This is a genomic window from Afipia sp. DC4300-2b1, assembly GCF_049895725.1.
Lineage (GTDB): Bacteria > Pseudomonadota > Alphaproteobacteria > Rhizobiales > Xanthobacteraceae > Afipia > Afipia broomeae.
This window is the reverse complement of sequence record NZ_JAFCSX010000005.1, coordinates 227343-341978: the sequence shown is the minus strand read 5'-3', so window position 1 is coordinate 341978 and position 114636 is coordinate 227343. Positions and strand designations below refer to the sequence as shown.

Below are 114636 nucleotides of genomic sequence, written 5' to 3'. Positions count from 1 at the left end.
TCATGCTCAGGATCTTGATATTGGCCGGCATCCGAATCTCATGCTTTTTACCCATCCGATGCCACTAGCGATCAGGCGCAGGGACCCGTTAGCTCCATGACAGCAAGAATCTTCAAACCTGCTAAAAATGCGATGCAGTCCGGGTTCGCCAAGACCAAGGCATGGCAACTGGACTATGAGCCCGAGCAGCCGCGTGTGGTCGAGCCGCTGATGGGCTGGACCAGCTCCGGGGACATGAAGCAGCAGGTGACGCTGCATTTCCACACCAAGGAAGAGGCCGTCGCCTATTGCGAGCGGGAAGGCATCCCCTATCAGGTGCTGGAGCCGAAGGAATTGCAGCCGCGCGTGAAGGCCTACGCGGACAATTTCGCGTTCCGCCGCGTCGAGCCCTGGACACACTAAGCCTTCCTCCGATGTTGCGCTCAGCGGGCGTTCGCCCGCAGGCCTGGCTTTGATATTCAGCCGGTCCGGCCTCATGAAATTGCCCCGCCAAATGTCGGGGACATGACATTTCCTGATGCCGCTTTGCCCTATTGAGGGCCTCTGACCCACGGCAAGTCTCTTCAAACTCGTCGCGAAAGTTGTGGTTGCATTCAGCCGCCAAGCAGTGACACCTTGCGGGTCGAAGCCGTCCGGAAAGGACGGAAGCAAGCAAGATCAAAACGTTACGCGGCGGGAAACAATGGCACTTCGTTCCGGACTCGATCCCAAATCGGCCGATTTCACCCGCAATGCGGAAGTCATGCGGACCCTGGTTGCGGACCTCCGGGACAAGCTTTCGCAAGTTGCGGGCGGTGGCGGGGAGGCTTCGCGCGCCAAGCATACCGCGCGCGGCAAGATGCTGGCGCGTGACCGCGTCGACCTCCTGATCGATCCAGGCACGGCGTTCCTCGAATTCTCGCCGATGGCCGCCTACGGCCTCTACGGCGGCGGTGTGCATTCGGCCAGCATCGTGACGGGCATTGGCCGCGTCTCGGGCCGTGAATGCGTGATCGTCGCCAACGATGCGACCATCAGCGGCGGCACTTATTATCCGATGACCGTGAAGAAGCATCTGCGCGCGCAGGACATCGCGCGGCAGAACAATCTGCCTTGCATCTACATGGTCGATTCCGGCGGCGCGTTCCTGCCGCAGCAGGACGAGATTTTCCCGGACGAGAAGCACTTCGGCCGCATCTTCTACAATCAGGCCAACATGTCCGCGCAGGGCATCCCGCAGATCGCCATCGTGATGGGATCGTGCACCGCCGGCGGCGCATATGTGCCCGCGATGTCGGACGAGAGCATCATCGTGCGCAATCAGGGCACGATTTTCCTCGGCGGCCCGCCGCTGGTGAAAGCCGCGACCGGCGAGGTCGTCACCGCCGAAGAACTCGGCGGCGCTGACGTTCACAGCCGCCACTCCGGTGTGACCGACCACTACGCGCAGAACGACAGCCATGCCATCGGCATCGCACGCCGCATCGTCAGCAATCTCAATCCGGCGACATCGTCGGCGACAGGATTGCGCGCGCCGCGCGACCCGCTGTTCGACCGCGAGGATATTTACGGTGTCGTTCCCGCCGATGCCCGCAAGCCGTTCGACGTGCGCGAGATCATCGCGCGGATCGTCGACGGCTCGGAGTTCGAGGAATTCAAGAAGCTGTACGGCACCACGCTTGTCTGCGGCTTCGCCCATATCTGGGGCTATCCGGTCGGCATCATCGCCAACAACGGCATTCTGTTCAGCGAGAGTTCGCTGAAGGGTGCGCATTTCATCGAACTGTGCTGCCAGCGCGGCATCCCGCTGCTGTTCCTGCAGAACATCACCGGCTTCATGGTCGGCAAGAAATACGAGGCGGGCGGTATCGCCCGCGACGGCGCGAAGCTGGTAACGGCCGTTGCTACCGCCTCGGTGCCGAAGTTCACCGTGGTGATCGGTGGATCTTACGGCGCCGGCAACTACGGCATGTGCGGCCGCGCCTATAGCCCACGCTTCCTTTGGATGTGGCCGAACGCGCGCATCTCGGTGATGGGCGGCGAGCAGGCGTCGATGGTGCTGAGCCAGCTTCGCCGAGATAACATCGAGGCCAAGGGCGGCACCTGGTCGGCGAACGAAGAAGATGCCTTCCGCAGCCCGATCCGCGAACAATACGAAACGCAAGGCCATCCGTATTACGCAACCGCGCGGCTGTGGGACGACGGCGTGATCGATCCTGCGGATACGCGGCTTGTGCTTGGGCTCGGACTGTCCGCCGCCGCCAACGCTCCGATCGAGCCGCCGAAGTTCGGCGTGTTCAGAATGTGATGCGGGACACAGAAATGAGCGATCTTGTCCGCATCGAGCGCGATCAGGACGTGGCGCGCGTCACGCTGAACCGTCCTGAACTGAACAACGCCCTGAATCGCGCGCTGATCGAAGCGCTGCGCTCCGCCTTCGAGAGCATCGCTTCCGATCGCTCCATTGCCACGATGGTGCTTGCGGGTGAGGGCAAGAGTCTTTGCGCGGGGGCCGACATCAATGCCATGCGCGAGGCAGGCACCTATACCCGCGAGGAGAACATCGCGGACGCGATGCCGCTGGTGCGGATGTTGTCCGCGCTCGACCGGATGCCCCAGACCACCATCGGCCGGGTGCACGGTCCGATCTATGGCGGTGGTGTCGGTGTGGTCTCGGCCTGCGACATCGCCATCGGCTCTTCTGAGGCGACGTTCTGCCTGTCTGAAGTCCGCCTCGGCATCGTGCCGGGCATGATCAGCCCTTACGTGCTGCGCGCCATCGGCGAGCGGACGGCGCGGCGCTACTTCCAGACCGCAGAAGTGTTCGACGCGAACGAGGCGATGCGGATCGGCCTGCTGCACGAGGTTGTCGCGCCCGAAGCTCTGGACGAACGCATCGGCAAGTTGCTCAAGCAGTTGAAGTCGGCAGCGCCGGGTGCGCGGTCCATCGCCAAGAAGCTCGCTGGCGATATTGCCGGGCGGCGCATCGACGAAGCCCTCATGACCGAGACCGCGCAACTGATCGCCGATGTGCGCGCCAAACCTGAGGCCCGCGAAGGCCTTTCCGCATTTCTTGAAAAGCGCAAACCGTCGTGGACCTGATCCGATGAACGCAAAAGCTCCAGCCGCGCTTTACCGGCGGTTCAACACATTGCTGATCGCCAATCGTGGCGAGATCGCCTGCCGCGTCATCAGGACGGCGCGCGCCATGGGCCTGCGCACCGTCGCGGTCTATTCCGAAGCAGATGCTGACGCTGTGCATGTCGCGATGGCGGATGATGCCGTGCTGCTCGGGCCCGCACGCGCGCGCGATAGCTACCTCAATGTCGATCGCATCATCGAGGCAGCGAAGAAGACCGGCGCCGAAGCGGTCCATCCGGGTTACGGCTTCCTGTCGGAGAACGCCGACTTCGCGCGCCGCTGTGCGGCCGAGGGTATCGTGTTCGTCGGCCCGACTGCCGAGATGATGGAAGCGATGGGGTCGAAGTCAGGCTCCAAGGCGCTGATGGAAAAGGCGGGCGTGCCGCTGGTGCCCGGCTATCACGGCGAGGCCCAGGACGAGAAGACGCTGGCGGATGCGGCCAGCAAGATCGGCTATCCCGTGCTTGCCAAGGCGTCCGCCGGCGGCGGCGGGCGCGGCATGCGCATCGTCCGCAGCGCGGATGAACTGGCGGCGTCCATCGTCAGCGCCAAACGCGAAGCGCTGGCGGCCTTCGGTGACGACCGCATGCTGATCGAGAAGTTCGTCCAGAACCCGCGCCATATCGAAGTGCAGATCATCGGCGACAGCCATGGCAACCTGATCTCTCTGTTCGAGCGCGAATGCACCTTGCAGCGCCGCCACCAGAAGGTGATCGAGGAAGCCCCGTCGCCGACACTCAATGCTGCGCAGCGCGATGCTGTCTGCGCCGCCGCGCGCAAGGCTGCGGGCGCGGTGAACTATGTCGGCGCGGGCACCATTGAGTTCGTCTCCGATGGAAAGGAGACGTTCTTCATTGAAATGAATACGCGCCTTCAGGTCGAGCATCCGGTGACCGAACTGATCACCGGCGTCGATCTGGTCGAACTACAGTTGCGCGTGGCGTTTGGCGAGAAGCTGCCATTGGCGCAGGATCAGGTCACGCTCAACGGTCACGCCATCGAAGCGCGTGTCTACGCGGAGAATCCAAACAAGAACTTCATGCCGTCGGTGGGCCGCATCCGCACCTGGCACACGCCGGAAGAAGTGGATGGCCTGCGCATCGATGCGGGTTACGCCGAGGGCAAGACCGTGTCGCCGAACTACGACGCGATGCTGGCCAAGGTCATCGCCTGGGCGCCGACGCGCGATCTCGCAATCTCGCGGCTCAACCGCGGCCTGCAGGAAACCGACGTCCGCGGCATTATCACCAACATTCCATTCCTGTCGGCGCTGATCACGCATCCGGATGTCCGCGCCAACACCATCGACACCGGCTTCATCGAGCGCGAACTGGCGAAGCTGACGCCTGCTGAAGGGCAACTGACCGATCTCGAATTGGCCGCTGCTGTGGGGTCAATTCTGCAAAGCGAGCGTGCGGCTGCGGGCGCTGACGTGAACTCGCCATGGCGCGCGGGAGCAGGCTGGGCCGCTGTCGCTGCGCGGCGCCGCCGGTTTTTGTTCCGGCAAGCGGATGGCACCGAGCGCAAGGTGTCGATGCGTTATGGTCAGGGCCCTTCGACGCTGGCCATCGACGGACGGGTCCTCGCGTTCGCAAGTTCTGCATCGACGCGCGGCGGCATCGATATTGTGCTCGACGGCGTGAAGCATCATGTGACTGGCCTGCTCGACGGCCACGAGGTCTATGTCCGCACCCGTAATGGACGCTTTGAAGTTCACTGGGTCGATCCGTTCGGCACCGAGGATGAGGAGCAGGCAGGTGCCGACCGTGTGGTGGCGCCGCTGCCCGGTACGGTCGTGGCGTTGCTGGTCGAAGAAGGCGCCGAGGTCGAGAAGGGCGCCGCGATCCTGACGCTGGAAGTGATGAAGATGGAGCAGACCCTGCGCGCGCCGTTCGCGGGTACCGTCAAGGCGCTCAAGTGCAAGGTCGGTGACATCGTCGCCGAAGGCGTCGAACTCGCCGAGATCGAACCGAAGGCATAGACAGGTTTCATGAGCGATCAGGTCTGCATTGTCGAAGTCGGCCCGCGCGACGGGCTGCAAAACGAAAAGACGCCGGTCTCGGCCGAGGCGCGGATCGCATTCATTGAAAATCTCGTAAAGGCAGGGCTTCACACCATCGAGGTCGGCAGCTTCGTCTCGCCCAAGGCCATCCCGCAGATGGTCAATTCGGATCAGGTGCTGCGCGCCGTCGACCACCATCCCGGTTACGAATTCCATGTCCTCGTTCCCAATGAGAAGGGTTACGAGGCTGCGAAGGCCGCGGGTGCGAAAGTGATCGCGGTGTTCGCATCGGCCTCGGAAGGATTTTCAAAGGCCAATATCAACTGCACCGTTGCGGAATCGATCCAGCGCTTTGTCCCGGTGATCGAGCGCGCCAAGGCCGATGGCATCAAGGTGCGCGGCTATGTCTCCTGCGTGCTCGGCTGTCCCTATGACGGTGAGGTGAAGCCATCCGCAGTTGTCGACGTGACGAAGAAGCTGTGGGATCTCGGCTGCTACGAAGTCTCGCTTGGCGACACCATCGGCGTCGGCACACCGTCAAAGGCACGGCAGTTGCTGCGCGCGTTGGCGACAGAAGTGCCGATGAAGAATCTCGGCATGCATTTCCATGACACCTACGGGCAGGCACTCGCCAATCTCTACGCAGGTCTGGAGGAGGGTGCTCGTGTGATCGATTCCGCCGCCGGCGGTCTCGGCGGCTGTCCCTATGCGCCCGGAGCGACCGGCAATGTCGCCACCGAGGATGTCGTCTACATGCTGGAAGGCATGGGCGTTGCGACCGGCGTCGATATGAAGCAGCTCGTGGCCGCCACCAATGACATTGCCAAGGTCCTCGGCAAGTCGCCGGTCAGCCGCGTTGCATCCGCGCTCAACGCCAAGGCGCGCGGTTAGGAACCGAGGCGGCAAAGCCGCCCCGGCGTGATCGCCTTTATTGGTGAACGCTCAGGATCGGGTTCATCACCAGGCCGAAGCTGCGCAACTGGCCAAGCAGTTCGCGATGACCGAAGGCCTGGCAGCCCGAAGCAAATCCAACCCTCTTCGGCGGCACCTGCAGCAACGAGAACGCGGCATAGGCCTGCAACATGCCAGTTTGCTTGTAGTTGCAGTTTCCGTGGATCACGCAATGCGCGCGGCCTAGCGGGCCGGACGCATAAACGGAATCGATCGAGGTGTTGATGCGTGGATTTTCGCGCGGCGGCATGCTGGCTTGCAGGCTCCCTGCGATTTCGGCCAGCGCCTTCTCCTGCTCCGCGGGTGGCAAGGGCTTGATCTTTTCCTTCACCATTTGCGTGGTTTGCACCACGCCTTCCATCACCGGGCGGGCAAGAACGCCGCCGAGCACACGGCAGTTCGAAACGCGCGGATCGTTCTTGAACCAGACCGGATGCGCGGTGCCTCCCCAAGGAACTGCGATCGCCGTTTCGTGCTGGCCGGGCACCACCACGTCGGCGCGGGCAGTGACATCCCATTCGACATATTTGTTCTGCTCGAGGTAGTACCACTGCGCCTTGAGGATGGTGAAAATGGTCTGCGTCGAGGCGTAGGTTGGAAAACCCTTCCAGAACACCTGAATGTCGAGGGTGTCGAGACCGGGCGTTTCAAGACAGATGTTCGCCGCGATCTCGCCGGTCGTGTACATCTGCGCGATATTTGGCGCGAGCAGCAGGCCTTTCTCGGCGAACTTCGCGCCCCAGCGGTCCTGCGCCAGCATGACCCAGTCCTGTTCGCCTGTCGTATCGCTGTAATGGCAGCCGGCGGCCAGGCAGGCTTCGACGACTTCAGGGGCGTATTTGATAAAAGGCCCCACGATATTGCTGACGAATTTGGCGCCCTTAAAGAGGCTGGTCAGCGCTTCGACAGTGTGTGCGACCTCGACGACCTCATAATCCGCGGTCTCGATTCCCGGAATCTTCTCGACGACAGCCTGAACTCTCGCCTTGTCGCGCCCGGCGGCGATAAAGGGAATGTTGTATTCCCGCAAATACTCACACACCAGGCGCCCGGTGTAGCCGGAGACGCCATATACGACGACAGGTCTTTTCGTTGTCATGATGGATGTTTCCTCGATTTGCCCTTTGTGAAGTTCAACAGCGCGTGCCGTCACATGCCCATTCCGCCATCGACCGGCAGTCCCGCTCCGGTGATGAAGCGTGCGGCGTCGGAGCACAGGAAGACGGTTGCATCCGCCATGTCGGGAATTTCGCCGAGACGGCCGAGCGGCGTCTGACCGACGACGTCGCCGATGGCGGCTTCTCCGCTGGGGTAAAGTCCCGCCGCGACGACGTCGCCTGCGAGTTGCATGCCCATGTCGGTCGGCACGAGGCCGGGATAGATGCAATTCACGCGCACGCCGTAGCCGAGCTTGCCGGACTCCATCGCTCCGACGCGCGTCATGCGGTCGACCCCGGATTTGGTCGCGGAGTAACCTGCAATGCCGGGGAACGCGATGGTGGCGGCGACCGACGCGATGTTGACGATCGCGCCGCCTTTGCCTGCCGCGCCACCCGGGCGCATGGCGCGGAATGCATGCTTCATGCCCAGCGCGGTGCCGACGATGTTGACGCTGCACATGCGCTGCAAATCATCGGCCTTGGCATCCACCAGCAGAGAGGTGATTTCGATGCCTGCGTTGTTCACGAGGATGTCGAAGCCGCCGAGCCTGGAGATCGTTGCGGCCACGGCGGCGGCCCAGCTTGCATCGTCGGTGACATCGAGCGGGACGAAGTCAGCCTTGGCGCCGCCAGTGGCGAGTGCCTTTGCGGTTTGCTGGCCGAGGTCGGTCAGCACATCGCCGATCACGACCGAGGCTCCGGCCTTGGTCAGGGCTTCTGCCATGCCGGCGCCGAGACCGCGTGCGCCGCCGGTCACCAGCGCCTTGCGTCCGGTGAGATTGAATACGCTCATGTGGGTTCCTCCGGGTTGTTTGTTGAGCAGGCAAGCCGCCGCCATTCGTCAGCGGGGTCGCTGCCGTTCAGTCGTTCTGAAGTGAGAAAAACGCTGTCTTGACGGCAGCGGTTGCTGCCGTCGTGGTCAGGCGTTCCGCGTTGTCGCGGTGAGATCTGGCAATGTTTTCGGGAGCAGGAGGGCGCCCAAGGCCGGGCTGGCGACAGGACCGACGGACCGTTTGCAGATGCCTGCAAGCCGCATTTTATCCTCCCTGATGTTTCCTCGCGTCCCTCTTGGTGGGGAACAATGCGATCAGAGGCTCGTCTTTGACAGCTGTCAAGAAAATTTATACAGTCGTCAAGAAAAAACTGGTCAGGTGTCCAGTGCATCTTTCTTGTGCTGCGCTGTCCGCAGTTCCGGGCTCGCGAAGATGTTTGACGGATGAACAACAGACCTTGATCTCATGCGATCCGGTGTTATCCCTGAGGCGGGGATTTGAAAGGCTGAGAAACAATGGCTCCGGCCACGATCGAAAAAGCTGACCGCATCAACGGGCAGCGCGTCGACAAGTTTGCCGAACGACGCGCGGAACTGGCGCAGGCTGCACTGCAAACGCTGTCCGAACTCGGATATGCAAAGACCAGTTTGCGCGAGATCGCGCAAAACTCGATCTTCTCGCATGGCGTGCTGCACTATTACTTCAAGGACAAGGTCGACCTGATGATGTGCTGCGTCCGCCAATACAAGGCGGTATGCGTCACGCGTTATGACGAGGTTGTCGCGGGCGCGGCAACCTACGACGAGCTGCTTGAGGGATTTCTGGCCGCGCTGAGCGAGACTGTCCGCAATGACGCGCAGATGCACCGGCTCTGGTACGATCTGCGCTCGCAGTCGCTGTTCGAGGAAGAATTCCGGGCCGACGTTCTGGAAATCGACAAGAGCCTCGAGAACATGATCTGGCGGATCATGAGCCGGTTTTCAGAACTGACCGGTGAGCCGCAGCAGATGACGCCGGCGGTGCTTTACGCCGTTTTCGACGGACTGTTTCAGCAATGCCTGCTCAAGCATCTGGCTGGCGATGCAGATGCCATCGCGCAGATGCAGGCCGACGTCCGCGCGGTTCTGGCGCGGTTTGCGAAAAAGCCGGCCACTCCGGTCAAGGCCGTCAAAGCCAAGCCGGCCAAAGCCGGACCAGCCAAAGCCAAGTCTGCCCGAGCGACGGCGGGTGCCCTGAACCGGAAGATCTCCCAGCCTTCAAAGCGCGCGACAGCAAGCAGCCGCGCGCGCGCTTAGCGGACCGATTCCGGCCCCATCACCAGATCCGGCAGCCATGTCGAGATGCCGGGGAAGATGCACAGCAACAACACGGCGAAGAACATCAGCAGCACGAACGGCAGCGTGCCCCAGATCACTTCGCTCAGCGGAATGTCCGGCGCGACGTTGCGGATGACGAAGATGTTCAGCCCCACCGGGGGATGAATCAGCCCCATCTCCATAACGATGGTCATGACCACGCCGAACCAGATGATGTCGAATCCGGCGGCGCGCAGCGGCGGCAGAATGATCGGCGCGGTCATCAGGATGATCGACACCGGCGGCAGGAAGAAGCCGAGCACGATCACCATGCCGAGGATGGCTGCGAGCAGTTCCCACTTCGGCAGTTGCATCGCCACGATGGCGTTGGCCGCCGATTGCGAAATCGTCAGATAGCTCATGACATACGAGTAGAGCAGCGACATGCCGATGATCATCATCAGCATGGTGGACTCGCGGATGGTCGAGGTCAGGATCGGCGAGAGGTCCGCCGGTTTCCAGACGCCGTAGATCAGGGCGATCAACAGCAGCGCCAGCAGGCCGCCGAGACCTGCGGTTTCGGATGGGGTGGCGTAGCCGCCATAGAGCGCGATCATCACGCCAGTCAGCAGGATGATGAACGGCAGCACGCGCGGCAGCGCATTGAAGCGTTCCGCCATGGTGAAATCGTCATGGGCAAGAATCGGCGATGTCGCGCCGGTCGCTTCATACGCCACCTTGGCGGCGGCATATTCCTTGCGGAAGCGGTACACCGCGTAGAAGCCGAACAGCGAGACCAGCAGCAATCCCGGTCCGATGCCGGCGAGAAACAGGCGTCCGAGCGACTTTTCCGCAGCCACCGCAAACAGGATCATGGTGATCGATGGCGGCAGCAGAATGCCGAGCGTGCCGCCCGCCGCGATGATCCCGGCTGCGAAGCCGCCGGAATAGCCGCGCTTTCGCATCTCCGGAATGCCGGCCGAACCGATCGCCGAACAGGTTGCGGGTGACGATCCCGCCATCGCGGCGAACAGCGCGCATGCAAAGACATTGGCGACGCCGAGACCGCCGGGCACCTTGTGCAGCCACGCATGCAGCGCGGAGTAGAGGTCCTGTCCCGCGCGGGACTTGCCGATTGCAGCGCCCTTGAGGATGAACAGTGGAATCGAGAGCAGGGTGATCGACGCCATCTCCTCGTAGACGTTCTGCGTCACCGTATCGAGGGACGCGGACGGCATGTAGATCGCCATGAACACGACCGCCACGGCGCCGAGCGCGAATGCGATCGGCATGCCGGAGAACATCGCGGCGAGAGTAGCGATGCCGTAGCTGATGCCAATTCCAAGAACGGTCATGAACGCGGAGCCTTGCCGAGAGAGGTAATGATTTGGAGCAGGATCTGGACGCACAACAGCGTCATGCCTGCCGCCATCAGGACGTACGGGATAGCGAGCGGCGGGCTCCACATCGAGTTGGAGACCTGACCGTCCATCCACGCTTCATGAGCCAGCGTCCATGATTTCCACGAGAAGAAGGCGCAGAACGCGAGGCTGGCGACATCGACCAGGATGAGGCGTATCCGGTTCGCGGTCGGCGACAGGATGCCGACAAAGGCTTCGATGCCGATATGGCCACGCTGGCTTTGCACGAAAGCGGCGGTCATGAACGTCGCGCCGACCAGCAGAAAGACCGCGGCTTCATCCTGCCAGTAGGTCGCGCTGTGGAAGATGCTGCGCGTCAGGACGCTGTAGCTCAGGATGAGACACGCCAGAATGAGCGCAGCGGACGCCAGCACGACGATGACGCGATTGCAGACAGCAAGAGCGCGTTCGACCCCGGCAATGAGCGGATTGCTCGAAGCCGGGGCGACCAGCTCGCGCTGGTCCTCAACCGAACCGTGCATCATGCGTCGGCCGCGAGCTTCATCAGGCTGGCGGAGGTCGCGGTCTTGCCCGAATAGTCCTTCCACGCGGTATCGCGGGCGATGTCGCGCCATTTGCCGACGATCGCAGCGTCCATTGTGGCGACCTTGGCTCCGGCTTTCTCGTAGACCTTCGCCACTTCGACATCGTCGTCCTGCGCGCCCTTGCGGCCGAAGGCCTCCATTTCCGCGCCGACGGTCAGGATGATGTCCTGCTGGTTCTTCGGCAGCTTGTCGAAGATCGCCTTCGACATCATCAACGGTTCGAGCATGAACCAGTACGACTGGCCCGCGCCCGATGTCAGATGCTTGGCGACTTCCTCAAGCCGGAACGAGATCAGGCTGGTCGACGACGTGATGCCGGCGTCGCATGCACCGGTCTGCATCGCCGCATAGATTTCGTTCGACGGTACCGACAGCACAGCCGCGCCGGCGGTCTGAAGCACCATGTCCATCTCGCGCGATCCGCCGCGCACCTTCAGGCCCTTGGCATCTTCGGGTGCAACCAGCGGCCGCGTCCGGCTGGCGACGCCGCCGGCCTGCCACACCCAGGTGATGAGCATGATGCCCTTGTCGGCCAGAAAGTCGGTCAGCGCCTTGCCCACCGGTTTGTTTTTCCACCCGAGGCCCTGATCGTAACTCGACACCAGACCGGGCATCAGACCGATGTTGGTCTCAGGCAATTCGCCGCCGGCATAGGGCAGCGGGTAGAGGCTCATGTCGAGCGCGCCTTTGCGCATCGCCGAGAACTGGGCGTTGGTCTTGATGAGCGACGAGCCGGGATAGACCTCGGCGACGATTTCGCCGCCGCTGCGTTTGGATATCTCTGCGGCGAAGACACGGGTCAGCCGGTCTCGGAAGTCGCCCTTGTCGATAGTGCCGCCGGGAAACTGATGCGAGATCTTGAGGGTGGTTGCGGCCTGCGCGGGGCCGAAGCGGAGAATGGCGGGTGCGGCAAGCGTGGTCGCGAGAAGGTGGCGTCGCGTAAGCATAGAGTCTCTCCCTGGCGTCTTTTTGCTTTTCGGTCAGCGCTTTGCGCTGATTAGAGGTCGTGCGTCATTCTGACCCAGTCGTCCGCGCAATGCTACCGTTGCTGCACCGCACTACGTTGCGAAGGAGGCTATACTTTCGGCGCGTGCCGTCGTGACGGTCGGAAAGTTCCGGGAAAATCGCCGGTCTGAAAATTATCTTCCGCGCGGGGGGTAACGAAGCCGGCTTCTCACCGAAGACCCTGAAGCGACCTTTGTCGCACCAGAAACGGAATGAGAGGACGAACTTCAATGGCACGCACCACACGTTTCACCCTCGGCGCCACCGCTGCAATTCTTTCGCTCGGCCTGGCGTTCGCGCCCGCCGCCTTCGCTCAGGACAAGATGTCCAAGGATGGCATGAAGAAGGAAGATGCGATGTCGAAGGACGGCATGAAGAAAGATGACATGTCGAAGGATGGCATGAAGAAGGACGGCATGGCCAAGGACGGCATGAAAAAAGACGAGATGAAGAAGTAAATCTTCATCCCGTCTTTTTGCTTTTCGGCAGGCTCGCCATCCCCGGCGGGCCTGTCGTGTTCCAGCTTTCGTGCGTCTTACTTCTTTGCCTTGCGTGCGGCGTAGCGCGCATCGCGCGCGGCCTTTTGCTTCGCCTTGAGCTCTGCCTCGGCCGCTTCCTTTTCCGCCTGGAGGCGCAATGCCTCGGCAGCGGCTTGCGCGGCGAGTTCGGCGTCGCGGGCCAGCTTTTCAACGCGGGCAGCCTCGCGCAGCTTCTGCGCTTCCGTGCGCGCGGCAGCCTGTGCCTGCCGTTCGGCGGCCTTCTTCTGGACCTCAGGATCATTGGGCCCCGGCTTGGCCTTGAATTTCTCGAGGATGTTCTTTCTGGCGTTCTGCGCGGCCGCGGCCCGGTCCGCGAAGCTTGGTTCCTTGAAACCCATAGGGTCGATATCTTTCTGTTGGGATGTGACGCTGGGCGGCTTGTAGCAGATTTTACGAAGCTGTCAGGGGATAGCGCGGCGGACAGTCCAAGCTATGCACCTTCGGCTGTCTTGCAAAAGTCATAGGTGTGGCCTTCGGGTCACAGACTCCGGCAACCCGCTGTGATGGTATTGGGACACGGCGCGGCACGTATTGACAGCAAATCCACACCGTCAAACTTGGCGTCAACTATCGCTTTGGCTGGGCTGGACCTGTGGTGGCGAAGAACTGATTTCAACCAGGATTTCCCGGACGACGACGACACTTGATCTCTTACTTTATCTCTTACTTTCTCCAGTTTCCAAACTTAAGCCCGGCCCCGTGCCGGGCTTTTTTGCTCGTGTGGCGGGTTACGAACAGCGATGACCCTCCCGCCGGAGTGGTGACGACCGCCACTGGCGCTGGAATTGCGACGGTGCTCAGGGATTCAGGTCCTCGGTGGTGAGAACGAAGCCGTGGTCGGAATGCTCTTCGCGCTGCATCTTCGCGATAGCGAGATATTCGATCTCGGCCCGGTGCTTCACAAAAATTGCAATGAGTTGCCCGTGGTTGAGGTGCTCGTCGATCACACGCTCGCGGTCCAGGAGCGCAGCCTCAGTTATGCGGCACCTCTCGGTATTTCCCTCGTATCGCACAACGAAGTCGACATAGTCGCCGCTAACGACAGCCATGAGGGTGACCCTCCGCTACCTTCCAGTCTTAACCGACAGCCGGCTGTTACGTTCCGGTCGGGCAGAGAAACATGGCCGCTCTCCAGCTTCACTGCGATCCTTACAGATGGCGGCTGGCCGGCCCCGCACAAGCGCGTGCGGCATCATGGCTTACGTATTCCTCAACGCCGCCGACGCGGCAGGCTGCCGATCAGTCCTTCAAATCGAACTGCTTGCCGAGATGGTCGCCTATCTGGACGATGCGTGCGACGCACTCGCCGTAACCCACGGAGGACTGGGTGGCGTCGTCAGCGGTTGTCCGAAACTGCCAGGAAGCACCAGCCGGGATCACAGAGACGCTGATGCCCTCTGGACAATCGGCGTAGTGGTTCATTTCTTCGTTGAGGAGGGCAAGGAGATCTGCCGAGGTCTTTGCGGGTTTGCTCATGTCACGCACCTCCAGGTGGTGATGGAGCGAGACTAACACGAGATTTGAGACGACAGGAGACGCAGCTTGCGCCTGATTAGGCGCGGCTGAGAGATGCAATCGCATCAACCGGTCAATGCCGGATGTCCGAGGACATATCAGGCAATGCGAGCTGATTTAACGGAGGCGGGGAGCTGAACGACCTCACTTCGATGGCCGGCTTTCACACCGGCTGCATCGAGATAGTTTTGAACGGTGTCGTTGATGTCGTGCTTTCGATCGAGCCTGGGAAAATCCACAATACGCAGACGCCCAACCATGCGGTCCTTGCCTTTTGGTCCGAGCAATATCTTTTGCGCGAGTTCGATGTAATTGCCGATGTCGAAGTATTGAAACGTGTTCGGGAGATACTTTTCCATTTCTAGAAACTGCAGCGATCGCGTGAAATAACAGACCCTGCTCAACTCCACGGCCTGATTGGCCGGACCGGACGCGGACTGGCCCGTGTTCAGATAAGGCATGACGGCCGCGTCGCATATCTTCATGGCGAGGAGAAGATCGTCGTCGCTGACAGTGCCGATGAAATGGACCCGTTTCGTCAGCTTGTGCTTCTCGACCAGTCTGATCAGTTGGGCGAGATACGGCTGGACGCCGTCGCCGACCCGGAGAGTTGCCTCGTGAACGCCGGAAAACATCAAGAGATGGTAGTTTTCCGGCAGATGCTTCAGAGCAAGGATCGCGGTATCGAAACCTTTCTGCGGACCGATGAAGCCGAACACGCCGACGAAGCGGACGTTCGAGGGGAGATTTGGAAGGACGGACGGCAGGTTTGAGCTGTGAACCTTTTCATCCATGGCCTCGATGTAGCTCTCGGACATGTATGACAGCGGGTTATCCCGGACCTCGACGCCCGGGAGAATTCGCTTGAGAATTTGCGCGTCCGCCTTGCTGTGCGCGATTGCGCTCACCTTGTGTTTTCGGGTGTGCCCGGCGATATCGTCAAGCATGCCCCGCCACGTGAAGACGGAAAGCGCGTGACGGGCAAGCTTTACGAGCGCGCGCACCGAAAGATTTCGCGCCGTCTCCTTGAAAAGCCCCCGATACTCGTGTGGGGGGATCGAGTGAAACGTAACGATCAGCTCTTTTGAATTTTTCAGTACGGTTTGAAGCCGGCGCCGGATTTCAGCGGGCGTCAGGCCGAAAAGACTCGGTTCAAGCTGCACGCAGACGACGTCGAAATCGCGAAGGGCCGGCGCGATAGTGGCGATGTATTCGTCACCTTTCTTTCGATCCTTTTCATCCCGCAGCGTTTCACGCGGAAGAGGGACGACCGTGATGTCGAGATAGGGATCGAGAGCCAGCTTCAGGAAGCTGCTGTAGTGCGCTATCCCGCAGCGCTCGTTCCATGTGGATAGAAGAGCGACCTTTTTCGATGCCTTGTTTTTCACAACAAGCTCTCGCCTCGGCGCGACCGGCTGTTCCGCGCCGGTTCGCGATAAATACAGATGCGCGATGTTTTGATCCCTCTGCTTCGTATCATAAATTTCTCCATCCGGTTCATTCAGCCGGATTTCAAACCCCTGCCGCATGAAGTTTTCAAGACAGGCCCTCGGATCAATTCCGCGTTCACGAATGAAAGGTTCGTGAAGTTCAAGATAGATCGACCGTAAGGATTTGAATGGCTTGAAGTCAGTCAGCGAAACCTCGTGTTCGGCCCCTTCGATGTCAATCTTCATGAAGGACGGATTCAATCCAGAGAAAGAGGTTATCGGTCTTATGGGGACCTCGAACTTGTTTCCGCCGGCGCCATGAAGGATGCGAGCGTCGGTGGACGCGATCGATAGCGTGCTCTCCCGGTCGGCAATGCCAACCATATGAACCTGAATGTTTCCGAGGCCGTTCAACTCAGCGTTCGCGGCCGTCGCGGCGGTGTTCCACGGGAAGGGATCGAATGAGTGGATGCGTCCTTCCTGTCCGACTTCCTTTGCGTACCAGACCGAGTTGCATCCGATATTGCAGCCCAGATCAAAGACCGTATCGCCACGCCTGAGCCAGTTATGATCGCGAATTTGCTTGAACGACCATTCCGGCGTGCTGCTGTCGTACCGGGCCTTCGACTCACGATGGAATATGATCAACCGGAACCGATGGCCGAATTGATCGTGCTCGACGATGTAGGGATCCAGTCGCTCGAACGGACCTTCCATGACGACGTTTCGTTCGATGGTATCCAGCGCGCGCTGGAAGCGATCAAGAACCTGCTCGTCGTTCGAGCGTGAGAAGCTCAGCATTCGGCATTCCTGCGGCGGGTGAAACGGCGCCAATGGCACGCCAATCGTGATTGCATAATAGTCGAGCGTGGGAAGCAAATCCAGCCGCGAGATCGCAGCTCGGAGTTGCGTGTTTTACATCAGGGCGCGCTGAGATGCTGCGGTTGTTTGCCGCGTGGCTAGCCAGTCGCGAGATCGGCTCACAAGCCAGTTCAGAAAGGCGCGTGCCCCGTCTTTTTGTTTTTCCGTGATGAGCGAGAGCGCCATCGCGAGCACCAGAACAACAAGCGAGATTGCGAGTGGAAGACCGTGCCGGCCGGGCAGTTGATAGGCCCAGGCGGGCAACAGCGCCGAGACAAGCTTGGTCAGCGGCGCACTGAAGAGGTAGATGCTGAACGTTGCTCCGGCAAAAATTTTCGCGACGGATGTTCCTGGCAAATGCGAAGTCGCGCTTAACACTCCGATCATGCCCAGCATGTTCGCAGCGAAGAGTCCGGCTGTCATCCAATCAAGGGGAAAGGCGTTCGACGAATAGAATGGATAGCCGGTTGCGGTGCTTAATGGTCCAACGATCTGCAAGGCGGTGAATTCGTAGAGCGGAAAGATCTGCATCAGGAGGAAGATTGCCAGCGTCGTGCCGGCGAGCAGAAGACCGAAAGAGCGTGACGGCCGCCACGATCTTTGAATGTGGAAGGTCGCGACACCTGCCAGCCAGCATGGCAACAGCGCCGCGATTTTGGGGCCCATGAGCATGAGCGCGATGCCACCGGCCAGAAGTTTTGTCCTGCGGGATTTCGGATAGAAGACAACGCCAAACAGCGCGTAGTACCAGACCTCGTAGGTGAGCGACCAGTAAGGGGCATTTGAAAAGCACGGATAGCTGTTATCCCAGACGTAACTTGTCATCGTCACGCAGATAGCGATTGTCTTGGCCATCTGGTCGAGAGGCGCGAAGTCCGGCCAGCCGCGGGGCCAGAGCGGACGCACATAGATGTCCACGAGGATGCCGAGAATAATAGCCGGAACGGCGACTGTGGCTATTCGCGCAATTCTGTTGATCGCGTATTGGCTGCCGGTCAGGTCTCGCTCGGCGGCTGTGTATGAGATCAGATAGCCCGACAGCACGAAGAACAGGATCACCGCGTCATGGGGCAGGGTGCGCCAGCCAAGCGCGTGGCCGAATAGCACGGTGCCCGCAGCGATAACGCGCAGCGCATCCAGATATGTCGATATCGCCGGATTCATCGCATTCGCGCGAACTGTGCGGCCAGGATGGCCGCCGGTCCTTCTTCTTTATTGTTATGCGGTGGGAGAAATCGTGGTCGCCGCCGCCGAGCGAGGCGCCATTTAACCGACTGGAAAGTTGGCGGCAAGGCGCCGGTTCGGCGCTGATTTTCCGATCTGTGCATACGCTAAAGCCCTGAATCACAGCACCCGGAGCTGAAAAACTGGGGACTTCATGCGAATTAAGTGCACTTTTGGCTTGGTATCGCGCTAATTCCAGCTTTGCAGACCGCAAACGACGTAAAGTCTGCAGGCACGAATCACTGGGAGCCAACATGGCAACGCAACTGACGAAGTCGCAGCTGATCGAGAAGATCGCTACGGAGAACGAAATCGCAAAGAAGGACGTCAAGGGCGTCCTCGAGACCCTCGCCAGCATTGGCTACAAGGAACTGAAGAAGTCGGGCGTGTTCCTGCTGCCCGGTTTCGCGAAGTTCGTTGTTATCAAGAAGCCGGCCACCAAGGCGCGCAAGGGCACCAACCCCTTCACCGGCGAGCCGATGACCTTCAAGGCCAAGCCGGCACGCAAGATCGTCCGGGCCCGCCCGGTCAAGGCTGCAAAAGACGCGGTCTGAACGACGACTGCCTGAATGCATAAAGGCCCGCCGGTTCATCCCGGCGGGTTTTTAGCAATGAACGCTTCGCGGACTTTCCAGGCCATCCTCGCGCGAAGCGGGTGCGGGTTGTGGCCTTGGAGGCTGCGGCTTTGCACTCGGCGGGATTTTCGCGGCGTCCGTCATCGGGCAAATTCCTTATGATGCGTTGCAGCATTACATAGGGCGTTTCGCTCCGAATCCCCGTCATCCTTTAGTCTTGGATGCTTCCGATGCTTCCGGCAGACCACAACCGCTGGTTCAACAATCTCCGCCTGCACGGCACTTCCCGCGATCGCCGGGAACGGATTCCCCATTGATATCTTAAACAATGGCGCATCCAGGAGCCCGGCCATGACAGACCAAATTCCCCCGCAGCCATTCATCTACGAAGGGCTGGACCCCGTCGAAGACGAGGATCGCTTCGGCATCGGCAAGCTGTCGGCCGCAGTAAAATCTCTCAGTGATCTTGTGGAGAGCGCCAAGAAGCCCGGCATGCCACTCAGCATCCTGAGCAATATTGCGCGCGAAGCACCGCTCGGGTCGCTGCTCGCGGCCTTTGTGCTCGGCATTGCAATCGGGCGGCGGCGCTGAGCTGAGCTCGACATTCTCCGGATGGATCTGGCACGAGTTGGCGATCCCAGCAGGATTCGAACCTGCAACCCACGGAGTAGAAATCCGTTACTCTATCCAGTTGAGCTATGGGACCGTTGGGGCCTTCATACCACCGCGATCGTGAAAAAACCGCCACCCGGCCGTGAAATTTCTGAACCTGTCCGAGGGCTCAGCCGACAAACCGGTGGGGCATACCCGAGGGCCTGCATTGCCTTTGGGGTCTCCCGACCTACAGTCGTGTTTTAGCCGGGTCAATGGCTGGGAGCGCTGCCTTGTGCCGCACATGTGCGGCGGTCGCGCGGAATCTTTTGGCCCGATATCGGTAAGACCATGAGTCTGTCACGATTCGCGCATTGTCTATATTTCAAGCGTCCTCGCTCAGCGTCGCCCGCAAGGAGTTTTCATCATGATTGGTCTGGTTCGCGCCATCTCGGTTTGCGCAACGCTCGCGCTTGGTCTGGTTTCAGCCCATGCTGCCGACAAGGCGTTCAAGCGGGATGACCTGGCGGACTCGGCGATCCGGCTCGAGGCCCAGATCAAGACCGAGGCCGGGATCATCAACAAGACCGTCGCGACGCTAAAGTCGGATACCGATGCCGCCTTCAAGCGCAGTGATCTGCGCGGCGCGCTGGTTCTGCTGGGACAGACGGCCGCCGTGGCCCCGGAGGACAGCGGCAACTGGCTGAGGCTGGCAAAGACCGTGTTCCAGATCCGCCCGTCGGATAACCGTGAGCGGACCTTCTTCCATGAGCGTGCGTCAACGGCGGCCTACATCGCCTATCAGCGTGCCGCGAATGCAGCCGAGGAAGCCGATGCGCTGGCGGTGCTCGGCAGCGCGCTGGCGGAGCGCAAGCTCTGGCGTCCGGCGCTCGATGCGCTGCGCCTGTCGCTTGACCAGAAGGAGGTCGCCGAGGTTCGCGGCCAGTATGAAAAACTGCGCGATGAAAAGGGCTTCCGGCTGCTGGATTACAGCGTGGATTCGGACTCGGCCTCGCCGCGCGCCTGCTTCCAGTTCTCGGAAGACCTCGCCAAGCGGGCCGACTTCAATCCGTTCGTCGCGCTCGCGGGCTCCGACAGCCCGGCGCTGACCTCGGAAGAGAAGCAGCTCTGCGTCGAGGGACTCAAGCACGGCGAGCGCTACACCATCAACCTGCGTGCCGGCCTGCCGTCGACGGTGAAGGAGACCCTGCCGAAATCGGCGGAGTTCAACATCTATGTGCGCGACCGCAAGCCGTTCGTGCGCTTCACCGGTCGCGCCTATGTGCTGCCGCGTACCGGCCAGAAGGGCATTCCTCTGGTCAGTGTCAACACACCGTCGGTGTCGGTGAACATTTTCCGTATCGGCGACCGCAACCTGATCAACTCGGTGCTGGGCAGCGACTTCCAGCGCAGCCTGTCGAGCTATGAACTGTCCGACCTCGGCAACGAGAAGGGCGTTAAGGTCTGGACCGGAGAGGTCGCGACTGCCGCCACACTCAACGCCGACGTGGTCACCGCATTCCCGGTCGATCAGGCTGTCGGCGACATGCAGCCGGGCGTCTATGTGATGACGGCCGCCGCCAAGGGACCGGGCTCCGGCGGCGACGACGATTCAAGTTCGCTGGCGACGCAGTGGTTCATCGTCTCGGATCTGGGCCTGACCGCGTACTCGGGCAATGACGGCGTCCATGTGTTCGTCAACTCGCTCGCCTCGACCGAGCCGACGGCGAATGCCGAGGTTCGTTTGGTGTCGCGCAGCAACGAAGTGCTCGCGACACGCAAGACCGACAGCGCGGGTCACGTGCTGTTCGAAGCGGGGCTGGCGCGCGGCGAGGGCGGGCTTTCTCCGGCCTTGTTGTCGGTCTCCGGCGACAAGGGCGACTACGCCTTCCTCAGTCTGAAATCGAATGCGTTCGATCTGACCGATCGCGGTGTCTCGGGCCGCACGGTGCCGGCGGGGCCGGACGCATTCGTCTACACCGAACGCGGCGTCTATCGCTCCGGCGAGACGGTGTACGTCACTGCGCTGCTGCGCGACGGCAAGGGCAACGGCGTCACCGGCACGCCGATGACGCTGGTGGTCGAGCGGCCCGACGGCGTCGAATTCCGCCGCACGGTTGTGCCCGATCAGGGCGCGGGCGGGCGAAGCCTGACGCTGCCGCTGAATTCGGCGGTGCCGACCGGCACCTGGCGGGTCCGCGCCTTCACCGATCCGAAGGCGCCGTCGGTGGGCGAAACCACCTTCATGGTCGAGGACTATGTCGCTGACCGGATCGAATTCACCTTAACTTCCAAGGCGAAGCAGATCACGGCTCAACTTCCAGCAGAACTTGAGGTCGATGGCCGCTTCCTCTACGGCGCACCCGCCTCGGGTCTGGCGCTTGAGGGCGACATGCTGGTGACGACCGCGACGGACCGTCCGGGCTATGCCGGCTACAAGTTCGGCGTCGCTGACGAGGAAACGGCGAGCAACGAGCGAACGCCGCTGGAAAACCTGCCGGAGGCCGATGCCAACGGCAAGGCGACCTTCAAGGTCAGCCTGCCGAAACCGCCGTCCTCGACGCGTCCGCAGGAAGCGCAGATTTTCGTCCGCATGGTGGAGACTGGCGGCCGCGCCGTCGAGCGCAAGCTGACGATTCCGGTCGCCCCCAATGACGCCATGATCGGCGTGAAGCCGCTGTTCTCGGACAAGAATGTCGCGGAAGGCGATCCTGCCAACTTCGATGTTGTCTTCGCTGCGCCCGATGGCAAGGCGCTTGCGCGCAGCGACCTGCGCTATGAACTGCTCAAGCTTGAATCCCGTTATCAATGGTACCGGCAGGGCTCGTCCTGGGATTACGAGCCGGTGAAATCCACCAAGCGCGTGGCGGACGGCGCCATCGCCCTGACGGCGGACAAGCCGGCGCGTATCCAGGTCGCGCCGCAGCCCGGGCGTTATCGCCTCGACGTGAAGACCGGCGACAACGATGGCCCGATCACCTCGGTCCAGTTCGATGTCGGCTGGTATTCCGACGGCAGCGCCGATACGCCGGACTTGCTGGAAACGTCCATCGACAAGCCGGAATACAAGTCCGGCGACACAATGGTTGTCTCCGTGAATGCGCGCACGGCGGGCAAGCTCACCATCAACGTGCTCGGCGACCGCCTGCTGACCACCCAGTCCGCTGACATCAAGGAGGGCCAAAACAAGGTCAACATCGCAGTCGGCAAGGACTGGGGCACGGGTGCCTATGTGGTCGCCACGCTGCGCCGTCCGCTGGATGCCGCTGCCCAGCGCATGCCGGGCCGCGCCATCGGCCTGAAGTGGTTCGGCATCGACAAGGCCGAGCGCACGCTCAAGGTCTCGCTCACGCCGCCCGCACTGGTGCGTCCGGGCACGCCGCTCAAGCTGCCGGTGAAGATCGAAGGTCTGAGCCGTGGCGAGGACGCCAAGATCGTGGTCGCTGCCGTCGACGTCGGCATTCTGAATCTGACCAACTACAAGCCGCCCGCGCCGGACGACTACTATCTCGGCCAGCGCCGCATGACGTCCGAAATCCGCGACCTCTATGGGCAACTGATCGACGGCATGCAGGGCACCCGCGGGCAGATCCGCACCGGCGGTGACGGCGCTGCTGCCGAGTTGCAGGGCAGCCCTCCGACACAGAAGCCGCTCGCACTTTATTCCGGCATCGTCACAGTCGGCGCCGATGGTACGGCAAACATCTCCTTCGACATTCCGGAGTTCGCCGGAACCGCGCGCGTCATGGCCGTGGCCTGGACCGCGACCAAGGTGGGCCGCGCCAACACCGATGTTACGGTGCGCGATCCTGTGGTGCTGACGGCGACGTTGCCGCGCTTCCTGCTCAGTAGCGATCGCGGCACCATGAACCTCGATCTCGACAACGTGGAAGGCGCTGCGGGCGATTACATCATCACCGTCAAGCCGTCGGGTCCGGTGAAACTCACCGGCAACCCGGCGACCACTATGCGTCTCCCCGCGAAACAGCGCAGCACCGTTGCGCTCGCCATCGATGCGACGGGCGGAGCAGGGGCTGCCGCGCTCGATGTCGACATCAAGGGGCCGAACGGGCTGACGCTCGCGCGGCACTATGACCTCAACGTCAAACCGGCGACACAGATTCTTGCGCGCCGTTCGGTGCGGACATTAGCCAAGGGCGAGAGCCTGACGCTGACGTCGGACATGTTCTCCGATCTCGTGCAGGGCACCGGCGGTGTGCAACTGTCGGTCGGCCTGTCTACCGCGCTCGATGCCGCCACGATCCTGAAAGCGCTGGACCGTTATCCGTTCGGATGCTCCGAGCAGATCACCAGCCGCGCGATGCCGCTGCTCTATGTCAACGATCTGGCGGCGGAGAACCATCTTGCGCTGGATACCGGCGTCGATCAGCGCATCAAGGATGCGATCGATCGATTGCTCGCGCGGCAAGGCTCCAACGGCTCGTTCGGCCTCTGGTCGGCGGGCGGCGATGACGCCTGGCTCGACGCCTATGTCACCGACTTCCTGACGCGGGCACGCGAGAAGGGCTTTGCCGTACCGGACGTGCTGTTCAAGACGGCGCTGGACCGCATCCGCAACTCGGTGGTCAATGCCGAGGAGCCGGAGAAGGACGGCGGCCGCGATCTCGCCTATGGCCTCTACGTGCTGGCAAAGAACGGCACCGCGCCGATAGGCGACCTGCGCTATCTTGCCGACACCAAGCTGAACAACATCGCCACTCCCATCGCCAAGGCACAGCTGGCGGCGGCGCTGGCGCTGGTCGGTGATCGTGGCCGCGCTGAGCGCGTCTATGCGGCGGCGGTGAACAGCCTCGCGCCGAAGCCTACGCTTGAATTCGGCCGCATGGACTACGGCTCGTCGCTGCGCGATGCGGCGGCTCTGGTCTCGCTGTCCAGCGAAGGCAATGCGCCGAAGGCCACGATCAGTCTTGCGGTCGAGCGCGTCGAGGCCGCACGCGGTCTGACGCCCTACACCTCGACGCAGGAGAACGCGTGGCTGGTTCTCGCGTCGCGGGCGCTGGCGAAGGAGGCGAATGGTCTCGCGATCACCGTCAATGGAGAAGCGGCAAAGAACGCGGTTTACCGCAACTATCGCAGCGCGGACGTCGCGGCGAAGCCGATCACCATCACTAACACCGGCGACACGCCGGTGCAGGCGGTGGTCGCGGTCACCGGCGCGCCGATCACGCCGGAGCCTGCGGCGTCGAACGGCTTCAAGATCGAGCGCAACTTCTTCACGCTCGACGGCAAGCCCGCTGACGTGAGCAAGGCAAAGCAGAACGACCGCTTCGCCGTCGTGCTGAAGGTCACCGAAGCCAAGCCGGAGTTCGGCCGCATCATGGTGGTCGATTATCTCCCGGCGGGTCTGGAGATCGACAATCCGAAGCTGGTGTCGTCCGGCGACTCGGGAACGCTCGACTGGATCGAGGACGGCGAGGAGCCGGAGAACACCGAGTTCCGCGATGACCGCTTCAGCGCTGCCATCGAACGCGAAGCCAAGGACGAAGCCGTGTTCACCGTCGCCTACATCGTGCGCGCGGTCTCACCCGGAAAGTACGTGCTGCCGCAGGCCTATGTCGAGGACATGTACAATCCCTCGCGCTACGGCCGTACGGGTACGGGAACCGTCGAGGTGACGAAGGCAAAATGAGCGAGAAGGCCGACCATAATTCTCGGGTCACCGGCGAAACTTCTCCGGTCGTCCCGGCGCAGCGGATGCATGCTCTTGCTTCACCTCTCCCGTGGGGAGAGGTCGGATCGCGAAGCGATCCGGGTGAGGGCGTAGAATCTATCGATGGATCGAGAGCCCCTCACCCCAACCCTCTCCCCACCGGGGAGAGGGGGCCGATTTCGCTCGCTGCAAGGTCGGCACCGCGGAGAGACATACTTCGCAGCTTCGCACTATCGACCATGGCTGTGTTTGCTTTCCTGGTCACCGCCACCATCTGGATCGCCTCACTCCCGCCGCTGCCATTCACCGACGCAAGGAAGGTCTCCACCACCATCCTCGACCGCAACGGCAAGCTGTTGCGCGCCTTCGCCATGGCGGACGGCCGCTGGCGGCTGCCTGCTCACGCAAAGGACGTCGACCCCGGCTATCTCAATCTGCTGCTGAGCTACGAGGACAAGCGCTTCCGCTCGCACATCGGTGTCGATCCGCTGGCGATGGGACGCGCCGCGGTCCAGCTCGTTACGCGCGGACACATCGTGTCCGGCGGCTCGACCATCACCATGCAGGTGGCACGGCTGATGGAGCCGCGGCAGGAGCGTTCGGTCACAGCCAAGCTGCGCCAGATGGTGCGGGCCATCCAGCTCGAGCGCACACTGAGCAAGGACGAGATCCTCGATCTCTATCTGACGCTGGCGCCGTTCGGCGGAAACCTCGAGGGTGTCCGCGCGGCCTCGTTCGCTTACTTCGGCAAGGAGCCTAAGCGGCTCTCGCTTGCAGAGTCCGCGCTGCTGGTGGCGCTGCCGCAGTCGCCGGAAACGCGGCGGCTCGATCGTCATCCCGAGGTGGCGCAGGCCGCGCGGGATCGCGTGCTTGCGCGCATGGTGGAAGACGGCCGCGTCTCCGCCTACGATGCGGCGCACGCCAGACGCGAGATCGTGCCGCGACTGCGCAAACCGATGCCGCTGCTCGCGCCGCATGCGACCGATCAGTCGCTCGCGATCATGAAAGATACGCCGCTGATTCAGCTCACACTGGATTCAACGATCCAGAAAGCGCTGGAGTTGCTGGCACGGGATCGCGCGATTGCACTCGGGCCGGATGTATCGGTCGGCATTCTCGCGGTCGACAACGAGAGCGGTGATGTGCTGGCCCATGTCGGATCGTCCGATTACTTCGACACAAGGCGTGCAGGGCAAGTGGACATGACCCGCGCGGTGCGCTCGCCAGGCTCGACGCTGAAGCCGTTTATCTACGGTCTCGCGTTCGAGGATGGCTTCGTGCATCCCGAAAGCCTGATCGAGGACCGTCCGATCCGCTACGGCAGCTACGCCCCGGAAAACTTCGACATGACGTTTCAGGGCACCGTCACTGTGCGCAAGGCCTTGCAGATGTCGCTGAACGTGCCGGCCATTGCGCTGCTCGACCGTATCGGCTCCAACCGGCTCACCGCGCGGATCAAGCAGGCGGGCGCGAACCTGATTCTGCCCAAGGATGAAACGCCCGGTCTCGCCATGGGCCTCGGCGGCGTCGGCGTCACACTGAATGATCTCGTCCGGCTCTATTCGGGATTTCCACGGCTCGGCGAGACGACAGCGCTGCGGGAAATCGTGCGGCCGGACGACGCAGCCGAGCCCGAGACGCGGCGTCTGCTCGATCCATCGGCCGCATGGCTAGTCGGCAATGTGCTAATGGGCACGCCGCCGCCGGACAACGCGCCGCATAACCGGCTCGCGTTTAAAACGGGCACCAGCTACGGGTACCGCGACGCCTGGTCGGTCGGTTTTGACGGCCGGATGACCATCGGCGTCTGGGTCGGCCGTCCTGACGGTGCCCCGGTTCCGGGTCTCACCGGCCGGACGGCGGCGGCTCCGATCCTGTTCGATGCCTTTGCACGCACCGGCAAGCTGCCGATGGCGCTGCCGAAAGCCCCGAAAGGAACGCTGATGGCGAGCAATGCCAAGCTGCCGCTGCCGCTCCGGCGTTTCCGTCCGTCTGGCGACTTCGTCCGGATCGGCAGCGAACAGGCACTGCGCATTCAGTTCCCCCTGAACGGCTCGCGGATCGACGCCTATGGCGGCGGCGAGACGGGCCAGTCGGCCATGCCGGTCAAGGTCGCGGGCGGGGTGCTGCCCATGACCATGATGGTTAATGGCGTCGCGGTCGGAAACATCGACAGCCGGCGCCAGAAACTGGTCGATCCGCCGGGGCCGGGCTTCGTCCGGCTGACGGTGATGGATGCGACTGGCGCGGCGGACACAGTCGTCGTGAGAATTCAGTAGAACCGGCCCAAGCTGTTGTCGGGCGGGTGGTTTCCGCGTATGCGGAACCGATGGCTGAGAGCTACCCAAGACCCCGATTTGGCGCGCCGCGCGAGCCCGTGGAACAGAAAAACCCGGGCAGTGGACTCGCGCGCGTCGTTGACGTCGCGGTCGGGAGCCATGCCCGCGCCGTCACCCTTCTTGTGCTGGTCGGCCTGCTGTTTTTCCTGCCCGGCTTCTTCAACATTCCGCCGGTCGACCGTGACGAAGCCCGCTTCGCGCAGGCGACGAAGCAGATGGTCGAGAGCGGCGATTTCGTCGACATCCGTTTCCAGGACGAGGTGCGCTACAAGAAGCCCGTCGGCATCTACTGGCTGCAGGCAGCCGTCGTGGAGACCGCATCCAAGCTCGGCCTGCCGCGCGCGCAGGTTCGCATCTGGCTTTACCGCATTCCCTCCATGATCGGCGCGATCGGCGCCGTGCTGCTCACGTACTGGACGGCGCTGGCCTTCGTGACCCGGCGCGGCGCGCTGATCGCCGGCCTGATCATGTGCAGTTCGATTTTGCTGGGTGTCGAAGCGCGCCTCGCCAAGACCGATGCGATGCTGCTGCTGACCACCACGGCCGTGATGGGCGCGATGGCGCGAGCCTATCTGTCGTGGCAGCGCGGCGACGACAATCCACATCCGTCGTGGACACTTGCGTTTGTGTTCTGGACCGCCATTGCGGGCGGCATTCTGCTGAAGGGCCCGCTGATCCTGATGTTCGTCGCGACGACCGTCGTGACCCTCGCGGTTCTCGATCGTTCGTCGGCGTGGCTGTGGCGTCTGCGTCCGGTCTGGGGATTGATGTGGACGCTGGTGCTGGTGCTGCCGTGGTTCATCGCGATCTTCCTCAAGGCCGGCGATACCTTCTTCGCAAATTCGCTTGGCGCCGACATGCTGAGCAAGGTCGCCAGTCCGCAGGAGTCGCATGGCGCGCCGCCGGGACTCTATTTTGTTCTGTTCTGGGTGACGTTCTGGCCCGGCGCTGCGATGGCCGGCATGGCGACCCCGGCGATCTGGCGCGCGCGCCGGGAACCCGGTGCGCAGTTCCTGCTGGCGTGGCTGTTGCCGGCCTGGATCGTCTTCGAGCTCGTCATCACCAAGCTGCCGCACTATGTGCTGCCGCTTTATCCGGCCATCGCCATCCTGATCGTTGGCGCGCTGGAGCGCAAAGTGCTGTCGCGTTCCGCATGGATCGTGCGCGGGTCGGCATGGTGGTTCGTGTTGCCGCTGATCATCACCGTCGCATCCATCATCGGAGCGATCGCGCTGCTGCGGCAGCCGGAGTTTCTGGCCTGGCCGTTCGCGGCCGGTGCGTTGATCTTCGGACTCTTCGCCTGGTGGATGTATGACGACACTCACGCCGAGCGTTCTCTGCTGAATGCGATCGGCGCATCGTGGTTCATGGCGGCGTGCATTTACGGCGTCGTGGTGCCGTCGCTTGCGCCGTTGTTCCCGAGCGTCCAGATCGCGCGTGCGCTGCGCAGCGTCGAATGCGTCGGACCGGCAGCCGCGGCCGCAGGTTTCCAGGAGCCGAGCCTCGTCTTCATGGTGGGCACGTCGACCGTCCTGACCAACGGCTCGGGCGCGGCGGACTTCCTGTTGCAGGGAAGCTGCCGGTTTGCGCTGGTGGAATGGCGCGAGGAGCGCGCGTTCGCGCAGCGCGCCGAGGCAATCGGGCTGCGTTACAACGCCGGCACGCGCATCGACGGTTATAACTTCTCGCAAGGCCGCGCGATTTCGGTCGCCATCTTCCGCTCCGAAGGTACGGAGTAAATGGCGACTGGACCCGGCGCGCGACCGGCAAATTATTTGACGCTGGTCGGGCAGGTTGCGTGGCAGTCGGTGGCGCGGCTGGTGCGTGCGCCGTCGCACTCGCGGCGTGCCGAGGCGCGCCGCGCTCTGGCGCGGAGATGGATCGGGGTGGCCGCACTGACGGCGATCGCCATCGGCATTCTGATGTTCGCAGTCGATGTCGCGGCCATCAAGCAGATGCCCGCGCGCGGCACTGCCAGCCTGTGGTGGCTGCGGATATTCACCGATTTCGGCAAGTCGACTTATGTGCTGTGGACGCTGGCGGGACTGCTCTTCGTCATTCTGCTGGTCCAGCCGTTGCTCAGCGACGTCTTGCGATCAATGCTGATCGCGTTTGGCGTGCGCATTCAGTATCTGTTCTTCGCGGTGCTGTTCGCGGTTCTGTGCGGCGAACTTCTGAAATACATCATCGGCCGGAGCCGGCCGTTTGTCGGCGGCGATGCCAACGCGTTTTTCTACCAGCATTTTGCGGGCAATCCGGCCTTCGAGAGCCTGCCGTCCGGTCACGCGACCACGGCGTTTGCGCTCGCCTTCGCCGTCTCCGCCGTGTGGCGGCGGATGACTCTTTTCATGTTCGTCTATGCGGTGCTGATCTGCGTCAGCCGGGTGGTTCTGCTGGCCCATCACCCGAGCGACGTGGTCGCGGGGGCGCTGACCGGCATCATCGGCGCGATGATCGTCCAGTACTGGTTCGCGGCCCGCCGCCTCGGGTTCAAAATCGTGAGCGGCGGGGCCATTGAAACCCTCGCAGGACCGTCCTGGTCCGCCCTGAAAAGGGTTGCCCGCGGGGCGTTCGCACCATAAGAAGCGGTCGCCCGGTACGGTTTTGACCGCGTTTTCGGGTTTTCGGACCCATCGAGATATGAACGATCAATCCAGCATCCCCGGCCTGCCGGCCCCCGACGTATCGATTGTGGTTCCCGTCCGCAACGAACAGGACAACGTCGCGCCGCTGATCGCCGAGATCGCGGCGGCGCTCGATGGCCGCTGGGCCTATGAGATCATCTACGTCAACGACGGATCGACGGATGCAACCGGCGAGCGGCTCGCCGCCGAGATGAAGGCGCGCGGTAATGTGCGCCAGATCCGGCACGCCGCCTCAAGCGGCCAGTCGGCCGCGGTGCGGACCGGCGTTCGCGCGGCGCGGGGAAAGATCGTCGCGACGCTCGATGGCGACGGGCAGAACAATCCGGCGTTTCTTCCGGCCCTGATCGAGGCGATCGAGAAGGGCGGCGACAAGGTCGGCCTCGCGGCGGGACAGCGCGTCGGCCGCAAGGACACCGGCTTCAAGCGGTTTCAGTCGCGCGCGGCCAACGGCGTGCGCAACGCGATCCTGCATGACGGCACCCGCGACACCGGCTGCGGATTGAAGGCGCTGCGCCGCGACGTGTTCCTTGCTTTGCCATATTTCGATGGTCTGCATCGCTTTCTTCCGGCGCTGGTGCGGCGGGAGGGTTACGACATCGTCTATGTCGATGTGATCGACCGTCCTCGGCATTCCGGCGTGTCGAACTACGGGTTCTTCGACCGGCTCTGGATCGGGATCATGGATCTTGCGGGCGTGTGGTGGCTGATCCGCCGCAAGAAATCCACGCCGGTCGCAACGGAGGTGACCTGATGCTGATTCAGTTCGGTCAGGATCTTGGCAATTATCTCTACGATGTGTTCGTCGCGAAGTTCGATTTCTGGCTCGCGTTCGGCCTGATCGCGCAGTTGCTGTTCACGGCGCGGTTTCTCGTGCAGTGGATTTCGAGCGAGCGCGCCGGCCAGAGCGTCGTGCCGATGGCATTCTGGTTCTTTTCGATGGGCGGCGGGTTCATGACCCTGATCTACGGCATCGCCAAGCGCGAGCCGGTGATTATTCTGGGGCAGGGTCTGGCGACGATCATCTATATCCGCAACATCATGCTGATCCTGAAGAACCGCGGGTCGGGATCGAAGGTCGAGAAGAGCTGAAAAGCCAGCACCCCGTCATTGCGAGGAGCGCAAGCGACGAAGCAATCCATTCTTGCACGTCGCTATGGATTGCTTCGCTTCGCTCGCAATGACGAAAAGTGAGATTACGCCGCCGCCTTCAACGCCGCGAAACCTCGCTCAAGATCGGCCTTCAGGTCGTCAAGATTTTCCAGACCGATGTGGAAACGCAGCGTCGGCCCGCCCGGATTCCATGTTGTAGCCGTGCGATAGGACGCGCAGTCGAACGGAATGACGAGGCTCTCGAAGCCGCCCCACGAATAGCCCATGCCGAACAGTGTGACCGTGTCGAGGAACGCATCGACCGCCTGCTTCGACGCCGGCTTCAGCACGATGCTGAACAGGCCCGTGGCGCCGGTGAAGTCGCGCTTCCAGATCGCGTGTCCCGGATCGGTCTCCAGCGCCGGATGAATGACCCGCAAAACTTCCGGACGCGATGCGAACCAGCGCGCCATCTCAAGACCCGCCTGCTGGTGATGGGCGAGGCGCACGGACAGCGTCCGGAGTCCGCGCAGCGCGAGAAAGACATCGTCGGGTCCAGCGCAGACGCCGAGCAGCCGAATCGCTTCGGTGATCAAAGGCCACGTCTTTGCGTTGGCCGAGATCGTCCCGAACATGATGTCCGAGTGGCCGCCGATATATTTTGTTCCGGCCTGAATGCTGATGTCGACGCCCTGATCGAGCGAGCGATGAAACAGCGGCGTCGCCCAGGTGTTGTCGTCCACAACCAGCGCGCCCCTGGCATGCGCGACGGCCGCGATGGCCGGAATATCCGGCATCTCGAATGACTGCGATCCCGGCGCTTCGACGAGGACGGCCCTGGTGTTCGGCTTGAACAGCTTCTCGACGCCTGCTCCGATCAGCGGATCGAAATAGGTGGTCTCGACGCCATACCGCTTGAGCACGCTGTCGCAAAAGTTTCGTGTCGGGCGATACACACTGTCGATGACGAGTAAGTGATCGCCGGCCTTGAGAATCGCCAGCAGCGCTGTGGAAATCGCAGCCACGCCGGACGGCGCCAGTCCCACGCCGGCACAGTTCGGTCCTTCCAGCGCCATCAGCGCCTGCTGGAGCGCCTTGGTGGTCGGCGTGCCGTGCCGCCCGTACTGAAACTCGCCGCGGTGGGCATGGAGGTCTTCGGCGGTCGGATAAAGCACTGTCGAACCGCGCACGATCGGCGGGTTGATGAAGCCCTTTTGCGCAACGGTGTCGCGTCCGGACGTGACCAGTTCGGTCTGCGGATCAAGCGGTTTCGAGGAATGGCTGTCTTTTGGGGAAGTCATGTGACGATCACTTGTGCAAGACATCTTGCCGCAGCCGCGGAGCGGACTGCTCGACAAAAGGCAATGTGCTGCCTTATGGGTCAGTAAGCTGACCGCAATGGCGGACGTCAACCCCTTGACCCGTCGCGTTCGGCGTTCTGTTATGCAGACCAGATATTTAGCTGGGATTTGTGTTGCTTCAGCAGGATCATTTCGCTCCGTGCGACGTTGTTCGTCGCCGACGCGGAATTGCCGGGAAAGGTCGTTCTATGAAACGGGTATCGCTCGCTCTTATTCTCGCAGCATTCGCCATTCAGGCAGCCCACGCACAGTCGCAGGACAAACCGAAGGACCGGGGCACGCTTCAGAGCATCAAGGATCGCGGAAGCCTGTCCTGTGGCGTCAGCCAGGGTCTGCCCGGATTCTCGGCCCCCGACGACAAGGGCAACTGGGCCGGTCTCGACGTCGACGTCTGCCGCGCCCTTGCAGCGGCGATCTTCAACGATCCGACCAAGGTGAAGTTCGTGCCGCTGTCGGCGAAGGACCGCTTCACAGCCTTGCAGTCCGGCGAGATCGACGTGCTGTCGCGCAACTCGACCTGGACGCTGTCGCGCGATACCTCGCTCGGCCTGAACTACACCGGCATTTCCTACTACGACGGCCAGGGCTTCATGATCCGCAAGTCGCTCAAGGTCAATTCGGCGCTGGAGCTGAACAGCGCGTCGATCTGCGTGCAGACCGGCACCACCAACGAGCAGAACGTCTCGGACTACTTCAAGGGTAACAACATGAAGTATGAGCTGATCGCGTTCGGCACCGCGGATGAGACGGTTAAGGCCTACGAGTCGGGTCGCTGCGACGTGTTCACCTCGGACGTTTCGCAGCTTTACGCCGAGCGCCTCAAGCTCGCCGCGCCGAACGATCATGCGGTTCTGCCGGAAGTGATCTCGAAGGAGCCGCTCGGCCCAGTGGTCCGTCACGGCGACGACCAGTGGTTCGACATCGTGCGCTGGACTTTGTTCGCGATGATCAATGCCGAGGAATATGCGATCACCCAGAAGAACGTCGACGAGATGGCGAAGTCCAGCAAGCCCGAACTCAAGCGGATTTTCGGCACCGACGGCAATCTCGGTGAACAGCTCGGTCTCACCAAGGACTGGGTCACGCGCATCATCAAGGCGACCGGCAACTACGGCGAATCGTTCGATCGCAACGTCGGCGCGGGCTCCAAACTCAACATCGCTCGTGGACTGAACAAGCTCTGGAATCAGGGTGGTCTTCAATACGCGCCGCCAATCCGTTGACGGCATTGCCGGATACGGCAATGGCAACCGAGCCACGCAAGCCTCCGCTGCAACTGGTTGCACGGCTTCGCCGCGCACTTGGCGGGCAGGCGGGATGGGGCGGTGTGATCGTTCAGATCCTGTTCGTCGCGGCCGTTGTCTGGATTGGATATGAGATTGTCGAGAACGCGCGGGCCAACCTTCAGGCGCAGCGGATCGCGTCCGGCTTCGGCTTCCTGTCGAACACTGCGGGCTTCGCTGTCAGCCAGGCGCTGATTCCATATTCGGAGACCGACACCTATGCGCGGGTGTTTTTCGTCGGCCTGCTGAATACCTTGTTGGTTTCTATCGTCGGTATCATCATCGCGACCATCATCGGCGTGCTCGTGGCGCTGGGGCGGCTGTCGCCGAACTGGCTGCTGGCGCGGATTTCCGGCGGCTATGTCGAGCTGATCCGCAACCTGCCGCTGCTGTTCCAGATCCTGTTCTGGTATCTCGCCGTGCTGGCGACACTGCCAAGCCCGCGCCAGAGCATCTCGCTGCTCGGGACCGTCTTCCTGAGCAACCGCGGATTGATCGTTCCCGATCCGGTACCGCAGCAGGGATTCGGCGTGTTCGTGGCGGCTATCGTGATCGCTATCGCGGCGTCGCTGCTGATGCGCTTCCATGCCCGCAGGCAATTGTTTGCCGCCGGTGTGAAGGTGACGATCTGGCCGTTCGTGCTGGCGATGTTGGTCGGTCTTCCCGCGCTGGCCATCCTGATTTTCGGCGCGCCGTTCGCATTCGACATGCCGCAGTTGAAAGGTTTCAATTTCGCCGGCGGCGCCAAGGTGCTGCCGGAGTTTGCCGCGCTCACCATCGCGCTCTCGACCTACACCGCAGCGTTCATCGCCGAGATCGTGCGTGCCGGCATCCAGTCCGTGCCGAAGGGCCAGATGGAAGCGGGCGCATCCCTGGGGTTGTCGCGCGGCGAGACGCTGCGGCTGGTGGTGATTCCGCAGGCCATGCGGGTGATCCTGCCGCCGCTGACCAATCAGTATCTCAACCTCACCAAGAACTCGTCGCTCGCGGTCGCCATCGGCTATCCCGATCTGTTCTCGGTGTTCGCCGGAACGACGCTGAGCCAGACCGGACAGGCGGTCGAGATCATCGCGCTCACCATGGGCGTTTATCTGCTGATCTCGCTGGTCACGAGCGCGATCATGAGTTTCTACGGCTGGCGTCTGAACCGGAGCCTTGCCGCATGACGGAGCAGACCGCGTCATTCGTGCGGCAGCAGATTGCCGAACCGCGCCGCGCTCCGGTCCGGACCACGGGCGTCATCGGCTTTGCGCGCGAGCGGCTGTTCAATTCGCCGCTCAACATCATGATCACGCTGATCGGCGCTGCGCTGCTGTGGCTGATCCTCGTTCCCGCCGTGAAATTCCTGTTCGTCGATGCCGTGTGGCAGGGCAGTGATCGCAATGCCTGTCTTGAAGCGAATGCCGGGCGGGTGGTCGGTGCGTGCTGGCCGTTCGTGCAGGCGAAATTCGATCAGTTCATCTACGGCTTCTATCCGGAGGACCAGCGCTGGCGGGTCAATCTGACCTTCGCGCTCGGCGCACTTCTGCTGCTGCCGCTGCTGATCCCGCGCGCGCCCGCGAAGGCGCTCAACTCGGGGCTGTTCTTCGCCGCCTATCCCGTCATCGGCTTCTTCCTGCTGCGCGGCGGCGGACTGAAGGGCTTTGCCATTCACTGGCTGGCCGATCTCGGGTCCGGACTGGCTTCCAGCTTCCAGGACGCGGGCGCACGATTGGCCTCCACGGCAATCGTGGGACCCTTGGGGCAGGGGCTGTCGTTTGTCGGCAGACTGGTCGGATGGATCGGCGACGGACTGGCCATCCTGATCTGGCCGGTTGAATGGTTGCGTGACTACATCGAGCGTTTCCCATCTCCGCTGTGGACCGATCTTGCCGCGACCGCGATCATCGTTTCGTTGCTGATGTTTTTCCTGACCGGCGGATTCCGCAACGGCTGGCGGGCGCTGTTCAAGAGCATTGCAATCTTCGCCGGAATTGCCGCCGTGATCGTGGTGATGGGCCTCGACAAGGGGGGCCTGCCGATCGTCGATACCCGCTCATGGGGCGGGCTGCTGGTGACGCTGGTCGTCTCGGTCACCGGGATTGTCGCGTCGATGCCGGTCGGAATGATCCTGGCGCTCGGGCGGCGCTCGACCATTCCGCTGATCCGGGTGTTTTCGATTGCCTTCATCGAATTCTGGCGCGGCGTTCCGCTGATTACGGTGCTGTTCTTCGCAACCTACATGCTGCCGCTGTTTCTGCCGGGGAACTTCACAGTCGATGGTCTGGTGCGGGTGCTGATCGGCATCGCACTGTTCGCCGGCGCCTACAATGCCGAGGTCATTCGCGGCGGCTTGCAGGCCGTGCCGCGCGGACAGGCGGAAGCCGCCAGTGCGCTCGGCCTGTCCTACTGGAAGACCACCGGTCTGATCGTGATGCCGCAGGCGCTGCGGAATGTCATTCCGGCGCTGGTGAACAGCTTCATTGCGCTGTTCAAGGACACCACGCTGGTGCTGATCGTGGCGATCTTCGATCTGCTCGGGCAGTTGCGGGCGTCGTTCGCCGATCCGAACTGGGCGACGCCGACGACGCTGTTCACCGGCTTCGCCTTCACCGGAATGATCTACTTCGTGTTCTGCTTTGGAATGTCGCGCTATTCGCTGTTCGTGGAACGGCGCCTGAATGTTCACAAGAATGTCTGAGATGAAACCATGACCGCAGACGCAATCGTCAACATCTCGGGCCTCAACAAGTGGTTCGGCGACTTCCATGTGCTGCGCGACATCGACATGGCGGTCGGCCGCGGCGAGCGCATCGTGGTCTGCGGGCCGTCCGGCTCCGGCAAATCGACGCTGATCCGCTGCATCAATGCGCTGGAGGAATTTCAGGAAGGCCGCATCGTTGTCGACAATATCGAGCTCGGGCCCAACCTGCGCCACATCGATGCGGTGCGCCGCGAGGTTGGCATGGTGTTCCAGAGCTTCAATCTGTTTCCGCATCTGACCGTGCTGGAGAACTGTACGCTGGCGCCGATATGGGTGCGCAACATCCCGAAGAAAGACGCCGAAGCCGCGGCGATGAAATATCTCGAGCGTGTGCGGATTCCCGACAAGGCGAACAAGTATCCCGGCCAGATTTCAGGCGGCCAGCAGCAGCGCGTGGCGATTGCCCGAGCGCTCACCATGAATCCGAAAGTGATGCTGTTCGACGAGCCGACCTCCGCGCTCGATCCCGAGATGGTCAAGGAAGTGCTCGACACCATGGTCGATCTGGCGAAAGAGGGCATGACCATGCTGGTGGTGACCCACGAGATGGGCTTTGCCCGCGAAGTCGCCGACCGCGTGGTGTTCATGGACGCAGGGCAGATCGTCGAAGCCAATACGCCGGAGAAGTTCTTCTCGAACCCGCAGCACGCGCGGACCAAGCTGTTCCTCAGTCAGATTTTGAGGTGAGCTGATATGTGCCGTCATCCTGAGGTGCGAGACCTTGCGAGCCTCGAAGGATGACAGTGGATGAGCGCGTTCTCGACGCGGCGGAGAGACGTCTAGAACGCTTCACGTCATCCTTCGAGGCTCGCCGCAAACTGCGGCTCGCACCTCAGGATGACGTTCCGTTCACACTCACACGAACGGCGGCTTGATCGTGCTCTTGCGCTCCAGCCATGCGGGCACCGGCAAATTCTTCGAGCGCAGGAACTCGGGGTTGAACAGCTTCGACTGATAGCGCGTGCCGTAGTCGCACAGGATGGTCACGATGGTGTGGCCGGGCCCGAGATCCTTCGCCAGACGGATGGCGCCCGCGATATTCACGCCCGACGATCCGCCGACGCAGATGCCTTCGTTCTCAAGCAGGTCGAACACGATCGGCACGGCTTCCGAGTCCTCGATGAGATAGGCCTTGTCGACCTTGATGTCCTCGATGATCGGGGTGACGCGGCCAAGGCCGATGCCTTCGGTGATCGATCCGCCCTCGGTCGATTTGACCTCGCCATGATCGAAGTAGTTGTACATCGCCGCGCCGCGCGGATCGGCGACGCCGATCTTGATGTCTTTCTTCTTCTCGCGCAGGAACGTCGCCGTGCCCGCGAGCGTGCCGCCGCTGCCGATCGAGCAGATGAAGCCGTCGACCTTGCCGTCGGTCTGGTCCCAGATTTCGGGACCGGTCGAGACGTAATGCGCCTTGCGGTTGTCGAGGTTGTTCCACTGGTCGGCGAAGATGACGCCGTTCTTTTCTGTCTTGCGCAACTCGTCTGCAAGACGCCGGCCGACATGCTGATAGTTGTTCGGGTTGCTGAAGGGCAGCGCCGGCACTTCGACCAGTTCCGCGCCGAGCAGACGCAGCACGTCTTTCTTTTCCTGGCTTTGCGTTTCCGGAATCACGATGATGGTGCGATAGCCCCGCGCCGCCGCGACGAGGGCGAGGCCGATTCCGGTGTTGCCCGCGGTGCTCTCGACGACCAGACCGCCGGGCCGCAGGTCGCCGCGCTTTTCCGCTTCGAGGATCATCTGTTTGCCGGCGCGGTCCTTCACCGACTGCCCGGGATTCATGAACTCGGCCTTGCCGAGAATTGTGCATCCGGTCTCTTCGGATGCGCGCTTCAGCTTGATGAGCGGGGTGTTGCCGATGGCATCGATGACGTCTTTGCGAATGTGCATTGGGACCGGATGTGTGAAGGACGTTTGGAGAAGGATGATCGTTCAAGGACAGAACCTAGCAGGCTGCTTCCCGAGTCACCACCCGTCATTTCCGAGCAGGAGCGATGAGCTGATCGTCATTGCGAGGAGCGAAGCGACGAAGCAATCCATGTCATTGTTGATCCAAAGATGGATTGCTTCGCTTCGCTCGCAATGACGGAGAGTTATGTTAACCTGATTTGGCGAATACGACCTGACGCACGTCGATATTGCCGGACAGGAATCCGGCTTCGCAGTAGGCAAGGTAGTATTCCCACAGCCGCCGGAAGCGCTCGTCGAATCCGAGAGGCATCAGGTTCGGCCATGCGGCGCGGAAGTTGTCTCTCCATGTCGCAAGCGTCTTGGCATAATCTTCTCCAAAAATGCGCTCACGGATAACGGGGACGCCGAACTTCTCGCCCAGCGATTTCAGCACCTGCGGCGACGGCAGCATGCCGCCGGGAAACACGTAGCGCTGGATGAAGTCGACCTCGCGCCGGTAGGCGTTGAAGAACTTGTCCTGAATGGTAATCGCCTGAATTCCGGCGAGGCCGCCGGGGGCAAGGCGGTCCCGAAGCTGGCTGAAATACTGCGGCCAGAACTCCTCGCCGACGGCCTCGATCATTTCGATGGAGGCGATCCGGTCATATTGTCCGCGCTCGTCGCGGTAGTCCTGAAACCTGATCTCGACCTTGTCGCTGAGGCCCGCGGCCTGCATCCGCTTCAGCGCGAAATCGCGCTGCTCGGTGCTGATGGTCAGCCCGACAACCCTGACGTCGTAGTTCTTGGCGACGTACTCCGCAAAGCCGCCCCAGCCGCAGCCGATCTCCAGCACTTTCTGTCCCGGCTGAAGGTTGATCGCCTCGGCGAGACGCCGGTACTTGTTGTGCTGCGCGGCCGTGAGATCGTTGGTGCCGTCCTCGAACAGCGCCGACGAATAGGTCATGCTCGGGTCGAGCCATGCCGAGTAGAACGAATTGCCGATGTCGTAGTGCGCGTAGATGTTGCGGCGTGCCTGCCGCCTGGTGTTGCGGTTGAACCAGTGGCGCAGCGACTGCACGAACCGCGCAACCGGTTTGCCGCCGAGCATAGTCTGGATCAGATCGTGATTGACGCAAAAGATGTAAAGGAACTGCGTCAGGTTGGGCGTGTCCCACTCGCGTCGCAGATAGGCCTCGGCAATGCCGATGTCGCCGCCTCGCGCCAGCCGCCATGCAAATCCGTAGCTGTAGATCGTCATTTGCGCGGCGGGGCCGGGCTCGAGACCGCCGCAGCGCACCGTCCGGCCATTCGGCAGGGTGACGTCGAGGGTGCCGCGCCGGAGTCTCGAAGCGAACTTGAATGCAAACCGGACCAGTCGGGGAACATCCGGCAAAACCGCCTCGACATTGTCGGGGGTCAGGATGATCGGGTCAGACATCGCGCAATTCCATCAGTATGACGTGGCTCTGTGTCCAACTCTTTTGCTCGCGCGCCGGCCGCTTTCCGCCGAACTGTCCTTCGCTGTTGGTCTTGCCACAATTCTTGCGCCCTTTAGCCAAAGACGCAAGGCCGGGTATCATGGTGTGAAGGTCACGTCCGGCCTGCGGCCTCGGACGCCGGCTCCGGATGAAATCTTTGTAAGGCTTGCCGCCGTTCAGGTCGATGAACGCAGGAAACCCTTTGTTTATGGGGATAAGTCGAATTCCGGACCTGACACCCGGGAGGCACAGGTCGCGCTTGTCTTGAGGACGGCGGTGGAAGATGCCTGTCCGGGGCCGGAACGGCCCGCTAGAATGGGATTCTCGCTGATTTGGAGAGTGTTAGCCCCGGTGTTCGAGTTGCCCCTCAAGTCGAGACGTGGAGCATTTCCGCGGCCGTCGTTCGCGCTTTGCGCGGCGCTGGCCATGGCGGCCATGTCGGGCGGCTGCATTCTCACGTCCGATCTGCCGGACCCCGCTCTGGACGTGCCCGGCGCCTACAAGGCGGCGTCAGGTGACGCGGAGAGCAAACCGCCGACGCTGGACTGGTGGCGAGGCTTTCGCTCAAGGGAACTGACCGTCCTCATGGAGGAGGCCCAGACCGTCAATCTGGATATCGCCGCCGCGGTTGCCCGCATCCGGCAGGCGGACGCGCAGGCCCAGACCGCAGGCGCGGCGCTGCTGCCGAGTGTCACCGGCACCTTCTCTGGCTCGCGGTCGCGCTCGTCGAGCAATACCGGCGTGGTGACGTCCGGCAGCTCGATCGGCGGCCGTGGCGAGGTCACGAATCATGTTGCCTCCCTCAGCGCGAGCTACGAGATCGATTTCTGGGGCAAGAACCGCGACGCGCTGCTGGCCGCCGAAGAAACCGCCAACGCCAATCGCTTCGATCGCGACGTTGTGGCGCTGACCACGTTGGCGAGCGTCGCCAATGCCTACTTCCAGGTGGTGGCTGCGCAGGAGCGCATCAACATCGCGACCCGCAACATCGCCAGCGCGCAGCGCATCTACGACGCCATCAAGGCGCGCGTCGATTCGGGGACGGGCTCCGATCTCGACCTTGCGCAACAGGAAAGTCTGCTTGCGAACCAGAAGGCGGCGGTGCCGCCGTTGCGGCAGGCGCTGGATCAGAATGCCAACATCCTCGCAACGCTGGTCGCGCGCCCGCCGGAGCGGGTAAGGCTGACCGGCGGATCGCTTGGCAGCATCGCCATTCCGCGCGTCACCCCTGGTATTCCCTCCGACCTGCTGACCCAGCGGCCTGACATCCGCCGTCAGGAAAACCAGCTCGCGTCCGCGACCGCGAATGTGGGCAGCGCGCGGGCACAGTTCTTCCCGAGCATTCAGCTTACCGGACAGGGCGGCTACCAGAGCGCGCAATTGGCGATGTTGTTCACGCCGCAATCGGCGTTCTTCAATATGGCGGCCGGACTGACGCAGCCGATCTTCGACGCCGGACGGATTCAGGCCAACTTCGACCTGCAGCAGGCACGGCAGGACGAGTTGTTGCAAACCTATCGCAAGACCGTTGTCTCGGCCTTTGCCGATGTGGACACGGCGCTCTCGACCCTCAAACAGGCCAACGAGCGGCTGCGGCTCCAGCGCATCGTGGTGTCGGCCTCCCGGCGGGCGTTCGAGTTGTCCGAGCGGCAGCTTCGCGCCGGCACAGCCGACATCGTTACTGTGCTAAACACGCAATTGACGCTATTTCAGGCTGAAGATTCGCTGGCGCAGTTCCAACTCGCCCGGCTGCTGGCGGTCGTATCTCTCTATCAGGCATTGGGCGGTGGTTGGTCGCCAAGGACGGAAGGGCCGGCGAATGCTCTTTAAGCCCGAGCTGAATGAAAAGGCCAAAGCGGCCGGCGAAGGAGTCGCGCGGGTGGCGTCCGGCGCGCGGCGGCGAACCGTCTCGATTGCCGTGTGGCTCCTGATCATCGGCGGTCTTGGCTATCTCGGCTGGACCTATTTCAAGAAGACCGAGACCGCGACCCGCACGCGGCCCGATTTGGCCATCCCCGTCCTGGCCACGACGCCGCGCATCGAAGACGTGCCGGTCTATCTCGACGGCGTCGGCACCGTCCGCGCGCTGAACAACGTAACGGTGCGCGCGCAGGTCAACGGCAAGCTGCTGTCGGTCAATTTCAAGGAAGGCCAGGACGTCAAGGCAGGCGACGTATTGGCCGAGATTGATCCGGTGATTTACCAGGCGCAGTACGATCAGGCTGTCGCCAAGAAGGCGCAGGACGAAGCCACCCTCGCCAACGCGCGCTTGGATATGGTCCGCTATCAGCAGTTGGCGGCATCCAAGGCAGGCTCCGCTCAGCAGGCCGACACCCAGAAGGCGCTGGTTGCGCAACTCGAAGCACTGGTGAAATCCGATCAGGCTGCGATCGACAACGCGCAGGCCACGCTCGGCTACACCAAGATCATCGCGCCGTTGTCTGGCCGCGCCGGACTGCGTCAGGTCGATCAGGGCAACATCGTCCAGACCTCGGACGCGACGGGCGTTGTGGTCATCACGCAACTCCAGCCCATCTCCGTTCAGTTCAGTCTGCCGCAGCAACAGATTTTCCGTGTCAACACCGCGCTGGCAAAGGGGCCGCTCGCGGTCGATGTGTTCGGCAACGACGGCAAGACGGTGGCCGATACCGGAAAGGTCACGGGCGTCGACAATCAGGTCGATCAGACCACCGGCACGGTGAAGGTGAAGGCGGAATTTCCCAACGCGAATTTTCAGTTGTGGCCGGGACAGTTCGTCAATGTGCGCCTCAAGGTGAACACCCTCGACAAGGCCATCGTGGTTCCGACAGCGGCGGTTCAGCGCGGGCCGGCGGGCACGTTCGTCTACGTGATCGGTCAGGACAATACCGTCACCGCGCGCCCCGTCACGGTGACATTGCAGAACGAAACCCTCGCCGTCATCGCGTCGGGCATCACGGTCGACGATCAGGTTGTGACTACGGGCTTCGCCAATCTGTCCGAAGGCGCGAAGGTGACCATCAGCAAGGACTATCAGGCTCCGACGCCGGACCTTGCGCCGCGCAAACAGCAGCGGCCGGGCGGCGGCGAAAAGGGACAGGGCCAGCGCGGCGAGAAGGGCGAACGGCGCGGCGCGAGGGAGCAGGGAGCTGCACCGCAAGGCGGGCAACAGGGCGGCGGCACGAAAGCGCCGCAGTGAGCCTGCGATCGAAACAGGATTTCTCACCGTCATTGCGAGGACCAAAGCGACGAAGCAATCCAGCTTCCCATATCCAAAAGATGGATTGCTTCGCTTCGCTCGCAATGACGATGGAAAATCCACGACTTGATGATGTTCTAGAGTCCAACCCGTGAGCACGCATCCATGAGCGTCTCTGAGCCATTCATCCATCGTCCGATCGCGACCTCGCTGCTGGGCGTGGCGCTCCTCATCGGCGGTGCGCTCGGATACTGGGCGCTGCCGGTGTCGGCTCTGCCGCAGGTCGACTTTCCGACGGTGCAGGTCACGACCCAGCTGCCGGGCGCCAGTCCCGATGTCGCCGCGTCGCTGATCACAGCGCCGCTTGAGCGGCAGCTCGGGCAAATTCCATCGCTGGTCTCGATGACCTCGACAAGTTCGTTCGGCGTCAGCCAGATTTCGCTTCAGTTCGATCTCAACCGCGACATCGACGGCGCGACGCAGGATGTGCAGGCGGCGATCAATGCCGCGGCGGGCGTGCTGCCGAAGAACCTGCCGTATCCGCCGACCTATGCGAAGGTGAACCCGGCCGATGCTCCGGTGCTGACGCTGGCGATGACGTCGGAGACGTCCCCGCTGCGCGCGATGAGCGACCTCGCCGACACCATGATGGCGCAGCGGCTGGCGCAGATTTCCGGCGTCGGCCGCGTATCCATTCTCGGCGGATTGAAACCCGCCGTTCGCGTGCAGGCCGATCTCGCCAGGCTTGCCGCCTATGGCATCTCGATGGAAGACCTTCGCACCGCGATCGCAGGCGCGAACGTCTCCGGTCCCAAGGGCTCGCTCGACGGTGCACAGCAGGCCTACACCATCGCGGCCAACGACCAGATCGCCACCGCCGACGCCTACAAGCCGATCATCATCGCCTATCGCAACGGCTCGCCCGTTACCATCGGAGATGTTGCCCGGATCGTCGATGGACTGGAGAACGAGAAGACCGGCGCCTGGTATCAGGGCAAGCCCGCGGTGGTCATCGAGATCCAGCGTCAGCCCGGCGCCAACGTCATCGAGGTGGTGCGGCAGATCCGCGAAGAGATCCCGAAGCTCCAGAAGGCGGTTCCTGCGGGCGTGGACCTGACCGTGGTCAGCGACCGCACCGTCACCATCAAGGCGTCCGTTCGCGACGTGCAGTTCACACTGGTGCTCAGCGTCGTGCTCGTGACGCTGGTGGTGCTGATCTTCCTGCGCTCGCTGCGGGCCACGCTGATCGCGGGCGTCGCGCTGCCGCTGTCGCTGATTACCAGTTTCGGGGTGATGTACTTCGCCGGCTTCAGCCTCGACAACCTGTCGCTGATGGCGCTGACCATCGGCACCGGTTTCGTGGTCGACGACGCCATCGTGATGATCGAGAACATCGTCCGCCATATGGAGGACGGTGAGGGCGTGATGGATGCCGCGCTGCGCGGCGCCAGCGAAATCGGGTTCACGGTGATCTCGCTGACGGTGTCGCTGATTGCCGTGTTCATCCCGCTGCTGTTCATGTCGGGCCTCGTCGGCCGCATGTTCCGGGAGTTCGCGCTGACGCTGACGATTGCGGTTGTGACATCCGCCGTGGTGTCCCTGACCCTGACGCCGATGATGTGCTCGCGGCTGCTGAAACGGCATGACGAAGAACTCAAGGTTCCCGGCCTTGCTACGATCAGCGGCTGGATCGACAGGATGGTGGCGTTCTATGAGCGCACGCTGCTTTGGGTGCTGCGGCATCAGCGAGCGACGCTGGTGGTCACGCTGCTCACCATCGTTGCGACACTCGCGCTCTATGTCGTCGCGCCGAAGGGTTTCCTGCCGTTGCAGGATACGGCCTCGATCACTGCGGTGACCGAGGCCGGCACCGAGGTGTCCTTCTCGGACATGCAGTTGCGGCAGAGCCAGATCGCCGATGCCATCAAGGCCGATCCCGACATCGTCGGCGTCGTCTCGGTGATCGGCGCGGGCTCGGTGAACCCCACAACGAATGTAGGACGCCTCGTTTTGACGCTGAAGCCGCGCGGCGAGCGCAAGACCGACATCGCCGTGGTCGTCGACCGGCTGAAGCAGCGCGTCGCCGCCGTTCCCGGCATGACGGTCTACTTCCAGGCGGTGCAGGACGTTCAGATCAGCACGCGGTCGAGCCGGTCGCAGTATCAGTACACGTTGACCGCCACCGACGCGCCCTCCGTCATCGAATGGGCGAACAAGCTCGTTCAGGAGATGCGGCGCGATCCGATGTTCCGCGACGTCTCGTCGGACGGGCAGGAGGGCGGTCTGCGCGCCCTGGTCAATGTCGATCGCCAGCGCGCTGGCCAGCTTGGCGTCTCGGTGCAGGCGGTCAACGATACGCTGAACGACGCTTTCGCTCAGCGCCAGATCTCAACGATCTTCGGTCAGGCCAACCAGTACCGCGTCGTGCTTGAGGCGCTGCCGGAGTATCAGCGCGATCCGTCGGTGCTCTCGAAGCTCTATGTTCCGGGCGCTGCCGGTGCGTCAGGCGCGCCCACCGCGCAGGTGCCGATCGACGCGGTGGCCACCATCGTGCGAACGACCGCGCCGCTGTCAATCTCGCATCAATCGCAGTTCCCGTCGGTCTCGCTGTCGTTCAATCTCGCGCCGGGCGAAGCGCTGGGCAACGCGGTCGAACGGGTTGCGGAGATCGAGAAGAACATCGGTATGCCGGGAAACATCGCCGGCCTTTATTCTGGCGACGCCGCCGAGTTCTCCAAGTCGCTGTCGGGGCAGCCGTGGCTGATCCTCGCGGCGCTGGTGACGATCTACATCGTGTTGGGGGTGCTGTACGAGAGCTACATCCACCCGATCACCATTCTCTCGACACTGCCATCCGCCGGTGTCGGCGCAATCCTGGCGCTGATTCTCTGCGGGCAGGACCTGTCGGTGATCGGCCTGATCGGCATCATCCTGCTGATGGGCATCGTGAAGAAGAACGCGATCATGATGATCGACTTCGCGCTGGAGGCGGAGCGGCATCAGGGCCTGTCGGCCTATGACGCCATCGTCAAGGCGTGTCTGCTGCGTTTCCGCCCGATCATGATGACGACGCTGGCGGCGCTGTTCGGCGCGTTGCCGCTGGCGCTCGAAAGCGGCACCGGATCTGAACTGCGTTTCCCGCTCGGCGTGTCGATCATCGGCGGATTGATCGTCTCGCAAATCCTGACGCTCTATACGACGCCGGTCATCTACCTTGCGCTCGACCGGATCAATCGCCGGATCGAAGCCGCGGTGCCGCCGGATGATTCCGGCAAGCCGTCGCCTCCGATCGCGGGAGCCACGGAGGGGGTGCAGTGATGACTCCAGGTCAGTTCCCGGCGCACGCCGTCACCCTGAGGTGCCGAAGCGAAGCGGAGGCCTCGAAGGGCGACGGCGCTTCATGGCTGTCATCCTTCGAGGCTCGCAAGGGCTCGCGCCTCAGGATGACGGTTCGACTGTTGTTGTCCTCATCTAAATTTATCGCGATTTAGTCATGGCCTCGCTCTCCGAACCATTCATCCGCAGGCCCGTCGGCACCACGCTGCTGGCGATCGGCCTGTTTCTGGTCGGAGCGGTCGCCTACAACTTCCTTCCCGTCGCGAGCATTCCTTCGGTCGATTTCCCGTCGATCCGCGTCAGCGCCTCGCGCCCCGGCGCCGATCCGACCATCATGTCCTCGACCGTCGCCGCACCGCTGGAACGGCGGCTCGGTGAGATCGCCGGCATCGACCAGATCACATCGACCAGTTCGCTCGGCACCACCAGCATCTCGCTGCAGTTCGCCATCGGCCGCAAAATCGACCGCGCGGCGCGCGACGTGCAGGCTGCAATCAATGCCTCGCTTGCGGATCTGCCGACCGACCTGCCGACGCTGCCGAACTTCCGCAAGGCCAATCCCGCCGCGGCTCCGGTACTGATCGTTGCGCTGACATCGAAGACCATGCTGCCGAGCGCGATCTATGACGTCGCGGATACGGTGATCGCCCAGCGCATTTCACAGGTGCCCGGCGTGGGCGAGGCGACCGTGAGCGGCGCGGATCAGCCGGCCATCCGCGTCCAGCTCAATCCAGGAGCGCTGGCAACCGCAGGTATCGCCAGCGACGATGTCCGCAACGCCATCGTCAACGCCAACGCGATTGGACCGGTCGGAGCCTTCAACGGTCCGGTTCTCGGCGAGACGCTCGCGGCCAATCCGCAGATGCGCACGGCGGCCCAGTTCCGCGATATCGTGATCAAGGCGACCAACGGCAATTTCGTGAAATTGTCCGACGTTGCCACCGTGCTCGATGCGACGCGCAACAGCCGGTCCATCGCATGGTTCAACAAGCAGCCCGCCGTTCTGATCCTGATCACCAAGCAGCAGGACGCCAACGTCATCGACACCGTGGACCGGGTCAAGGCGCTGCTGCCCGAGTTGAAGCAATGGATTCCGGGCGGTGTAGAGATTTCCATTCTCTCGGATCGCACCGGCACCATTCGCGCCAACGTCGAGGACATGGAATGGACGCTGGGCGCGACTGCCGTGCTGGTCATGCTCGTGGTGTTCGTGTTCGTGCGCCGGATGACGCCAACCATTGCGGCGGGCATTTCCGTGCCGCTGGCGCTGGCGGGGACCTGCGCCCTGATGTGGGTCGCGGGGTTTTCGATCAACAACCTGTCGCTGATGGCGCTGGCGGTCTCGGTCGGCTTCGTGGTCGACGATGCCATCGTCATGATCGAGAACATGTACCGCAATCTCGAAGAGGGCATGAAGCCGTATCAGGCGGCGCTGTTAGGGGCGAAGCAGATCGGCTTCACGGTGCTGTCGATCAGCATTTCGCTGGTGGCGGCGTTCACGCCGCTGATCTTCATGGAAGGCATCGTCGGGCGGCTGTTCCGTGAATTCTCGCTGACCCTGACCTTCGCCATTCTGGTGTCGATGGTGGTGTCGCTGACCGTGACGCCGATGATCTGCGCTCACTACATCAAGACCACCGTTTCGCCGGACGCCACCTGGTTCGACCGGCTGGTCGAAGGCAGCCTGTCGCGCATCGTGCGGTTCTATGAGCGGACGCTGCATGTCGTGCTGCGCTTTCCGATTTTGACCATGCTGGTGTTTGTCGCGACCATCGCATTGACGGTCACGCTCTACATCAAGACGCCGAAAGGCTATTTCCCGACCGACGACAGCGGTCTCGTGATCGGCGCGACGCGGGCATCGCCTGACGTCTCGTTCCAGGCCATGCTCGGTCTCCAGCAGCGGATTGCGGACATTGTGATGGCCGATCCTGCGGTCGCGGGTGTTGGTTCGAGCCTTGGCGGCAGCGGCGGGCCGGGCGGAGGCGGGGCCAATCGCGGCACCATGTTCATCAGCCTGAAGGACCTGGACCAGCGCGGCGGCCTGACCACCACGCAGGTGATCGATCGGCTCCGGCGCAATCTCGGCACGGTGCCCGGCATCCGGCTGTTCATGTTTGCCGCACAGGATTTGCGCGCGGGCGGACGCCAGAGCGACTCCAACTACCAGTACACGCTGATCAGTTCAGATCTCGACCTGTTGTCGAAGTGGGCGCCGATCGTGGCGAAAAAATTCGAGAGCGTGGAAGGCATCACGGATGTTTCCAGCGACCGCGACGCTGCTGGCCTCGCCTTGAACCTGTCCATCGACCGCAAGACCGCCGCCAGCCTCGGCGTGCAGGTTCAGGATATCGACAACGCTCTCAACAATGCGTTCTCGCAGCGGCAGATATCGACCATCTACACGCAGCGGAACCAGTACAAGATCATTCTGGAGGTCGATCCGCGGTTGCAGGGCGATCCGACGGCGCTCGAAAAGATATACGTTGCGGGCGCAGGCGATGCGCAGGTGCCGCTGTCGGCAGTGGTGCGGATGGAGCGCGGCCTGTCGCCGCTGTCGGTCTATCATCAGGCTTCGTTCCCCTCGAACACGATCTCATTCAACGTACCCGACCGCGTTCCGCTGCAGACCGCGACCGATAACATCCAGCGTGCGGTCGAGGAGTTGCACATGCCTGAAGGCATTCGCGGCGAATTCGCCGGCAACGCCGCCGACAGCCAGAAAACCGCGAACCGCCAGCCCGTGCTCATTCTCGGCGCGCTGATCGCGGTCTACATTGTGCTCGGCGTCCTTTACGAGAGCCTTGCCCATCCGCTGACGATCATCTCGACATTGCCGCCGGCCGGACTTGGCGCGCTGCTGGCCCTGCAGGTCACCAACACGCCGCTGACGGTGATCGCGTTTATCGGAATCATCCTGCTGATCGGCATCGTGAAGAAGAACGGCATCATGATTGTCGACTTCGCCCTTGAAGGCGAACGGCAGCGCGGCCTGTCGTCCGAGGATGCGATCTTCGAAGCCAGTCTGGCGCGGTTCAGGCCGATCATCATGACCACGATGGCGGCGCTGCTTGCGGCGGTGCCGCTGGTGATCGCGACCGGGCCGGGGACGGAGCTGCGCAGGCCGCTCGGCATCACCATCATCGGCGGGCTGATCGTCTCCCAGATCCTGACGCTCTACACGACGCCGGTGATTTACCTGCTGATCGACCGGCTGCGCGGACGGGACACGCGGAGGCCGCTGCCGCAGGCCACACCTGCCGAATAGGCGATTTGCGGCAGCGCACTTTGGGCGGGAACTTTGTGGTTCCACTGGCGTTGGGCCGGTATGAATAGACCGCCGATTCAAGAAGTTCTCGCTGAAACCGGAGAGCCGGTTGAAGCGCCCCCGCCCGAAATGGTTGAGCCCGAACCCGGGCTCTCTCCCGAGGAACTCGAACAGCTCAAACGCGACTATCTGCTGACCCGGTTCTGGATCAGCGCGCGCGGCTTTTGGGGCCGTGGCGGAGGCCGCCTGGCGTGGACGTTGAGCTTCGGCCTGCTCGCGCTGATCGTTCTGCAAATCACGTTTCAGTACGGCATCAACGTCTGGAACAGGTCAATCTTCGACGCCATCGAGAAGAAGGATGCCGCCAAGGTTTTCTATCTGACGGGAATATTCTTTCCGCTTGCGATCGGCAGCGTTGTCATCGGCGTCGTGCAGGTCTTTGCCCGCATGAGCATCCAGCGGCGCTGGCGCGCGTGGCTGACCAACTCCGTGGTGTCGCGGTGGCTGGCCAACGGCCGCTACTATCAGCTCAATCTGGTCGATGGCGATCACAAGAATCCGGAATACCGGATCGCTGAGGATCTGCGGGTTGCCACCGACGCACCGGTGGATTTCGCCGCAGGCGTGACGCAGGCGTTTCTCTCGGCGGCCACTTTCATCGTCGTGCTGTGGACCATCGGCGGCGCGCTGACATTGTCCGTCGGGGGCAGTACTGTCACCATTCCGGGCTTCCTCGTCATCGCCGCCGTCGTGTATGCGGCGATCGCCAGCGGCTCGATGATGATCATCGGCCGGAACTTCGTGTCCGTCTCCGAGAGCAAGAATCAGGCGGAGGCCGAATACCGCTATGCGCTGACCCGCGTGCGCGAGAACGGCGAAAGCATCGCGCTGCTCGGCGGCGAGGAGGAGGAGCGTTCGGGAATCGACAAGTCGTTCGGGAATGTCCTGCGGCAATGGGCGCGGATCTGCGGACAGCACATGCGCACCACCGTTGTGTCGCAGGGTTCGAGCCTGATTGCGCCGGTCATTCCGATCCTGCTCTGCGCTCCGAAGTTTCTGGAAGGAAGCATGTCGCTGGGACAGGTCATGCAGGCAGCATCGGCCTTCACGATCGTGCAGGCGGCGTTCGGCTGGCTGGTGGACAATTATCCGCGCCTTGCGGAATGGAACGCCGGTGCGCGGCGCATCGCGTCGCTGATGATGTCGCTCGATGGTCTGGAGCGAGCCGAAACCGGCGAGGGGATCAACCGCATCGAGCGTGGAGAGACCGAAGGCGACGCCATGGTGCGCCTGAACGAACTATCCGTCACGCTGAACGACGGCACCGCCGTGGTCGGCGAGTCTGAGGTGGTTATCGAGCCCGGCGAACGTGTCCTTGTTGCCGGCGAATCCGGCAGCGGAAAGAGCACGCTGGTGCGCGCCATTGCCGGTCTGTGGCCGTGGGGCAGCGGCAGCGTCGACTTCCATCGCGATCGCCGGATTTTCATGCTGCCGCAGAAGCCGTATGTCCCGACCGGCACGTTGCGGCGCGCGATCGCCTATCCCGGCGCCGCCGAGGACTGGACGGTCGAGCAGATGGCGGAGACGCTTGAGAAGGTCGGGCTCGCGCACCTGAAGGAGAAGGTCGAAGAGGACGCGCCGTGGGATCAGACCCTGTCGGGCGGCGAAAAGCAGCGGCTGGCCTTCGCGCGACTGCTTCTGCACCGGCCTGATATCATCGTTCTCGACGAAGCGACCTCCGCGCTCGACGACACCGGGCAGGACAATCTCATGAAGTTGCTGCACGAGGAATTGAAAGACGCGACCATCATCAGCGTCGCCCATCGCACTGAACTGGAGGAGTTTCACAGCCGCAAGATCACGCTGGAGCGCCGCAAGGGAGGCGCGAAACTCGTCAGCGACATCGAACTGATCCCGCGAGGCGACAAGCGGCGTTTGCTGGGCGGATGGCTTCGGCACCGCCGGCCCCCGAAGCCGGGCAAGGCGGCCTGACGGAATTGTCCTCTCGGACGATGCTGACAGGTTGCCGTGATAGGGTGCGCAGCGTATAGCCGGACCCATGTCAAAAGCCGCCAAAGCCAAGCCGGGCGCCGATGCGCCGGAAGAGATCGAAGAGTGCACCCGCTGCGGCAAACCGCTGCCGCTGTGCATCTGCGACAGCGTCACCCCGATCCGCAACCGGATCGAACTGCTGATCCTGCAGCATCCGCAGGAGCAGGACAGGGCGCTTGGCACCGCGCGGCTGACCGCGCAACATTTCGAGAAGGTGACTCACAAGATCGGATTGTCCTGGCCGAGCCTGTCGAAGGCGTTGGGGCGGACAGTCGATCCGCAGGACTGGGCCATCCTCTATCTCGGATCGGCGAAGGTCGCAGACCTTGCAACCGATCGGGATGTCGTTGCGATCGACCGCAAGGGCGAGATCGAGGACCATCAGCGCCAGATTCTAAAAGACATCGAGGGCGTTGTGCTGCTCGACGGCACGTGGAGTCAGGCCAAGGCGCTGTGGTGGCGCAATGCCTGGATGCTGAAATGCCGGCGCATCATTCTCGGGCCGGCGCAGCCGTCGCTCTACGGCAAGCTGCGCAAGGAGCCGCGGCGCGACGGCCTGTCGACCATCGAGGCCGCCGGAATGGTTCTCAGCAGGCTTGAAGGACGCGCCGAGATGGAAACCGAACTCAATGCGACGTTCCAGCGGATGCTGACGCAGTATCGCGCGGTGCAAGCGACCATGCCGGAGCTCGCACCGAAGCCGAAGAAGCGTGACTTCCGGCGCCCGGAAAACCGTCGCGGCAAGAAATCGCTGCAGTCATAAAAAACGCCGCCGTAAGCGGCGGCGTTTTTTTGAATGCGGCCACCGGTCAGAACGTGCGGCGGACGCCGAGCAGACCGGACCAGACACCCTGATCCTTGAAGTCATAGACACCGGTCGGCTTGAAGGTGCCGGTCAACTGGCCCGGATTGGTCAAGGCCTGCGAGCCGGTATGCGACTGATCGAGGTAAGAGTAGAGCACCTCGGCCGAGAAGGTCAGGTTTTTGACCGGGGTCCATGCCGTGCGCTGGCCGACCTGCCAGATGCTGAAGTTCGGATTACAGGAATAACCGTTCAGCTTCGGCGACAGGGCCGTGAAGGCGGCACAGAATGCCGCCGCGCCGTTCGTATTGTATTCGATGCGGGAATAGGTGCCGACGATTCCGGTCTCCCATGTCGGCGACCAGTTGTGCACGAAAGCGGCCCGGACTCCCCACCCCGAAGTCTTTTCAATCTTGCTGCCCGTGGTGTAGACGCCGTCCGTCAACGACAGCACCGCCATGGTCTGATAGCTGCCCGCGAAGTTGGGCGTGCCGCCGCCAAACGCATCGAAAGCGGTTCCGGTCACGCCGCCGATCAGATACTTGGAGGCTCCATTCACATAGGATGCATCGATCGAAAACTTGTCGCCGGGGCCAGTCGGCAGGTTCTTCAGTTGCAGGCCGCCGAGCACGGCAAAGCCCCATGCATCGCTCGGATGTCCGTTCGGTTCGACCGGGGTGATCCCTCCGGGGCCGGCATAATAGTTGGCGCGGATGTTATGCACGCCGCCCGAGAGCTGCGCGGTGAAAGCGGTCTGCTCGACCCGGATGTTGCCGACGAAATCAGGCGTGACATTCCCGCCGTAGGAATTGGTGAAGGCGCCGTTGAATGCGCTGGTCGCCGGCTGCGTCAGGCTGGCATTGAGCAGTTGCGCGCGATTGATGACGCGGTTGTCTTCGACCGCGACCGAGGCCGACACGCCGTTGCCGAACTGCCAGGTGTAGGCCACCTGCGTGATGCCATTAACGTTGTCGTAGCCGCCGAGCATGAACGACGTCAGCGTGTTGGCGCCGGTCGCGCCCCACGGTGTCTGGAAAATCGACACGGCCTTGCCGAAGGTGAAGCCGGCGAACTGAATGAAGCCGTAGTCCAGCGTCAGCACGCCGGTTTCCGGCAGCGCGCCGGAATCGAACTGGAAGCGCGGATTCATGTAGGTGCGCACCACGCCGTATTCGGTCTGGGTGCGGGTATCGATCTGAAATTCGGTGCGCACGCGGGTCGCGAAGTAGTCGCGGTCGCGCGACTTGGTGCCTTCGGCGTTCGTCTGATCCCAGCCGGGCTTGTTGTAGTTGCCGCCGTTGATGCTCCAGTCGGCCCGCATGTAGCCACTGAGCTTGATGCAGGTGTCGGTGCCGGGGATGTAGTAATAGCCCGCGCCATAGAGCGAGCAGATCTTCACATACTGGACGGGCTTGGCCTTGACCGGCAGGTCGGCTGCCGATGCGCCGGCTACCGTTGCGAGGCTGGCTGCGGCGCCGAGGAAAAACGCTCCGATGACGGATGCGGTTTTTCCGGACTGTCCGGCCTTACCAGAGATTCCCATCGACTCGGCCCCCAGCGGTAACATTTGAGGATTGTTACCAGCGAAGGTTTCGGGGGCAAGCACGGGAAACCCTTACGGATTACATGGCCGGGCAGTTGCGACATTTTTGTCATAATCCGGCGCAGGCCGGCTTAGCGCCATCCCGCGTTCTGGATCAGCAGCACGCCCACGATTACTGCCAGGGTCACTGCGGTCGCGATCAGCATCGACCGTCCGCCCATGCCGCGGCCGATCCACCACAGCAGCGCAGCGCCCATCAGAACCGGAACAATAATGTCGAGGGGTGTGCTCATTCGCGGCTTTCCACGACGCGCGCTGTCACGCCTTCCGGCCCATCCACTTCCGCTCGATCCATCCGAGCGCGTTGGCGAGCGGCAACTGAAGGAACGGCACATCCTGGGCGATCAGCAACAGGCCAAGCGGCAGCATCCAGAGACCCAGAATGGGAAGGAAGCTGAAGATGCCGCCGACGACCAGCAGCAGGGCGAGCGGAATGCGGACCCATCCCGAGCCGGGTTCGCGCAGCCAGCGGACGAAGCGGGCGCCTTTTTCGGGAAGCCGTGCTGCGATCCAGTCGAAATGACGGTCGAGTTCGGCCCTTGCTTCTGCGCTCACGTTCTACCTGCCTGTTCCATTCCGGGAGCGCCCCGCAGCCCGTCACACAGGTCAGCTATATACGCAGGCGATCCCGCGCAAGTTGCGGGACGGAGGCAGGCTGATAAGTGATTGATTTGATTGGCTCCCCGGGCTGGATTCGAACCAGCGACCATTCGATTAACAGTCGAATGCTCTACCGCTGAGCTACCGAGGAATACTGCTGAAGCAGCAATGGGGCCGCATATAACAAAGGCCCCGAGTCTTGCAAAGCATAAAGTCTCGCAAAGCGCCAATCGCCGAAAAATCTCGGCGATTGGAGCCTTGTGGCTTTTCGCTCAGTACTTTCCGGGTTCAAGCCCCGAGAACTTGAAGCCAAGCCGGAACTGAACCAGATCCGCCTTGGCCGAAACGTAGCGCGCCGAACCGACGGCCGGAATGTTGGTCGTCTTGTACAGGTCGGTGTCGAATTCAATGTGACGATATTCGACGCCTGCGTAGAGCCAGTTTGTGATCAGGTAGTCGATCCCGCCGCCGGCAAACCAGCCGTCAGGACGCTTCTCGATCAATGCAGGGACGTTGGGAAAACCTCTCGCATAGAAGGCGGTGCTAACCGTACCTCGTGCATAGCCGCCGGTTCCGTAAGCCATCCACTGGGGGCTGAAAACCCAGCCCACGCGGGGGCCGACCATGAACAGCTGAGAAAGCGACATGTAAGCATCGAAGGCCGGTGCGAAAACGGGAGCATCTAGACCGACACCTGTCATCGGCTGCGTTTGCCACTGCGCCTCGACGCCGAAGACGAACTGCCTCCACTGATACTGAGCGCCGACGTGGGCGCCGACCTGGCCGCCTTCAGGTTTACGGGCGAGCGTTTGTCCCGGCAGGTTGTAGTAGGCCCAATCGAGTTGGGTCCACTCGTAGCCGGCGTTGACGCCGCCATAGATGCCGCTCCAGGTGTATACGGGGACGGGGTCAGCCTTCACGGCTTTCACGGGCAAGTCGGCTGCTAGTGAAGCGCCGGTGCTCAAAATTGAAAGGCCGATAGCGAAAGCCAGCGTCTTCATTTGCAATATCCTTGATAAAATTCTGAATAAAATAATACCGATGATAGCTGTTCGGGCTGGCGGCGTCTGTGACGCGTTAAGCACACTGCCGAGGTAAGTTTGGCTGCCACTCAAGGGAATCCCGGGCCGGGCTTCGCAGGCATCATCTTCGATGCGGCGTCGTTCCTCCGCACGGCTTCGGCGGGGATCGTTCGACCGTAAACCTTCGGGGGAGATGCCCTGGCGGAAGATTCCGATGAATAAGTCACCGCCCCGGCGTCATGCCTGAGGGGTAACAATCAGAAAGAGAATTTTGCGGTAAGTCGTTGAAATATTGGAGGCCACGACCAGAATTGAACTGGTGTACACGGTTTTGCAGACCGTTGCGTAACCACTCCGCCACGTGGCCTCACAGGCCGGACTAGTTACAAGGGCGCAGGCGCTTATGCAATCGTCCCGTGGCGGAACGGGTCCATTGCAGCCATTTGGCAACCAAATCCGCTTCTGATGGTGAATTCGGCGACAGCAGGCGATGCTTTTACGATCCTGCGCCGCTCTTCGCGTTGCTGGCCGCGATCACCTTCATCAGGTCTGCGACGGGAAAGCCGCTCCGGTTCATGGTGCACAGGACGTCGATCATCTGGTCGCTCGGTTCGTTCGCCGACATCAGGGCCGCGCGGACTTCGGACGGCAGATCGTCGAACTCGTCCATCTGCCGCCGCATCGTCGACAGTCTGCTCGCAGAGAGGTCCCCCTGTTCGGAGCCCGGCGCGGGTTTGCCCGCAGATGGTGTCTGGTCGCGCTTCATTTGAATGTGTTCGCTGCCACGTCGTAGGTCCAGGTCAGGCGTCCATTGGTGAAAACCACCGAGCGAAATCCGAGATCGCGTGCCTTGTTGAAGATATTGCCGGACCGGGCAAGGTTAAGGACCGTCGGCCGATCCATCTTGAAATACTTGTAGTTCAGCACCGTCTCGTGATCGCCGGACGTGCCGATGTCCATCGCAAGTCCTCTGCGCAACATCTGCTTGCTGGTCGTGACCGCGAACTGCTTGCGGCCCTCGACATTTTCGGAGAGCGAATCGAGCCGGGCGCTGATGTTGGTCGCGCCATGTTTGCGGACGTATTCACGCTCGTTCTTCTGCATCGCCGCCAGGAGTTTCTTCGCGCGCGGAGCCTCCGGCGCGGAATCGTCGATTTTTCCGAGATCGGCTTTGGCAGCGTAGTAATCGGCCAGGGCGGGAAGTTTCTGTGTGCGCCTGGCCGAATAATCGCCCAGCGCCTTCATGATGGCGGCGGCGCGCTCGACCACTTTCTTGCGCTTCGGCGCGGGCTGATCGGCGGCCGCAGCCGCTGCGGGCGCCGGGGTCTGTGCCGCCGCCGGCGCGATACCTGCGCCGATTAACAATACAGCCAGCGGGAGGCCGCAAAGCCGGGTGCGGAGAGGGTGTCTCGTTGCGCTGCCTGTCATGTGCCCCGCTTCTGCCGTTCAGGTGCCGTTACCACGGCGATCGCATATCATAACAAGACTTGAACCGGACCTGCAGGCTTGCATCGCATGCGGCCTTGCAGCAAATATGTGCCGCGCTGGCCACACCCCGCTGGCCGATGATCCATTCGGTGTTCCTGTCTTGAGGCTATCCCATGTCTGATTTCACGACCTCTCGGCAGTATATGGTCGACTGTCAGGTGCGGCCGAGCGATGTGACCGATCTGCGGATCATCGATGCGATGCTTGCCGTGCCGCGAGAGAATTTCGTGCCGCAGAGCAAGCGCCTGATCGCCTATCTGGATCTCGATATTGATGTCGCGGCGGACGGTCAGCCGAAGCGCTGCCTCATCAAGCCGGCAGTTCTCGCTAAAATGCTCCAGGCGGCGACGATCTCCGAAACCGACCGCGTCCTGGTGGTCGGCTGCGCCACCGGCTATTCGGCGGCGGTCGTGGCGCACCTCGCGGCACAGGTCTTTGCCACCGAGCCCGATCCGGCGCTCGCCAATGCGGCGGCGAGAAATCTCGCCGATCTGGGCCTCGCCAATGTGACCGTCAGCACGGCGGAGCCTGCCGAGGGCGATAGGGCCCACGCGCCCTATGATGTCATCGTCATGGACGGCGCCACGGAAGTGGAACCTCACAGGCTGTACGAGCAGTTGAAGATGGGTGGACGGCTGGTGGGCGTGTTCGCGACCAGCCAACCCCCGCGTGCCACATTGATCGCCCGGTCTCCGGCCGATTTCGGCAGCCGGGTCCTTTTTGACGCAACCGCGCCGGTTTTGACCGGCCTGGAACGTCGTCCAGCCTTCACATTCTAGCTTTCGACGCTCGTCTTCTAGGGTTGTTTTCCTAGGATTGAGGCAGGTGTGGCAGCAATGTCCCATCCTCACTGTTTCGGCAGTGAGTGCCTGCGCCGGGGTTTCACCAAGATGAACCGATGCATAGAGTAACGCGGAACGGGCACAGGCGACTCAGCTACCCGGTTTTCGCGCGCCCTGATGGCGAGTGTAGAGCCGGTTTGGGGATAGAAGTAATGCAAGCTAAATATCGGAAGAAACTCAGTGCGGGTGTCGCCCTGGCGACGCTTCTGCTGTGCCCGGTCATGACGGTCCCGGTCATGGCTGACACGATCGAGGCCGCGCTGGTTCGTGCCTATCAGAACAATCCACAATTGAACGCGCAGCGCGCATCGGTCCGGGCGACAGACGAAAGCGTGCCGCAGGCGTTGTCCGGCTACCGTCCGCGAGTCGCTGTGACCGCCAGCGCGGGAACGCAGTACACCGAAACGCAGACCAACACCCAGACCGGCGGCCGGCTCAGCGAAATCGGACTTCGAGGCATGAACGCGCCGCGCTCGGTCGGCGCGACCGTCAGCCAGACGCTGTACAACGGCGGCCAGACCGGCAACCGCACGCGCGCCGCTGAAAGTCAGGTCTCGGCTGCGCGCGAAGGCCTGCGCGTGCTCGAACAGACGGTGCTGTTCTCGGCGGCGACCGTGTACATGGATTACCTTCGCGATTCGGCGATCGTCGAAGTGCAAAAGAGCAACGTCCGTGTGCTCGAACAGACGCTCAAACAGACTCGCGATCGCTTCAATGTCGGCGAAGTCACGCGCACCGACGTCGCGCAGTCCGAAGCCCAGCTCGCCGCAGGCCGCACGCAGCTTCTGACGGCAGAATCGAATCTGACGACGACGCGCGCGAACTTCCGCCGCATCATCGGCAACGAGCCTTCCAACCTTGCAGCCGGATCGCCCGTCGATCGTTTCCTGCCGCCCACGCTGGCCGGCGCGGTCGATCTCAGCCTTCTCGAAAATCCGAACGTCACCGCCGCCATGTACGGCATCGACGTCAGCTTCCTTCAGGTGAAGGTCAACGAAGGTGCGCTGTTCCCGGTCGTCACACTTCAAGGCAGCGTGCAGCAGTCCTACGAGAGCACGATGGCGACGTACAAGGCGTTCGGCGCATCCGCCGTCGCGCAGTTGACCGTGCCGGTCTATCAGGGCGGCGCCGAATACTCGCTGATCCGTCAGTCGAAAGAAACGCTGGCGCAGCAGCGCCTCAACCTCGAACAGGTTCGCGACCAGACCCGCGCCACCGTGGCGCAGGCCTGGGGCCAGCTCGTTGCCGGCAAGGCTCAGGTGCAATCCGCGCAGTCGCAGGTGACGGCATCTGAAATCGCCCTGAACGGCGTTCGCGAAGAGGCGAGGGTCGGGCAGCGCACGACGCTCGACGTCCTCAACGCCCAGCAGGCGCTGGTCAATGCGCGTGTCGCGCTTGTCACGGCGCAACACGATCGCGTCGTCGCATCCTACAGCGTGCTGAACTCCATCGGCCGTTTGTCGCCGACCGTTCTGAAGCTCGCCACCAACGTCTACGATGCAGGCGTCCACTATCATCAGGTTCGCGATAGCTGGTTCGGCGTACGGACACCTGACGGCCGCTAACTTGCGCTAGATTGAATCGGCATTCGCGTCGCGATCCCATGTATGGGACGGGCGCGGATGCCTGAATCAGTTTAGCCGCGCCGCCGGTTAACCGTCTCTCATCAGCGCTGTGATCAACCGGCCGAGTCCGTCGCCCGTTGCTTGCAATCAATTGTTGCCATGACATACCGTTCTGAAGGATCGCAAAGCGATTCGTGACGTTGGTGTGCGGCTATTGCAGGTCCCTCGGGTGAACCTTGCAGCCGATGGGGTGGAGTCCGAGATGTCGCAACCGGCAAAGGCGCAGGAGCCCCCAATGGAGGAGATTCTCGCGTCGATCAGGCGCATCATCTCCGATGACGAGGCCAAGCCGGCAGGGGGAGCTGCTCCGGCTGCCGATGCTCCCGCAGCCGCGCCTGCTGCGCCTCAGAAAACGGAGGTTCCCAAAGCGGAGATGTCGCGGCCCGCGCCGGCGCGTCCCGTGATGACCGGCATTCCGCCATCCAGGATCGCGCCTAAGCCCGTGGCTGCTCCTGCGCCCGCACCGGCGCCGGTGGCAAAGAACAGCCAGGCCGAAATCGATGCGATGATGGCAAGCTTCGATGCGCCCGCTGCCCCGGCGAAAGCCGCCGAGCCGGAGCCGGAAGAGGACGCCGATGTGTTCGAATTGACCGAACAGATGGCCGTGCCCGAACCGCCACCGTCATTCAACAAGATCGAGCCCGAGGACGATCTGGAGTTCACCGAGTCGCCGATGGTTCAAGCACCCCAACAACGCTCGCCTGTCATGGAAGCGCCTTCATTCACCGAACGGGCGCAGCCACAGCGTGAGATGCCGACGCAGCAGATTCTGTCGGGATCGACGGTCTCGGCGGTCGAGTCCGCGTTCAACACGCTGGCGAATACCGTTCTCAGCAACAACGCCCGGACCCTCGAGGATCTCGTCAAGGAGATGCTCCGTCCGATGCTGAAATCCTGGCTGGACGACAATCTGCCCAATCTGGTGGAGCGGATCGTCAAGGCCGAGATCGAGCGGGTCTCCCGCGGCCGGTGATTTCGGCGATTCAGGCCTAAATCCTCCATATTCCGAGTGGTTGACTTGAGCCGCGCCGGGGGCTTTCTAGGGCGCGATGAAATCGGATTGGACCGCGATTTCGTCATTGCGAGGAGCGCCAGCGACGAAGCAATCCAGCTTCCTTTGCCCAGCGCAATCCTGTCTGGATTGCATCGCTTCGCTCGCAATGACGGCAATGTTCCAGACCTGATCCACTCCTTTTGATTGCAGTGTGATGATCGAGAAAAACTACCAGCCCGCCGAGATCGAAAACCGCATCGCGAAGGCGTGGGAAGACGCCGGCGCGTTCAGGGCCGGGCGGCCGGAGCGGCGCGACGCCGAGCCGTTCACGATCGTCATTCCGCCGCCGAACGTCACCGGCTCGCTGCATATGGGCCACGCGCTCAACAACACGCTGCAGGACATCCTGTGCCGGTTCGAACGGATGCGCGGCCGCGACGTGCTGTGGCAGCCGGGAACGGATCACGCGGGCATCGCCACGCAGATGGTGGTGGAACGCCAACTGATGGAGCGTCAGGAGCCGGGCCGCCGCGACATGGGACGCGCGGCGTTTCTGGAGCGCGTCTGGAAGTGGAAGGCTGAGTCCGGCGGTGTCATCGTCAATCAGCTCAAGCGCCTCGGTGCATCGTGCGACTGGTCGCGCGAACGCTTCACCATGGACGAAGGCCTGTCGCGCGCGGTCGCCAAGGTGTTCGTCGAACTCTACGCGCAGGGCCTGATCTACAAGGACAAGCGTCTGGTCAACTGGGACCCGAAGCTGCTGACCGCGATCTCCGATCTCGAAGTGCAGCAGATCGAGGTCAAGGGCAGCCTCTGGCATCTGCGCTATCCGCTGGAAGGCAAGGAGTTCAATCCCGAGGACGCGTCCACGTTCATCGTGGTCGCGACCACGCGGCCTGAAACCATGCTTGGCGACACGGCTGTCGCCGTGAATCCCGATGACGAGCGCTACAAGCATCTGGTCGGCAAGCACGCCGTGCTGCCACTGGTCGGCCGTCTCATTCCGATCGTCGCCGACGATTACTCCGATCCCGAGAAGGGATCGGGCGCGGTGAAGATCACGCCGGCGCACGACTTCAACGACTTCGAGGTCGGCCGCCGTCACAACCTTCCGTCGATCAGCGTGCTCGATCAGGAAGCGCGCATGTCGCTCTCCGCCAACGAGGACTATCTGCGCGACCTGCCGGAAGCCGCGCTCATCTTCGCCGAAGAACTGCACGGCAAGGACCGCTTCGCCGCGCGCAAGCTGATTGTCGCGAAGCTGGAAGAGGCGGGCTTCCTGGAGAAGATCGAACCGAACACCCACATGGTGCCGCACGGCGACCGCTCCGGCGTTGTCATCGAGCCGTATCTCACCGACCAGTGGTATGTCGACGCCAAGACGCTGGCCGCGCCCGCGATTGCAGCGGTGCGCAGCGGCGAGACCGCGTTCGTGCCGAAGAACTGGGAGAAGACCTACTTCGAGTGGATGGAGAACATTCAGCCGTGGTGCATCTCGCGCCAGCTCTGGTGGGGTCATCAGATTCCGGCGTGGTACGGCCCGGACGGCAAGGTGTTCGTCGCCGAGACCGAGGACGAAGCGGTCGGCAAGGCGCTCGGCTATTACGTCGAGCAGGAGGTCATCACGGCGGAGCAGGGCCATGACATGGCGCTCGATCCGGCCAAGCGCGAGGGTTTCATCACGCGCGACGAAGACGTGCTGGACACCTGGTTCTCATCGGCGTTGTGGCCGTTCTCGACGCTCGGCTGGCCCGACACCGACGTCGATGTGAAGCGCTACTACCCGACCAACGTTCTCGTCACGGGTTTCGACATCATTTTCTTCTGGGTCGCCCGGATGATGATGATGGGCATCCATTTCATGAAGGACGTGCCGTTCCCGACCGTCTACATCCACGCCCTCGTCCGCGACGAGAAGGGCGCCAAGATGTCGAAGTCGAAAGGCAACGTCATCGATCCGCTGCATCTGATCGACGATTACGGCGCCGACGCGCTGCGTTTCACGCTGGCCGCTATGGCGGCGCAGGGCCGCGACATCAAGCTTTCGACCCAGCGCGTCGAAGGCTATCGCAACTTCGCGACCAAGCTCTGGAACGCGTCGCGCTTTGCCGAGATGAACGGCTGCGCGCTGGCCGATGGCTTCGATCCGGCGAAGACGAAGGAAACGCTCAACCGCTGGATCGCGCACGAGACCGCGCGCGCCACGCGCGAAGTCACCGAAGCCATTCAGGCCTATCGCTTTAATGACGCGGCGGGCATCATGTACCGCTTCGTCTGGAACATTTACTGCGACTGGTATCTCGAACTCGCCAAGCCCGTGCTGATGGGCGCGGACTCGCCGGCGAAAGCCGAGACGCAGGCCAGCATCGCCTGGGCGCGCGACGAAATCCTCAAGCTGCTGCATCCGTTCATGCCGTTCCTCACCGAGGAGCTTTGGGGCGTGACGGCGCAGCGAAACGGACTGCTCGCCCTTGCCGAGTGGCCGCTCAAGACGCCCGCCGAGCCGATCATCGAGCCTGCGATCTCCGCCGATCCGCTGGCGATGCCGGTTGTCGTTTTGCCGGCGCCGGAACTGGAGCAGTTCAGCGATCCAGCGGCGGAGGCCGAAATCGGCTGGTTGATCGAACTGATCTCGGCGATCCGCTCGATGCGCGCGGAAATGAACATTCCACCCGCGACGCTGTTTCCGCTGGTGCTGGTCGGCGCATCCGCCGAAATCAAGGCGCGCGCGGAGCGCTGGAGCGATGTGATGAAGCGTCTTGCGCGCCTCGGCGATATTTCGTTCGCGGATCGTGCGCCGGACGGCTCCGTGCAGTTGCTGGTGCGCGGCGAGGTGGCTGCGATCCCGCTCAAGGGAGTTATCGATCTCGGCGCGGAGAAGGTCCGTCTCGACAAGGAGCTTGCGAAAGCCAACGCTGACATCCAGCGCGTCGACGCAAAGCTCGGCAACGAGAAGTTCGTCGCCAACGCGCCGGAAGAAGTCATCGACGAACAGCGCGAGAAGCGCGAGGAAGCCGAAAGCCGCAAGGCGAAAATCCTCGAAGCGCTGGAGCGGCTCAAGGGCGCGGAATGACCTTGCAGCGGTCATCCTCGTTCAACGCGCTGCTTCTTCTCTGGCTCGCGGGAAACGGCCTGCGGCTGACGATCCTTGCCGTGCCGCCGGTGCTGGCGCTCATCATTCTGGATCTGAAGCTGTCCGGCACGGAAGTCGGAATCCTGAATGCGATTCCGGTTTTCCTGTTCGCGCTGGTCGCCGTACCGGGCTCGCTGCTGATCGCGCGCGTCGGCGCCGTGCCTGCGCTGATCATCGGACTTCTGATCGCGGCAGCGGGTTCAGCCCTGCGCGGCTTCGCATCCGATCCATGGTTGCTCTACATCACGACGATCATCATGGCGGCGGGGATCGCGGTGATGCAGCCGTCACTTCCGCCGATCGTGCGTCAGTGGGTGCCGGACCGGATCGGCTTCGCAACGGCGGTCTATACGAACGGCCTTCTGTGCGGCGAAATCTTCCCGGTCATGCTCGCAGCTTTCATCGTGCCGCTTCTCGCCGGAAGCTGGCGCGCGAGTCTGGTGCTCTGGTCGATTCCGCTGGTCGCGATTGCGCTCATCATTTTCCTGTTTCAGCCGGGAGGAAAGGATGCGCCGGTCTCGCGCCATCGTCTCTGGATGCCGGACTGGCGCGATCCGTTGCTCTGGAAGCTGGGCCTCATCATGAGCGCGCCCAACCAGCTCTACTTCTGCACCAATGCTTTTCTTCCCGGTTACCTGCTGCACACGGATCGCACCGAACTGATCGGCCCGGCGCTCACAGCGCTGAATGTCGGCCAGTTGCCCGCGTCATTTCTTCTGCTGGTCATGGCGAGCCGATGGGAGCGCAGGAAATGGCCCTTGCTCTCTGCGGCTGCGCTCGGGATTGCAGGTATCGCCGGCATTCTGGTGTCCGGACACGCGTGGAGTCTGATCGGATCGGCGGCGATGATCGGCTTTGCCTGCGCCATCACACTGACTCTCGTGCTGGCATTGCCCGCCCTGCTGGTTGCACCGGACGATGTGCCGCGAATGTCGGCGGGGATCTTCACGATGGGCTATGGCCTTGCGATGACGATCTCGGTTCTTGGCGGCGTCGTGTGGGATATCACCGGGAATGCTGCGTTTGCGTTTGTCCCGATCGCGGTGTGGATGTTGCCGCTCATTTTCTTCACGCTGAGAACAGACTTCTCGACACGCCGGGCCTGAACGGCTGCTGGTGGATTTGAGTCCAGCCAGGAGCGCATGGCTCTGCTGCCTGCATTTTGATGGATGTTCTTTGGTGAGGCTGTCGCGCTTTTCTGGTTATGCAGGCGACGCATAACAATTGCACGAGCAGTCGATCGCGATGTTGCCGCGAGGCAAACAGCCAAAATTTCCACGCGCCGCCGCCACGTCACCATTCCGCCTTTTGCGGCGAAGTTCGTCACCATTTCGCCTTATGCCGGAAACGGCTTGCTCATGAATTTCGAGCCCTTCAGGCCATAGCGCCACGGCAGTTCCACCGCCTTGGTGATGCCGATGCGGATGCCGCTGACGATCTCCGGCTTGCCCGTGCGTGCGTAAATCGCAATTGGCGGCGCATCGAGCGCGAGGCCGTTGTGCTTGCCGGTCACCGCCATCGCCTCACAGAGTTTGCCGGGGCCCGAAGACAGCATTCGTTCGTCGTGCAATCCGCGCCGCCGCCGCATCGCCGGGATGCCATGGGTCGGCTGGATCGCGCGGACCAGCACCGCGCTGGCGGAGCCTTCCTTCTCGCAGACGAAATTCATGCACCAGTGGATGCCGTAGGAGCGGTAGACGTAGAGAAAACCCGGAGGGCCGAACATCACCATGTTGCGCGGCGTCGGCCCATTGAACGAATGCGCCGCAGGCTCCGTGTGGTGATAGGCCTCGACCTCGACAATGATTCCGCCGACGCCGTCCACCAGCAGCGTTGCGCCGATCAGGTCGGGTGCCACGTCGTGGACGCTGCGCGCGAAGAATTTACGCGTCAGCAGCCGTCCGGCAGGGGCTTGGGACTGTAGGTCAGCCATTTATGGGCAGGGGATAGGCGCGCAGGGCCATGCAGGACCGGTTGGAAACGTGATAGTCATTCCAAGGTAGCACGATGCGGGCGGCTTGCGCCAAGACATTGGCGGGCTTAGGTAAGTCTAGGGAAATCGCGGACTTTTCATGGTCACTTTGATCGATACGGTGTCGCCAAATCAGGTGCGCCCACGTCATCCGGAGAAGGTCAACCGGCCCGACGCCAGGTCGCCGGCCAAGCCCGACTGGATTCGCGTGCGCGCGCCGAATTCGCGCGGCTATGCCAACACCCGCAACATCGTCAAGGAAAACGGCCTCGTCACGGTGTGCGAGGAGGCGGGTTGCCCGAACATCGGTGAGTGCTGGGACAAGAAGCACGCCACCTTCATGATCATGGGGGACACCTGCACCCGCGCCTGCGCTTTCTGCAACGTCAAGACGGGAATGCCCGGCGCGCTCGACGCGTCAGAGCCGGAGCATGTGGCGCTGGCCGTATCGAAACTCGGCCTGAACCATGTCGTCATCACCTCGGTGGATCGCGACGATCTCGCCGACGGCGGCGCGGATCACTTTGCGAAAACCATCCGCGCCATTCGCGCGAGCTGTCCGGCCACGACCATCGAAATCCTGACGCCGGACTTTCTCCGCAAAGAGGGCGCGCTGGAGCAGGTGGTCGCCGCGAAGCCCGACGTGTTCAACCACAATCTGGAAACCGTGCCGTCGCGCTATCTGACCGTGCGTCCCGGCGCGCGTTACTTCCATTCGATCCGGCTGTTGCAGCGGGTCAAGGAAATGGATCCGACCATCTTCACCAAGTCCGGCATTATGGTCGGTCTTGGCGAGGAGAGGCACGAAGTGCTGCAGGTGATGGACGACCTGCGCTCCGCGGATGTGGATTTCCTCACCATCGGCCAATATCTGCAGCCGAGCCTCAAGCATCATGCGGTGATGCGTTACGTGACGCCGGATGAATTCGGCGGCTATGAGAAGGTCGCCTACACCAAGGGCTTCCTGATGGTGTCGGCGAGTCCACTGACGCGTTCGTCACATCACGCCGGCGAGGATTTTGCCAAGCTGCAGGCGGCGCGCGACGCGGCCAACCGCTAAGATTCAATCGTCATTGCGAGCGAAGCGAAGCCATCCATCCTGTGCCACAAAAGATATGGATTGCTTCGTCGCTTACGCTCCTCGCAATGACGGTACACAACCGTCAGCAACCTTAGACCGCCACTTTTGGTTTTCGATGCCGCAGTTTTCCAACAAACGCCGCGTTCGCCATAGCGCGGAGAAAATGTTCGATCTTGTCGCCGACGTCGAACGCTATCCCGAATTCGTGCCGATGTGTCAGGCGCTGAAGGTCCGCCAGCGCACGCAAAAGCCGGACGATACCGAAGTCATTGTCGCCGATATGACGGTGTCATTTCAGGTGGTCCGTGAGACCTTCACCAGCCGCGTGATGCTGGACAAGCCGAACCTGAAAATCCTTGTCGAGTATTTGCAGGGTCCGTTCAGCAAGCTTGAGAACCGCTGGACCTTCGAGGCGAAGTCCGAAAACGCCTGCGATGTCGGCTTCTTCATCGCCTACGAATTCAAGAGTCGGATGCTCGCGGTGCTGATGGGCGCGATGTTCGACGCCGCTTTCCAGCGCTTCGCCGCGGCGTTCGAGAAACGCGCGGATGCGGTCTATGGGCCGCCGCGCGTGGCCGCTTCTTGATCGGGGGCTGTGGTCCGCGGGCCATCTCCATCAGCATTTTCAGCGCTTCGACCACTGACTGCTCGCGGACATTGCTGCGGCCGACCGCGCCGAAGCGGCATTCCTTGTGAGCAATACGGCCATCGCGTGCCGCGACCGCCAGATACACCAGCCCGACGGGTTTTCCGGGCGTTGCGCCGCCTGGGCCCGCGATGCCTGTGATCGAAACCGCCAGATCGACATCGGCATGTTCAAGTGCGCCAAATGCCATGGCGGTCGCGGTTTCCTTGCTGACGGCGCCGAATGTTTCCAGCGTCGAGGTCTCGACGCCGAGCATCGCGTGCTTGGCTTCGTTGGAATAGGTGATGAAACCGCGATCGACGACGTCGGAAGAGCCGGGAATTTCGGTGAGTGCCGCAGCGACGAGACCGCCTGTGCAGGACTCTGCCGTCGCAATGGTCAGCTTGCGCATCCGGCACAGATCCAGCAGCGAGCGGGAGAGGGCGCGGATGGTGCTGCCGCTCATGTCAGTTGCTCCCGCTTTCATCCCACGGAAGACGGATCGTTGCGGCCGCCGTTGCGGCGATACCCTCCTGGCGGCCGGTGAAACCGAGCCGCTCGCTTGTCGTTGCCTTCACGGCCACGCGTGACTGTGGAAGCCCGGTGATCTCGGCGATTTTCGCGCGCATCGCATCGCGCAACGGGCCGATCTTTGGCGCTTCGCAAATCATCGTCACTTCGAGATGTGCGATCCTTCCGCCGCGCTGATGCACGAGGCCGACCGCATGTTTAAGGAACTGGTCTGAGGCCGCACCCTTCCATTTCGGATCGCTTGGCGGGAAGTGCGAACCGATGTCGCCGTCGGCCAGTGCGCCGAGGATAGCATCGACAATCGCATGCAGTCCGACATCGCCGTCGGAATGGGCGAGAAAGCCGCGATTGAACGGCACGCGAACGCCGCACAGCATCAGATGGTCGCCGTCGGTGAGCGCATGGACGTCGTAGCCGGTGCCGGTGCGGATATCGCCCAGCATGGCGCCGAGGCGCGCTTCCTCGCGTGCGAAGTCTTCCGGTGTGGTCAGCTTCATGTTGGCAGCATCGCCTTCAAATGTTGCGACGGTCAATCCCGCCCATTCCGCGATCGCCGCGTCGTCGGTGAAATCGTCGCGCCCCTCGCGCGCGGCGCGCCGATGGGCCTCGAGAATGGTGTCGAATCGAAACGCCTGCGGTGTTTGCGCGATTCGCAAATTCGCACGATCCGGTGTCGCCTGGATGGCGCCGGTTGCATCGACGACCTTGATGGTATCGGTCACCGGGACGACGGGAATCGCCGCACCCGTGATCAGCGCCGCATCGATCGCGCGCGAGATCACCTTGTCGGTGACGAAGGCGCGCGCGGCGTCGTGAATGAGAACGATATCCGGCGCCTCGCTTGCGAGCGCCTCGAGTCCGGCACGAACGGACGCTTGCCGCGTCGCGCCGCCATTCACCGGCGTCTGATATTTGAGGTGGCAGACCGCCTGATCGAAAATATCGGCGTCATCCGGATTGCGGACCGGCTGAACGGCAAAAACGTCCGGATGGGTACAAAATGGCTCCATCGCCCTCGAAAGGACGGTTTTGCCGCCGATTGATCGGTATTGCTTGGGGCCTCCGGTCCCGGCGCGAAGTCCGCGGCCGGCAGCGACGATAATGGCGGCAGTCCGTTTTTGGTTTGGCATGAATATTTGACGACCGTCAGAGCAGGGTGGCTGAGCCCGTTGTTGGCAGCTTTGGGTGCTGCACTTACCATATTCGGGCGGGGAACAGCATGATTCCGCAACCCTGTGAAGAATTTGGAAGAATTGTTGCGCCGCACTTGCAAGCCTGCCGGAATTGGCTAAAGTGTAGGCATGCTTTCAGTATGCTTAGAAATTAAGCTGTGTGATCTCCGCAACGAGGCGGGGTTCGGCAAAAAACGAAAAGAACAGTGATCGGTATGGGTCCGGTACGTCAGCCAACACTGACCATTGGCGATATCGAGGTCGCAAATCGCGTCCTTCTCGCACCGATGTCCGGCATCACCGATGCTCCCTTCCGGCGCATCGCTGCCGAGCTTGGGGCCGGTCTTGTCGTCTCGGAAATGACTGCCAGCGACGATCTCGCGCGAGGCCGCCCAATGTCGGTTCTTCGTTGCGAGGCGGCCGGTATCGGCCCGCACGTAGTTCAGCTCGCCGGCTGTGAAACCCACTGGATGACCGAAGGCGCGAAGATCGCGGAAGCCGCCGGTGCAGACATCATCGATATCAACATGGGCTGTCCTGCGCGGCATGTCACGGGCGGCCAGTCCGGCTCTGCGCTGATGCGCGATCTTGATCACGCGCTTCGTCTCATCGACGCCACGGTATCCGCTGTCAGCGTCCCGGTGACGTTGAAGATGCGGCTGGGCTGGGATGACAGGTCGCTCAATGCTCCGGAGCTGGCGCGCCGCGCCGAAGCGGCGGGCGTCAAGATGATTACCGTGCACGGGCGCACCCGCTGTCAGTTCTACAAGGGAAGCGCCGACTGGACCGCCGTGCGGCCGGTCAAGGACGCGGTCACAGTGCCTGTGGTCGTCAATGGCGACATCACCTCGTTTGAGCAGGCTACGATTGCGCTCGAAGCGTCCGGCGCAGACGCCGTGATGATCGGGCGGGGAGCGCAGGGTCAGCCATGGTTGCCGGGACAGATCGCGCGCCGTCTCGATGGCGGCGCAGCAGAATCGGCACCGCACCTCCGTGAGCAACTGGATCACGTCTGCAAACTCTACGATCAGGTCGTTGATCATTACGGATCGCGCATCGGTTCGCGTCATGCGCGCAAGCATCTGGGTTGGGCACTCGATGTTGCTGCGAAGGGCAGCGCCGCATCCGCGGACGTCCTTAAGCGTTGGCGCCAGACCATCCTGACAGCGACCGATCCAGCTCACGTTCGCCGCTCCCTTCGCGATGCCTTTGGCGAGTTTTCCTGGAGCGCTGCTGCATGAGCAACGCCGCTGAACGACGCGTTCCTCAACTCGCTAACAGCGATGCAATTCTAAACGCGCTCCCGAATCCGGTGATGCTTGTCGCGCCGGACGGCAAGATACTGGATGCGAATATTGCAGCGGAATCGTTCTTTGAAACGTCGATCCCGCATTTGCAGCGTCAGATGTTGCGCGAACTGGTGCCATTCGGCAGCCCGCTGCTCGCGCTGATCGATCAGGTGCGCCGTACCGGCTCGGCTGTAAACGAATACAAAGTCGATCTCGGCACGCCTCGCATCGGCGGCGATCGTCAGGTCGATCTCCATGTCGCACCGCTCAGCGAGCACCCCGGCCATATCGTGGTGATGCTTCAGGAACGCACCATCGCCGATAAGATGGACAGGCAGTTGACTCATCGCAGCGCTGCCCGCTCGGTGATCGCGCTGGCCGCGATGCTGGCGCATGAAATCAAAAACCCGCTGTCGGGCATTCGCGGTGCCGCGCAATTGCTCGAACAGGCAGCGTCGCCGGAGGACCGCACGCTGACACGTCTGATCTGTGACGAGGCGGATCGCATTGTGACGCTTGTCGATCGCATGGAGGTGTTCGGCGATGAGCGCCCCGTGGCGCGCGGTCCGGTGAACATCCATTCGGTATTCGATCATGTGAAGCGGCTCGCCCAGTCCGGCTTCGCGCGCAATATCAAGTTCGTCGAGGAGTATGATCCGTCATTGCCGCCTGTGCTGGCCAATCAGGATCAACTGATTCAGGTATTCCTGAATCTCGTGAAGAATGCGGCCGAGGCCGTCGCCGATCTCGGGACCGATGGTGAAATTCAGTTGACCACGGCATTCCGTCCGGGTGTGCGTCTCTCGGTGCCTGGCAAGAAGTCACGTGTGTCGTTGCCGCTGGAATTCTGCGTGAAAGATAACGGCCCCGGCGTGCCGGACGATCTGTTGCCAAATCTGTTCGATCCGTTCGTGACCACCAAGCCGACCGGCAGCGGTCTCGGCCTCGCGCTCGTCGCCAAGATCGTCAACGATCATGGCGGCATCATCGAATGTGAATCCCAGCCGCGAAAAACGGTTTTTCGCGTGCTGCTGCCGATGTTCAATCCAACCAAAAACAACAATCCCAACTACAGCAATAGCGAAGGGCGCCCGGGAACGCTCTCGCATGCCTCACAGACCGCAGATGAGGAATAAATAACAATGCCCGCAGGTAGCATACTTGTCGCTGACGACGACACCGCCATCCGTACCGTTCTCAATCAGGCGCTGTCCCGCGCCGGATATGAGGTGCGGCTGACAGGCAATGCCGCCACGCTCTGGCGTTGGGTGAGCCAGGGTGAGGGCGATCTGGTCATCACCGACGTCGTGATGCCCGATGAGAATGCGTTCGATCTGCTGCCGCGGATCAAGAAGATGCGCCCGAACCTCCCGGTCATTGTCATGAGTGCGCAGAACACTTTCATGACAGCGATCAGGGCATCGGAGCGCGGCGCCTACGAATATCTGCCGAAGCCGTTCGACCTCAAGGAATTGATTGCGATCGTTGGCCGCGCGCTGTCGGAGCCCAAGGAGCGCCCGGCGGCAGTGAAGGACGAGGGCGAGTTCGATTCGATTCCTCTTGTCGGAAGATCGCCGGCGATGCAGGAAATCTACCGTGTCCTTGCGCGTCTGATGCAGACCGATTTGACGGTGATGATCTCCGGTGAGTCCGGCACCGGCAAGGAACTGGTCGCACGCGCGCTGCATGATTACGGCAAGCGCCGCAACGGCCCGTTCGTCGCCGTGAACATGGCCGCCATTCCGCGAGATCTGATCGAGTCCGAATTGTTCGGACACGAGCGCGGGGCATTCACCGGGGCGAATGCCCGCGCGACTGGCCGGTTCGAGCAGGCCGAAGGCGGGACGCTGTTCCTCGACGAAATCGGCGATATGCCGATGGAAGCACAGACCCGCTTGCTGCGTGTGCTGCAGCAGGGCGAATACACGACGGTTGGCGGGCGCACGCCGATCAAGACCGATGTGCGGATAGTCGCCGCCAGCAACAAGGACCTGCGCATTCTCATTCAGCAGGGCCTGTTCCGCGAAGATCTGTTCTTCCGCCTCAACGTCGTTCCGCTGCGGCTGCCGCCGCTGCGCGAGCGGATTGAGGATCTGCCCGATCTGATCCGGCACTTCTTTGCGCTGGCGGAAAAGGATGGCTTGCCGCCCAAGAAGCTCGATGCGCAGGCGCTGGAGCGGTTGAAGCAGCATCGCTGGCCGGGCAACGTGCGCGAGCTTGAAAACCTCGCACGCCGCCTTGCCGCGCTCTATCCGCAGGATGTCATTACGGGCTCGGTGATCGAGGGCGAACTGGCGCCCCCTGCCGTAGTGTCAGGCGGCAGCATGCCGCAGAGCGTCGACAACCTCGGAGGCGCGGTGGAGATGTACCTTGCGTCGCACTTCGCCGGCTTCCCGAACGGGCTGCCGCCGCCGGGGCTCTACCATCGGATCCTGAAGGAAATCGAAGTCCCGTTGCTCACGGCCGCGCTGGCGGCAAATCGGGGAAACCAGATCAGGGCGGCGGACCTCCTTGGATTGAACCGGAATACCCTCCGCAAGAAGATTCGGGACCTCGATATTCAGGTCTACCGCAGCGGCGGCTAGGACCCGTTTGCTGCTTCGCCGGGCCGTTTTGACAGCGCATCCGTTCCGATCCCGGCTTGCCACCGAGTGGCATTCCGGTGACGGAGGGACAGGCGGAAGCGTACCGTTCAGCTTAGAAGCAGTTGAATGCGCAATTCGTCACGGACCCTGCGCCTAGGAATTGTCGTAATTGAGCAACATTGTGATATGATTGCATCACTGGTAGGGGCGCTCCGCTTCGTACCTGCAAGATTGGCCTGACACGATCCCCGCATGACAGCAGCAGAGGCGTCGGCCCAAACCCTCGACCCATCCGTCGCCGAGCCTCACAGCCGGCCATGGCACCGGCTATTGGCTCCGTTCGCCGTCGGCCTGGCGCTCCTCTCGGCATTCCTGACCTTCGTGGTGCTGACCGGCCTGACCCCGATCGCACCGACCCACGAAATCGTCGTCACCTTCCTCCTGATTAATGGCGCCACGATCCTGCTGCTGCTGGCGATCATCGCCCGCGAGGTCTGGCAGGTCGTTCAGGCTCGCCGCCGTGGCCGCGCCGCCGCGCGCCTGCATGTCCAGATCGTCAGTCTGTTTTCGGTGATCGCAGTTTTGCCCGCAGTGCTGGTTTCGATCGTGGCCAATGTCACCATCGACCGCGGCCTCGACCGGCTGTTCTCGGTGCGCACCCGTGCGGTGATCGAGAACTCGCTGATCGTCGCCAACGCGTACGTCTACGAGCACGCGCAGCTCATTCGCGGAGATATTATCGGCATGTCGAACGATATCGCGCGCGCGCGGCCCCTTTACGATCAGGATCGTCAGACCTTCCGCAGCGTACTGACGTCGAGCGCGACCTCCCGCAATCTGCCCGGCGCCATGATCATCGACAAGGATCGCAACATCCTTGAAACGGCAGCGACCGGTATCCGGCAGGATTTCCAGACCCCCGCCGCGGATTTTCTGAAGAACGTCACCGAGGATGAGCCTCAGATCGCCGTCTTTATCGAACAGAACTACGTCGCGGCGGTCATTCGCTTGCGCGCGTTTCAGGACAGCTTTCTTTACGTGGCGCGCATTCTCGATCCGCGCGTCGTTGCTCAATTGCAGCAGACGCAAGCAAGTGTGAAGGAATACGCCGAGCTCGAATCGCGGCGCCTCGGAATTCAGGTCGCCTTCGCGCTGATGTTCACCGTGATCGCGCTGACGGTTCTGATGTCATCGGTGCTGATCGGCCTGAATTTCGCCAACTGGCTGGTTGCGCCGATCCGCCGGCTGATGAGCGCGGCCAATCTCGTCTCTACCGGCGATCTCCATGTTCAGGTCCCGGTCATCAAATCCGAGGGCGACCTCGCCAATCTTGGCGAAACCTTCAACAAGATGACGCAGGAATTGCGCACCCAGCGCGATGACCTCGTGAATGCCAGTGGTCTTATCGACAGTCGCCGCCGGTTTATCGAAGCGGTTCTTTCATCGGCGAGCGCGGGCATCATCGGCGTCGATGGCGCTGGCAAGATCGCCGTTCTCAACCGTTCGGCGGAAAAACTGATCGGACACTCGGAATCGGAGGTGATGGGTAAGCCATTGTCCGAGATCGTCCCGGAACTTGACGAACTGATGTCGACGGCGCGCAGTAGTGCACAACGGCTGTTGCAGGGGCAGATCGAAATCAGCCGCGACAGTGTCGAGCGAAACCTTTCCGTGCGCGTCAGTTCCGAGCAAACCGGGCAGTCGAACGAAAGCTACATCATCACGCTCGACGACATTACCGAACTGGTGACGGCGCAGCGGACCTCGGCGTGGGCGGACGTCGCCCGACGCATCGCGCACGAGATCAAAAATCCACTGACCCCGATCCAACTGTCCGCCGAACGCATTCGCCGCAAGTTCGGCAAGGTCATCACGGAAGACCGGCCTATTTTCGATCAGTGCACCGACACCATCATCCGTCAGGTCGATGATATTCGCAGAATGGTGGATGAGTTCTCGAAGTTCGCGCGTATGCCAAAGCCCGTCATTGAGGGCGAGGATGTTGCGGACACTGTCCGTCAGACGGTCTTCCTGATGCGTGTCGGTTATCCCGATATCGATATCGACGTCGATATCAAGCAGGAGCCGATGCATGCGAAGTTCGACCGGCGGCTGATTTCGCAAGGGCTGACCAACATTATCAAGAACGCGACCGAAGCCATTGCTGCGGTTCCTCCCGGAGAGATCCAGCGTGGACACATCGATGTCATCGCGGCGCGCGAAAACGACGATATCGTGATTGATATTCTCGACAACGGAATCGGGTTGCCTAAAGAAAGCCGCGCGCGGCTGCTTGAGCCATATGTCACCACTCGCGAGAAAGGCACCGGTCTCGGTCTCGCGATTGTGGGCCGTGTTCTCGAAGATCATGGCGGACGTATCGAACTAAACGACGCATCTGCGCTTCGCCCTGGTGCGCGGGGCGCGTGGGTGCGAATGAGATTTTCTATCTCCGGCCAGGCGAAAGACCCCGGTGCCGGAGAACCACATGAAACAAAAACAGAAGCCGTAACCGGCGATTGATAGAGCGGGCGTGATTCATGGCAAATGACATTTTGATCGTCGATGACGAAGCAGATATTCGGGATCTCGTCGCGGGCATTCTCGACGACGAGGGTTTCAAGACGCGCACCGCGCGTGACAGCGATACTGCTCTGGCGGAAATTTCGAGCCGCCGGCCGAATCTAATTTTCCTCGACATCTGGCTTCAAGGCAGCAAGCTGGACGGTCTGCAATTGCTCGAGCAGATCAAGCTGAACCACCCCGAAGTTCCGGTCGTGATGATTTCGGGGCACGGCAACATCGAGACCGCGGTGGCGGCGATCAAGCGCGGCGCATACGATTTCATCGAAAAACCATTCAAGGCTGATCGGTTGATTTTGGTCGCCAACCGTGCGCTGGAAACGTCACGCCTCAAGCGTGAAGTCCGCGAACTCAAGCAGCACGCACCATCGTCGGGAACGCTGATCGGCCGCTCTCCTTGCATGAACCAGTTGCGTCAGACCATCGATCGCGCGGCCAAGGCCAACAGCCGCATCATGATCGTCGGCCCGTCGGGGGGCGGCAAGGAGCTTGCTGCGCGTACGTTGCACGCGATGTCCAGCCGCGCGGATGGGCCTTTCGTTGTCATCAATGCTGCCGCGATCACGCCGGAGCGGATGGAAGTCGAATTGTTCGGGGTTGAATTGTCCGACGGCGAAACCGGCCGCAAGCCCGGCGCGCTCGAGGAGGCTCACGGCGGCACGTTGTTCATCGACGAGATCGCCGATATGCCGCGCGAAACCCAGAACAGGATTTTGCGCGTGCTGGTCGATCAAACGTTCCAGCGGGCCGGCGGCACCACCAAGGTCAGCGTTGACGTCCGTATCGTGTCGTCGACGGCGCGCAACCTCGAAGCCGAGATCGCCGAGGGAAAATTCCGCGAAGATCTTTACCATCGCCTGTCGGTCGTTCCGATCCGAGTACCGCCACTGTCGGAGCGCCGTGAGGATATTCCCGACCTTGTCGAGTACTTCATGGACCAGATTTCGTCCGCGACCGGTCTGCCGAAACGGCGGATCGGGGAGGATGCGATGGCTGTTCTGCAATCGCATGTCTGGCCGGGCAACGTCCGGCAGTTGCGGAACAACGTCGAGCGCGTGATGATCCTGGCGGGTGGTGATCCTGATGCTGCGATCACCGCCGACATGCTGCCGCAGGATGTCGGCTCGATGATCCCGGCGATGCCCACAGGTAACAACGGCGAGCACATCATGGGCCTGCCTCTGCGCGAGGCCCGCGAGGTGTTCGAGCGCGACTACTTGATCGCGCAGATCAGCCGCTTCTCAGGCAACATTTCGCGCACGGCAGAGTTCGTGGGCATGGAACGTTCTGCGCTACATCGGAAGCTCAAAGCGCTGGGTGTAGGTTAGTGCGGCGGTTCACAAGGCCGCAATATGCTCGCAGCAAGACGTGTTTGCGAACTTGTGAGCCAAAACCGTACTAGAATATTGGTTGCTCGCGTCTCTTTGATTCCGAAGTTCGTATCAGGGAGCGCAGCAAAGTCTTACGAACTTCGGAATCGAGACACGACCGCATGTCCCGCATTGCCTATGTGAACGGCCAGTACCGCGACATGCGGGATGCCAGTGTGAACATCGAAGACCGCGGCTATCAGTTTTCAGATGGCGTCTACGAGGTCTGCGAAATCAGGGGCGGCAAGGTGGTGGATATGCCGCGCCACCTGACGCGGCTGCAGCGCTCGCTGCGCGAATTGCGCATCGATATGCCGATGCCGCTTGCCGCACTGGAAGTCGTGATCCACGAAACCGTGCGGCGCAATCGCGTGACCTACGGTATCGTTTACCTGCAGGTGACGCGCGGCGTAGCCCGGCGCGATCACGCATTTCCGGTCAAGCCCGTCAAACCAGCTGTGGTGGTCACAGCGCGCGCTCTCAACTTTCAGAAAAATCAGGAAACGGCGGCGAAGGGAATCGGGGTCATCACTGTTCCCGAAAATCGCTGGCCGCGGGTGGATATCAAATCCGTATCGCTGCTGCCTAACGTGCTGGCGAAGCAGCAGGCGCGCGAGAACGACGCGTACGAGGCGTGGTACGTCGATAGCAACGGCCACGTCACCGAAGGGTCATCGAGCAACGCCTGGATCGTGACCCGGGACGGCAGCGTCGTAACTCGATCGGCCGAGAGCGGCATCCTTGCCGGCATCACGCGAGCGGTGCTGACCGAGGTGATGGCAGCGCTCCAGATCAAGTTCGAGGAGCGTCCTTTCACCCCGGCCGAGGCTTATGAGGCAGCCGAGGCGTTTGTCACTGCGTCCAGCCAGATTGTCATGCCTGTGGTCAAGATCGACGGTCGCAGCATCGGAGATGGTAAACCCGGCTCCGTTTCCATGCGATTGCGGGAAGAATTCCACCGATTTTCAGCATTTTCGTAAGTTTTTGCGCCCTTTGGCGGCTTAGCCGGGTACCGCGGCCTTGCCTAACAACCGGGCGTGCCTTTTAATCGCGTTGCAGCACCCGGAGGGGGATCTCAGGGACGCCGGCAGCCGGACCACGCCACGAAGAGGGCAGGTCGGGCCCAAAAACAATAATGCGGGATAAGAAAATGGCGGCAGACCGCGCACAAAACCTACAGGATACTTTCCTCAATCACGTTCGCAAAACCAAAACGCCACTGACGATCTTTCTGGTCAATGGAGTGAAGCTGCAGGGCATTGTCACCTGGTTCGACAATTTCTGTCTGCTGCTTCGGCGCGATGGTCACTCGCAGCTTGTCTACAAGCATGCGATCTCGACAATCATGCCGGGCGCTCCCATCCAGCTGTTCGAAGGCGGCGAGGACGCGCCAGCTTGAGATTGAATTAATTTGGAACCCCGCAACTTCGACGGGGGCGCCGACCGGCCAAAGTCGGCGCGTGGCGACACAGGACGGGTGCTGGTCATCGGTCCTTACAAGCGCGTGCGGCGGGGCGATCCGGACGCGACGACGGTAGCTCATGGAGTACGCAATCCTGAAGCGCGGCTTGAAGAAGCTGCGGGTTTGGCGCGTGCCATCGATCTCACGGTCGCGGAGGCGGTCCTGGCGCCGTTGAGCGAAATCCGGCCAGCGACCTATCTCGGCAAAGGCAAGGTCGAGGAGATGATCGGCCTGATCAAGGCCAATCAAGTAGATCTGGTGGTGATGGATTGCGCGCTTTCGCCTGTTCAGCAGCGCAATCTCGAAAAGGAATGGAATGCCAAGGTGCTCGACCGCACCGGTCTCATTCTGGAAATCTTCGGCCGCCGCGCCAAAACCCGCGAAGGCACATTGCAGGTCGAACTCGCGCATCTGAATTATCAGCGCAGTCGTCTGGTTCGGTCATGGACCCATCTTGAACGCCAGCGCGGCGGCTTCGGATTCATGGGCGGCCCCGGCGAAACCCAGATCGAGGCCGACCGCCGCTTGATCGGCGATCGCATCTCCAGGATCGAGTCTGAACTCAAGAAGGTGCAGGCAACGCGCAGGCTGCACCGGGCGGGGCGTCAACGCGTGCCTTACCGTGTTGTCGCGCTGGTCGGTTACACCAATGCGGGTAAATCCACGCTGTTTAACAGGTTGACCCGCGCGGACGTGCAGGCCGCCGACATGCTGTTCGCAACGCTCGACCCGACCTTGCGCGCGCTGACGCTACCGCACGGCGGCAAGGCCATGCTGTCGGATACCGTCGGGTTCATCTCGGACTTGCCGACCATGCTGGTGGCGGCGTTCCGCGCCACGCTCGAGGAAGTCATTGAGGCTGACGTCATTCTGCATGTGCGCGATATTTCGCACGAGGATGCCGAAGCCCAGCAGCATGACGTTGAGGGCGTATTGCGTCAGCTCGGCATCGATCCGGATAGCGGTCAACGCATTCTGGAAGTCTGGAACAAGATCGACCGCTTCGACGAAGAGGGTCGTGCCAACCTCATGAATATCGCCGCGAGGCGCTCGCCAGAACGGCCGTGCTTTCCGGTGTCGGCTGTGACCGGAGAGGGCATTGATGCCCTGCTTGCGGCGATCGAAGACCGTCTGGCCGCGACCCGCGTGACGCTGGATCTCTCTATCGATGCGTCGGACGGCGCCGGCATCAGTTGGCTGCACCGGAATGCAGAAGTGCTGGACAAGCATATGGAGAATGGTCGGTTTGCCATGACCGTGCGCGTGGATGAGACCAAGCGCGACATCACGATTGCCAAGTTCGGCGCTGTCCCAAGCACACATTGATTGCGCTTGCCGCGAAAACTATGTCGCACTCTTCGCTTCGTTCCATAGCGCGTCCATCTCGGCCAGCGTCGCTGCTTCCAGCGATGAACCGCGCGCGGCGAGAGTGCGTTCGATATAGGCGAACCGCCGCTCGAACTTCGCGTTGGTTGCACGTAACGCCATCTCGGGATCGGCCTTGGCGTGGCGCGCGAGATTGACGACGGCAAACAGAAGATCGCCGGCTTCTTCGGCGATATGCGATTGATCGCCGCTGTCCAGCGCCGCCTCGATTTCATCGGCCTCCTCGCGGATCTTTGAGAGCACCGCCCGCGGATCGTTCCAGTCGAAGCCGACGGTCGAAGCGGTCCGCTGCAAGTCCATCGCGCGCGCCAGCGCCGGCTGGCTCTTCTTGACGCTTTCCAAGAGACCGGGCTTTGCATCAGGAACCTCCCCGCGCAACGCCGCTCGCTCGGCTTTCTCTTCCGCCTTGATGGTGTGCCACAGGCCTTTTACTTCATCGGGTGTCATCCGGCCGGCCCTGTCGCCGAAGACATGCGGATGACGCCGGATCATCTTTGTGGTGATGGCGTTGACGACGTCGCCAAACGCGAAGGCGCCTTTTTCCTCGGCCATCCGTGAATGAAACACGACCTGAAGGAGTAAGTCACCGAGTTCTTCCTTCAGATCGTCGAGATCCTCCCGCGCGATCGCCTCGGCAACCTCATAGGCTTCCTCAATGGTATAGGGCGCAATGGTCGCGAACGTCTGCTCCAGATCCCATGGACACCCGGTTTTCGGCGTGCGCAAAGCGGCCATTATCTCGAGCAGTTTGGAGATGTCATGGGAAGCAGGCATGGCGCACCGTGGGCTGAAAAGGTTCTGCCCTCTATGCCGTAACGATGGCCCCGAGACAATTGGCGGCGCGGTGTTCGGATGCTAAGTGCAATGCCATGACGGAATTAGGCCAAAACAACGCTGCTCTTGTGCTTTTCTCCGGCGGGCAGGATTCCGCCACCTGCCTCGCGTGGGCATTGGCTCGTTTTGAACGCGTGGAGACCATCGGCTTCTCATATGGCCAGCGGCATGCCGTCGAACTGGAAAGCCGGGCGACATTGATCGGCGGCATGAAGGCTCTACGCCCGGAATGGGCGGCAAAGCTGGGCGAAAGCCACACACTGGACATCCCGACCCTGGGCGATATTTCCGAGACCGCGCTGACGCGCGACACGGCGATCGAGATGGGCGAGGGTGGCTTGCCCAACACCTTCGTGCCTGGTCGCAATCTGGTGTTCCTGACCTTTGCCGCTGCGCTGGCCTATCGGCGCGGTATCACTCACATCGTAGGCGGAATGTGCGAGACGGATTTTTCCGGCTATCCCGATTGCCGCGACGACACGATCAAGGCGCTCAATGTCGCGCTTAACCTCGGGATGGCACGTCCGTTCGAGTTACACACGCCGCTGATGTGGCGCGACAAGGGTGACACATGGGCGCTGGCGGAAGAACTCGGCGGCAAGGGGCTGGTCGATCTGATCGTTGAACACTCCCACACCTGTTACCTCGGTGAGCGCGGCGCGCGGCACGACTGGGGTTACGGCTGCGGCGAGTGCCCGGCATGCAGCCTGCGCGCTAAAGGTTGGGCGGCTTACAGCGCGAAAGCGAAGACCGAAAAGCAATGACCCTCGCGCACCGGCTTCGCACGGAAGGCTTTGTATTTCTGGCCGCCTATATCGCCTGCATTCCGGTCGCGAACTGGCTGATCCAGCACATCGGCACCGTTTGTCCACCGGATGGCCCATGTCTGATACCAGTTGCGCCGGGTCTGATGGCGCCGAGTGGCGTGCTGATGGCCGGGCTTGCGCTTGTGCTGCGCGACCTCGTGCAGCGGCGGCTTGGCGTTACCTACGGATTGGCTGCGATCGGGGCGGGGACGGTGTTCTCAGCAGCACTGGCCCCTGCGCCGCTGGTCGTTGCGTCGGCGGTTGCGTTCCTGCTGTCGGAACTGGCCGATTTCGCTGTCTACACGCCATTGCAAAAACGCGGGCTTGTGCTCGCCGTGGCAGCGAGCAGCCTTGTGGGACTGGTGGCGGACTCGCTGCTGTTCCTGTGGCTCGCGTTTGGCAGCCTTGAGTTTCTGGCAGGCCAGATCGTAGGCAAAGCGGTCATGGTGCTGCTGACGCTGCCGGCGATCCGCTGGCTGCGCAACAGAGACGAGCGGTTGGGCGCTGCGTAGATTAGCGTCCCTTAAAGTCCGCCGGCCGCTTTTCGAGGAATGATGCCAGGCCTTCACGAAAATCCTGCGTGCGCATCAACGGCAGCAGTTGCAGGAAGACGTGGTGGACATGATCGTTGAAATTCTCCGAGAGGCCGACGCGCATCATGCGTTTGGCCGACTGGACAGCCAACGGCGCATTGGCGGCGATTTCAGAGGCAAGTGCCCGGGCGCGCGGCATCAACTCGGCATCGGGGACCACATGATTGGTCAGACCCATCTCGAGGCTTTCCTTTGCCGAAAGCGTGCGGCCGGTGAAGATGATTTCGGCCGCCTTGGCCCAACCCAACATGCGCGGCAGAAACCAGGTACCGCCTGACTCAGGCACGATACCGCGCTTGACGAATGCGGCAGCAAACTTCGCACTCTCGGCCATAATGCGAATGTCGCAGCCCAGCGCCGTGTCCATGCCGTAACCGGCTGCTGCGCCGTTGAGCGCACAGATCGTCGGTTTCTCCATGTTGAAGAGGATCGTCGGAGGAGCGGTCTTGAGATCAAGCGTCGTCCGCGCGCCATCGGCGTCGTTCTGCGAGCCGATGCCGGTGCCGCTGGCAGCGCTGCCAACATCAAGGCCAGCGCAGAAAGCGCGTCCAGTCGCGGTGAGGATGACGACACGCACCGCAGGATCCGCGTCCGCTTGCAGAAGCAGTTGACCGAGTTGCGCCAGCATCGGCCGCGAGATCGTGTTCAACCGATCAGGGCGATTGAGTGTGATGGTGGCGATGTTACCATCGACCGCATAAAGCACCTCCGATTCAGCGGCACGTGATTCCTGGATGCTTTGCGGTTTTGACATTGCAATTTCCTCAGTTGTTCTGGGCGCAGGAAAGATCAAAAGCCGCCCCGACGCAAGCATTGGACGCTGCTGAGCAGCCTTGCACCGCCCTGGCCAGCCGCATAGGCTCGGCAGGCCGCACACGGGAGAAGCGCGATGATGAAGCTGAAGCCGAATTGTGAATGTTGCGACAAGGATTTGCCGCCCGAGAGCCGCGAAGCCGTGATCTGCACCTTCGAGTGCACGTTCTGCGCAGCCTGCGCGGATACCGTTTTCAAAGGCGCATGCCCCAACTGCGGGGGCAATTTTGTGCCGCGCCCGATCAGGCCAGCGGCGATGTTGCGGAAATATCCGGCATCGACCGAGCGGCACCTGCGGGAGCAGCCGTGCCTTGCGAAAGCGAGCTGAGACGCAGGGACTCAGCTAATCTTTGCGGTGATCATCCGTGCGCGGGTGCTGGTGCCGCCATTCGCGCGGCGGTGTGAATGTCCCGGCCCACAATCCGCGCCTCGCGGATTTCGCATCATCCTGTTGGGCGCCGTAAACGTTCGCAAATCCTGATGTTACGGCCCAGCCTTGCTGGACCATCCAGCCATTGATGTCGGTGCCATCGGGAAGGGTGCAGGTCGCCAGCGTGCGCCCGTACTTATCGATCGATTTCGGCTGGCATGTGAGATCGTGTCCGCGGACACGGCTTCTGAGTTGCGCGGAAGCTTGCCGTCCGCAAGGCCAGTCGCGACCTTGTGCGTCAGTGCAGGTCTGGTCAAGTTCGGGCGCATCGATGTCGATAAGGCGAATTCGCGTGCCGGAGATTGTCAGTGTGTCGCCATCGGCCACAAACGCATTTCCCGAGACCGGCGCGTCCGGCTTCCGCATCCAGCGTTCAAGGCCATACACACCGAGCGATCCGATCAGCACGATCACCATGACCGTCCAGCGGCGAGTGTCCGGGTTGAACCGCGTCGGTCCGCGAGATTGTTGGCGCTGTGACACCCGGAAACTCATGCTCAAGTCCGCGCTGCAATGTGAGAGTTTTATGTCACGCGGCCGCGCAACGCGATTCATCAACTGAATTATCTGCTTTGGACGAGGCGGGTTCAAGCGGGTGTTGCCAGCGACTTTTTCTTCCGCCTATGTGCAGGTTCTCGATTGTCTTTACTGTCACAGGGTTGGCGTGTGCCATGCGTGAGAATGTTCCCTGGTGGAAATCGGGTATTCTCTATCAGATATACCCGCGCTCCTTTCAGGACTCCGATGGCGATGGCGTAGGGGACCTTCGCGGCGTCATCGAGCGGCTGCCTTACCTGCGTGAACTTGGTGTCGATGCGCTGTGGCTGTCGCCGATTTTTCCATCGCCGATGGAGGATTTTGGCTACGACATCTCCGACTACACGGGTATCGATCCGCTGTTCGGCACGCTGGACGATTTCGATGCGCTGGTGGCGGCTGCTCACGATTTTGGACTGAAGATCATCCTCGACCTTGTCCCCAACCATACGTCCGATCAGCATCCATGGTTCATCGAAAGCCGCGGTTCGCGAGATAGTGCGAAACGCGACTGGTATATCTGGCGCGATCCAAAGGGAGAGGGCGGTCCTCCGAACAACTGGCTTTCCGAATTCGGCGGCAGCACCTGGGAATTCGATGCGCACACCGGGCAGTATTACTATCACGCGTTCCTGCGCAGCCAGCCCGATCTGAACTGGCGCAATCCCGAAGTGCGCGGTGCCATGCATGACGTGATGCGCTTCTGGCTGCGGCGCGGTGTCGATGGATTTCGTGTCGATGTGATGTGGCATCTGATCAAGGACGATCTGCTGCGGGACAATCCGCCGAATCCCGATTTCGTGCCGGGACAGCAGCCTTACGAGCAACTAATCCCGCTTTATTCGACCGACAGGCCTGAGGTTCACGACGTCGTCGCCGAGTTGCGGCAGGTGATCGACGAGTTCGACAATCGTGTACTGATCGGTGAAATCTATCTGCCGCCAGCTAAGCTCGTAGCCTATTATGGCCGTGACCTCGCTGGCGCTCACCTGCCGTTCAACTTCGCCCTGATCTCGACGCCGTGGAATGCGCGTGCCATCGCGAAGCTTGTCGACGACTATGAAGCCGCGTTGCCGGCCGGCGCATGGCCGAACTGGGTGCTCGGCAATCATGACCGCCAGCGCATCGCCAGCCGTCTAGGTACCGATCAGGCGCGCGTCGCGGCCATGCTACTGCTGACGCTCCGGGGAACGCCAACGCTGTATTACGGCGACGAGATCGGGATGCCGCAGGTTGCGATCGCGCCGGATCGGGTGAGGGACCCGTGGGAGAAGAATGTCCCGGGTATGGGTGTTGGCCGCGACGGCTGCCGTACGCCGATGCAATGGGATGACACAGCATATGCAGGATTCAGCGTTCGCGAGCCATGGCTGCCACTCAGCAAGGATATCGCCTTGGTGAACGTTGCCACCGAGCGTCAGGACACAGCGTCCATGCTCAGCCTGTACCGGGCGCTGGTCACACTGCGCCGTGCCCGGCCAGAGCTTGCGCTCGGTGGGTACAGGCTCGTGAGCGTTGCTGATGATCTCCTGGTTTATGCGCGTGAGCATCAGGACCAGCGGTCACTCGTTGCGCTGAACCTTGGCATGGCGACCATTTCGCTGGAGGTCCGTGGGCATGTCTTGTTGTCGACGTTTATGGATCGGCAGGCTGAGGTGATTGACGGTCTACTCAGTCTGCGCGGCGCTGAAGGGATCGTTATCGAGCCCTCAAGCTGAACGAAGAAGCGGGCCAGCGCCTTTAAAAGCGGCATCCTTAGCACATGCGGTATCGCGCCGTGGGCGGGTTGGTATGTGAGGCGGGGTTGTTGTAGCATTTGCCAATCTTACGTGCCGTACTCGTGATTTTAGACAAACAGTGTGCGTCCGGAGTAAGTCGTGAGAAATCCATACGAGATTCTTGACGTTGCCCCGACTGCCTCTGCCGCCGACATCCAGAAGGCGTATCGGAAGCTGGCAAAGAAACTGCACCCGGACTTGAATCCCGGTGACAGGACGGCTGAAGAGAAATTCAAGGAAGTCGCCGGCGCCTACGACTTGCTGAGCGACGCCGAGAAGCGGAAGCGTTTCGACAATGGTGAGATCGACGCGACCGGTGCAGAGCGGCCGCAGCATCACTATTACCGGGATTTCGCCACCTCGGATGAAGGGCATCGTTATGCGAACAGCTCCGGCTTCGCCGACTACATGGATACGGACGATGCGTTTGCAGAACTCCTGCGCCGCGGTCAGAGAGCACGTGCAAACCGGCGTGGACAGGATCTGCACTACACCGTGCCGATCGATTTTGTGGATTCGATCAAGGGCGCGGACAAGCGTCTGACACTGCCTGACGGTAGTTCGCTTGACGTGAAAGTTCCACCTGGTCTGGTCGACGGTCAGGTTATCCGCCTCAAGGGCAAGGGGGCGCCCGGCGCCGGTAAGGGCGGCCCTGGAGATGCCCTGATCGAGGTGGAGGTCCTGCCCGACCGCCGCTTCACCCGCGACGGCGACGATATATCTATCGAGTTGCCGGTCTCTCTTACCGAAGCCGTATTGGGAGGGAAGATCCGCGTTCCGACGCCGACTGGAGATGTGCAACTGGCGGTGCCAAAGGGATCGAACACCGGCACCACCCTGCGCCTCAGGGGGAAGGGCGCGCCCCGCCGCGGCGGCGGGCAGGGCGATCAGTTCGTCAAATTGAAGGTGGTTTTGCCTAAATCTCCGGATCCGGAACTCGAAGCCTTCGTCTCGAATTGGGAGAAGGGCAAAGAATTCAATCCGCGCGCGGACAGGACATCTTGATCATGAACAAGCAGGAATTTCTGACGTATTCGGGTCTTCAGGTGCAGATACTCGACCTCTGGCTCGAGCAGCGATGGCTGACTCCGGAGGAAACCTCCGTCGGAATTCAGTTCTCTGACATCGATGTTGCACGGGCCCGTCTCATTTATGATCTAAAGAGCGATCTGGGTGCTAATGATGAGGGGATCGACGTCATCCTTCATCTCATGGACCAGATCCATGGGCTGCGCCACGCGCTCGCGCAATTGCACAAGGATATTCAGGAGCGTTCACCTTAGGCGCACTGCCGCACCAAACGCCGAGATCGGAGCCGCAGGCTAACCTTGGAGATCGAAATGGTCGGAAGATTCACGGCTCTTGGACACGGTGAAATCGACTCCCTTATCCTGCAAGCGCTGGTGCGCAAGCTGGTCTCTAAAAATGTTCTTTCATCAGACGACGTGCGCGCACTGCTGTTTGAAGCCGCAACTCATCTCGACCTTGTGGGGAGCGACCAGACACCCCAAGCCGCGCGGATCGTTGTTGAGGAGGATCTGGTGCCTGTGTTTCTTGGCGAATGACCGTTTTCAACACACACGAACTCAAAGAAGGAGGCAGTTTCGATGAAGAATCAGATCAAGGAAAACATGGAGGTCATCGGGGCCGACGGCGTTCATGTCGGCACAGTGGACCGCATCGAAGGTGATCGCATCAAGCTCAAAAAGAGCGACAGTTTCGGAGCCCACGCGGGGCACCATCACTACATCGAAACTGGCTTCGTGGCTGGCGTTGAAGGCAACAAGGTTCGCCTCTCGGCGAACGCTGATATTGCCGTGACGTTGGAAGAAGAACCGTCAGGCCGGCCCGTCAAGCTGTGATGTGCGGTTCAGACCGTCAAAAACTGACCGGCTGAACTGCCAGTAGCGGAGAGGGTTAAACAAGCCGCGAACATTCCCATGGGAGTGCTGCGCGCGAGGTTGTATGGTTGGGTTCTCAGACGGGTTTTGGACTTATTGTCCAAAAACACCAAGCTTGGACGCCAGTGCAGCAGGAGGGCCGTGATGCAAGAATACGATCTCTACATCAACGCGAAAAAGCCAGCCATCGGCCTCTACGTACGCAAGGGCGCAGGTCTCCCTGACCTCGCCGATAAATCAGATTGGGTATTCGATGGCACTGCTGCGCAGGATCTGTTGCCTCCGGGCGTGGTGCAAGGTGTCGCCGCGGACGGCCATGCGTTTCGAAACATGGACTGATCTCAACATAGCAACGGAAGAACATCACCGATGCGCCGTAGGGCTTGCCCTGCCGGCCGGATCGCGATTGAACCAAAGGTATTAAACGGATCGAGTATGGTCTCAAGCCCGCCACCCCCGGTGTCCCAGTCCGTCGCTGCCAAGCTTACGCGGGCGGCGATATTTCTGGTTGTGACGATCAATCCTGGAACGACGTCCGAGGAAACGGTTCGCGGCTTATGCGCGGATCTTTCGAGCCTGCTGCGGGGCGTGGGGTTTCGCGATCTCGATGGCCAGCTGACCTGCGTAATGGGATTTGGCTCTGAGGCCTGGGACCGCCTGTTCGGACCGCCGCGGCCGAAGGACCTCCATCCGTTTCGCGAAATTCGTGGTGTGCATACCGCCGTTTCGACGCCCGGGGACATCCTGTTTCACATCCGTGCTGCGACCATGGATCTGTGTTTTGAGCTGGCGACGCATATCATGTCGCGGCTCAACGGCGCCGTCTCAACCGTCGACGAGGTACACGGATTCAAGTTTTTCGACGATCGCGATCTCATTGGCTTTGTAGATGGTACAGAAAATCCGGTGGGGCAGGCTGCCGAAGCGGCCACCCTTGTCGGGGATGAAGATTCGGCCTTTGCTGGCGGCAGCTATGTGATCGTGCAGAAGTATCTGCACGACGTCGCGCGATGGAATAAAGTGCCTGTCGAGGAGCAGGAGAACATTATCGGCCGGCACAAACTGTCCGACATCGAACAGCCTGACTCCGTGAAGAAACCGTACGCGCACAACGTTCTGACGTCGATTGAAGAGAACGGCGAGCAGCTTCAGATCCTGCGCGACAACATGCCGTTCGGCGAGGTGGGCAAGGGTGAATTCGGCACGTATTTCATCGGTTACGCGCGGTCACCGCATCGAATCGAGAAGATGCTGGAGAACATGTTCATCGGCAATCCGCCGGGTACCTACGACCATCTGCTCGATTTCAGCCACACAGTGACCGGATGCCTGTTCTTCGTGCCGACGGTGACTTTCCTGGATGATGTCAGCCCAGAGGCACAACCGGTTGCCGACACCGACGCGAAAGAGGCGCGGGCGCCTGTGGCGCCTCAGCCGAACGCGCGCAGCAGCGATGGCTCACTCGGTATTGGATCCCTGAAGAAAGAGGCAGGACATGAATAATCTCCATCGGCACCTCGCGCCCATCTCGGCGGGAGCGTGGGAGCAGATCGAACAGGAAGCGTCTCGCACACTCAAGCGTCACCTGGCGGCGCGACGTGTTGTGGACGTTGTCGGCCCGAAGGGCGTCGATTTCTCGGCTGTGGGGACAGGGCACCTCAAGCAGATTTCAGGGCCTGGCGACGGGATCCAGGCCGCGCAGCGCGACGTGAAGGCCCTCGTCGAACTGCGCGTTCCGTTCGAACTCACGCGTCAGGCGATTGACGACGTGGGGCGCGGCGCAACCGATTCTGACTGGTCGCCTGTCAAGGACGCGGCGCGGAAGATTGCCTTCGCCGAAGATCGCGCGGTTTTCGAAGGATATGCCGCGGCCGCGATCCAGGGTATCCGGGAAGGCAGTAGCAACGCCGCCGTGACGCTTCCGGCCAGTGTGAAGGGCTACCCGGATGCTGTGGCGCAAGCGGTGAGTGAGTTACGGCTTGCCGGATGTGAAGGCCCCTATGCCCTTGTTCTCGGCGGGAACGCCTACACGGCAGCAAGCGGTGGCAGCGACGATGGATATCCAGTATTCCACCATATCGAGCGTGTGGTGGACGGCGGGATTATCTGGGCGCCGGCGATTGAAGGCGGGTTTGTACTCACCACGCGGGGCGGCGATTTCGAACTGGATATCGGTCAGGATTTCTCGATCGGCTACCTGAGCCATTCCAGCTCTGTCGTTGAACTGTATCTGCAGGAAACCTTCACGTTCCGGCAATTGACCGCCGAGGCGGCAGTTGCGCTTGTGACTCCGAAAAAATGATTGCGGGGATGAGGATGTCGATGCGTGGCCGACGATAGGACCGTTGAAGCTTCCGTGCCTCATATTGTGATCGTCGGAGCCGGTTTCGGCGGTCTTGAAGCCGCGCGCGGTCTTGCCGACGCACCCGTGCGCATTACGATTGTCGATCAGCGCAACCATCACCTGTTTCAACCGCTGCTCTATCAGGTCGCCACCGCGACACTCGCGACCTCGGAAATCGCATGGCCCGTCCGCCATCTCGTCCGCAGACAGAAGAACGTCACGACGCTGCTAGGAAGCGTCGTCGGCGTGAACACCCAGGCGAAGCAGGTTGTGTTGGACGGCGAGGAGCCGATCGCTTTCGATACCCTGATCCTGGCGACGGGAGCCCGCCACGCTTACTTCGGTCACGACGAATGGGAGCCATATGCACCCGGGCTGAAAACGCTTGAGGACGCCACCAAGATCAGGCGGCGGATTCTCGCCGCGTTTGAGCAGGCGGAGTGGGAGACCGATCCGGCGGAGCGAGACAAATTCCTCACATTTGTGATTGTAGGAGCGGGCCCTACCGGCGTGGAGCTGGCCGGGACGATCGCCGAACTTGCGCGGGATACGTTGCGCGATGAATTTCGCAATTTTGATACACGAAGCGCGCGGGTCGTCCTTATCGAAGCCGGACCTCGCATCCTTTCGAGCTTTAGCGAGGATCTATCGGATTACGCGCAACGGGCGCTGACGCGTCTCGGTGTCGAGGTCAAATTGGGACATGCTGTTTCAAAGTGCGGAGAAGGCGGGGTCGAACTGGGCGGCGAATTCCTTCCGGCAAAAACCATCATCTGGGCCGCGGGGGTCGCGGCCTCGCCGGCGGCCGAGTGGCTGCATGTACCAGCCGATCGCGCGGGGCGCGTTCTTGTAGAGCCCGACCTGACGGCCCCGGGTCATCCGGATATCTTTGTCATCGGCGATGCCGCGCATGTCGAATCGGCGGATGGAAAGCTGGTGCCTGGCGTAGCGCCTGCAGCCAAGCAGGAAGGGCAATATGTTGCCCGGAGGATCATGGAGCGCCTGAGGGGCCGTAATCCAGGCGAGCGGTTCGCATACAAGAACGCGGGCAATCTCGCCACGATCGGGAAGCGCGCCGCCATTGTCGACTTCGGTTGGATCAAGCTCAAAGGCCGGTTGGCTTGGTGGATGTGGGGCGTCGCGCACATTTTCTTTCTGATCGGGCTACGCAATCGCCTGGCCGTCGCGATGAACTGGCTGTGGATTTATATCAGCGGCCAGCGAAGCGCTCGTCTCATCACGCAAGGCAAGACGACGAAGGGCGGTATCTAGGGCCGCCTTGATACGGCGAGCGGACGGGGTCTTGAACTGCCGGGTGGATGACCGCCGGATCGCCATCGGAGCTCTGGCTGGGCCAATATCAAAGATTCGCATAAGGTATATTATGGAATATAATATAGCTGAGCGATTTCAATATGATCTATTCAATAGTAGATAAAATGATCGATATATATTGGGTTATATCTGAAAATACCCGTGCAACTGAACACGGCTTGGTCCGTGTAATTGGCGCTCAGGCGTCCCTGCGCTGGGCATGCAAGCAAGGTTGTATCGATGGTCGTGTTTTTGCAGACCGGCCCGATTGATTGACCGCAAGGATGGCCATTGTAGAACCAGATAAATGCCCGACCGGACACCGTTGGCGTCCACTGCGTCGGACAAATCATGGAGTCAGGATATGAGCAGCAATCAGGGCCAATATAGCACCGGTCTGAACAAGAACGCTGCCAACTACGTGCCGCTCTCGCCGCTGAGCTTTCTGGCTCGCAGCGCCAGCGTCTATCCGGACCACACCAGCGCCGTTTACGAAGGCCGCAGGTTCACCTGGGCGCAGACCTATGAGCGCTGCAAGCGGTTTGCGTCGTTTCTTGCCAAACGCGGCATTCAGCGTGGCGATACCGTGGCGGCTATGCTGCCGAATATCCCGGCAATGAACGAGGCGCATTTTGCCGTGCCGATGGCCGGCGGCGTTCTCAACGCGCTCAATATTCGGCTCGATGCAGCATCAATCGCATTCCAGCTCGATCACGGCGGCGCCAGGATCATTTTGGTCGACCCTGAGTTCGGCGGCGTAATCTCGGATGCACTGAGCCTGATGAAAGGCCCGAGGCCGCTGGTGATTGATGTCGACGACGCTGCGTTTGCCGGTGGCAAGCGCATTGGCGAACTCGAATATGAGACTGCAGTCGCGTCCGGTGACCCGGAGTTCGCGTGGCTGACGCCGGACGACGAATGGGACGCCATTGCGCTCGGCTATACGTCCGGCACCACGGGCAATCCCAAGGGCGTCGTCACGCATTACCGAGGCGCCTATCTCAACGCCGTCAGCAATATTCTGGCGGGCAATCTCGGCACGCATCCGATCTATCTCTGGACGCTCCCGATGTTTCACTGCAACGGCTGGTGCTTCCCGTGGACCATCGCAGCGTCGGCCGGTGTCAATGTCTGCCTGCGCAAGGTCGACCCGGCCAAGATTTTCGAGCTGATCAAGGTCCACGGCGTGACTCACATGTGCGGCGCGCCGATCGTCTACAACACGCTGATCAACGCGCCGGATGCTCCCAAGGGCAAGTCTGCGAAGCCAGTTGTGGGACTGATCGCGGGCGCGGCGCCGCCGGTGGCGGTGCTCGAGGGCGCTGAGGGCATCGGCATCAAGCTGACCCACGTCTACGGCCTCACCGAGGTCTATGGCCCCGCCTCCGTTTGCGCCGAACAGCCCGGCTGGGACGAACTGCCGGCAGATCAGCGCGCCCAGCTCAAGCGCCGGCAGGGCGTGCCCTATCCGCTTCAGGAAGCCGTGACGGTGCTTGATCCGGAGACGATGCGTGAGGTGCCGCGCGATGGTGAGACCATCGGCGAGGTCATGTTCCGCGGCAACATCGTCATGAAGGGCTATCTGAAGAACGAGAAGGCCACCAGGGAAGCCTTCGAGGGGGGCTGGTTTCACACCGGCGATCTCGGCGTGCTCGACAAGGACGGCTATGTCATCATCAAGGATCGCTCCAAGGACATCATCATCTCGGGCGGCGAAAACATCTCGTCGGTCGAGGTCGAAGATGTTCTGTACAAGCATCCGGCGGTGCTGTTCGCAGCCGTTGTTGCCAAGCCGGACCCGAAATGGGGCGAGGTGCCCTGCGCCTTCGTCGAACTGAAAGACGGCGCGACCGCGACCGAAGCGGAAATCCTGAGCTACTGCAAAAGCGTGCTGCCGGGATTTAAATCGCCGAAATCAGTTGTATTTGGCGCCATCCCGAAGACGTCGACCGGCAAGATCCAGAAATTCGCGCTTCGCGATCAGGCCAATTCTGCGAAGGCGATTTCCGCCTGAACCTCAGGCCTCGATCGCCAGACGCATGCCGTCGTAGCCCGCCTCGACGCCCGGCGGCAATTTGGCTTGCAGCACATCGTAGTCGAGGTCCGAGTGCAGGTTGGTCAAAACCGCACGTCGCGGCCTGAACTTCGCAATCCACGACAGTGCATCGTCGAGACTGAAGTGGCTCGGATGCGGCGCATAACGCAGCGCATCGATGATCCACAGATCGAGGTTCTCCAGCGCATGGAAACTCTCATGTGGAATGTCATGAAGATCCGGCGTGTAGGCGGCGTTGCCGATGCGATAGCCCAGCGCCGGAATATTGCCGTGCTGAACCAGGAAGGCGGTCAGGGCGAGGGAGCCGCCCTTCCCCTCAATGCTCTTGGTTTCACCCGCTTCGATTGATCGCTTTTCCAGGATCGCCGGGTAGTCGCTGCCCGGCGCCTGCTCGAAGCAATACGAGAAACGCAGCAGGATATCCTTGCCCGTAGACTTGTTCAGATAGACCGGAATCCGCTTGCGCTGATGCAGCACCACGGAACGCAGATCGTCGATGCCATGGGTCTGGTCGGCGTGCTCGTGCGTCAGAAAGGTCGCCTCAAGGTGATCCACGTTGGCGTCGATCAACTGCTCGCGCAGGTCCGGCGAGGTATCGATCAGGACGCGCGTCAGACCGTTGGCGCCGCCCTTCTCGGCCAGCAGCGAACAGCGCCGGCGGCGGTTTTTCGGATTGTTCGGATCGCACGCGCCCCAGCCAAGCGCGGGGCGCGGCACGCCGGCGGACGATCCGGAGCCGAGGATTGTCAGGATCACCGTCATGCAGCTTTTGCGTCCGGGCGCGGGACCTTGTTGAACAGCCGGAAGAAGTTCTCCGTGGTTTGCCGCGCGATTTCGTCGAGCGTAACGCCGCGCGTTTCTGCCAGCACTCTTGCGGTCTCGACCACGAAAGACGGCTCGTTTCGTTTGCCTCGGAATTTGCCCGGCGCGAGATACGGCGCGTCGGTTTCCACCATGATCCGGTCCGCAGGGAGTTCAGCGGCGATGTCCCGGATGGCCTGCGAATTCTTGAACGTCAGGATACCGGTGAAGGAAATCGAGAGCCCAAGTCCAATGGCCTTCATCGCAAGCTCGCGCCCGCCTGTGTAACAGTGCAGCACAGCCTTGAACGGCCCTTTCGCAATCTCGTCTTCGAGAATGCGCCCGCAGGCTTCATCCGCTTCGCGGGTGTGGATTACGAGCGGCAATCCGGTCGCACGGGCTGCTGCGATATGAGCACGGAAGCCCCGCTCCTGTGCTTCCGGCGACCCGTCCTTGTAGAAATTGTCCAGCCCCGCCTCTCCCAGCGCCACGACCTTCGGATGCTTCGTGAGCGCGATCAGCTCGTCCGCGGTGATACCGTCTTCCTCATCCGCATTGTGAGGATGGGTACCCACAGAGCAATAGACATTCGGGAATCGTGCGGCGATCTCCAGCAATCCGTTGATCTTGCGCACCCGCGTGGAGATGGTGACGATCCGGCCAACACCGGCGGCCTCGGCGCGCGCGACAATGGCGTCGAGGTCATCGGCGAAGTCGGGAAAATCGAGATGGCAGTGGCTGTCGACAAGCATCAGGCTTTGGCCGCTCCCGCTTCCGGGGGATCGATGTAACGCGGAAAGACCGGCGCGGGCGCCGGCAATTGGGTTCCGCCCTTGATCCGCGTGGCGAGGGCTGCGAAGTCGCGCGCGTCAGGCGAGACGCCAAGGATGTCGAGCAGCTTCGCGCACGCATCGGGCATCGCCGGCTGCGCAAGAATCGCGATCTGCCGAACGACTTCGGCGGTGACATACAGCACGGTCTTCTGACGTGCCGGATCGGTCTTGGCGAGCGCCCACGGCGCCTCTCCCGCGAAATAGCGGTTGGCTTCGGCAACCACAGCCCAGATCGCATTCAGCGCGTGATGGATCTGCTGCGTGGCCATGGCCGTGCGGGCCTGCTCGAGCATGCCGTCAGCCATCGCGAGAATGGCCTTGTCGTTGTCGCTGAATGCGCCCGGCTCCGGCAGCAAGCCCCCGTACTGCTTGCCGATCATCGACAGCGAACGCTGCGCGAGATTGCCGAGGTCGTTGGCTAGATCTGCGTTGGTGCGCGCGACAATGGCCTCGTGGTTGTAGTTGCCGTCCTGGCCGAACGGCACCTCGCGCAGGAAGAAATAGCGGAGTTGATCGACGCCGTATTGATCCGCCAGGTTGAACGGATCGACGACATTGCCGACCGACTTCGACATTTTTTCGCCGCGGTTGAACAGGAAGCCGTGTGCGAAGACGCGCTTCTGCAACGGGATGCCTGCCGACATCAGGAACGCCGGCCAGTACACGGCATGAAAACGGATGATATCCTTGCCGATGATATGAACATCCGCGGGCCAGTAGCGCCAGTTCTTGTCGCCCTCGTCCGGGAAACCGACGCCGGTGATGTAGTTGGTCAGCGCATCGACCCACACGTACATCACGTGCTCTTCGTCGCCCGGCACTTTCACGCCCCAGTCGAACGTGGTGCGCGAGATCGAAAGATCCTTCAGCCCGCTTTTGACAAAGCTGATCACTTCATTCTTGCGCGAGTCAGGCCCGATGAAATCCGGCTGGTTCTCGTAAAGCGCCAGCAGCTTGTCCTGATAGGCCGAGAGCTTGAAGAAATAGCTCTTCTCCTCGACCCATTCGACCGGGGTGCCTTGCGGCCCGCGCCGCACCTTGTCCTCGCCGACGACCGTCTCGTCCTCGGCGTAGTAGGCTTCGTCGCGCACGGAATACCAGCCGGCATAGCTGTCGAGATAGATGTCGCCGTTCGCGGCCATCCGCTTCCAGATTTCCTGCGTCGACTCGTGGTGCTGCTTTTCGGAGGTGCGGATGAAGCGATCGAACGAAATGTTCAGGCGCTGATCCATCTCCTTGAACCGCGCCGCATTGCGCGTCGCTAGGTCCATCGGCGTCATGTTTTCCTTCTGCGCCGTCTGGATCATCTTCTGGCCGTGCTCGTCGGTGCCGGTCAGAAAGAACACGTCCTTGCCGTCGAGACGCTGGAAGCGCGCGAGCGCGTCCGTCGCAATCGCCTCATAAGCGTGGCCGATGTGCGGGACGCCGTTCGGATAAGCGATGGCGGTTGTGATGTAGAAGGTCTGACGGGACATATGTGACTTCTGCAATCGCAAGCTCTGCGAAGGCCCTTTCCGTAAACGTCGATTGTGCCATTACTTGCGCGGAAATCCGACCGACGGGCGGTTAACGCGTGGCCTCGGCCAGCATGCCAAATACCGAGAAAACCAGAGGTTTTCGCTCCAGATTGAAGCTTTCCGTGTCGCGTGCGGCACTGTTGATCTTTTCCCATACCTCGGCAAGCCGTGCAAGGCGCGGCAGGTTTGAGCCCGCGTCCGGCGCATGGAGGTGCGCCGTCAGCCAGCGGTCAATAGTGTCAACGAAAGCCTTCAGCCCGACACGGTCGTTGAGCGGCAGCGCGTCACCAAGGGCGTGGAGCGCCCGCTGATCGAGCTGCGGCAAGCGATTCAGCAGTTCGAGCGTACGCTGGTGGAGCCCGAGCGATTGCCCGCCAAGCAAGGTAAGTGCGCGGGCCACGCTCCCCTCCGCCGCATCTGCCGCCTCCCCCAGCCCATGATCGCTGCGGTTCAATCCGGCGGCTTCAGCGGCGGCCTGGATCACATCCTCCGTCGCCAGAGGCCGCAGTGGGAGTTTCCGGCAACGGGACTGGATGGTGGCGAGCACGCGCGCAGGAGCGTGACTGATTAAAAGAAACAGCGACCTCGCTGGTGGTTCTTCAAGAATCTTCAGCAGCGCGTTGGAGGCGTTGGCGTTGAGTTCGTCGACGGTGTCGACCACGCAGACGCGCCAGCCGCCGACCGATGCAGCGGTCGAGCCGAAAAACCCGATGGTCTCGCGCGACTCGTCCACCGTGATGACGGTCCGCATCGTGCCCTTTTCGTTGGCGGTGCGCTCCAGCGTCAACAATCCGCCGTGGCTGCCGTTTGCGACCTGGCGCGCGACCGGATGATCCTGATCGACGTGCAGACTATCGGCATCCTGTACGGATCGCGCGGTGGGGTCGGAATGCGCCAGCACGAACCGGGCCATGCGATAGGCCAGTGTCGCCTTGCCGATGCCCTGCGCGCCGCCGATCAGCCACGCATGAGGAATGCGACCACTGCGATAGGCCGTCAGCAACGTCTGCTCGGCATCCCGATGACCGAACAGCGCCGTCGTTTCACGCGGAGCGCGGATAGATGTCTCGGGTTCGGCGGTGCGAGCACTCATGCCTTGGTGGTCTCGCGGACGGAGGCTACGGAGAACAGGTGATCGCGCAGCGCCTTCCAGACTCGCTCCGCAACCGTCTTGGGATCGGCATCGGCATCAACCAGCGCGCAGCGCTGCGGATCGCTTTCGGCAATCTTGCGATAGGCTTCGCGCAGCTTCTCGTGAAAGCTCACGCCCTCACCTTCGAAACGGTCAGGGACTGCAGTTCCTCGCCGCTTGAGCGCGCGCTCCATTCCGACTGAAACCGGAACGTCGAGGATCACCGTGAGATCTGGCTTGAGATTGCCGATAGTCACACGCTCCATCGCCCGGATCAGCGTCGGATCGACCTTGCCCAGTTCGCCCTGATAGACGCGGGTGGAATCCGTGAAGCGATCGCACAGCACCCAGAGCCCCTGCGCGAGCGCCGGTTCGATCACCTGACTGACATGATCGTCGCGCGCCGCGGCGAACAGCAGCGACTCCGTTTCGGGACCGAATGCCTTGGCCATTCCCGAGAGCAGCAGATGCCGCACGATTTCCGCACCGGCCGAGCCGCCCGGTTCGCGGGTTGTGATCGTCCGCAGCTTGGCCGCGTTGAGACGATCCGCCAGCAATTGGATCTGCGTCGACTTGCCGGAACCCTCGCCGCCTTCAAAGGTGATGAAGCGGCCGCGCGGCGGCTGTCGCGGTTTGACAGCGTCGGTCATGTCAAAGCTTCTCCGCGCCGGCGCGGAACAGCCCGATGACGAGCTCGCTGGCGCCGTCGATGGCGCGGCGGGTGGTCGAGCCTGTCTCGATCGTTTCCGCTGCGACCAGCGGAGATTCCAGTGCGATGTTGCTGCCTCGCCAGACCTTGAGTGTGCCGATCCGCTGACCCGGCTGGATCGGCGCGCGCACCGGCCCCGTATAGACAATGCGGGCGATCAGTTTATCGGTGCCGTTCCGTTGCACCATCACCTTGATCGGCTCCGGGCTCGCCAGTTTTACGGAGCGTGAATCACCGCCGAACACCTTGGCGTAGCCGACAGTCTGATCCTTGGCGAACAGCGTCCGTGCCTCGAAATTGCGGAAGCCCCATTCGAGCAGTTTCTTCGCCTCGGCGGCACGATCATCGGCATCTTCAAGTCCATTGACCACCACGATCAGCCGCATGCCATTTTGTACGGCAGAGCCGACCATGCCGTAGCCGCCCTCCTTGGTGTAGCCGGTCTTCAGTCCATCCGCGCCTTCGAGCATCGTCAGCAGCGGATTGCGGTTCTGCTGGCGGATCTTGTTCCAGGTGAATTCACGCTCGCCGAACAGCTTGTAGTTATCGGGATAGGTCAGGATGATGTACCGCGCGAGCATGCCCAGTTCGCGCACGGTCATCTTGTTGACCGGGTCCGGCAGACCGTTGGAATTTCCGAACGTCGATTTCGTCAGGCCGAGTTCGCGCGCGCGTTTGGTCATCAGCGCAACGAAGTCGCGTTCGCTGCCCGCGATGCCTTCCGCCAGCGCGATGCAGGAGTCGTTGCCGCTCTGGATCAGCGCGCCGTGCAAAAGATCGTCGACGCTGACCTTGCTGTTGATCGCGGCGAACATGGTCGAGCCGCCGGACGGCGCCCCACCCTTTCGCCAGGCGTATTCGCTGATCCGGTACTCGTCGGTGAGCTTGATGTCGCCCTTCTTCAGCGCGTTGAAAACAACCTCAGCGGTCATCAGCTTCATCATGCTGGACGGTGCGCGGAGTTCGTCGGGGTTCTTCTCGAAAAGAATACTGCCGGACTTTGCCTCGATCAGGATCGCGGTCGGGGCATCGATCTCGTAGCCCTCGTCCTTTTTGGCACCCTGCACGCTGTTGTTAGCTGCATGGACACCGCCACCAAGCGCCAGACCGGCCATCACGAGGACCGCAGCAAGCGGCCAGAACCGCCCATACGGACGCCCGCTACTCCGGGATGTTCTGAGAATGGCTGCCATGTTGAGTTTCCTGAGGATCGCCTTGTAACAGTTGGGCTGATACCAAACAACGGACAGCTAGCCGCTTCGGTGTGCTCTCGGCCTTCAATATCTTGAAAAGAGGCAGAAAATCGATGTCGTCATCGCGAATGATCTCAGCCAACGGCATTGAGATTTTTGTGACCGAACAGGGTTCCGGCCCGCTGGTACTGCTGTGTCATGGATGGCCCGAACTCTCCCATTCATGGAGGCATCAGCTTCCGGCCATCGCGGCTGCCGGTTTCCATGTCGTCGCACCCGACATGCGCGGCTTCGGACGCACATCCGCTCCACAGAGCACCGATGCCTACTCGATCTTCGATATGGCCGGCGACATGGTCGCGCTGGTGGCGGCGCTGGGCGAAACCAAAGCGATCATCATCGGCCACGATTGGGGCGCGCCGGTCGCGTGGCACGCCGCCCTGTTCAGGCCGGATATCTTCACGGCCGTCGGCGGGCTGAGCGTTGCGCCGCCATTCAGGGGGCGCGAGCGGCCGCTGGATGCGCTGGCCAAAAGCGGCGTCACCAACTTCTACTGGCAGTATTTCCAGAAGCCGGGCGTCGCCGAAGCCGAGTTCGAGCGCGATGTCGATTACACCATGCGCGCGATAACCTTCGGCGTTGACGCCTCGCTATTCCTGAAGGACGGGCACGGCTTTCTGGGCGACACGACAATCCCGCGCCTCCTGCCCGCATGGGTCAGCGGGCAGGACCATGCGCATGTCGTCGAAACGTACCGTCGGACGGGGTTTCGCGGCGGCCTGAACTGGTATCGCAACATCGATCGGAACTGGGAACTGACGGCCCCCTGGCAGGGCGCGAAAATCCATCAGCCGTCGATCTTCATCGCCGGTGCCAACGATTCCGTCGTCACCGGCATTCTCGGCGGAAAGCGCGTGACCGAAATGGACCGCGTGCTGCCCAACCTGAAGCGCAAGCTGATCATCGAAGGTGCGGGCCACTGGATTCAGCAAGAGCGCCCCGACGAGGTGAACGCGGCTCTGGTCGAATTCCTGAAGGGTGTGCGGGGCTGATCGCCGGGCGCGTTGGGCTCAGTAGAGCCCGCGGCCGGACATCAGGTAGAGGCTGTTGTCGCGAGATGCTGGTGCATAGGCCGCAACCGGCCTTGTCGTCGCGGGAACTTCCTCGGCAGCCTCCTCGACCTCAGCCGGAGCACTGCGTTGGAAGCGGCGTCCGCCAGGCCGCACGGCGCGCGACGCCGAGACCTCGGATGCCCCTGCCGCAGCCAGGTCTTCCTGTGTATTGCCGAGTGTATAGGGCCGCCCGGTGGGCAGCGGAACGTCACCCCGGGTCACCCCGCGGGAGGGTGAAGGCGTCATGTCCGGGATGAAGGCGCGCGCCGAGGCGATCCGCACGGTCGATGGTGCTGGAGCAGGTTCGCCGGTCCGCAGCGTTGCCATCAACTGGCGGTCGTCCGATCCTTCAAGCGGCGCTCGGCCGACGTATTCGACCCGGACCCGGCCAACGCCGTTTTCGCGGAATTCGAGCAGCTTGGCGGCGGTGTTGGATACGTCGATTAGCCGGTTGCCATGATACGGCCCGCGATCGTTGACACGGACGACGACCGATTTGCCGTTGGCCAGGTTGGTGACGCGCGCGTAGCTCGGCAGCGGCATGGTCGGATGGGCGGCGGTGAGCGACGTCATGTCGAACACTTCGCCATTGGCGGTCAGGCGGCCGTGGAAGGCATCGCCGTACCAAGAAGCCATTCCTTCGGCGCGATAGTTCGGGTTTTCTTCGGGAACGTAGGTCCGGCCGGCGACGACATAAGGCTTGCCGACGCGATAAGTGCCGCCGCCCCGTGGGACAGCCTCGCCGAAATCGACCACGCGAGGACTGCTGGAGACGCCGTATTTGGGGTCGACACGGCTGGAGAGCTTGTTCGACGAGGCGCAATTGGCGACCAGCAGGCACAAGGCTCCCGCTGCCGCGATACGCGCGGCCGCCCCGCCCGATTCCGTGACCCAAATCCCCATAGAACCCCAAATAGCATCTTTCGCGGCCGCTTGCCTACCGGGCACCGCGAGGCCGGATGATGGCACTCATACGCCGCTTACCTTAACTCATTGCTTCCATGCCGAAAACGCTCTGAAGCGCGAGGTGGTAAACCGGAGATTGATTTTGTGGGACGTCCGACAACCTGTGGTCGCCGCTTGGCCAAACCTGACCGCAGGAGGGCGGCGTTCGGCAGGCGCACTTTTGCCACCGGTGTTGCCGGTGCGTGACAGGTGACCCGATGATTCTGGGTTAGACATACCTCAATTGATTTGTTTCGAACGCAGGATATTTCCATATGAAAAAGCTATTTCTTGCCACGACAATGCTTGCAGCAGGCATCGTATCCGCTTCCGCCGCCGATATGGGCCGCCCATACACGAAGGCCCCTGTCTACGTCGCGCCTGTCTACAACTGGACCGGGTTCTATGTTGGCGCGCATATCGGCGCAGCCTTCAGCGGAAACGACAGCGTCAGTCAGGTTCTTCCAGCACCTGCCCTCTTCCCGCTCACATCGAGCGACCGCGATGCGACATTCCTCGGCGGCGGTCAGGTTGGCGCCGATTATCAGTTCGCTCCGAACTGGCTGGTCGGTATCGAAGGTCAGATCAGCGGCCTGGCCAACAGCGACCGTAGATTTACCAGCACATTCAGCGGCGGTGTCGTCGTCAACGATCGCGGCGCCCAATGGCTCGCCTCGGTGACCGGCCGTCTCGGTTACGTCTCCGGTCCGCTTCTGATTTACGCAAAGGGCGGCGTTGCCTTCCGCGATGACAGTGACGTCACGTTTACGGTCGCGAACGTGGCGACCCCGTTCGTATTCGGCCGCGACACCACCGGCTACACGGTCGGTGGCGGCCTGGAATACATGTTCGCTCAGAACTGGTCGGCCAAGATCGAATACCAATACTATGATTTCGGCCGGACCAACTTCTCGACCGTGGCGGGATCCACCACGCCCGTGGCCTTCAGCTACAGGGACGATCTCCATACTGTGAAGGTCGGTGTGAACTACCACTTCAATTGGGGCGGCCCGGTCGTCGCCAAGTACTGATAGCGTAAGCCTCCTCCCGAAAACTCAGGCCCGGCTTCGTGCCGGGCTTTTTGTTTTGACGGGTGTAAGGTCTGGCAGACGCCGTAACAATGCCCGGCGCGGACTCTGTGAGATATCGCTTACGCGGAATGATGGCGGAAGGGGTGGGATTCGAACCCACGGTGCCCTTGCAGGCACGCCGGTTTTCAAGACCGGTGCCTTAAACCACTCGGCCACCCTTCCTGCGCTCTGAACACCAGCACTTAGCAAAGCGGAAGAGGCAGCGAAAGAGGTGATTGCCCTGAAAGGGCGCTCCTTGATTGACCATTGGATTTTGGCGCCTTGTCGGGCAACCCGTCCCCGGGCCGCGCCTAACTCTGGTTCATCAAGCAACGATAAAGTCGCCGGCCGTCAGCGAATGGACACCGTGGAGCTTGAAATCAACGGTGCCACCCGAACACATTCGCATGCACCAGCGTTCCATCGGCCGTCTGGGTTCAGCAGATCGATCGTGGTGTCGCCGTACGTGAGTTGCAGCCCATCGGAGCCCAGATGCGTGATGTTGAATGCATCGTATGGTGCATAGCTGGGAGAACCGCTGAGCAAACCGTTCTCGTGCCGCCGCCAGCAAAGGCGACGGTCTCACGCTGGCAGTGGCACGCCGGGTTGCTTGTCGAACCTGTGCGCCAGCCAGGACGAGATCGTCGCCGGGACAAATCCGACAAGTCCATAGAGCAGATAGTGCTTGAGCCCGGTCTCGCTCCCTAACGTGCCGTAAAGAATTGCCGTTGCGCAAAATGCGACGAGACCGGTGAGGAACATCCGAGGGACCGGACCAATTCTCCTGACATGGAAGAGAATGTCGTCGACAGCGCCGATCATCAGCGCCGGGATGATTCCGAACAGGTAGTTGTAGGGGATTGTCATCAGCAGGACCTTGAACAGTTTCTTCACAACATCGGCTCCGTCCCAATAGCCTTCCGGTGTCCCGAGAACGAGAAGGAAAAAGCCTGCCACCAACGGTCCTATGGCTGCGAAGATGATGTATCGTTTCATTCAGTCCCTCACCCTGCCCGGCCTTCACGCATTCAGATTGTTGCGGGCAATTCCGCTCATAAGAAAACGAGAAAAGAATCCGCGCAAGTGGCCAGGCTCCGGACCGGTTTGTCACAGCTATAGGCCGGAGCGGCAGGTCTTGCGCCCCAGGCTATAATGGCCCGAGCGGCCGGCAGCCCTTACCGCGCGCCCTTGAGCGTGCATGACGTGGAGCATGTCGTCTTCACCCCTGCGCTACAGGCCTGACAGACGGCCATGCATTGCTCGAGGTTCTTGGGATCATAGGGGCTGTAGAGTTTTGTTGCACATGCGAGCGAAGCTTCGGGTTGTTCTTGCTTGATCCCGAACGATTGCAACGCAATAAAAACCAGAGCCACCAGACCGACACCAATGGTCATGAAAATGATCGCGGCGCGGACCACGCGCGACCGCTCGTGTCGCTCAGCCTTGGTCGTTCCACCAATATGACTGCCGGTCACCGGAGGGCTCCTCCTGCAACCCAACGCACCGGATACGGAGGGGGTTCCAAGCCGGACCGCCCGCGGCTGACGTCAGGCAAGCCGTTGCTTTCCGGACTTCTGTCTCAATTGGCTCTGGTTAATCAAGGATTAAAGGCGCTTCCCGGCATTCGTGCTTTGATTCAAATTTTCCGAAACTTTCGCCCGGTAGGAATACGCTTCGATCAGGGAGTGAAGCCAATGGCTGTTTTCAGAAAAGAATCCCGCAAGCCCCGCCACACCATGCGGCACGACGCGTGGATGCTGCTCGACGGCGGATTTGCGAAACGCAATTGCACTATCCTGGATCTGTCGTCGGGTGGTGCGCGCATCAAGCTCATCGATACCGGGCCGATCGGAAACAACCTCAGCCTGGCGCTGACGGGTGACGTGCGAAAGGTGACGCACTGCCGGTTGATCTGGCGGAAGGACAAGATCATTGGCGTGGAGTTCAGGGGACGCACCTGATGCGCCCCGGTGTCAGTTTCTACTAACGGAGAGGTGGCTGAGTGGCTTAAGGCACCGCGTGCGGTACACGGGAAACCGTGTCGGAGGTTCGAATCCTTCCCCTCTCCGCCATTGTCCTTCGATGCCCAGGTAAACCTCAGCGACGGCTGCGTTTGCTGCTCGTGGTGGCTGGCTCGACCTCAACGGGATAAGCGGCGGCGCCACGGCGAAACGCCAAGCGCCAGTTCGGAGCGCAAGACCCGTTCAGGCCACCAGTGCTCGCCTGACATTGGGCCATCGTGGAGTAATCGCATTGCTCGATTGCACCGCTCCAGCCCGACGCATAGGTCATGCAATAAGGGTATTCGGTCGCCTGGGCCGGAGCCTGACCGAGAAAAAAGAAACCGGCGAGCGCCAGCGGCGCAAGATAAAGGTAACGCATGTTGTCCTCGATTCGTGTTGGCTGCATGAGACACCAGCGCGGGTCCCGGCTCAAGCCAACGCGGTTCGCCTGATCGCAGGTCAGATAATTGGCTCTATCTTAGGCCGGTTTCTGGACATCTTGGCATCGCCCGAAATCACGTATGCGTGTTGCGGTTCGATGCCATCAGCCGGATGGGTGTCGCCGAAGGAAGAGCAGCATGGATCCGTCACTGAATGATGTCACCTTCGTTTTGTTCTTTGCGGATTCCTCGTTATGCCGATTACACTGCTTATGAGGTCACCTTTTCGGGGACCAGATCATGCCTCAGCGCCTAGCCAAGATCAGGAGAAGCCGTGAGCGATCCGGAACAGGACAACCGAAAGCGTAATCAAAAAATCGCCGAGAACGAAGCCAAGCGCGAGCTGAAGAGTGACATCCGGCTCTCGACCTGGGCGATCGGCGTTGCCGTTGTTATTGGCCTGATCGTTCTGGCGATCTTTCTGAAGAGGTAGACTTTCGACGTCCTATTTGTTGAACGTCATGTCCACACATTTCAGGACATCCGGTCCGACGCCGACGCTTAGCAGAATGCAGCCCTTGGCGCTGAGCTTGGTGCTGTCGCTGACCCAGATCGCGGTCCCACCAGACCCAAAGAATGAATTCGTATTGGGTGGTTCGGTTTCAGTCGCATCGAACTGGTAGCTGGAATCGCTGGGGAAGATACGCGCCTTCAATTTACAATCGCCGTCGGTATCGACCTTGAGAACTTCCTTGTTGTCCCGGGTGACGCCGACGCTGACCTGGCAGCGATAGAATTCGGATGTCTTCGTATTAAAAATGTAAGCAAATGATTTGCAGGAAATGTTTTGAAGCTTGCCGGCGTTCAGTCCGCGGCCGCAGGATATACGCTGGTTGCTGCTGAGCTTGATGTCGTCCGCTGCGCGCGCTCCGGAAAGACCGGCGGAGACAGTCAGCGCCAGAACCGGCATAACTCCAAGAAAGAAACCACGAAATTTCTTCATCGATTGACCCCTATTATCCGTGCGTGCTGCGGCGAAAATCATGCCGGGCACCGCACGTCCGGCGTAACTCTAATGTAGTTTTTGGCGGTAGGCCATCGGCGGATCCGGGCTCACCCATGTGCGAGTGCCTGCGCCCTTAACTGTTCAACAACATTCAACAGGCGGCTTTGTCCTTGTTCGCCGATGGCCGCTTCGCGCGCCTCCTGAATGGCGTCGCCGAGCCTCGGGAGCGGGAGATCCCCGTCGCATGTCGGTTTCACCAGACGGTCGATGATGACATTCCATTCGGCCAACCCGTTCTGATAGGTATCGCCGTGTCCCTTAATGAGGTTGGCGGTTCTCACCACCGCCATTGTCGCTTCCGGCTGCTTCACCAGACTGCGATCGACCATGTGCAGCCATCGCTCCACCCACACACGCTCCAGCTTGAAGCGCTCGGAAAAGGGGCGTGTGATCCGCGCCGCGGCCAGCCACTTCAATCGTTGAAGCTTGAATCTGGTTCTCGAACTAAACCGCAATGTGACACTTCTGCGTGCGAGCTTTGCCAGACGCAGGCGCTTAAACAGATCTAGAGCCGGCGCTGCCGCCTTCGGCGGAAGCATCGGGATGACCTCGTCCCAGCGGAATTTTTCAACCCGATCGACGGACAGCGGGTTGGGTTCGGCAGTCGCGCCGCCCGCTTCCGCGAGTTTCAATTCTGCGATGCGGATCGGATCCTCGAAATGCATCCGATCCGACAACAACTGCGCCAGTTCCGCCAGGTTAGGCACATGGTGCGCGGCTGGACCGACATACCGTTCCACTCGCTCAAGATACGCCAGCGCATAATCCGGGTCCTGATAATCGATCAGCGAATGGACGGCTTGGCTGACAATGGGAGCAACGTCCGCAGGCAACTGGGGCACCAGCCGCGCGAGCGCCGCGCGGGCGACTCGCGGATTTCGTGTCTCTTCGCCGAAATATCGTTCCTTCAGCAACCGGAACGGCGACGGCGGAACTTTGACTCGAATCTTCACGACGTCGCCTGTGCGCCGGTTTCGGCAAGCTGCGCCTCCAGCTTTCCGAGATTCTGGAACAGCCGCGCGCTGACCAGCCTCAGGAAGTAAAAGCCGAATGCGGGATTTTGGACGTAGAGCTCCTCGACCTTTTGATAGGTCACGCTAAGGATGATCCCGCCCTCAAGGCATTCCAGCGTTTGAGTCCGCTTGTTGGACGGCGAGAGCATGCCGAGTTCGCCGACGATGGCGCCCTTCGGCAGTTCGATCCCCGACTCCACAAGCCGGAAACGTCCGCTGACGATGTAGAACATCTCCTCGGCCTTCTCGTACTTGTAGAACAGTATCTCGCCGGCCTTGCATTTGCGCTCGGTCATGAACGGCTTCAGCCACGCCATAGACAGATCGCTGTTGACCGACTTCTTTACTTCGCGGACCAGCAGCAGCATTTCCCGCAGCCGGTAGACGTTGAGCGGCAGCAGGATCATGTGAAGCACCATCACCGGATAGTGATGATGAACCACTGAAAATCCGATGAGCAGAACGTTGGTGAGAATGCCGAAGATGCGAAGCGGGATCATCGTCCGCATGGTGTATCCGGCCACCACAAACGCGGACGCGATAAAGCCGCCGGCGCCGGAAACGAGTCCTGACATATCCATCGGAATCAACCTGATGCTAAAGGAAATTTTGTATCTATTATGCCGCGCCGCGCCTTGTGCGACAACGGTTCTGGCGTGGTGGTTCGCAAGTCCGCATGGTTATCCGGTGCGCCCCGACAGCGGACTTGCGAACCAAAACCACACCAAAATCATATATTCTTCCGGTGTCCCTTAAAATTCGACGTTCGTAACGAACGTGCTGTAAAACGAAGCGAACGCCGGATTTGGGATACGGATCGGCCGATGTGTTAATCGGACCTCAAGTCTTGTGCGAAAATCCGGGCTGGGCGCGCTGCCAAAACATGCGCTCCGCTCAAATCTCAATCGACAGCCCTTCCCTTGCTACCACGGTCCCCGGCCGCGCCTTCGCGGCGGCAGCGGCAATACGGTCCATCTCGTCATCGTCGTGTTCGGGATCGTGGTGAAACAGATAGAGCTTGCCGACCCCCGCTTCATTGGCCAGGCGGACGGCCTGCTGCCAGCTTGAGTGCCCCCAGCCGACATGCTCGGGCAACTCCTCGTCGGTGTATGTCGTGTCGATGATGACAATCGACGCGTCCCGTGCGAGTTCGACCAGCCCCGGATCGATTTCATCGGCACTGAGTTCGGTGTCTGTGATGTAGGCCATGGCGCGGCCGCCAAACTCGACGCGGTATCCAGTTGCGCCGCCGGGATGATTGAGCGCCGCAGTCATCACCTTGATGCCCGGCCGCGGTGTCAGGATGTCACCCGGTTCGAAGTCGGTGAATTCGACCTTGCCATGGGCGGCTTCCAGTTCGATTGGAAACAATGGATAGCTCATCAGCTTCCGGACGGTTTCCTGCACACCGCCTGCGGCCTTCAGATTACCAGCCCAGAGACGCAACCGGTTTCCGGTCATGAAGGCCGGCACGAAGAATGGAAGGCCAATCAAATGATCGATATGGCAGTGACTTAAAAACAAATCTATGTCGGTCGGCTCTGCTTCTTCCGCCAGTTCGAGACCGAGCATGCGCAGTCCCGATCCTGCATCGAAGACCAAACGATGGTCACCGCAGCGAACTTCGACGCATGACGTATTGCCGCCATACCGCACGGTATTGGGGCCTGGACACGGAATGCTCCCACGAACACCCCAGAAACGCACGGACATTGTGGTCAGCATAAAAAAACTCAATGAACCCTTCGGGAGAATTGCATGCCGCTGTCATCTTCACCAACACGATACCGTGCACTGTTCACCAAAAAAATGGCTTGCCATGCTGGCACGCGATGGGTAGCGCGGCGGCGTTTTGCCCCACCCATCATTTGGTTGTCAGGGCGAAGACGCCGTTCCAGTCATCCGGTGGCGGGGTTTCCTGGAACGCCTTGATACGCTCGAAATAAAGGTCGTACAGCGTGGTGAAGGTCTTTGCTTCGTCGGCAATACGCGCTTTCGCAATCGCAGCAAGCGCCCCCTCCCAGTCGCGGCTGCGATAACACGCCAGCATCTCGATGGAGAGATTGCGAAGCCGTTGAAACTGTCCGGAATTTGCGACGTCCTGCCGCCCCACGATCGCATAAATCACCTCGGGCTCCTTCTTGCCTTTCACGGTGATGAAGTCGAGTTCGAGAATTGCGAACTTGTCCTTGGCCACCAGCGCCGTCGCGGAGCCCGCGATGATAGGCACGCCGTAGGACTTCGACTGTCCCTCGAGCCGCGAGGCAAGGTTCACGCTGTCACCCAGCACCGAATAATCGAAACGCAAATTCGATCCCATATTTCCGACGACGCAGGTGCCCGTGTTCAAGCCGATACCGACTTTCATCGGGATAAACGGCTTGCCGGCTTCATTCGCTTCGCGTTCGCGTTCGACGTTCAGCACTTCGATGCGATCGATCATGTCGAGCGCCGCATTGCAGGCGTTGATCTGATGCTGCTGATCGCTCAACGGCGCATTCCAGAACGCCATGATGGCATCACCCATGTACTTGTCGATGGTGCCCTTGCGATCGAGGATTGCGTTGGTCAGCGGCGTCAGAAACCTGTTCATCAGCGACGTCAGGCCCTGGGGGTCGCTCTTGAACGACTCCGAGATAGTGGTGAAACCGCGCACGTCGCTGAACATGATGGTCATGTCCCGCTCCTCGCCGCCGAGCACCAGCTTTTCCGGCGACTGCGCCAGTTGCTCGACAAGCGCCGGCGACAGGTACTGACCGAAGGCCGAGCGGATGCGGCGGCGCTGGGCCTGCTCGCGGAAATAACTGCTGAACACCAGCACGAGATAAATCGACGTGCTTGCAATCAGCGGAAATGTGAAGTCGAACAGCAATCGGTGTTCGGCAAAAAAATACCAAGACGTAGCGACCATGATGGCGACGATCACGCCACCGAAGATGACGAGCATGACGGCGCTGAGAATGGGCGCAAGCCAGATAATAGCCAGTCCGAACAGGATCGCGGCCAGCAGCTCGGCGCCGATTGCGTAGTTCGGCTGCGACAGCACCGTCCGGGTCAGCGCGCTTTCAAGCACCTGGGCATGGACCTCCACACCCGGCATGACCGGATCGAGTGGAGTGGTCTTCACATCCAGCAGTCCGACGGCAGAGGTGCCGATCAGGATGAGCTTGCGCGAGATCAGGTCGGCACCAGCCTTGCCCTCCAGTACATCGGCCGCGGACACATAACGCGCCGGATCGTGCTTGGCGAAATGCACCCAGAGCTGGCCGTTGCGATCGGTGGGAAGTTCAAAGCCGGGGACCGCGACGCTCTTCACGCCCGCCTCGTCCGACTTGACAAGAATGGTGTCGGCTTTGGTGACAATGCGCAGCATCTCGAACGTCAGCGAGGGCATCAATTCGCCCTGCGCCAACATGATCATCGGGACACGGCGGACGATGCCGTCGCGCTCGGTGCGGATGGTGAACAGTCCGCGCCCGGGGGCCGCCTCTTCGAGCACCGGGATGTTCCGGAGCAGTCCAGGAAATTGGAGAAGAAACGGACGCGGATCCTCGCCCAAGGTCGCTAACCCTGTCAAAGGCAGGTTCAGTTCCGGCTGGGGCACGAACTTTGGCAGGCCGGATTCGCCGAGAACGGCGGGTGATTTGCGCAGGACATCCGCAAGCACCTGATCGTTGCTGGGCAGCGCCCGCAACTTCATCCGGCTCTGTTCGTCCAGATCACGAAACGCATCCGCAGCCAGTCCCGGCGACAGCCGGTCCGCTTCGGCGAACACGATATCGAAGGCAATGGCTGCCGCGCCGAGATCGGTCAACCGCTGAACAAGATCGGCCACACGGGTCCGTGGCCACGGCCATTGCCCGTATTTCGCAAGGCTCTTTTCATCGATGTCGATGATCACGACAGGACGTTGCGTGGTCTGCCGGGGCTTGAGAATTTGATATCCATCGAAGACGCGGACGCGCAGCTCTTCAAGCGGAATCGGATCGGCGACCCGAACGCCAAGAAACGCTATCAGCAGCAGAAAGGCCAGCAGCCGGCCATATCCGAACTGCCTGGCGTACAAACGGATACGCGCAATCAACCGGACTGACGATTTCAATACCGCTCGCATCATGCCGCTAAAACCGGTACCCGTCACTTCTCGCGGAATGCGCGCATGAGCTGGTCGCTCAGCGGCTTCGCGAGATAGGATATCATGGTGCGTTCGCCGGTCTGCACAAAGGCCTCAACCGGCATGCCCGGTATCAATTTGACATCCCCGAGCTTCGCCACTTCTTCCGGCGGCATCGATACGCGAATGGTGTAATAGCTCTGGCCGGTGCGCTGGTCGGTGGTGGTGTCGGGGGAGATCCGGCTGACCGTCCCGTTCAACTCCGGTGTGGTGCGCTGGTTGAAGGCCGAGAGCCGCAGCAGCGTCTTCTGCCCGATCCTCAGTTGATCGATGTCCTGCGGGTTCACCTTGGCCTCGACCGACAGGTTATCGGACTCAGGGACGATCAGCATGATGGTGTCGCCGGCGGTGATGACGCCGCCTACAGTGTGGACTGTCGACTGAAGCACCATACCGTCCTGCGGCGCGCGAATGTCGATGCGGCGGAGCTGGTCTTCGGCGGTGACCTTGCGCTCGACAAACTCGCCGATCTTGTCGTTGATCTCGCGCATCTCCTTGGAGACTTCGCTGGAAAGGTCCTTGTCGATCTGGATGATCTGCAATTCGATTTCGGTGATCTTGCCCTTCGCCTGCGCTTTCTGGGCGATAAACTGCGCACGGTCGCCATCAAGCCGCGCCGCGTCACGCTCAAGCACCGTCAACCGTGAAATCTGCACAAGGTTCTTGGCGAACAGATCGCGGACGCCCACCAGCTCTTTCTGAATGAGTTCGATCTCGCGGGACTTGGCGTTTTCCTGCGCTTCCAGTCCGCCGATTTCCTCCTTGAGCTGTGCGATGCGCTCCTTGAGCTGGGCCTTCTGACCAATGCGGCCTGATGAGCGGACCTGAAACAGCTTGATCTCGTTTCCGATCAACGCCCGGACATCGGGATTGGCGAACGACTCCATCAGTTCCGGTGGAAACGTAATGCGCTCTGCGCCATCCTGCTCTGCCAGCAACCGCGCCCGGCGCGCCAGCAATCCGTCGAGGCCCTTGGTGACAATCGCAAGGCTTGCCTTGGTCACAGTGTCGTCGAGGCGCACCACGACATCGCCGGCCTTGACGCGGTCACCATCGCGCGCCTTCACCTCGCCGACGACACCGCCGGTCGGGTGTTGAACTTTCTTGACGTTGGAATCGACCACGATCGAGCCCGGCGCGATCAGCGCGCCGGAGATTTGCGCGGTGGAGGCCCAGCCGCCGATACCGCAGGTCAGCAGCGTGACGACAACGAGTCCGACGATCAGATGAAACCGGATCGAGCCGCGCGATCCGGGTTGATCAAGGCTTTTGAAGATCGAGAGCCGGTCCAGCGGCGAAAACAGCGCATTCAAAACGCCACGGACTTTGCTTTCGGTTCCAGCGAGGGTCGGCCCTTTCATGATTGAGCTCCTCCCTTGTCGGAGACGATCTTGATGGCGGGTGGTGGCGTCGCCGGGCGTTGCAGCACCTGGCCGAGAACGGTGTCTTTTGGCCCGAATGCCTGAACCCGCCCGTCCTTCATGACCAGAACAAGATCGACGCTCTCAATTCCGATCGGACGGTGGGCGACCACAACCACGACGCCGCCACGCGCGCGGACTCCGAGGATGGCCTTGTTCAGCGCCACATCGCCTTCACTGTCGAGGTTGGAATTCGGTTCGTCCAGCACCACGAGAAACGGATTGCCATAAAGCGCGCGAGCCAGCGCGATCCGTTGCGCCTGCCCGGCCGACAGCACGTTGCCCTGATCGCCGATCTGGGTGTCGTAGCCGTCCTTCATGCTGATGATGAGATCGTGGACGCGTGCTTCCCGCGCCGCCGCGATAATATCGTCGGACGAGGCCTTGTCTTCGAAGCGGGAAATATTCTGGGCTATGGTTCCGGCGAAAAGTTCGACGTCCTGCGGCAGATAGCCGATATGGCGTCCAAGGATTTCCGGCGACCATTGGTCGAGCGCGGCACCGTCGAGCCGCACCTTGCCGCGCAGGGGCTGCCAGACGCCGACCAGCGCGCGGACCAGCGATGATTTACCAGACCCGCTGGGACCGATAATTCCCACGCCCTGTCCGGCCTCGATCGCGAACGTAACGTCCTGAGCGACGACCTTCTGCTCGCCGGGCGGGCTGATGGTAAGCGTTTCAACCGCGAGCCTGGATGTCGGCGCCTCCAGCAGGGTCGGCGCTGCCTGTTCGGGCAACATGCCGAGCAGACGGTTGAGCCGGTGCCAGCTTTGGCGCGCCGCCACGAACCCCTTCCAATGCGCGATGGCGAGATCGACAGGCGCTAACGCACGGGCGCTCAGGATCGACCCCGCAATAATGATGCCCGCCGTCGCCTGCTGGTTGATGACGAGATACGCTCCGACGCCCAGCACCGCCGATTGCAGCATCATGCGCATCACCTTGGCGATGGCACCAAGACCGCCGGCGACGTCGCTCGCCCGCTGGTTGCTCGCAAGATAGTCGCGGTTGGATTCATCCCATCGCTTGCCGACGCGTCCGGCCATGCCCATCGCGGTGAGCACCTCGGCATTCCGGCGGCTGGCGAGGGCAAGATCCTGTCGCCGCATCGCCAGCCCCGTCGAGCGCTTCATGGGCTCGTGGGTCAGGTATTCGGTCAGTATGGTCAGCGCGATCAGAATGATGGCGCCGGCCAGAGCGGTGATGCCGATCAGCGGATGAAAAGCAAAGCAGATGGCGAGATAAAGCGGCAACCATGGCAGATCGAACAGCGCGCCCGGCCCCATTCCGGACAGGAAGGAGCGGACGTTGTCGAGATCGCGCAGCGGCTGAAGTCCCTCGCTGCGGTTGCCGATAACGAGCGGCATCCGCACCACGATGTCATAGACCCGGCGGCTCAGCATCTCGTCCAGCGCCGATCCGATGCGGATCAGAATGCGACCGCGGATCAGATCGAGGATACCCTGGACGAGGTAGAGACCTCCTGCCAGCACGATCAGTCCGACCAGCGTCGGGATGCTGCGGCTCGGCAGCACGCGGTCGTAAATCTCCAGCATGAAGAAAGAGCCGGTGAGATACAAAATGTTGATGACCAAGCTCATGACGCCGACACCGACAAACGCGCTGCGGCAGGCGCGAAGCGCCGTCCCCAGTTCGGAACGGGGCGAATGCCCCTGATGTGATGTCTTCGCGGGCTGCATCGATACCTGGCCGTGGCTGCTGTCAGGACGCCAATCTGGAATTCATGAAATGTGGCGCTGCGACCGGCCTATCATGCCACGACACGAGCATGTATTGCAGCCGGAAACATGATCGAAGTTAATGTTTCCGGCTCATTCTCAAATCACGCATGGAGAATGAAATCGCTGGCATTCAGGGCTGCCACGCCCTTCAAGAGCAACGTATCCGTCGTGCCGTTGATGTGAAGCAGCGTATCGCCGCCGGTGTGATCGGCGGTGGCCAGCAGGGTCGTCAGCGCATTCGCATTCATGCCTGAAAGAGCCCTGAAATCGATCTTGTCGGTTCCGGACGTGAAATCCATGATCGTATCGTGGCCGGAAACCTGTGCGAACACGAAGTTGTCCTTACCGGTCAGGCCCGTCATCGTGTCGTCGCCGGTGCTCGAAAAGATGATGTCTTTTCCGGTCGTACCCGTCAGGGTAACGCCGCCGGGGGCGTACTGTTTGAAAACGAAGTTGAGGGTGTCGCTTCCCCCCTGGCCGTCTGTAACTGTTAACGTCACCTTGTCCGTCGGCGAGGCGTTATCTGGCGTGTACACAGCGCCGTCGTTGAAAATGTTGCTGATGTCCGCGAACGACCCGCTGACACCCGCCCCTGCGAGCGGCTGGCTTCCGGT

98 protein-coding genes, 5 tRNA genes and 1 pseudogene (1 of these 104 cut by a window edge) are annotated in these 114636 nt (G+C 61.6%); 58 read left to right on the top strand and 46 right to left on the bottom strand.

Features of this window, described 5'->3' with window-relative positions; all coding sequences use genetic code 11:
• Positions 1 to 96: 96 nt before the first annotated feature.
• From ACP7AL_RS21195 to ACP7AL_RS21175, 5 genes are all read left to right on the top strand, one after another.
• Entirely contained in the window at positions 97 to 402 is a 306-nt protein-coding gene (locus ACP7AL_RS21195) for an ETC complex I subunit (RefSeq protein ID WP_006020476.1), read from the top strand.
• A gap of 280 nt (positions 403 to 682) precedes the next feature.
• Positions 683 to 2287 carry a carboxyl transferase domain-containing protein gene (locus ACP7AL_RS21190; protein ID WP_425994031.1) on the top strand — a complete coding sequence of 535 codons (1605 nt, stop codon included), beginning with the start codon at positions 683 to 685 and terminating at the stop codon, positions 2285 to 2287.
• Positions 2288 to 2301: 14 nt separating this feature from the next.
• Entirely contained in the window at positions 2302 to 3081 is a 780-nt protein-coding gene (locus tag ACP7AL_RS21185) for an enoyl-CoA hydratase/isomerase family protein (RefSeq protein WP_425994029.1), read from the top strand.
• Positions 3082 to 3085: 4 nt separating this feature from the next.
• The gene (locus ACP7AL_RS21180; protein WP_425994027.1) at positions 3086 to 5101 is read left to right on the top strand and encodes an acetyl/propionyl/methylcrotonyl-CoA carboxylase subunit alpha; all 2016 of its coding nucleotides are present in this window, start codon (positions 3086 to 3088) and stop codon (positions 5099 to 5101) included.
• A 9-nt stretch (positions 5102 to 5110) separates the two neighbouring features.
• Complete coding sequence (locus ACP7AL_RS21175; RefSeq protein WP_425994025.1) at positions 5111 to 6013, top strand: hydroxymethylglutaryl-CoA lyase; 903 nt, start codon at positions 5111 to 5113, stop codon at positions 6011 to 6013.
• A 37-nt stretch (positions 6014 to 6050) separates the two neighbouring features.
• On the opposite strand, the gene ACP7AL_RS21170 is transcribed toward ACP7AL_RS21175, so the two are convergent.
• Together ACP7AL_RS21170 and ACP7AL_RS21165 are read right to left on the bottom strand one after the other, a co-directional pair.
• Positions 6051 to 7172 carry a DUF5938 domain-containing protein gene (locus ACP7AL_RS21170; RefSeq protein WP_425994023.1) on the bottom strand — a complete coding sequence of 374 codons (1122 nt, stop codon included), beginning with the start codon at positions 7170 to 7172 and terminating at the stop codon, positions 6051 to 6053.
• A gap of 50 nt (positions 7173 to 7222) precedes the next feature.
• Positions 7223 to 8026, bottom strand: a complete 804-nt coding sequence (locus ACP7AL_RS21165; protein ID WP_425994021.1) for an SDR family NAD(P)-dependent oxidoreductase — start codon at positions 8024 to 8026, stop codon at positions 7223 to 7225.
• 495 nt (positions 8027 to 8521) lie between these two features.
• Here ACP7AL_RS21165 and ACP7AL_RS21160 point away from each other — a divergent pair, with 495 nt between their 5' ends.
• Positions 8522 to 9301: a TetR/AcrR family transcriptional regulator gene (locus tag ACP7AL_RS21160; protein WP_425994019.1), complete on the top strand. Its 780-nt coding sequence runs from the start codon at positions 8522 to 8524 to the stop codon at positions 9299 to 9301.
• Here ACP7AL_RS21160 and ACP7AL_RS21155 read toward each other — a convergent pair.
• The 3 genes from ACP7AL_RS21155 to dctP are packed head-to-tail and all read right to left on the bottom strand — an operon-like array spanning position 9298 to position 12214.
• Complete coding sequence (locus tag ACP7AL_RS21155; protein ID WP_425994017.1) at positions 9298 to 10656, bottom strand: TRAP transporter large permease; 1359 nt, start codon at positions 10654 to 10656, stop codon at positions 9298 to 9300. The genes ACP7AL_RS21160 and ACP7AL_RS21155 overlap by 4 nt on opposite strands.
• Positions 10653 to 11207, bottom strand: coding sequence for a TRAP transporter small permease (locus ACP7AL_RS21150; RefSeq protein ID WP_425994015.1), 555 nt, complete (start codon positions 11205 to 11207; stop codon positions 10653 to 10655). The genes ACP7AL_RS21155 and ACP7AL_RS21150 overlap by 4 nt, the downstream gene beginning before the upstream one ends.
• Positions 11204 to 12214 carry a TRAP transporter substrate-binding protein DctP gene (gene dctP / locus ACP7AL_RS21145; RefSeq protein ID WP_425994013.1) on the bottom strand — a complete coding sequence of 337 codons (1011 nt, stop codon included), beginning with the start codon at positions 12212 to 12214 and terminating at the stop codon, positions 11204 to 11206. The genes ACP7AL_RS21150 and dctP overlap by 4 nt, the downstream gene beginning before the upstream one ends.
• Before the next feature lie 288 nt (positions 12215 to 12502).
• On the opposite strand from dctP, the gene ACP7AL_RS21140 reads away from it, so the two are divergent.
• Positions 12503 to 12730: a pentapeptide MXKDX repeat protein gene (locus tag ACP7AL_RS21140; RefSeq protein ID WP_006020488.1), complete on the top strand. Its 228-nt coding sequence runs from the start codon at positions 12503 to 12505 to the stop codon at positions 12728 to 12730.
• A 77-nt stretch (positions 12731 to 12807) separates the two neighbouring features.
• Here ACP7AL_RS21140 and ACP7AL_RS21135 read toward each other — a convergent pair whose 3' ends face one another.
• The 5 genes from ACP7AL_RS21135 to ACP7AL_RS21115 form a co-directional block, all read right to left on the bottom strand.
• Positions 12808 to 13149, bottom strand: coding sequence for a DUF6481 family protein (locus ACP7AL_RS21135; RefSeq protein ID WP_425994010.1), 342 nt, complete (start codon positions 13147 to 13149; stop codon positions 12808 to 12810).
• A gap of 459 nt (positions 13150 to 13608) precedes the next feature.
• A complete protein-coding gene (locus ACP7AL_RS21130; protein ID WP_006020492.1) occupies positions 13609 to 13860 on the bottom strand; it encodes a DUF1488 family protein in 252 nt (83 codons plus the stop codon).
• 190 nt (positions 13861 to 14050) lie between these two features.
• Entirely contained in the window at positions 14051 to 14287 is a 237-nt protein-coding gene (locus tag ACP7AL_RS21125; RefSeq protein WP_425994008.1) for a hypothetical protein, read from the bottom strand.
• Between the two features lie 137 nt (positions 14288 to 14424).
• On the bottom strand, positions 14425 to 16557 hold the full coding sequence (locus tag ACP7AL_RS21120; RefSeq protein WP_425994006.1) for an FkbM family methyltransferase: 2133 nt from the start codon (positions 16555 to 16557) through the stop codon (positions 14425 to 14427).
• A gap of 114 nt (positions 16558 to 16671) precedes the next feature.
• Positions 16672 to 17781, bottom strand: a complete 1110-nt coding sequence (locus ACP7AL_RS21115) for an acyltransferase family protein (protein ID WP_425994004.1) — start codon at positions 17779 to 17781, stop codon at positions 16672 to 16674.
• A 314-nt stretch (positions 17782 to 18095) separates the two neighbouring features.
• Here ACP7AL_RS21115 and ACP7AL_RS21110 point away from each other — a divergent pair, with 314 nt between their 5' ends.
• Positions 18096 to 18395 (top strand): HU family DNA-binding protein, encoded by a 300-nt coding sequence (locus tag ACP7AL_RS21110; RefSeq protein WP_006020497.1) that lies wholly within the window; start codon positions 18096 to 18098, stop codon positions 18393 to 18395.
• A 372-nt stretch (positions 18396 to 18767) separates the two neighbouring features.
• Positions 18768 to 19007, top strand: a complete 240-nt coding sequence (locus ACP7AL_RS21105) for a hypothetical protein (RefSeq protein ID WP_006020498.1) — start codon at positions 18768 to 18770, stop codon at positions 19005 to 19007.
• A 38-nt stretch (positions 19008 to 19045) separates the two neighbouring features.
• On the opposite strand, the gene ACP7AL_RS21100 is transcribed toward ACP7AL_RS21105, so the two are convergent.
• Positions 19046 to 19122: transfer RNA gene (locus ACP7AL_RS21100), tRNA-Arg, on the bottom strand.
• Positions 19123 to 19434: 312 nt separating this feature from the next.
• Here ACP7AL_RS21100 and ACP7AL_RS21095 point away from each other — a divergent pair.
• The 6 genes from ACP7AL_RS21095 (at position 19435) to ACP7AL_RS21070 (ending at position 30751) form a co-directional block, all read left to right on the top strand.
• Positions 19435 to 24657 (top strand): alpha-2-macroglobulin family protein, encoded by a 5223-nt coding sequence (locus tag ACP7AL_RS21095; RefSeq protein ID WP_425994001.1) that lies wholly within the window; start codon positions 19435 to 19437, stop codon positions 24655 to 24657.
• Between the two features lie 260 nt (positions 24658 to 24917).
• A complete protein-coding gene (gene pbpC / locus ACP7AL_RS21090; protein WP_425993999.1) occupies positions 24918 to 26957 on the top strand; it encodes a penicillin-binding protein 1C in 2040 nt (679 codons plus the stop codon).
• A 50-nt stretch (positions 26958 to 27007) separates the two neighbouring features.
• Positions 27008 to 28756 carry an ArnT family glycosyltransferase gene (locus ACP7AL_RS21085; RefSeq protein ID WP_006020501.1) on the top strand — a complete coding sequence of 583 codons (1749 nt, stop codon included), beginning with the start codon at positions 27008 to 27010 and terminating at the stop codon, positions 28754 to 28756.
• Positions 28757 to 29599: a phosphatase PAP2 family protein gene (locus ACP7AL_RS21080; RefSeq protein ID WP_425993996.1), complete on the top strand. Its 843-nt coding sequence runs from the start codon at positions 28757 to 28759 to the stop codon at positions 29597 to 29599.
• A gap of 58 nt (positions 29600 to 29657) precedes the next feature.
• Complete coding sequence (locus ACP7AL_RS21075) at positions 29658 to 30413, top strand: glycosyltransferase family 2 protein (protein WP_006020503.1); 756 nt, start codon at positions 29658 to 29660, stop codon at positions 30411 to 30413.
• Positions 30413 to 30751, top strand: a complete 339-nt coding sequence (locus ACP7AL_RS21070) for a lipid-A-disaccharide synthase N-terminal domain-containing protein (RefSeq protein WP_024919221.1) — start codon at positions 30413 to 30415, stop codon at positions 30749 to 30751. The genes ACP7AL_RS21075 and ACP7AL_RS21070 overlap by 1 nt, the downstream gene beginning before the upstream one ends.
• Before the next feature lie 104 nt (positions 30752 to 30855).
• Here the strand turns inward: ACP7AL_RS21070 and metC are convergent, their stop codons facing one another.
• Positions 30856 to 32052: a cystathionine beta-lyase gene (metC, locus tag ACP7AL_RS21065; protein WP_425993994.1), complete on the bottom strand. Its 1197-nt coding sequence runs from the start codon at positions 32050 to 32052 to the stop codon at positions 30856 to 30858.
• Between the two features lie 248 nt (positions 32053 to 32300).
• Between metC and ACP7AL_RS21060 the strand changes: the two genes are divergently transcribed.
• From ACP7AL_RS21060 to ACP7AL_RS21045, 4 genes are read left to right on the top strand one after another with little or no spacing between them, the layout of a single operon-like run.
• Complete coding sequence (locus ACP7AL_RS21060; protein WP_425993992.1) at positions 32301 to 33335, top strand: amino acid ABC transporter substrate-binding protein; 1035 nt, start codon at positions 32301 to 32303, stop codon at positions 33333 to 33335.
• A gap of 20 nt (positions 33336 to 33355) precedes the next feature.
• Positions 33356 to 34561: an amino acid ABC transporter permease gene (locus ACP7AL_RS21055; RefSeq protein ID WP_425993990.1), complete on the top strand. Its 1206-nt coding sequence runs from the start codon at positions 33356 to 33358 to the stop codon at positions 34559 to 34561.
• Entirely contained in the window at positions 34558 to 36075 is a 1518-nt protein-coding gene (locus tag ACP7AL_RS21050; protein ID WP_425993988.1) for an amino acid ABC transporter permease, read from the top strand. Before ACP7AL_RS21055 ends, ACP7AL_RS21050 begins: the two co-directional genes overlap by 4 nt.
• A gap of 9 nt (positions 36076 to 36084) precedes the next feature.
• Positions 36085 to 36825, top strand: coding sequence for an amino acid ABC transporter ATP-binding protein (locus tag ACP7AL_RS21045; protein WP_006020509.1), 741 nt, complete (start codon positions 36085 to 36087; stop codon positions 36823 to 36825).
• Between the two features lie 168 nt (positions 36826 to 36993).
• Here the strand turns inward: ACP7AL_RS21045 and ACP7AL_RS21040 are convergent, their stop codons facing one another.
• Positions 36994 to 38028: a cysteine synthase A gene (locus ACP7AL_RS21040; RefSeq protein WP_425993986.1), complete on the bottom strand. Its 1035-nt coding sequence runs from the start codon at positions 38026 to 38028 to the stop codon at positions 36994 to 36996.
• A 208-nt stretch (positions 38029 to 38236) separates the two neighbouring features.
• On the bottom strand, positions 38237 to 39466 hold the full coding sequence (locus tag ACP7AL_RS21035; protein WP_425993984.1) for a class I SAM-dependent methyltransferase: 1230 nt from the start codon (positions 39464 to 39466) through the stop codon (positions 38237 to 38239).
• A gap of 466 nt (positions 39467 to 39932) precedes the next feature.
• On the opposite strand from ACP7AL_RS21035, the gene ACP7AL_RS21030 reads away from it, so the two are divergent.
• The 6 genes from ACP7AL_RS21030 to ACP7AL_RS21005 all read left to right on the top strand — a co-directional run bounded on the left by ACP7AL_RS21030 (position 39933) and on the right by ACP7AL_RS21005 (position 52103).
• Positions 39933 to 41336 (top strand): efflux transporter outer membrane subunit, encoded by a 1404-nt coding sequence (locus tag ACP7AL_RS21030; RefSeq protein ID WP_006020513.1) that lies wholly within the window; start codon positions 39933 to 39935, stop codon positions 41334 to 41336.
• Positions 41326 to 42684 carry an efflux RND transporter periplasmic adaptor subunit gene (locus tag ACP7AL_RS21025; RefSeq protein WP_425993982.1) on the top strand — a complete coding sequence of 453 codons (1359 nt, stop codon included), beginning with the start codon at positions 41326 to 41328 and terminating at the stop codon, positions 42682 to 42684. The genes ACP7AL_RS21030 and ACP7AL_RS21025 overlap by 11 nt, the downstream gene beginning before the upstream one ends.
• Positions 42685 to 42849: 165 nt before the next feature.
• Entirely contained in the window at positions 42850 to 46002 is a 3153-nt protein-coding gene (locus ACP7AL_RS21020; RefSeq protein ID WP_425993980.1) for an efflux RND transporter permease subunit, read from the top strand.
• Positions 46003 to 46177: 175 nt separating this feature from the next.
• Positions 46178 to 49288 (top strand): efflux RND transporter permease subunit, encoded by a 3111-nt coding sequence (locus ACP7AL_RS21015; RefSeq protein ID WP_425993978.1) that lies wholly within the window; start codon positions 46178 to 46180, stop codon positions 49286 to 49288.
• Positions 49289 to 49348: 60 nt separating this feature from the next.
• Positions 49349 to 51280: an ABC transporter ATP-binding protein/permease gene (locus tag ACP7AL_RS21010; RefSeq protein ID WP_425993976.1), complete on the top strand. Its 1932-nt coding sequence runs from the start codon at positions 49349 to 49351 to the stop codon at positions 51278 to 51280.
• A gap of 67 nt (positions 51281 to 51347) precedes the next feature.
• Positions 51348 to 52103, top strand: a complete 756-nt coding sequence (locus ACP7AL_RS21005; RefSeq protein WP_425993974.1) for a tRNA-uridine aminocarboxypropyltransferase — start codon at positions 51348 to 51350, stop codon at positions 52101 to 52103.
• Positions 52104 to 52149: 46 nt separating this feature from the next.
• Here ACP7AL_RS21005 and ACP7AL_RS21000 read toward each other — a convergent pair whose 3' ends face one another.
• From ACP7AL_RS21000 to ACP7AL_RS20965, 8 genes are all read right to left on the bottom strand, one after another.
• Entirely contained in the window at positions 52150 to 53685 is a 1536-nt protein-coding gene (locus ACP7AL_RS21000; protein WP_425993972.1) for a porin, read from the bottom strand.
• A 131-nt stretch (positions 53686 to 53816) separates the two neighbouring features.
• A complete protein-coding gene (locus ACP7AL_RS20995) occupies positions 53817 to 53978 on the bottom strand; it encodes a hypothetical protein (RefSeq protein WP_162832190.1) in 162 nt (53 codons plus the stop codon).
• 25 nt (positions 53979 to 54003) lie between these two features.
• Positions 54004 to 54300 carry a hypothetical protein gene (locus ACP7AL_RS20990; RefSeq protein WP_024919234.1) on the bottom strand — a complete coding sequence of 99 codons (297 nt, stop codon included), beginning with the start codon at positions 54298 to 54300 and terminating at the stop codon, positions 54004 to 54006.
• Between the two features lie 121 nt (positions 54301 to 54421).
• Positions 54422 to 54496: transfer RNA gene (locus ACP7AL_RS20985), tRNA-Asn, on the bottom strand.
• 121 nt (positions 54497 to 54617) lie between these two features.
• Positions 54618 to 55346 (bottom strand): outer membrane protein, encoded by a 729-nt coding sequence (locus ACP7AL_RS20980; RefSeq protein ID WP_425993970.1) that lies wholly within the window; start codon positions 55344 to 55346, stop codon positions 54618 to 54620.
• 314 nt (positions 55347 to 55660) lie between these two features.
• A tRNA-Cys gene (locus ACP7AL_RS20975) sits at positions 55661 to 55734 on the bottom strand.
• A gap of 129 nt (positions 55735 to 55863) precedes the next feature.
• Positions 55864 to 56133: a hypothetical protein gene (locus ACP7AL_RS20970; protein ID WP_425993968.1), complete on the bottom strand. Its 270-nt coding sequence runs from the start codon at positions 56131 to 56133 to the stop codon at positions 55864 to 55866.
• Positions 56130 to 56795 carry a hypothetical protein gene (locus ACP7AL_RS20965; RefSeq protein ID WP_425993966.1) on the bottom strand — a complete coding sequence of 222 codons (666 nt, stop codon included), beginning with the start codon at positions 56793 to 56795 and terminating at the stop codon, positions 56130 to 56132. The genes ACP7AL_RS20970 and ACP7AL_RS20965 overlap by 4 nt, the downstream gene beginning before the upstream one ends.
• A gap of 173 nt (positions 56796 to 56968) precedes the next feature.
• Between ACP7AL_RS20965 and ACP7AL_RS20960 the strand changes: the two genes are divergently transcribed.
• The 5 genes from ACP7AL_RS20960 to ACP7AL_RS20940 all read left to right on the top strand — a co-directional run bounded on the left by ACP7AL_RS20960 (position 56969) and on the right by ACP7AL_RS20940 (position 64555).
• Positions 56969 to 57634 (top strand): protein-L-isoaspartate O-methyltransferase family protein, encoded by a 666-nt coding sequence (locus tag ACP7AL_RS20960; protein WP_425993964.1) that lies wholly within the window; start codon positions 56969 to 56971, stop codon positions 57632 to 57634.
• A 215-nt stretch (positions 57635 to 57849) separates the two neighbouring features.
• On the top strand, positions 57850 to 59262 hold the full coding sequence (locus ACP7AL_RS20955; RefSeq protein ID WP_425993962.1) for a TolC family outer membrane protein: 1413 nt from the start codon (positions 57850 to 57852) through the stop codon (positions 59260 to 59262).
• Positions 59263 to 59524: 262 nt separating this feature from the next.
• Positions 59525 to 60295 carry a PopZ family protein gene (locus ACP7AL_RS20950; protein WP_425993960.1) on the top strand — a complete coding sequence of 257 codons (771 nt, stop codon included), beginning with the start codon at positions 59525 to 59527 and terminating at the stop codon, positions 60293 to 60295.
• A 235-nt stretch (positions 60296 to 60530) separates the two neighbouring features.
• A complete protein-coding gene (locus ACP7AL_RS20945; protein ID WP_425994459.1) occupies positions 60531 to 63389 on the top strand; it encodes a valine--tRNA ligase in 2859 nt (952 codons plus the stop codon).
• The gene (locus tag ACP7AL_RS20940) at positions 63386 to 64555 is read left to right on the top strand and encodes a CynX/NimT family MFS transporter (protein WP_425993958.1); all 1170 of its coding nucleotides are present in this window, start codon (positions 63386 to 63388) and stop codon (positions 64553 to 64555) included. Before ACP7AL_RS20945 ends, ACP7AL_RS20940 begins: the two co-directional genes overlap by 4 nt.
• Before the next feature lie 230 nt (positions 64556 to 64785).
• Here the strand turns inward: ACP7AL_RS20940 and ACP7AL_RS20935 are convergent, their stop codons facing one another.
• Positions 64786 to 65382 carry a DNA-3-methyladenine glycosylase gene (locus tag ACP7AL_RS20935; RefSeq protein WP_425993956.1) on the bottom strand — a complete coding sequence of 199 codons (597 nt, stop codon included), beginning with the start codon at positions 65380 to 65382 and terminating at the stop codon, positions 64786 to 64788.
• A gap of 139 nt (positions 65383 to 65521) precedes the next feature.
• On the opposite strand from ACP7AL_RS20935, the gene lipA reads away from it, so the two are divergent.
• Positions 65522 to 66481, top strand: a complete 960-nt coding sequence (gene lipA / locus ACP7AL_RS20930) for a lipoyl synthase (RefSeq protein ID WP_425993954.1) — start codon at positions 65522 to 65524, stop codon at positions 66479 to 66481.
• Between the two features lie 136 nt (positions 66482 to 66617).
• Entirely contained in the window at positions 66618 to 67088 is a 471-nt protein-coding gene (locus ACP7AL_RS20925; RefSeq protein WP_425993952.1) for a type II toxin-antitoxin system RatA family toxin, read from the top strand.
• A gap of 34 nt (positions 67089 to 67122) precedes the next feature.
• Here the strand turns inward: ACP7AL_RS20925 and ACP7AL_RS20920 are convergent.
• A pseudogene (locus ACP7AL_RS20920) lies at positions 67123 to 67593 on the bottom strand (CinA family protein); the annotation flags it as partial.
• A 1-nt stretch (position 67594) separates the two neighbouring features.
• Positions 67595 to 68788, bottom strand: a complete 1194-nt coding sequence (locus tag ACP7AL_RS20915) for a bifunctional 2-C-methyl-D-erythritol 4-phosphate cytidylyltransferase/2-C-methyl-D-erythritol 2,4-cyclodiphosphate synthase (protein ID WP_425993950.1) — start codon at positions 68786 to 68788, stop codon at positions 67595 to 67597.
• Between the two features lie 257 nt (positions 68789 to 69045).
• Here ACP7AL_RS20915 and dusB point away from each other — a divergent pair, with 257 nt between their 5' ends.
• The 8 genes from dusB to hflX all read left to right on the top strand — a co-directional run bounded on the left by dusB (position 69046) and on the right by hflX (position 79445).
• Positions 69046 to 70071: a tRNA dihydrouridine synthase DusB gene (gene dusB, locus ACP7AL_RS20910; protein ID WP_425994457.1), complete on the top strand. Its 1026-nt coding sequence runs from the start codon at positions 69046 to 69048 to the stop codon at positions 70069 to 70071.
• A complete protein-coding gene (locus ACP7AL_RS20905) occupies positions 70068 to 71255 on the top strand; it encodes a two-component system sensor histidine kinase NtrB (protein ID WP_425993948.1) in 1188 nt (395 codons plus the stop codon). The genes dusB and ACP7AL_RS20905 overlap by 4 nt, the downstream gene beginning before the upstream one ends.
• 6 nt (positions 71256 to 71261) lie before the next feature.
• Positions 71262 to 72704, top strand: a complete 1443-nt coding sequence (ntrC, locus tag ACP7AL_RS20900; RefSeq protein WP_006020542.1) for a nitrogen regulation protein NR(I) — start codon at positions 71262 to 71264, stop codon at positions 72702 to 72704.
• A 252-nt stretch (positions 72705 to 72956) separates the two neighbouring features.
• A complete protein-coding gene (locus ACP7AL_RS20895) occupies positions 72957 to 75227 on the top strand; it encodes a sensor histidine kinase NtrY-like (RefSeq protein ID WP_024919246.1) in 2271 nt (756 codons plus the stop codon).
• Positions 75228 to 75244: 17 nt separating this feature from the next.
• Positions 75245 to 76615, top strand: coding sequence for a sigma-54-dependent transcriptional regulator (locus ACP7AL_RS20890; RefSeq protein WP_425993945.1), 1371 nt, complete (start codon positions 75245 to 75247; stop codon positions 76613 to 76615).
• Between the two features lie 164 nt (positions 76616 to 76779).
• Positions 76780 to 77637 carry a D-amino-acid transaminase gene (locus ACP7AL_RS20885; RefSeq protein WP_425993943.1) on the top strand — a complete coding sequence of 286 codons (858 nt, stop codon included), beginning with the start codon at positions 76780 to 76782 and terminating at the stop codon, positions 77635 to 77637.
• A 170-nt stretch (positions 77638 to 77807) separates the two neighbouring features.
• Complete coding sequence (hfq, locus tag ACP7AL_RS20880; protein WP_006020546.1) at positions 77808 to 78056, top strand: RNA chaperone Hfq; 249 nt, start codon at positions 77808 to 77810, stop codon at positions 78054 to 78056.
• A gap of 12 nt (positions 78057 to 78068) precedes the next feature.
• Positions 78069 to 79445 (top strand): GTPase HflX, encoded by a 1377-nt coding sequence (gene hflX, locus ACP7AL_RS20875; protein ID WP_425993938.1) that lies wholly within the window; start codon positions 78069 to 78071, stop codon positions 79443 to 79445.
• A gap of 18 nt (positions 79446 to 79463) precedes the next feature.
• On the opposite strand, the gene mazG is transcribed toward hflX, so the two are convergent.
• The gene (mazG, locus tag ACP7AL_RS20870; protein WP_425993936.1) at positions 79464 to 80279 is read right to left on the bottom strand and encodes a nucleoside triphosphate pyrophosphohydrolase; all 816 of its coding nucleotides are present in this window, start codon (positions 80277 to 80279) and stop codon (positions 79464 to 79466) included.
• A 95-nt stretch (positions 80280 to 80374) separates the two neighbouring features.
• Here mazG and queC point away from each other — a divergent pair, with 95 nt between their 5' ends.
• Both queC and ACP7AL_RS20860 read left to right on the top strand, forming a co-directional pair.
• Positions 80375 to 81103 (top strand): 7-cyano-7-deazaguanine synthase QueC, encoded by a 729-nt coding sequence (gene queC / locus ACP7AL_RS20865; protein ID WP_425993934.1) that lies wholly within the window; start codon positions 80375 to 80377, stop codon positions 81101 to 81103.
• Positions 81100 to 81657: a VUT family protein gene (locus ACP7AL_RS20860; protein ID WP_425993932.1), complete on the top strand. Its 558-nt coding sequence runs from the start codon at positions 81100 to 81102 to the stop codon at positions 81655 to 81657. The genes queC and ACP7AL_RS20860 overlap by 4 nt, the downstream gene beginning before the upstream one ends.
• 1 nt (position 81658) lies before the next feature.
• Here the strand turns inward: ACP7AL_RS20860 and ACP7AL_RS20855 are convergent, their stop codons facing one another.
• Positions 81659 to 82492 (bottom strand): enoyl-CoA hydratase/isomerase family protein, encoded by an 834-nt coding sequence (locus ACP7AL_RS20855; protein WP_425993930.1) that lies wholly within the window; start codon positions 82490 to 82492, stop codon positions 81659 to 81661.
• A 135-nt stretch (positions 82493 to 82627) separates the two neighbouring features.
• On the opposite strand from ACP7AL_RS20855, the gene ACP7AL_RS20850 reads away from it, so the two are divergent.
• Entirely contained in the window at positions 82628 to 82879 is a 252-nt protein-coding gene (locus tag ACP7AL_RS20850; RefSeq protein ID WP_425993928.1) for a DUF1272 domain-containing protein, read from the top strand.
• A gap of 15 nt (positions 82880 to 82894) precedes the next feature.
• Here the strand turns inward: ACP7AL_RS20850 and ACP7AL_RS20845 are convergent, their stop codons facing one another.
• Entirely contained in the window at positions 82895 to 83476 is a 582-nt protein-coding gene (locus ACP7AL_RS20845; protein ID WP_425993926.1) for a thermonuclease family protein, read from the bottom strand.
• A gap of 176 nt (positions 83477 to 83652) precedes the next feature.
• Between ACP7AL_RS20845 and ACP7AL_RS20840 the strand changes: the two genes are divergently transcribed.
• The 10 genes from ACP7AL_RS20840 (at position 83653) to ACP7AL_RS20795 (ending at position 92869) form a co-directional block, all read left to right on the top strand.
• Positions 83653 to 85236, top strand: coding sequence for an alpha-amylase family glycosyl hydrolase (locus ACP7AL_RS20840; protein WP_425993924.1), 1584 nt, complete (start codon positions 83653 to 83655; stop codon positions 85234 to 85236).
• A 159-nt stretch (positions 85237 to 85395) separates the two neighbouring features.
• Positions 85396 to 86301, top strand: coding sequence for a DnaJ C-terminal domain-containing protein (locus ACP7AL_RS20835; RefSeq protein ID WP_425993922.1), 906 nt, complete (start codon positions 85396 to 85398; stop codon positions 86299 to 86301).
• Positions 86302 to 86303: 2 nt separating this feature from the next.
• Positions 86304 to 86579, top strand: a complete 276-nt coding sequence (locus ACP7AL_RS20830) for a chaperone modulator CbpM (RefSeq protein WP_425993920.1) — start codon at positions 86304 to 86306, stop codon at positions 86577 to 86579.
• A gap of 57 nt (positions 86580 to 86636) precedes the next feature.
• Positions 86637 to 86861, top strand: coding sequence for a hypothetical protein (locus ACP7AL_RS20825; RefSeq protein WP_425993918.1), 225 nt, complete (start codon positions 86637 to 86639; stop codon positions 86859 to 86861).
• 42 nt (positions 86862 to 86903) lie between these two features.
• Positions 86904 to 87158, top strand: a complete 255-nt coding sequence (locus ACP7AL_RS20820; RefSeq protein WP_024919258.1) for a DUF2171 domain-containing protein — start codon at positions 86904 to 86906, stop codon at positions 87156 to 87158.
• Positions 87159 to 87341: 183 nt separating this feature from the next.
• On the top strand, positions 87342 to 87536 hold the full coding sequence (locus tag ACP7AL_RS20815; protein ID WP_006020559.1) for a hypothetical protein: 195 nt from the start codon (positions 87342 to 87344) through the stop codon (positions 87534 to 87536).
• A 96-nt stretch (positions 87537 to 87632) separates the two neighbouring features.
• Positions 87633 to 88700 carry a Dyp-type peroxidase gene (locus tag ACP7AL_RS20810; protein WP_425993915.1) on the top strand — a complete coding sequence of 356 codons (1068 nt, stop codon included), beginning with the start codon at positions 87633 to 87635 and terminating at the stop codon, positions 88698 to 88700.
• Positions 88693 to 89499 carry a family 1 encapsulin nanocompartment shell protein gene (locus ACP7AL_RS20805; protein ID WP_425993913.1) on the top strand — a complete coding sequence of 269 codons (807 nt, stop codon included), beginning with the start codon at positions 88693 to 88695 and terminating at the stop codon, positions 89497 to 89499. The genes ACP7AL_RS20810 and ACP7AL_RS20805 overlap by 8 nt, the downstream gene beginning before the upstream one ends.
• Positions 89500 to 89523: 24 nt before the next feature.
• On the top strand, positions 89524 to 90813 hold the full coding sequence (locus ACP7AL_RS20800; RefSeq protein WP_425993911.1) for an NAD(P)/FAD-dependent oxidoreductase: 1290 nt from the start codon (positions 89524 to 89526) through the stop codon (positions 90811 to 90813).
• 406 nt (positions 90814 to 91219) lie between these two features.
• Positions 91220 to 92869, top strand: coding sequence for an acyl-CoA synthetase (locus tag ACP7AL_RS20795; protein ID WP_425993909.1), 1650 nt, complete (start codon positions 91220 to 91222; stop codon positions 92867 to 92869).
• A gap of 3 nt (positions 92870 to 92872) precedes the next feature.
• Here ACP7AL_RS20795 and ACP7AL_RS20790 read toward each other — a convergent pair whose 3' ends face one another.
• The 6 genes from ACP7AL_RS20790 to ACP7AL_RS20765 form a co-directional block, all read right to left on the bottom strand.
• A complete protein-coding gene (locus tag ACP7AL_RS20790) occupies positions 92873 to 93673 on the bottom strand; it encodes an MBL fold metallo-hydrolase (RefSeq protein ID WP_425993907.1) in 801 nt (266 codons plus the stop codon).
• Positions 93670 to 94464: a TatD family hydrolase gene (locus ACP7AL_RS20785; protein WP_425993905.1), complete on the bottom strand. Its 795-nt coding sequence runs from the start codon at positions 94462 to 94464 to the stop codon at positions 93670 to 93672. Before ACP7AL_RS20785 ends, ACP7AL_RS20790 begins: the two co-directional genes overlap by 4 nt.
• Entirely contained in the window at positions 94464 to 96020 is a 1557-nt protein-coding gene (gene metG / locus ACP7AL_RS20780) for a methionine--tRNA ligase (RefSeq protein ID WP_425993903.1), read from the bottom strand. The genes ACP7AL_RS20785 and metG overlap by 1 nt, the downstream gene beginning before the upstream one ends.
• A 91-nt stretch (positions 96021 to 96111) precedes the next feature.
• Positions 96112 to 97155, bottom strand: a complete 1044-nt coding sequence (locus tag ACP7AL_RS20775; RefSeq protein WP_425993901.1) for a DNA polymerase III subunit delta' — start codon at positions 97153 to 97155, stop codon at positions 96112 to 96114.
• On the bottom strand, positions 97152 to 97844 hold the full coding sequence (gene tmk / locus ACP7AL_RS20770) for a dTMP kinase (protein ID WP_425993899.1): 693 nt from the start codon (positions 97842 to 97844) through the stop codon (positions 97152 to 97154). Before tmk ends, ACP7AL_RS20775 begins: the two co-directional genes overlap by 4 nt.
• Before the next feature lies 1 nt (position 97845).
• Entirely contained in the window at positions 97846 to 99096 is a 1251-nt protein-coding gene (locus tag ACP7AL_RS20765) for a D-alanyl-D-alanine carboxypeptidase family protein (RefSeq protein WP_425993897.1), read from the bottom strand.
• A 113-nt stretch (positions 99097 to 99209) separates the two neighbouring features.
• Between ACP7AL_RS20765 and ACP7AL_RS20760 the strand changes: the two genes are divergently transcribed.
• Entirely contained in the window at positions 99210 to 100148 is a 939-nt protein-coding gene (locus ACP7AL_RS20760) for an alpha/beta fold hydrolase (protein ID WP_425993895.1), read from the top strand.
• A gap of 18 nt (positions 100149 to 100166) precedes the next feature.
• On the opposite strand, the gene ACP7AL_RS20755 is transcribed toward ACP7AL_RS20760, so the two are convergent.
• A complete protein-coding gene (locus ACP7AL_RS20755; RefSeq protein WP_425993893.1) occupies positions 100167 to 101111 on the bottom strand; it encodes a septal ring lytic transglycosylase RlpA family protein in 945 nt (314 codons plus the stop codon).
• Positions 101112 to 101428: 317 nt separating this feature from the next.
• On the opposite strand from ACP7AL_RS20755, the gene ACP7AL_RS20750 reads away from it, so the two are divergent.
• The gene (locus ACP7AL_RS20750) at positions 101429 to 102184 is read left to right on the top strand and encodes an outer membrane protein (protein WP_425993891.1); all 756 of its coding nucleotides are present in this window, start codon (positions 101429 to 101431) and stop codon (positions 102182 to 102184) included.
• Positions 102185 to 102316: 132 nt separating this feature from the next.
• Here ACP7AL_RS20750 and ACP7AL_RS20745 read toward each other — a convergent pair.
• Positions 102317 to 102406: transfer RNA gene (locus tag ACP7AL_RS20745), tRNA-Ser, on the bottom strand.
• 399 nt (positions 102407 to 102805) lie between these two features.
• Positions 102806 to 103219, bottom strand: coding sequence for a DUF5413 family protein (locus ACP7AL_RS20740; RefSeq protein ID WP_425993889.1), 414 nt, complete (start codon positions 103217 to 103219; stop codon positions 102806 to 102808).
• Between the two features lie 332 nt (positions 103220 to 103551).
• On the opposite strand from ACP7AL_RS20740, the gene ACP7AL_RS20735 reads away from it, so the two are divergent.
• Both ACP7AL_RS20735 and ACP7AL_RS20730 read left to right on the top strand, forming a co-directional pair.
• Positions 103552 to 104184: a PilZ domain-containing protein gene (locus ACP7AL_RS20735; RefSeq protein WP_425993887.1), complete on the top strand. Its 633-nt coding sequence runs from the start codon at positions 103552 to 103554 to the stop codon at positions 104182 to 104184.
• 27 nt (positions 104185 to 104211) lie between these two features.
• Positions 104212 to 104295 (top strand) — tRNA-OTHER (locus ACP7AL_RS20730).
• Between the two features lie 25 nt (positions 104296 to 104320).
• On the opposite strand, the gene ACP7AL_RS20725 is transcribed toward ACP7AL_RS20730, so the two are convergent.
• Entirely contained in the window at positions 104321 to 104605 is a 285-nt protein-coding gene (locus ACP7AL_RS20725; protein ID WP_425993885.1) for a DUF3551 domain-containing protein, read from the bottom strand.
• A gap of 335 nt (positions 104606 to 104940) precedes the next feature.
• Between ACP7AL_RS20725 and ACP7AL_RS20720 the strand changes: the two genes are divergently transcribed.
• Positions 104941 to 105099 (top strand): hypothetical protein, encoded by a 159-nt coding sequence (locus tag ACP7AL_RS20720; protein ID WP_006020576.1) that lies wholly within the window; start codon positions 104941 to 104943, stop codon positions 105097 to 105099.
• Between the two features lie 12 nt (positions 105100 to 105111).
• Here ACP7AL_RS20720 and ACP7AL_RS20715 read toward each other — a convergent pair whose 3' ends face one another.
• The 8 genes from ACP7AL_RS20715 to ACP7AL_RS20680 form a co-directional block, all read right to left on the bottom strand.
• Positions 105112 to 105609 carry a hypothetical protein gene (locus tag ACP7AL_RS20715; RefSeq protein ID WP_006020577.1) on the bottom strand — a complete coding sequence of 166 codons (498 nt, stop codon included), beginning with the start codon at positions 105607 to 105609 and terminating at the stop codon, positions 105112 to 105114.
• Positions 105610 to 105719: 110 nt separating this feature from the next.
• Positions 105720 to 106625: a DUF6537 domain-containing protein gene (locus ACP7AL_RS20710; protein ID WP_425993882.1), complete on the bottom strand. Its 906-nt coding sequence runs from the start codon at positions 106623 to 106625 to the stop codon at positions 105720 to 105722.
• Positions 106622 to 107266, bottom strand: coding sequence for a Crp/Fnr family transcriptional regulator (locus ACP7AL_RS20705; protein WP_006020579.1), 645 nt, complete (start codon positions 107264 to 107266; stop codon positions 106622 to 106624). The genes ACP7AL_RS20710 and ACP7AL_RS20705 overlap by 4 nt, the downstream gene beginning before the upstream one ends.
• A 313-nt stretch (positions 107267 to 107579) precedes the next feature.
• The gene (locus ACP7AL_RS20700) at positions 107580 to 108410 is read right to left on the bottom strand and encodes an MBL fold metallo-hydrolase (RefSeq protein WP_425993880.1); all 831 of its coding nucleotides are present in this window, start codon (positions 108408 to 108410) and stop codon (positions 107580 to 107582) included.
• Positions 108411 to 108549: 139 nt separating this feature from the next.
• Positions 108550 to 110802: a CHASE2 domain-containing protein gene (locus tag ACP7AL_RS20695; protein WP_425993878.1), complete on the bottom strand. Its 2253-nt coding sequence runs from the start codon at positions 110800 to 110802 to the stop codon at positions 108550 to 108552.
• A 20-nt stretch (positions 110803 to 110822) separates the two neighbouring features.
• On the bottom strand, positions 110823 to 112220 hold the full coding sequence (locus tag ACP7AL_RS20690; RefSeq protein WP_425993876.1) for an HlyD family type I secretion periplasmic adaptor subunit: 1398 nt from the start codon (positions 112218 to 112220) through the stop codon (positions 110823 to 110825).
• On the bottom strand, positions 112217 to 113980 hold the full coding sequence (locus ACP7AL_RS20685) for a type I secretion system permease/ATPase (RefSeq protein WP_006020583.1): 1764 nt from the start codon (positions 113978 to 113980) through the stop codon (positions 112217 to 112219). The genes ACP7AL_RS20690 and ACP7AL_RS20685 overlap by 4 nt, the downstream gene beginning before the upstream one ends.
• A 143-nt stretch (positions 113981 to 114123) precedes the next feature.
• Positions 114124 to 114636 carry the end of a VCBS domain-containing protein gene (locus ACP7AL_RS20680; protein WP_425993874.1) on the bottom strand. 3267 nt of this gene lie beyond the right edge of the window, so only the last 513 of its 3780 coding nucleotides appear in the window; the start codon falls outside the window, past its right edge; the stop codon is at positions 114124 to 114126.

What these genes read in the sequence shown, in the direction of transcription:
- ACP7AL_RS21195 (WP_006020476.1), top strand. Translation starts at nt 97, where the DNA reads ATGACAGCAAGAATCTTCAAACCTGCTAAAAATGCGATGCAGTCCGGG.
- ACP7AL_RS21190 (WP_425994031.1), top strand. Translation starts at nt 683, where the DNA reads ATGGCACTTCGTTCCGGACTCGATCCCAAATCGGCCGATTTCACCCGC.
- ACP7AL_RS21185 (WP_425994029.1), top strand. Translation starts at nt 2,302, where the DNA reads ATGAGCGATCTTGTCCGCATCGAGCGCGATCAGGACGTGGCGCGCGTC.
- ACP7AL_RS21180 (WP_425994027.1), top strand. Translation starts at nt 3,086, where the DNA reads ATGAACGCAAAAGCTCCAGCCGCGCTTTACCGGCGGTTCAACACATTG.
- ACP7AL_RS21175 (WP_425994025.1), top strand. Translation starts at nt 5,111, where the DNA reads ATGAGCGATCAGGTCTGCATTGTCGAAGTCGGCCCGCGCGACGGGCTG.
- ACP7AL_RS21170 (WP_425994023.1), bottom strand. Translation starts at nt 7,172, where the DNA reads ATGACAACGAAAAGACCTGTCGTCGTATATGGCGTCTCCGGCTACACC.
- ACP7AL_RS21165 (WP_425994021.1), bottom strand. Translation starts at nt 8,026, where the DNA reads ATGAGCGTATTCAATCTCACCGGACGCAAGGCGCTGGTGACCGGCGGC.
- ACP7AL_RS21160 (WP_425994019.1), top strand. Translation starts at nt 8,522, where the DNA reads ATGGCTCCGGCCACGATCGAAAAAGCTGACCGCATCAACGGGCAGCGC.
- ACP7AL_RS21155 (WP_425994017.1), bottom strand. Translation starts at nt 10,656, where the DNA reads ATGACCGTTCTTGGAATTGGCATCAGCTACGGCATCGCTACTCTCGCC.
- ACP7AL_RS21150 (WP_425994015.1), bottom strand. Translation starts at nt 11,207, where the DNA reads ATGATGCACGGTTCGGTTGAGGACCAGCGCGAGCTGGTCGCCCCGGCT.
- dctP (WP_425994013.1), bottom strand. Translation starts at nt 12,214, where the DNA reads ATGCTTACGCGACGCCACCTTCTCGCGACCACGCTTGCCGCACCCGCC.
- ACP7AL_RS21140 (WP_006020488.1), top strand. Translation starts at nt 12,503, where the DNA reads ATGGCACGCACCACACGTTTCACCCTCGGCGCCACCGCTGCAATTCTT.
- ACP7AL_RS21135 (WP_425994010.1), bottom strand. Translation starts at nt 13,149, where the DNA reads ATGGGTTTCAAGGAACCAAGCTTCGCGGACCGGGCCGCGGCCGCGCAG.
- ACP7AL_RS21130 (WP_006020492.1), bottom strand. Translation starts at nt 13,860, where the DNA reads ATGGCTGTCGTTAGCGGCGACTATGTCGACTTCGTTGTGCGATACGAG.
- ACP7AL_RS21125 (WP_425994008.1), bottom strand. Translation starts at nt 14,287, where the DNA reads ATGAGCAAACCCGCAAAGACCTCGGCAGATCTCCTTGCCCTCCTCAAC.
- ACP7AL_RS21120 (WP_425994006.1), bottom strand. Translation starts at nt 16,557, where the DNA reads ATGCTGAGCTTCTCACGCTCGAACGACGAGCAGGTTCTTGATCGCTTC.
- ACP7AL_RS21115 (WP_425994004.1), bottom strand. Translation starts at nt 17,781, where the DNA reads ATGAATCCGGCGATATCGACATATCTGGATGCGCTGCGCGTTATCGCT.
- ACP7AL_RS21110 (WP_006020497.1), top strand. Translation starts at nt 18,096, where the DNA reads ATGGCAACGCAACTGACGAAGTCGCAGCTGATCGAGAAGATCGCTACG.
- ACP7AL_RS21105 (WP_006020498.1), top strand. Translation starts at nt 18,768, where the DNA reads ATGACAGACCAAATTCCCCCGCAGCCATTCATCTACGAAGGGCTGGAC.
- ACP7AL_RS21095 (WP_425994001.1), top strand. Translation starts at nt 19,435, where the DNA reads ATGATTGGTCTGGTTCGCGCCATCTCGGTTTGCGCAACGCTCGCGCTT.
- pbpC (WP_425993999.1), top strand. Translation starts at nt 24,918, where the DNA reads ATGGCTGTGTTTGCTTTCCTGGTCACCGCCACCATCTGGATCGCCTCA.
- ACP7AL_RS21085 (WP_006020501.1), top strand. Translation starts at nt 27,008, where the DNA reads ATGGCTGAGAGCTACCCAAGACCCCGATTTGGCGCGCCGCGCGAGCCC.
- ACP7AL_RS21080 (WP_425993996.1), top strand. Translation starts at nt 28,757, where the DNA reads ATGGCGACTGGACCCGGCGCGCGACCGGCAAATTATTTGACGCTGGTC.
- ACP7AL_RS21075 (WP_006020503.1), top strand. Translation starts at nt 29,658, where the DNA reads ATGAACGATCAATCCAGCATCCCCGGCCTGCCGGCCCCCGACGTATCG.
- ACP7AL_RS21070 (WP_024919221.1), top strand. Translation starts at nt 30,413, where the DNA reads ATGCTGATTCAGTTCGGTCAGGATCTTGGCAATTATCTCTACGATGTG.
- metC (WP_425993994.1), bottom strand. Translation starts at nt 32,052, where the DNA reads ATGACTTCCCCAAAAGACAGCCATTCCTCGAAACCGCTTGATCCGCAG.
- ACP7AL_RS21060 (WP_425993992.1), top strand. Translation starts at nt 32,301, where the DNA reads ATGAAACGGGTATCGCTCGCTCTTATTCTCGCAGCATTCGCCATTCAG.
- ACP7AL_RS21055 (WP_425993990.1), top strand. Translation starts at nt 33,356, where the DNA reads ATGGCAACCGAGCCACGCAAGCCTCCGCTGCAACTGGTTGCACGGCTT.
- ACP7AL_RS21050 (WP_425993988.1), top strand. Translation starts at nt 34,558, where the DNA reads ATGACGGAGCAGACCGCGTCATTCGTGCGGCAGCAGATTGCCGAACCG.
- ACP7AL_RS21045 (WP_006020509.1), top strand. Translation starts at nt 36,085, where the DNA reads ATGACCGCAGACGCAATCGTCAACATCTCGGGCCTCAACAAGTGGTTC.
- ACP7AL_RS21040 (WP_425993986.1), bottom strand. Translation starts at nt 38,028, where the DNA reads ATGCACATTCGCAAAGACGTCATCGATGCCATCGGCAACACCCCGCTC.
- ACP7AL_RS21035 (WP_425993984.1), bottom strand. Translation starts at nt 39,466, where the DNA reads ATGTCTGACCCGATCATCCTGACCCCCGACAATGTCGAGGCGGTTTTG.
- ACP7AL_RS21030 (WP_006020513.1), top strand. Translation starts at nt 39,933, where the DNA reads ATGGCGGCCATGTCGGGCGGCTGCATTCTCACGTCCGATCTGCCGGAC.
- ACP7AL_RS21025 (WP_425993982.1), top strand. Translation starts at nt 41,326, where the DNA reads ATGCTCTTTAAGCCCGAGCTGAATGAAAAGGCCAAAGCGGCCGGCGAA.
- ACP7AL_RS21020 (WP_425993980.1), top strand. Translation starts at nt 42,850, where the DNA reads ATGAGCGTCTCTGAGCCATTCATCCATCGTCCGATCGCGACCTCGCTG.
- ACP7AL_RS21015 (WP_425993978.1), top strand. Translation starts at nt 46,178, where the DNA reads ATGGCCTCGCTCTCCGAACCATTCATCCGCAGGCCCGTCGGCACCACG.
- ACP7AL_RS21010 (WP_425993976.1), top strand. Translation starts at nt 49,349, where the DNA reads ATGAATAGACCGCCGATTCAAGAAGTTCTCGCTGAAACCGGAGAGCCG.
- ACP7AL_RS21005 (WP_425993974.1), top strand. Translation starts at nt 51,348, where the DNA reads ATGTCAAAAGCCGCCAAAGCCAAGCCGGGCGCCGATGCGCCGGAAGAG.
- ACP7AL_RS21000 (WP_425993972.1), bottom strand. Translation starts at nt 53,685, where the DNA reads ATGGGAATCTCTGGTAAGGCCGGACAGTCCGGAAAAACCGCATCCGTC.
- ACP7AL_RS20995 (WP_162832190.1), bottom strand. Translation starts at nt 53,978, where the DNA reads ATGAGCACACCCCTCGACATTATTGTTCCGGTTCTGATGGGCGCTGCG.
- ACP7AL_RS20980 (WP_425993970.1), bottom strand. Translation starts at nt 55,346, where the DNA reads ATGAAGACGCTGGCTTTCGCTATCGGCCTTTCAATTTTGAGCACCGGC.
- ACP7AL_RS20970 (WP_425993968.1), bottom strand. Translation starts at nt 56,133, where the DNA reads ATGAAGCGCGACCAGACACCATCTGCGGGCAAACCCGCGCCGGGCTCC.
- ACP7AL_RS20965 (WP_425993966.1), bottom strand. Translation starts at nt 56,795, where the DNA reads ATGACAGGCAGCGCAACGAGACACCCTCTCCGCACCCGGCTTTGCGGC.
- ACP7AL_RS20960 (WP_425993964.1), top strand. Translation starts at nt 56,969, where the DNA reads ATGTCTGATTTCACGACCTCTCGGCAGTATATGGTCGACTGTCAGGTG.
- ACP7AL_RS20955 (WP_425993962.1), top strand. Translation starts at nt 57,850, where the DNA reads ATGCAAGCTAAATATCGGAAGAAACTCAGTGCGGGTGTCGCCCTGGCG.
- ACP7AL_RS20950 (WP_425993960.1), top strand. Translation starts at nt 59,525, where the DNA reads ATGTCGCAACCGGCAAAGGCGCAGGAGCCCCCAATGGAGGAGATTCTC.
- ACP7AL_RS20945 (WP_425994459.1), top strand. Translation starts at nt 60,531, where the DNA reads ATGATCGAGAAAAACTACCAGCCCGCCGAGATCGAAAACCGCATCGCG.
- ACP7AL_RS20940 (WP_425993958.1), top strand. Translation starts at nt 63,386, where the DNA reads ATGACCTTGCAGCGGTCATCCTCGTTCAACGCGCTGCTTCTTCTCTGG.
- ACP7AL_RS20935 (WP_425993956.1), bottom strand. Translation starts at nt 65,382, where the DNA reads ATGGCTGACCTACAGTCCCAAGCCCCTGCCGGACGGCTGCTGACGCGT.
- lipA (WP_425993954.1), top strand. Translation starts at nt 65,522, where the DNA reads ATGGTCACTTTGATCGATACGGTGTCGCCAAATCAGGTGCGCCCACGT.
- ACP7AL_RS20925 (WP_425993952.1), top strand. Translation starts at nt 66,618, where the DNA reads ATGCCGCAGTTTTCCAACAAACGCCGCGTTCGCCATAGCGCGGAGAAA.
- ACP7AL_RS20915 (WP_425993950.1), bottom strand. Translation starts at nt 68,788, where the DNA reads ATGCCAAACCAAAAACGGACTGCCGCCATTATCGTCGCTGCCGGCCGC.
- dusB (WP_425994457.1), top strand. Translation starts at nt 69,046, where the DNA reads ATGGGTCCGGTACGTCAGCCAACACTGACCATTGGCGATATCGAGGTC.
- ACP7AL_RS20905 (WP_425993948.1), top strand. Translation starts at nt 70,068, where the DNA reads ATGAGCAACGCCGCTGAACGACGCGTTCCTCAACTCGCTAACAGCGAT.
- ntrC (WP_006020542.1), top strand. Translation starts at nt 71,262, where the DNA reads ATGCCCGCAGGTAGCATACTTGTCGCTGACGACGACACCGCCATCCGT.
- ACP7AL_RS20895 (WP_024919246.1), top strand. Translation starts at nt 72,957, where the DNA reads ATGACAGCAGCAGAGGCGTCGGCCCAAACCCTCGACCCATCCGTCGCC.
- ACP7AL_RS20890 (WP_425993945.1), top strand. Translation starts at nt 75,245, where the DNA reads ATGGCAAATGACATTTTGATCGTCGATGACGAAGCAGATATTCGGGAT.
- ACP7AL_RS20885 (WP_425993943.1), top strand. Translation starts at nt 76,780, where the DNA reads ATGTCCCGCATTGCCTATGTGAACGGCCAGTACCGCGACATGCGGGAT.
- hfq (WP_006020546.1), top strand. Translation starts at nt 77,808, where the DNA reads ATGGCGGCAGACCGCGCACAAAACCTACAGGATACTTTCCTCAATCAC.
- mazG (WP_425993936.1), bottom strand. Translation starts at nt 80,279, where the DNA reads ATGCCTGCTTCCCATGACATCTCCAAACTGCTCGAGATAATGGCCGCT.
- queC (WP_425993934.1), top strand. Translation starts at nt 80,375, where the DNA reads ATGACGGAATTAGGCCAAAACAACGCTGCTCTTGTGCTTTTCTCCGGC.
- ACP7AL_RS20860 (WP_425993932.1), top strand. Translation starts at nt 81,100, where the DNA reads ATGACCCTCGCGCACCGGCTTCGCACGGAAGGCTTTGTATTTCTGGCC.
- ACP7AL_RS20855 (WP_425993930.1), bottom strand. Translation starts at nt 82,492, where the DNA reads ATGTCAAAACCGCAAAGCATCCAGGAATCACGTGCCGCTGAATCGGAG.
- ACP7AL_RS20850 (WP_425993928.1), top strand. Translation starts at nt 82,628, where the DNA reads ATGATGAAGCTGAAGCCGAATTGTGAATGTTGCGACAAGGATTTGCCG.
- ACP7AL_RS20845 (WP_425993926.1), bottom strand. Translation starts at nt 83,476, where the DNA reads ATGAGTTTCCGGGTGTCACAGCGCCAACAATCTCGCGGACCGACGCGG.
- ACP7AL_RS20840 (WP_425993924.1), top strand. Translation starts at nt 83,653, where the DNA reads ATGCGTGAGAATGTTCCCTGGTGGAAATCGGGTATTCTCTATCAGATA.
- ACP7AL_RS20830 (WP_425993920.1), top strand. Translation starts at nt 86,304, where the DNA reads ATGAACAAGCAGGAATTTCTGACGTATTCGGGTCTTCAGGTGCAGATA.
- ACP7AL_RS20825 (WP_425993918.1), top strand. Translation starts at nt 86,637, where the DNA reads ATGGTCGGAAGATTCACGGCTCTTGGACACGGTGAAATCGACTCCCTT.
- ACP7AL_RS20820 (WP_024919258.1), top strand. Translation starts at nt 86,904, where the DNA reads ATGAAGAATCAGATCAAGGAAAACATGGAGGTCATCGGGGCCGACGGC.
- ACP7AL_RS20815 (WP_006020559.1), top strand. Translation starts at nt 87,342, where the DNA reads ATGCAAGAATACGATCTCTACATCAACGCGAAAAAGCCAGCCATCGGC.
- ACP7AL_RS20810 (WP_425993915.1), top strand. Translation starts at nt 87,633, where the DNA reads ATGGTCTCAAGCCCGCCACCCCCGGTGTCCCAGTCCGTCGCTGCCAAG.
- ACP7AL_RS20805 (WP_425993913.1), top strand. Translation starts at nt 88,693, where the DNA reads ATGAATAATCTCCATCGGCACCTCGCGCCCATCTCGGCGGGAGCGTGG.
- ACP7AL_RS20795 (WP_425993909.1), top strand. Translation starts at nt 91,220, where the DNA reads ATGAGCAGCAATCAGGGCCAATATAGCACCGGTCTGAACAAGAACGCT.
- ACP7AL_RS20790 (WP_425993907.1), bottom strand. Translation starts at nt 93,673, where the DNA reads ATGACGGTGATCCTGACAATCCTCGGCTCCGGATCGTCCGCCGGCGTG.
- ACP7AL_RS20785 (WP_425993905.1), bottom strand. Translation starts at nt 94,464, where the DNA reads ATGCTTGTCGACAGCCACTGCCATCTCGATTTTCCCGACTTCGCCGAT.
- metG (WP_425993903.1), bottom strand. Translation starts at nt 96,020, where the DNA reads ATGTCCCGTCAGACCTTCTACATCACAACCGCCATCGCTTATCCGAAC.
- ACP7AL_RS20775 (WP_425993901.1), bottom strand. Translation starts at nt 97,155, where the DNA reads ATGAGTGCTCGCACCGCCGAACCCGAGACATCTATCCGCGCTCCGCGT.
- tmk (WP_425993899.1), bottom strand. Translation starts at nt 97,844, where the DNA reads ATGACCGACGCTGTCAAACCGCGACAGCCGCCGCGCGGCCGCTTCATC.
- ACP7AL_RS20765 (WP_425993897.1), bottom strand. Translation starts at nt 99,096, where the DNA reads ATGGCAGCCATTCTCAGAACATCCCGGAGTAGCGGGCGTCCGTATGGG.
- ACP7AL_RS20760 (WP_425993895.1), top strand. Translation starts at nt 99,210, where the DNA reads ATGTCGTCATCGCGAATGATCTCAGCCAACGGCATTGAGATTTTTGTG.
- ACP7AL_RS20755 (WP_425993893.1), bottom strand. Translation starts at nt 101,111, where the DNA reads ATGGGGATTTGGGTCACGGAATCGGGCGGGGCGGCCGCGCGTATCGCG.
- ACP7AL_RS20750 (WP_425993891.1), top strand. Translation starts at nt 101,429, where the DNA reads ATGAAAAAGCTATTTCTTGCCACGACAATGCTTGCAGCAGGCATCGTA.
- ACP7AL_RS20740 (WP_425993889.1), bottom strand. Translation starts at nt 103,219, where the DNA reads ATGAAACGATACATCATCTTCGCAGCCATAGGACCGTTGGTGGCAGGC.
- ACP7AL_RS20725 (WP_425993885.1), bottom strand. Translation starts at nt 104,605, where the DNA reads ATGCGTTACCTTTATCTTGCGCCGCTGGCGCTCGCCGGTTTCTTTTTT.
- ACP7AL_RS20715 (WP_006020577.1), bottom strand. Translation starts at nt 105,609, where the DNA reads ATGAAGAAATTTCGTGGTTTCTTTCTTGGAGTTATGCCGGTTCTGGCG.
- ACP7AL_RS20705 (WP_006020579.1), bottom strand. Translation starts at nt 107,266, where the DNA reads ATGGATATGTCAGGACTCGTTTCCGGCGCCGGCGGCTTTATCGCGTCC.
- ACP7AL_RS20700 (WP_425993880.1), bottom strand. Translation starts at nt 108,410, where the DNA reads ATGCTGACCACAATGTCCGTGCGTTTCTGGGGTGTTCGTGGGAGCATT.
- ACP7AL_RS20695 (WP_425993878.1), bottom strand. Translation starts at nt 110,802, where the DNA reads ATGATGCGAGCGGTATTGAAATCGTCAGTCCGGTTGATTGCGCGTATC.
- ACP7AL_RS20690 (WP_425993876.1), bottom strand. Translation starts at nt 112,220, where the DNA reads ATGAAAGGGCCGACCCTCGCTGGAACCGAAAGCAAAGTCCGTGGCGTT.
- ACP7AL_RS20685 (WP_006020583.1), bottom strand. Translation starts at nt 113,980, where the DNA reads ATGCAGCCCGCGAAGACATCACATCAGGGGCATTCGCCCCGTTCCGAA.